Annotated in this window: 116 protein-coding genes and 2 pseudogenes (1 of these 118 running past the window's edge); 32 read left to right on the top strand and 86 right to left on the bottom strand. The window is 41.5% G+C overall.

The annotated features are described in order from the left end of the window. Positions 1-324, top strand: partial view of a clostripain-related cysteine peptidase gene (locus BO18_RS30905; RefSeq protein ID WP_034452773.1) — the end only. 2,349 nt of this gene lie to the left of the window's left edge; 324 of the gene's 2,673 nt are visible here — the last part of the coding sequence; its start codon lies off the left edge, out of view; its stop codon occupies positions 322-324. Positions 325-375: 51 nt separating this feature from the next. After that, a complete protein-coding gene (locus BO18_RS30900; RefSeq protein ID WP_034452772.1) occupies positions 376-1,224 on the top strand; it encodes a CPBP family intramembrane glutamic endopeptidase in 849 nt (282 codons plus the stop codon). Positions 1,225-1,301: 77 nt separating this feature from the next. Here the strand turns inward: BO18_RS30900 and ltrA are convergent, their stop codons facing one another. The 3 genes from ltrA to BO18_RS35400 form a co-directional block, all read right to left on the bottom strand. Then, positions 1,302-2,696, bottom strand: a complete 1,395-nt coding sequence (gene ltrA, locus BO18_RS30895; RefSeq protein WP_034443583.1) for a group II intron reverse transcriptase/maturase — start codon at positions 2,694-2,696, stop codon at positions 1,302-1,304. Further along, positions 2,680-3,054 carry a hypothetical protein gene (locus tag BO18_RS35885; protein WP_242856505.1) on the bottom strand — a complete coding sequence of 125 codons (375 nt, stop codon included), beginning with the start codon at positions 3,052-3,054 and terminating at the stop codon, positions 2,680-2,682. Before BO18_RS35885 ends, ltrA begins: the two co-directional genes overlap by 17 nt. Before the next feature lie 130 nt (positions 3,055-3,184). Further along, positions 3,185-4,111, bottom strand: a complete 927-nt coding sequence (locus tag BO18_RS35400) for a CPBP family intramembrane glutamic endopeptidase (protein WP_207643597.1) — start codon at positions 4,109-4,111, stop codon at positions 3,185-3,187. Positions 4,112-4,301: 190 nt separating this feature from the next. Between BO18_RS35400 and BO18_RS30880 the strand changes: the two genes are divergently transcribed. After that, positions 4,302-5,390, top strand: coding sequence for a tyrosine-type recombinase/integrase (locus BO18_RS30880; RefSeq protein ID WP_051689340.1), 1,089 nt, complete (start codon positions 4,302-4,304; stop codon positions 5,388-5,390). A gap of 569 nt (positions 5,391-5,959) precedes the next feature. Then, entirely contained in the window at positions 5,960-6,304 is a 345-nt protein-coding gene (locus tag BO18_RS30875) for a hypothetical protein (protein WP_034452770.1), read from the top strand. Between the two features lie 141 nt (positions 6,305-6,445). Here the strand turns inward: BO18_RS30875 and BO18_RS30870 are convergent, their stop codons facing one another. From BO18_RS30870 to BO18_RS30815, 12 genes are all read right to left on the bottom strand, one after another. After that, complete coding sequence (locus tag BO18_RS30870; protein ID WP_034452768.1) at positions 6,446-7,357, bottom strand: Fic family protein; 912 nt, start codon at positions 7,355-7,357, stop codon at positions 6,446-6,448. A 242-nt stretch (positions 7,358-7,599) separates the two neighbouring features. Next, the gene (locus tag BO18_RS30865; RefSeq protein ID WP_034452765.1) at positions 7,600-8,022 is read right to left on the bottom strand and encodes a GtrA family protein; all 423 of its coding nucleotides are present in this window, start codon (positions 8,020-8,022) and stop codon (positions 7,600-7,602) included. Between the two features lie 88 nt (positions 8,023-8,110). Beyond that, complete coding sequence (locus BO18_RS30860) at positions 8,111-8,770, bottom strand: DUF3267 domain-containing protein (protein WP_034452764.1); 660 nt, start codon at positions 8,768-8,770, stop codon at positions 8,111-8,113. A 171-nt stretch (positions 8,771-8,941) separates the two neighbouring features. Further along, positions 8,942-9,259 carry an HIRAN domain-containing protein gene (locus BO18_RS30855; protein WP_034452762.1) on the bottom strand — a complete coding sequence of 106 codons (318 nt, stop codon included), beginning with the start codon at positions 9,257-9,259 and terminating at the stop codon, positions 8,942-8,944. Positions 9,260-9,370: 111 nt separating this feature from the next. After that, entirely contained in the window at positions 9,371-9,736 is a 366-nt protein-coding gene (locus tag BO18_RS30850; RefSeq protein ID WP_034452761.1) for a CPBP family intramembrane glutamic endopeptidase, read from the bottom strand. 165 nt (positions 9,737-9,901) lie between these two features. Then, positions 9,902-10,858 (bottom strand): MBL fold metallo-hydrolase, encoded by a 957-nt coding sequence (locus BO18_RS30845; RefSeq protein ID WP_066738537.1) that lies wholly within the window; start codon positions 10,856-10,858, stop codon positions 9,902-9,904. Between the two features lie 40 nt (positions 10,859-10,898). Further along, positions 10,899-11,522: a DUF6796 family protein gene (locus tag BO18_RS30840; protein WP_051689339.1), complete on the bottom strand. Its 624-nt coding sequence runs from the start codon at positions 11,520-11,522 to the stop codon at positions 10,899-10,901. A 19-nt stretch (positions 11,523-11,541) separates the two neighbouring features. Beyond that, positions 11,542-11,889, bottom strand: a complete 348-nt coding sequence (locus tag BO18_RS30835) for a hypothetical protein (RefSeq protein WP_185752649.1) — start codon at positions 11,887-11,889, stop codon at positions 11,542-11,544. 126 nt (positions 11,890-12,015) lie between these two features. Then, a complete protein-coding gene (locus tag BO18_RS30830; RefSeq protein ID WP_034452759.1) occupies positions 12,016-12,702 on the bottom strand; it encodes a DUF6796 family protein in 687 nt (228 codons plus the stop codon). A 16-nt stretch (positions 12,703-12,718) separates the two neighbouring features. Continuing rightward, positions 12,719-13,201 carry a hypothetical protein gene (locus BO18_RS30825; RefSeq protein WP_242856635.1) on the bottom strand — a complete coding sequence of 161 codons (483 nt, stop codon included), beginning with the start codon at positions 13,199-13,201 and terminating at the stop codon, positions 12,719-12,721. 19 nt (positions 13,202-13,220) lie between these two features. Further along, positions 13,221-13,964 carry an alpha/beta fold hydrolase gene (locus BO18_RS30820; RefSeq protein WP_242856634.1) on the bottom strand — a complete coding sequence of 248 codons (744 nt, stop codon included), beginning with the start codon at positions 13,962-13,964 and terminating at the stop codon, positions 13,221-13,223. A gap of 13 nt (positions 13,965-13,977) precedes the next feature. After that, on the bottom strand, positions 13,978-14,310 hold the full coding sequence (locus tag BO18_RS30815) for a methyltransferase domain-containing protein (RefSeq protein ID WP_034452752.1): 333 nt from the start codon (positions 14,308-14,310) through the stop codon (positions 13,978-13,980). 481 nt (positions 14,311-14,791) lie between these two features. On the opposite strand from BO18_RS30815, the gene BO18_RS30810 reads away from it, so the two are divergent. Then, positions 14,792-15,223, top strand: coding sequence for a flavodoxin (locus BO18_RS30810; protein ID WP_034452751.1), 432 nt, complete (start codon positions 14,792-14,794; stop codon positions 15,221-15,223). Positions 15,224-15,367: 144 nt separating this feature from the next. Here the strand turns inward: BO18_RS30810 and BO18_RS30805 are convergent, their stop codons facing one another. Both BO18_RS30805 and BO18_RS30800 read right to left on the bottom strand, forming a co-directional pair. Continuing rightward, positions 15,368-15,571, bottom strand: a complete 204-nt coding sequence (locus tag BO18_RS30805; protein ID WP_034452749.1) for a hypothetical protein — start codon at positions 15,569-15,571, stop codon at positions 15,368-15,370. 63 nt (positions 15,572-15,634) lie between these two features. Beyond that, a complete protein-coding gene (locus BO18_RS30800; protein ID WP_034452748.1) occupies positions 15,635-16,162 on the bottom strand; it encodes a cysteine hydrolase family protein in 528 nt (175 codons plus the stop codon). Between the two features lie 291 nt (positions 16,163-16,453). Between BO18_RS30800 and BO18_RS35295 the strand changes: the two genes are divergently transcribed. Further along, a complete protein-coding gene (locus tag BO18_RS35295) occupies positions 16,454-16,723 on the top strand; it encodes a hypothetical protein (protein ID WP_185752654.1) in 270 nt (89 codons plus the stop codon). Here the strand turns inward: BO18_RS35295 and BO18_RS30795 are convergent. The 28 genes and pseudogenes from BO18_RS30795 to BO18_RS30665 form a co-directional block, all read right to left on the bottom strand. Then, positions 16,660-17,310: pseudogene (locus tag BO18_RS30795) on the bottom strand (CatA-like O-acetyltransferase, family 3). The gene BO18_RS35295 and the pseudogene BO18_RS30795 sit on opposite strands and share 64 nt — an antisense overlap. A 126-nt stretch (positions 17,311-17,436) precedes the next feature. Next, the gene (locus tag BO18_RS30790; protein ID WP_034452746.1) at positions 17,437-17,619 is read right to left on the bottom strand and encodes a hypothetical protein; all 183 of its coding nucleotides are present in this window, start codon (positions 17,617-17,619) and stop codon (positions 17,437-17,439) included. Between the two features lie 48 nt (positions 17,620-17,667). Then, positions 17,668-18,165, bottom strand: a complete 498-nt coding sequence (locus BO18_RS30785) for a cupin domain-containing protein (RefSeq protein WP_051689338.1) — start codon at positions 18,163-18,165, stop codon at positions 17,668-17,670. 12 nt (positions 18,166-18,177) lie between these two features. Continuing rightward, positions 18,178-18,375: a hypothetical protein gene (locus tag BO18_RS30780; protein WP_034452744.1), complete on the bottom strand. Its 198-nt coding sequence runs from the start codon at positions 18,373-18,375 to the stop codon at positions 18,178-18,180. Positions 18,376-18,390: 15 nt separating this feature from the next. Continuing rightward, the gene (locus BO18_RS30775) at positions 18,391-18,618 is read right to left on the bottom strand and encodes a hypothetical protein (RefSeq protein ID WP_022763541.1); all 228 of its coding nucleotides are present in this window, start codon (positions 18,616-18,618) and stop codon (positions 18,391-18,393) included. 14 nt (positions 18,619-18,632) lie between these two features. Beyond that, positions 18,633-18,779: a hypothetical protein gene (locus BO18_RS35290; RefSeq protein WP_185752648.1), complete on the bottom strand. Its 147-nt coding sequence runs from the start codon at positions 18,777-18,779 to the stop codon at positions 18,633-18,635. A 154-nt stretch (positions 18,780-18,933) separates the two neighbouring features. Further along, positions 18,934-19,185 (bottom strand): hypothetical protein, encoded by a 252-nt coding sequence (locus tag BO18_RS30770; protein WP_034452742.1) that lies wholly within the window; start codon positions 19,183-19,185, stop codon positions 18,934-18,936. Between the two features lie 96 nt (positions 19,186-19,281). Next, complete coding sequence (locus BO18_RS30765; protein ID WP_034452741.1) at positions 19,282-19,839, bottom strand: chromate transporter; 558 nt, start codon at positions 19,837-19,839, stop codon at positions 19,282-19,284. Continuing rightward, positions 19,836-20,405 (bottom strand): chromate transporter, encoded by a 570-nt coding sequence (locus tag BO18_RS30760; protein WP_242856633.1) that lies wholly within the window; start codon positions 20,403-20,405, stop codon positions 19,836-19,838. Before BO18_RS30760 ends, BO18_RS30765 begins: the two co-directional genes overlap by 4 nt. Continuing rightward, positions 20,395-21,132 carry a NifB/NifX family molybdenum-iron cluster-binding protein gene (locus BO18_RS30755; protein ID WP_034452738.1) on the bottom strand — a complete coding sequence of 246 codons (738 nt, stop codon included), beginning with the start codon at positions 21,130-21,132 and terminating at the stop codon, positions 20,395-20,397. The genes BO18_RS30760 and BO18_RS30755 overlap by 11 nt, the downstream gene beginning before the upstream one ends. 130 nt (positions 21,133-21,262) lie before the next feature. Next, positions 21,263-22,585: an MATE family efflux transporter gene (locus BO18_RS30750; RefSeq protein ID WP_034452737.1), complete on the bottom strand. Its 1,323-nt coding sequence runs from the start codon at positions 22,583-22,585 to the stop codon at positions 21,263-21,265. A gap of 125 nt (positions 22,586-22,710) precedes the next feature. Continuing rightward, a complete protein-coding gene (locus BO18_RS30745) occupies positions 22,711-23,508 on the bottom strand; it encodes an alpha/beta fold hydrolase (RefSeq protein ID WP_034452735.1) in 798 nt (265 codons plus the stop codon). 91 nt (positions 23,509-23,599) lie between these two features. Beyond that, positions 23,600-24,292: a YoaK family protein gene (locus BO18_RS30740; RefSeq protein ID WP_330379697.1), complete on the bottom strand. Its 693-nt coding sequence runs from the start codon at positions 24,290-24,292 to the stop codon at positions 23,600-23,602. 397 nt (positions 24,293-24,689) lie between these two features. Then, positions 24,690-25,400, bottom strand: a complete 711-nt coding sequence (locus BO18_RS30735; protein WP_034452734.1) for a DUF6036 family nucleotidyltransferase — start codon at positions 25,398-25,400, stop codon at positions 24,690-24,692. After that, positions 25,393-25,953 carry a helix-turn-helix domain-containing protein gene (locus tag BO18_RS30730; protein WP_034452733.1) on the bottom strand — a complete coding sequence of 187 codons (561 nt, stop codon included), beginning with the start codon at positions 25,951-25,953 and terminating at the stop codon, positions 25,393-25,395. The genes BO18_RS30735 and BO18_RS30730 overlap by 8 nt, the downstream gene beginning before the upstream one ends. A gap of 165 nt (positions 25,954-26,118) precedes the next feature. Continuing rightward, the gene (locus BO18_RS30725) at positions 26,119-27,495 is read right to left on the bottom strand and encodes an MATE family efflux transporter (RefSeq protein ID WP_034452732.1); all 1,377 of its coding nucleotides are present in this window, start codon (positions 27,493-27,495) and stop codon (positions 26,119-26,121) included. Continuing rightward, positions 27,488-28,735 (bottom strand): endo-1,4-beta-xylanase, encoded by a 1,248-nt coding sequence (locus BO18_RS30720; RefSeq protein ID WP_051689337.1) that lies wholly within the window; start codon positions 28,733-28,735, stop codon positions 27,488-27,490. The genes BO18_RS30725 and BO18_RS30720 overlap by 8 nt, the downstream gene beginning before the upstream one ends. A 27-nt stretch (positions 28,736-28,762) precedes the next feature. Next, the gene (locus BO18_RS30715; protein WP_034452731.1) at positions 28,763-30,139 is read right to left on the bottom strand and encodes a serine hydrolase domain-containing protein; all 1,377 of its coding nucleotides are present in this window, start codon (positions 30,137-30,139) and stop codon (positions 28,763-28,765) included. 73 nt (positions 30,140-30,212) lie between these two features. Then, the gene (locus tag BO18_RS30710; protein ID WP_034452729.1) at positions 30,213-30,650 is read right to left on the bottom strand and encodes a helix-turn-helix domain-containing protein; all 438 of its coding nucleotides are present in this window, start codon (positions 30,648-30,650) and stop codon (positions 30,213-30,215) included. After that, positions 30,647-31,723, bottom strand: a complete 1,077-nt coding sequence (locus tag BO18_RS30705) for an acyltransferase family protein (protein ID WP_034452728.1) — start codon at positions 31,721-31,723, stop codon at positions 30,647-30,649. Before BO18_RS30705 ends, BO18_RS30710 begins: the two co-directional genes overlap by 4 nt. A 213-nt stretch (positions 31,724-31,936) precedes the next feature. Then, the gene (locus BO18_RS30700) at positions 31,937-32,395 is read right to left on the bottom strand and encodes a GNAT family N-acetyltransferase (protein ID WP_034452727.1); all 459 of its coding nucleotides are present in this window, start codon (positions 32,393-32,395) and stop codon (positions 31,937-31,939) included. A gap of 18 nt (positions 32,396-32,413) precedes the next feature. Next, a pseudogene (locus BO18_RS36390) lies at positions 32,414-32,590 on the bottom strand (TIGR04076 family protein); the annotation flags it as partial. 15 nt (positions 32,591-32,605) lie between these two features. Further along, on the bottom strand, positions 32,606-33,277 hold the full coding sequence (locus BO18_RS36685; RefSeq protein WP_034452726.1) for a methyltransferase family protein: 672 nt from the start codon (positions 33,275-33,277) through the stop codon (positions 32,606-32,608). Between the two features lie 220 nt (positions 33,278-33,497). Then, entirely contained in the window at positions 33,498-34,835 is a 1,338-nt protein-coding gene (locus tag BO18_RS30685; RefSeq protein ID WP_034452725.1) for an MATE family efflux transporter, read from the bottom strand. Between the two features lie 88 nt (positions 34,836-34,923). After that, the gene (locus BO18_RS30680; RefSeq protein WP_051689336.1) at positions 34,924-36,657 is read right to left on the bottom strand and encodes an extracellular solute-binding protein; all 1,734 of its coding nucleotides are present in this window, start codon (positions 36,655-36,657) and stop codon (positions 34,924-34,926) included. A 57-nt stretch (positions 36,658-36,714) separates the two neighbouring features. Continuing rightward, complete coding sequence (locus BO18_RS30675) at positions 36,715-37,647, bottom strand: carbohydrate ABC transporter permease (protein WP_081861345.1); 933 nt, start codon at positions 37,645-37,647, stop codon at positions 36,715-36,717. A gap of 12 nt (positions 37,648-37,659) precedes the next feature. Beyond that, the gene (locus BO18_RS30670) at positions 37,660-38,610 is read right to left on the bottom strand and encodes an ABC transporter permease (RefSeq protein ID WP_034452724.1); all 951 of its coding nucleotides are present in this window, start codon (positions 38,608-38,610) and stop codon (positions 37,660-37,662) included. A gap of 246 nt (positions 38,611-38,856) precedes the next feature. Continuing rightward, positions 38,857-39,816 (bottom strand): AraC family transcriptional regulator, encoded by a 960-nt coding sequence (locus tag BO18_RS30665; RefSeq protein WP_034452721.1) that lies wholly within the window; start codon positions 39,814-39,816, stop codon positions 38,857-38,859. A gap of 164 nt (positions 39,817-39,980) precedes the next feature. On the opposite strand from BO18_RS30665, the gene BO18_RS30660 reads away from it, so the two are divergent. The 6 genes from BO18_RS30660 to BO18_RS30640 all read left to right on the top strand — a co-directional run bounded on the left by BO18_RS30660 (position 39,981) and on the right by BO18_RS30640 (position 46,945). Next, positions 39,981-41,033 (top strand): glycoside hydrolase family 88/105 protein, encoded by a 1,053-nt coding sequence (locus BO18_RS30660; RefSeq protein WP_034452720.1) that lies wholly within the window; start codon positions 39,981-39,983, stop codon positions 41,031-41,033. 30 nt (positions 41,034-41,063) lie between these two features. Beyond that, the gene (gnpA, locus tag BO18_RS30655; protein ID WP_034452719.1) at positions 41,064-43,232 is read left to right on the top strand and encodes a 1,3-beta-galactosyl-N-acetylhexosamine phosphorylase; all 2,169 of its coding nucleotides are present in this window, start codon (positions 41,064-41,066) and stop codon (positions 43,230-43,232) included. A gap of 120 nt (positions 43,233-43,352) precedes the next feature. Next, positions 43,353-45,074: a GDSL-type esterase/lipase family protein gene (locus BO18_RS33850; protein WP_051689335.1), complete on the top strand. Its 1,722-nt coding sequence runs from the start codon at positions 43,353-43,355 to the stop codon at positions 45,072-45,074. Continuing rightward, entirely contained in the window at positions 45,064-46,185 is a 1,122-nt protein-coding gene (locus BO18_RS30645) for a glycoside hydrolase family 28 protein (RefSeq protein WP_242856632.1), read from the top strand. The genes BO18_RS33850 and BO18_RS30645 overlap by 11 nt, the downstream gene beginning before the upstream one ends. Before the next feature lie 93 nt (positions 46,186-46,278). After that, positions 46,279-46,581: a hypothetical protein gene (locus tag BO18_RS35880; protein ID WP_242856631.1), complete on the top strand. Its 303-nt coding sequence runs from the start codon at positions 46,279-46,281 to the stop codon at positions 46,579-46,581. 25 nt (positions 46,582-46,606) lie between these two features. Beyond that, entirely contained in the window at positions 46,607-46,945 is a 339-nt protein-coding gene (locus tag BO18_RS30640) for an L-rhamnose mutarotase (protein ID WP_034452718.1), read from the top strand. Positions 46,946-46,959: 14 nt separating this feature from the next. On the opposite strand, the gene BO18_RS30635 is transcribed toward BO18_RS30640, so the two are convergent. The 4 genes from BO18_RS30635 to BO18_RS30620 all read right to left on the bottom strand — a co-directional run bounded on the left by BO18_RS30635 (position 46,960) and on the right by BO18_RS30620 (position 49,262). After that, a complete protein-coding gene (locus BO18_RS30635; protein WP_034452716.1) occupies positions 46,960-47,796 on the bottom strand; it encodes an alpha/beta hydrolase in 837 nt (278 codons plus the stop codon). Continuing rightward, positions 47,793-48,344, bottom strand: a complete 552-nt coding sequence (locus tag BO18_RS30630; RefSeq protein WP_034452715.1) for a GNAT family N-acetyltransferase — start codon at positions 48,342-48,344, stop codon at positions 47,793-47,795. Before BO18_RS30630 ends, BO18_RS30635 begins: the two co-directional genes overlap by 4 nt. Before the next feature lie 122 nt (positions 48,345-48,466). Further along, on the bottom strand, positions 48,467-48,700 hold the full coding sequence (locus BO18_RS30625; protein WP_034452714.1) for a Fur family transcriptional regulator: 234 nt from the start codon (positions 48,698-48,700) through the stop codon (positions 48,467-48,469). Positions 48,701-48,710: 10 nt separating this feature from the next. After that, entirely contained in the window at positions 48,711-49,262 is a 552-nt protein-coding gene (locus BO18_RS30620; protein WP_034452713.1) for a DUF3793 family protein, read from the bottom strand. 197 nt (positions 49,263-49,459) lie between these two features. On the opposite strand from BO18_RS30620, the gene BO18_RS30615 reads away from it, so the two are divergent. Beyond that, positions 49,460-49,813 (top strand): heavy-metal-associated domain-containing protein, encoded by a 354-nt coding sequence (locus BO18_RS30615; RefSeq protein ID WP_051689334.1) that lies wholly within the window; start codon positions 49,460-49,462, stop codon positions 49,811-49,813. On the opposite strand, the gene BO18_RS30610 is transcribed toward BO18_RS30615, so the two are convergent. Genes BO18_RS30610 through BO18_RS30600 form a run of 3 tightly spaced genes read right to left on the bottom strand, consistent with a single transcriptional unit; the run spans position 49,798 to position 51,212 of the window. Then, positions 49,798-50,568, bottom strand: coding sequence for a YwaF family protein (locus BO18_RS30610; RefSeq protein ID WP_034452712.1), 771 nt, complete (start codon positions 50,566-50,568; stop codon positions 49,798-49,800). The genes BO18_RS30615 and BO18_RS30610 overlap by 16 nt on opposite strands. Before the next feature lie 18 nt (positions 50,569-50,586). Then, the gene (locus BO18_RS30605; RefSeq protein WP_034452711.1) at positions 50,587-50,787 is read right to left on the bottom strand and encodes a hypothetical protein; all 201 of its coding nucleotides are present in this window, start codon (positions 50,785-50,787) and stop codon (positions 50,587-50,589) included. Between the two features lie 26 nt (positions 50,788-50,813). Further along, positions 50,814-51,212 carry a hypothetical protein gene (locus BO18_RS30600; RefSeq protein ID WP_034452710.1) on the bottom strand — a complete coding sequence of 133 codons (399 nt, stop codon included), beginning with the start codon at positions 51,210-51,212 and terminating at the stop codon, positions 50,814-50,816. 140 nt (positions 51,213-51,352) lie between these two features. Here BO18_RS30600 and BO18_RS30595 point away from each other — a divergent pair, with 140 nt between their 5' ends. Together BO18_RS30595 and BO18_RS30590 are read left to right on the top strand one after the other, a co-directional pair. Further along, entirely contained in the window at positions 51,353-52,024 is a 672-nt protein-coding gene (locus tag BO18_RS30595) for a DNA alkylation repair protein (protein WP_034452709.1), read from the top strand. 53 nt (positions 52,025-52,077) lie between these two features. Then, entirely contained in the window at positions 52,078-52,383 is a 306-nt protein-coding gene (locus BO18_RS30590; protein WP_051689333.1) for a GIY-YIG nuclease family protein, read from the top strand. A gap of 13 nt (positions 52,384-52,396) precedes the next feature. On the opposite strand, the gene BO18_RS34130 is transcribed toward BO18_RS30590, so the two are convergent. The 7 genes from BO18_RS34130 to BO18_RS30555 all read right to left on the bottom strand — a co-directional run bounded on the left by BO18_RS34130 (position 52,397) and on the right by BO18_RS30555 (position 65,639). Continuing rightward, positions 52,397-53,851: an EcsC family protein gene (locus tag BO18_RS34130; RefSeq protein WP_066738530.1), complete on the bottom strand. Its 1,455-nt coding sequence runs from the start codon at positions 53,849-53,851 to the stop codon at positions 52,397-52,399. A 56-nt stretch (positions 53,852-53,907) separates the two neighbouring features. Beyond that, positions 53,908-56,208 (bottom strand): HD-GYP domain-containing protein, encoded by a 2,301-nt coding sequence (locus BO18_RS30580; protein ID WP_242856630.1) that lies wholly within the window; start codon positions 56,206-56,208, stop codon positions 53,908-53,910. Between the two features lie 73 nt (positions 56,209-56,281). After that, positions 56,282-57,040: a response regulator gene (locus BO18_RS30575; protein ID WP_034452703.1), complete on the bottom strand. Its 759-nt coding sequence runs from the start codon at positions 57,038-57,040 to the stop codon at positions 56,282-56,284. A gap of 22 nt (positions 57,041-57,062) precedes the next feature. Further along, entirely contained in the window at positions 57,063-61,334 is a 4,272-nt protein-coding gene (locus BO18_RS30570) for a hybrid sensor histidine kinase/response regulator (RefSeq protein ID WP_051689332.1), read from the bottom strand. Between the two features lie 11 nt (positions 61,335-61,345). Then, complete coding sequence (locus BO18_RS30565; RefSeq protein WP_242856629.1) at positions 61,346-63,433, bottom strand: HD-GYP domain-containing protein; 2,088 nt, start codon at positions 63,431-63,433, stop codon at positions 61,346-61,348. A gap of 129 nt (positions 63,434-63,562) precedes the next feature. After that, on the bottom strand, positions 63,563-64,171 hold the full coding sequence (locus BO18_RS30560) for an Hpt domain-containing protein (protein ID WP_034452698.1): 609 nt from the start codon (positions 64,169-64,171) through the stop codon (positions 63,563-63,565). Between the two features lie 190 nt (positions 64,172-64,361). Next, positions 64,362-65,639 carry an O-acetylhomoserine aminocarboxypropyltransferase/cysteine synthase family protein gene (locus BO18_RS30555; RefSeq protein ID WP_034452695.1) on the bottom strand — a complete coding sequence of 426 codons (1,278 nt, stop codon included), beginning with the start codon at positions 65,637-65,639 and terminating at the stop codon, positions 64,362-64,364. A 186-nt stretch (positions 65,640-65,825) separates the two neighbouring features. Here BO18_RS30555 and BO18_RS30550 point away from each other — a divergent pair, with 186 nt between their 5' ends. Continuing rightward, positions 65,826-67,412, top strand: a complete 1,587-nt coding sequence (locus BO18_RS30550) for a PP2C family protein-serine/threonine phosphatase (RefSeq protein ID WP_051689331.1) — start codon at positions 65,826-65,828, stop codon at positions 67,410-67,412. 33 nt (positions 67,413-67,445) lie between these two features. Here the strand turns inward: BO18_RS30550 and BO18_RS30545 are convergent, their stop codons facing one another. Further along, the gene (locus tag BO18_RS30545; RefSeq protein ID WP_051689330.1) at positions 67,446-68,720 is read right to left on the bottom strand and encodes a GGDEF domain-containing protein; all 1,275 of its coding nucleotides are present in this window, start codon (positions 68,718-68,720) and stop codon (positions 67,446-67,448) included. A 188-nt stretch (positions 68,721-68,908) separates the two neighbouring features. After that, entirely contained in the window at positions 68,909-72,397 is a 3,489-nt protein-coding gene (locus tag BO18_RS33845; protein ID WP_051689329.1) for a sensor domain-containing diguanylate cyclase, read from the bottom strand. 336 nt (positions 72,398-72,733) lie between these two features. On the opposite strand from BO18_RS33845, the gene BO18_RS30535 reads away from it, so the two are divergent. From BO18_RS30535 to BO18_RS30525, 3 genes are read left to right on the top strand one after another with little or no spacing between them, the layout of a single operon-like run. Continuing rightward, positions 72,734-74,167 carry a TldD/PmbA family protein gene (locus BO18_RS30535; RefSeq protein ID WP_034452691.1) on the top strand — a complete coding sequence of 478 codons (1,434 nt, stop codon included), beginning with the start codon at positions 72,734-72,736 and terminating at the stop codon, positions 74,165-74,167. 16 nt (positions 74,168-74,183) lie between these two features. Then, positions 74,184-75,458: a metallopeptidase TldD-related protein gene (locus BO18_RS30530; protein ID WP_034452690.1), complete on the top strand. Its 1,275-nt coding sequence runs from the start codon at positions 74,184-74,186 to the stop codon at positions 75,456-75,458. Further along, positions 75,455-76,867, top strand: a complete 1,413-nt coding sequence (locus BO18_RS30525; protein WP_034452689.1) for an MATE family efflux transporter — start codon at positions 75,455-75,457, stop codon at positions 76,865-76,867. The genes BO18_RS30530 and BO18_RS30525 overlap by 4 nt, the downstream gene beginning before the upstream one ends. A 67-nt stretch (positions 76,868-76,934) precedes the next feature. On the opposite strand, the gene BO18_RS35875 is transcribed toward BO18_RS30525, so the two are convergent. The 12 genes from BO18_RS35875 to BO18_RS30465 all read right to left on the bottom strand — a co-directional run bounded on the left by BO18_RS35875 (position 76,935) and on the right by BO18_RS30465 (position 87,498). Then, a complete protein-coding gene (locus BO18_RS35875) occupies positions 76,935-77,579 on the bottom strand; it encodes a hypothetical protein (protein ID WP_034452688.1) in 645 nt (214 codons plus the stop codon). A gap of 99 nt (positions 77,580-77,678) precedes the next feature. Further along, complete coding sequence (locus BO18_RS30515) at positions 77,679-78,446, bottom strand: PHP domain-containing protein (RefSeq protein WP_051689328.1); 768 nt, start codon at positions 78,444-78,446, stop codon at positions 77,679-77,681. Between the two features lie 2 nt (positions 78,447-78,448). Beyond that, the gene (locus BO18_RS30510; RefSeq protein ID WP_034452686.1) at positions 78,449-80,371 is read right to left on the bottom strand and encodes a complex I subunit 5 family protein; all 1,923 of its coding nucleotides are present in this window, start codon (positions 80,369-80,371) and stop codon (positions 78,449-78,451) included. A gap of 1 nt (position 80,372) precedes the next feature. Continuing rightward, a complete protein-coding gene (locus BO18_RS30505) occupies positions 80,373-81,857 on the bottom strand; it encodes a complex I subunit 5 family protein (protein ID WP_034452684.1) in 1,485 nt (494 codons plus the stop codon). A 39-nt stretch (positions 81,858-81,896) separates the two neighbouring features. Beyond that, positions 81,897-83,219, bottom strand: coding sequence for a complex I subunit 5 family protein (locus tag BO18_RS30500; RefSeq protein ID WP_242856628.1), 1,323 nt, complete (start codon positions 83,217-83,219; stop codon positions 81,897-81,899). 21 nt (positions 83,220-83,240) lie between these two features. Next, positions 83,241-84,755, bottom strand: a complete 1,515-nt coding sequence (locus tag BO18_RS30495; RefSeq protein WP_034452681.1) for a complex I subunit 5 family protein — start codon at positions 84,753-84,755, stop codon at positions 83,241-83,243. Next, entirely contained in the window at positions 84,752-85,174 is a 423-nt protein-coding gene (locus BO18_RS30490; RefSeq protein WP_185752647.1) for a sodium:proton antiporter, read from the bottom strand. The genes BO18_RS30495 and BO18_RS30490 overlap by 4 nt, the downstream gene beginning before the upstream one ends. Beyond that, entirely contained in the window at positions 85,174-86,130 is a 957-nt protein-coding gene (gene mbhE / locus BO18_RS30485; protein WP_034452680.1) for a hydrogen gas-evolving membrane-bound hydrogenase subunit E, read from the bottom strand. Before mbhE ends, BO18_RS30490 begins: the two co-directional genes overlap by 1 nt. Next, positions 86,108-86,377, bottom strand: coding sequence for a hydrogenase subunit MbhD domain-containing protein (locus tag BO18_RS30480; protein ID WP_034452678.1), 270 nt, complete (start codon positions 86,375-86,377; stop codon positions 86,108-86,110). The genes mbhE and BO18_RS30480 overlap by 23 nt, the downstream gene beginning before the upstream one ends. Further along, positions 86,377-86,730, bottom strand: a complete 354-nt coding sequence (locus tag BO18_RS30475; RefSeq protein ID WP_034452677.1) for a cation:proton antiporter — start codon at positions 86,728-86,730, stop codon at positions 86,377-86,379. The genes BO18_RS30480 and BO18_RS30475 overlap by 1 nt, the downstream gene beginning before the upstream one ends. Further along, positions 86,720-87,037, bottom strand: a complete 318-nt coding sequence (locus BO18_RS30470; protein WP_242856627.1) for a monovalent cation/H+ antiporter complex subunit F — start codon at positions 87,035-87,037, stop codon at positions 86,720-86,722. The genes BO18_RS30475 and BO18_RS30470 overlap by 11 nt, the downstream gene beginning before the upstream one ends. After that, the gene (locus tag BO18_RS30465) at positions 87,034-87,498 is read right to left on the bottom strand and encodes a Na+/H+ antiporter subunit E (RefSeq protein WP_034452676.1); all 465 of its coding nucleotides are present in this window, start codon (positions 87,496-87,498) and stop codon (positions 87,034-87,036) included. The genes BO18_RS30470 and BO18_RS30465 overlap by 4 nt, the downstream gene beginning before the upstream one ends. 74 nt (positions 87,499-87,572) lie before the next feature. On the opposite strand from BO18_RS30465, the gene BO18_RS30460 reads away from it, so the two are divergent. Together BO18_RS30460 and BO18_RS30455 are read left to right on the top strand one after the other, a co-directional pair. After that, a complete protein-coding gene (locus BO18_RS30460; protein WP_034452674.1) occupies positions 87,573-88,421 on the top strand; it encodes a hypothetical protein in 849 nt (282 codons plus the stop codon). A gap of 78 nt (positions 88,422-88,499) precedes the next feature. Continuing rightward, entirely contained in the window at positions 88,500-88,847 is a 348-nt protein-coding gene (locus BO18_RS30455) for a hypothetical protein (protein ID WP_034452671.1), read from the top strand. A gap of 7 nt (positions 88,848-88,854) precedes the next feature. Here BO18_RS30455 and BO18_RS36085 read toward each other — a convergent pair whose 3' ends face one another. After that, on the bottom strand, positions 88,855-88,983 hold the full coding sequence (locus BO18_RS36085) for a hypothetical protein (protein ID WP_255351014.1): 129 nt from the start codon (positions 88,981-88,983) through the stop codon (positions 88,855-88,857). A gap of 143 nt (positions 88,984-89,126) precedes the next feature. On the opposite strand from BO18_RS36085, the gene BO18_RS30450 reads away from it, so the two are divergent. Continuing rightward, positions 89,127-92,306, top strand: a complete 3,180-nt coding sequence (locus tag BO18_RS30450) for a cellulase family glycosylhydrolase (protein ID WP_081861343.1) — start codon at positions 89,127-89,129, stop codon at positions 92,304-92,306. Between the two features lie 29 nt (positions 92,307-92,335). Here BO18_RS30450 and BO18_RS30445 read toward each other — a convergent pair whose 3' ends face one another. Both BO18_RS30445 and BO18_RS30440 read right to left on the bottom strand, forming a co-directional pair. Then, positions 92,336-93,322: a helix-turn-helix transcriptional regulator gene (locus BO18_RS30445; RefSeq protein ID WP_034452668.1), complete on the bottom strand. Its 987-nt coding sequence runs from the start codon at positions 93,320-93,322 to the stop codon at positions 92,336-92,338. Positions 93,323-93,357: 35 nt separating this feature from the next. Next, positions 93,358-93,765: an ATP-binding protein gene (locus BO18_RS30440; RefSeq protein ID WP_034452664.1), complete on the bottom strand. Its 408-nt coding sequence runs from the start codon at positions 93,763-93,765 to the stop codon at positions 93,358-93,360. A 125-nt stretch (positions 93,766-93,890) separates the two neighbouring features. On the opposite strand from BO18_RS30440, the gene BO18_RS30435 reads away from it, so the two are divergent. Then, the gene (locus BO18_RS30435) at positions 93,891-94,673 is read left to right on the top strand and encodes a class B sortase (protein WP_034452661.1); all 783 of its coding nucleotides are present in this window, start codon (positions 93,891-93,893) and stop codon (positions 94,671-94,673) included. A gap of 7 nt (positions 94,674-94,680) precedes the next feature. Here BO18_RS30435 and BO18_RS30430 read toward each other — a convergent pair whose 3' ends face one another. The 3 genes from BO18_RS30430 to BO18_RS30420 form a co-directional block, all read right to left on the bottom strand. Continuing rightward, complete coding sequence (locus BO18_RS30430; RefSeq protein WP_034452658.1) at positions 94,681-95,292, bottom strand: sugar O-acetyltransferase; 612 nt, start codon at positions 95,290-95,292, stop codon at positions 94,681-94,683. 83 nt (positions 95,293-95,375) lie between these two features. Further along, entirely contained in the window at positions 95,376-95,780 is a 405-nt protein-coding gene (locus tag BO18_RS30425; RefSeq protein WP_034452655.1) for an amino acid-binding protein, read from the bottom strand. Positions 95,781-95,800: 20 nt separating this feature from the next. Next, positions 95,801-96,169, bottom strand: coding sequence for a response regulator (locus BO18_RS30420; protein WP_034452652.1), 369 nt, complete (start codon positions 96,167-96,169; stop codon positions 95,801-95,803). A gap of 146 nt (positions 96,170-96,315) precedes the next feature. Between BO18_RS30420 and BO18_RS30415 the strand changes: the two genes are divergently transcribed. After that, entirely contained in the window at positions 96,316-97,671 is a 1,356-nt protein-coding gene (locus BO18_RS30415; RefSeq protein ID WP_034452649.1) for an MATE family efflux transporter, read from the top strand. A gap of 174 nt (positions 97,672-97,845) precedes the next feature. Beyond that, on the top strand, positions 97,846-98,130 hold the full coding sequence (locus tag BO18_RS30410) for an HU family DNA-binding protein (RefSeq protein WP_022766405.1): 285 nt from the start codon (positions 97,846-97,848) through the stop codon (positions 98,128-98,130). Between the two features lie 80 nt (positions 98,131-98,210). On the opposite strand, the gene BO18_RS30405 is transcribed toward BO18_RS30410, so the two are convergent. Together BO18_RS30405 and BO18_RS30400 are read right to left on the bottom strand one after the other, a co-directional pair. Then, complete coding sequence (locus tag BO18_RS30405; RefSeq protein ID WP_034452647.1) at positions 98,211-98,768, bottom strand: hypothetical protein; 558 nt, start codon at positions 98,766-98,768, stop codon at positions 98,211-98,213. Next, positions 98,768-99,595, bottom strand: coding sequence for a ParA family protein (locus tag BO18_RS30400; RefSeq protein ID WP_034452644.1), 828 nt, complete (start codon positions 99,593-99,595; stop codon positions 98,768-98,770). Before BO18_RS30400 ends, BO18_RS30405 begins: the two co-directional genes overlap by 1 nt. 3,478 nt (positions 99,596-103,073) lie before the next feature. On the opposite strand from BO18_RS30400, the gene BO18_RS30395 reads away from it, so the two are divergent. The 4 genes from BO18_RS30395 (at position 103,074) to larC (ending at position 107,618) form a co-directional block, all read left to right on the top strand. After that, positions 103,074-104,246 (top strand): replication initiation protein, encoded by a 1,173-nt coding sequence (locus BO18_RS30395; RefSeq protein ID WP_034452642.1) that lies wholly within the window; start codon positions 103,074-103,076, stop codon positions 104,244-104,246. Positions 104,247-104,289: 43 nt separating this feature from the next. Then, on the top strand, positions 104,290-105,591 hold the full coding sequence (locus tag BO18_RS30390; RefSeq protein WP_034452639.1) for an ATP-binding protein: 1,302 nt from the start codon (positions 104,290-104,292) through the stop codon (positions 105,589-105,591). A gap of 425 nt (positions 105,592-106,016) precedes the next feature. Beyond that, positions 106,017-106,364 (top strand): hydrogenase maturation nickel metallochaperone HypA, encoded by a 348-nt coding sequence (gene hypA / locus BO18_RS30385; RefSeq protein ID WP_034452637.1) that lies wholly within the window; start codon positions 106,017-106,019, stop codon positions 106,362-106,364. Positions 106,365-106,379: 15 nt separating this feature from the next. Further along, positions 106,380-107,618 carry a nickel pincer cofactor biosynthesis protein LarC gene (gene larC, locus BO18_RS30380; RefSeq protein ID WP_034452635.1) on the top strand — a complete coding sequence of 413 codons (1,239 nt, stop codon included), beginning with the start codon at positions 106,380-106,382 and terminating at the stop codon, positions 107,616-107,618. Positions 107,619-107,659: 41 nt separating this feature from the next. On the opposite strand, the gene BO18_RS30375 is transcribed toward larC, so the two are convergent. Beyond that, on the bottom strand, positions 107,660-108,886 hold the full coding sequence (locus BO18_RS30375) for an extracellular solute-binding protein (protein WP_034452633.1): 1,227 nt from the start codon (positions 108,884-108,886) through the stop codon (positions 107,660-107,662). 139 nt (positions 108,887-109,025) lie between these two features. On the opposite strand from BO18_RS30375, the gene BO18_RS30370 reads away from it, so the two are divergent. Beyond that, positions 109,026-110,423: a sensor domain-containing diguanylate cyclase gene (locus BO18_RS30370; RefSeq protein ID WP_034452632.1), complete on the top strand. Its 1,398-nt coding sequence runs from the start codon at positions 109,026-109,028 to the stop codon at positions 110,421-110,423. A gap of 28 nt (positions 110,424-110,451) precedes the next feature. On the opposite strand, the gene BO18_RS30365 is transcribed toward BO18_RS30370, so the two are convergent. Further along, the gene (locus BO18_RS30365; RefSeq protein ID WP_034452631.1) at positions 110,452-111,801 is read right to left on the bottom strand and encodes an MATE family efflux transporter; all 1,350 of its coding nucleotides are present in this window, start codon (positions 111,799-111,801) and stop codon (positions 110,452-110,454) included. 36 nt (positions 111,802-111,837) lie between these two features. Continuing rightward, a complete protein-coding gene (gene pta, locus BO18_RS30360) occupies positions 111,838-112,821 on the bottom strand; it encodes a phosphate acetyltransferase (RefSeq protein ID WP_034452630.1) in 984 nt (327 codons plus the stop codon). A gap of 166 nt (positions 112,822-112,987) precedes the next feature. Between pta and BO18_RS30355 the strand changes: the two genes are divergently transcribed. Then, positions 112,988-113,227 carry a hypothetical protein gene (locus BO18_RS30355; RefSeq protein WP_051689325.1) on the top strand — a complete coding sequence of 80 codons (240 nt, stop codon included), beginning with the start codon at positions 112,988-112,990 and terminating at the stop codon, positions 113,225-113,227. Here BO18_RS30355 and BO18_RS30350 read toward each other — a convergent pair. Next, positions 113,224-113,841, bottom strand: coding sequence for a YgjV family protein (locus BO18_RS30350; RefSeq protein WP_034452628.1), 618 nt, complete (start codon positions 113,839-113,841; stop codon positions 113,224-113,226). The two genes, BO18_RS30355 and BO18_RS30350, sit on opposite strands and share 4 nt — an antisense overlap. 126 nt (positions 113,842-113,967) lie before the next feature. Further along, positions 113,968-114,141: a hypothetical protein gene (locus tag BO18_RS35280; protein ID WP_185752646.1), complete on the bottom strand. Its 174-nt coding sequence runs from the start codon at positions 114,139-114,141 to the stop codon at positions 113,968-113,970. Positions 114,142-114,326: 185 nt separating this feature from the next. On the opposite strand from BO18_RS35280, the gene BO18_RS30345 reads away from it, so the two are divergent. Further along, the coding region (locus BO18_RS30345) for an anthranilate synthase component I family protein (protein WP_034452626.1) at positions 114,327-115,343 on the top strand (1,017 nt) is incomplete at its 3' end.

Genomic DNA, 115,343 nt, shown 5'->3' with positions numbered 1-115,343 from the left:
GTTCAGAATGAAGGCGATCTACCGACAGAAGGAACTATTGTCGGATATGACAACAGCTTCTCTGAAGCTGTAGGAGCGATCCTTGATTCAAAGGGAATGGGAAAGCTGGAGGCCGGAGACACTCTGCAGTTTGTATTTGACAGATACACACAGGATGGTGAGCTAACAAGCTCTACAACAGAAGGAAGGCCTGTTGTTGTACCAGCTAGCGGCAGTCCGAAGGTTGAATTCAAAGCAATAGAGGATGGTGACTATATAATTGGCGGAGTTTTAACTGATGTATATCAGAGAAAGATGACTTCAAAGATAGTAAACGTGCAGTAAAAAGTTAGGATATTTAAAATAATATAACAATGTGTAAGGAGAGTCTCAAGCATGGAAAGACAACAGAAGATCATTAATCACAAAATTTTTAATGAACACTGGTTTATTGGATCCATATTGCTTATTATCTGGGGGTACCTTTTTACATACTTTATCTCAGTTATAGTGGCGGTAATTTTGGGAAATGTGATTCCGCTTCCGAAAGAAGAGATCATGTATATAGGGATGATACTTGGAGCATTATTGACTTTACTTGTTCATAAAAGGTGGTTTTATCCTGAGTATGAGGGTTCCCTAAAGACAAAAGATCTTAAAAGATGGTTAATTACAGGCTTAATTATCCTTGTTATCGTGCTGCTTCCTGATATTATTACTTCGCTTATTCTAAAAACTAATTTGGGAGCACCGACTCTTCACTCTGTACTAATGGCAGGTGTTGCAGGAACTGTTGAAGAGACCGTTTTCAGAGGACTTCCTGTGTCATATCTGATGAGGCAAAATAAAAAGAAGTCACATATAATATGGATAGCAATAGTGACTTCTTTGATATTTGGATCAGTTCATGGTTTCAATTTTTTTGCCGGTGCTACACTTCTGGCGGCGCTTTTACAGGTTATTTCAACCAGTACAGCAGGATTTTTGCTCTGTGCACTATTTATCAGGAGCGGAAGTTTACTTCCTTCAATGCTCATGCATACAATAAATGATGTTTATGCTTTTATGAATTTGGATCTGGTTTCTGAAGCTGGAGTAATGGAAGGCACTTTAAAAACCTCTGATATAGTTCTCAATATGATTCTATCTGTTTTACAGATCATTATTGCGATATATCTTTTACATCCATCGGCATGGGATGAAATTATGGAAACCTGGAACCGGAAATGGGGTAAAGAGAATTAAATCGTGATAGAGTAGGAGGCGGTGGCTAACCGCCGTCCTCTCACAACACCGTACGTACCGTTCGGTATACGGCGCTTTCAATAGTTGACGTGCACAGACTGATAGGCTGTGGCTAAATCATAGAAGCCACTGCTTATCAGTCTTTCTTTTGACATAGCTCGCTTCACCGCAGAAAGGTTGGAGCAGAACCAATGTCCTTTACGGCAATTCGCCGCCATGTGTGCATAGTACTCTGGTATACCCATCCGAATCAGATTTCTCTTCTTAGTCTTAGGCAATTTCCATTGTATCCATATGCACATGCGTATTCTGTGATAGAGCCATCCATTGATGTCATCTAAGTTGTTCTTCATGCTGGCAATCCCATAATAGTTAAGCCACCCTCTAGCATATGCCTTGATTTTCTCTAGGCTTGGCTTGATGGACTGTACAGACTTACGGGAAGATAAGTCTTTCAGCTTGGACTTAAACTTCTTCCATGACTTTGGATGAACTCGGACATATATGCCACTTCCGTTCCTTCCCAATGCAAAGCCAAGGAATTTAAAATTTCGGATTGCAAACACACTTACAGTACGGCTTTTCTCTCGGTTAACTGTAAGTTTTAGTTTCTCTTCAAGATATCTCGTACTACTTTCCAAGAGTCTTTCCGACGCCCGCTTGCTTTTGGCAAGGAGAACTATGTCATCCGCATATCTGATGCAGGGAACACCTCTCTTTAGAAACTCTTGGTCGAACTCATTGAGGTAGATGTTCGCAAGTAGTGGCGATAGGTTACCACCTTGGGGCGAACCTTCCTCTGTATCAATGACCACTCCGTCTTCCATAACTCCACTTTTCAGATAGCGCTTTATGAGCTGTACCACACGTTCGTCCTTCACATTCTTTCGGAGAAGATTTATAAGGATTTCGTGGTTCAGAGTATCGAAATACTTGGATAAATCAAGCACCACCGCAAATGTGTATCCTTGCTCTGCGTACTCTTTGACCTTTAGTATGGCTCCTTTTGCATCTCTGTTTGGACGGTAACCATAGCTTCCATCCGCAAACAGTGGTTCATAGATAGGCACTAACTGTTGGGTTATTGCCTGCTGGAGTGTACGGTCTATCACGGTAGGTATGCCAAGCTTACGCACACCACCATCTGGTTTTGGGATCTCAACTCGCCTGACCGGCGACGGAGTGTACTTTCCACGAAATATACGGTCGGTTAGCTCCTGTTGATGTTCCTTGAGATAAGGAAGTGCCTCTTCGATAGTCATGCCATCAATTCCTGCCGCTCCCTTGTTTGCCTTTACTCTCTTGTACGCTCTGTTAAAGTTGTCTTTATACAGTATCGCTTCTAAAAGTTTCGGCTGTGCACTGTCTCTTTCTTTCCATATCCGATTGAATGACCTACGCGCTTTCGCATACCCTTCATGTTCCGCATTATCTCTTTGCGAACAGCCATTGTTTTCAATGTTTTCTGCCATAAATGGTCATTCCTCCTTTCTCGGTCATACTCAAGACTCCTATTGATTTGGTCCTTCGCCTCTTGGCTACTATGACCTCTGCTGACTTCTGTGCGTTCAGCACCGCCTCGTTTCCTTGTACAGTGGTTACTCCTTTCAGAGCATTTCGCACAGACCTCCCTAGGTACCACACGTTTCTTCCTCTCCATCCGTCTGCCTCATCTATCATGCATGATTCCGTGTAGTTATCGGGCTTCGGCTTGATATGCAGTCTTACCCTCATGCATGACCTCTTATGAGATTTCTGTTCGTCAGACCAGAGATTTGCCCGTGAGTTAGTATGTTCCTCACATCCGGCTTCCTTCAGATTCCACCTCACGATGGACACCCTTGCCTTCGGCTATATCCTTCCCACTACCGGGCGGATTCGGGACTTTAACCCGTTAGAAACGTGCGCCGCTAGGCGCACATAAATATAATGCGCCGAACGAAAGTTCGGCGCATTGCTTTTAATTCCAGATTTCAGTTGGCTTTTTATTATTTTTGCTTCCCCATAGATAAACTGCAATGCTGCTTAATATTATAAGTGCTATAGCTACAATTGTTGCTTCAACACCAAATCCTACGTTATATGCAAAACTATCCATGGCTGTAGATGCATCTAGTTTAAAGATTGAAACCGGCGATACGTTACCACTGTTTGGAAGTCCAAATATAATGTTCTGGGTGAAATTCCAGGCTGCATGTGCTGCCATAGGCATCCATATTGAATCGCAATAATAAACCATAAGTGAATAGAGAAGTCCAACAAAAAAAATACTAAGAAGAGCAAGTGGAGACACTCCCGGATTAACTGCATGCAGCAGTGAAAACAGCAGAGCATTTCCTACAACCGCTATAGCAGGATTTTTATATCCCCTTCTTAGTCTCTGATACAGAAAGCCCCTGCAAAGTAATTCTTCTGCGCTGGACTGAATAAATACAACTATAAAAAGTGGTATTACCTGCAATAGATTTAATGAATCAAAATAAATATGGATATCTTTATGCAGCAAAGCCACCATAATGCAAAATGCATTTTGAGCAAAACCAATTAAAAGACCTAAAAGCAGGTATTTCACTGTATTTCCTTTGCAAAAAGGTGTTAAAGCATTAATTATTGGTCTGTTTTTTTTGGTAAAATAGCAATAAAGTAAAGCTATAATCCATATTCCCAGGAAGGTTAAATATTGTTGAAATATTGTTAGAAAATCAACATTGTTATCGTTGATAATCGGTTTCAATAAAATATTAGTGATTACGAGAAATCCCGTCTGCCCGACAAACATCATCACAATTGTCACTATAAGCGGAATAAGAAAGAAATCATTCCATTTATACTGATCCGTGTGCAGGTTCTTAAAAAAGTTTTTCTGTTCGTTGCTTCTTTCTGCCATATTAAGGCCCTCTCTTTCAAGTGAATCATTCTATATATAATTGTAACACATATTACCGTTTAAATATAAAGGTTTTCCCGTCTAGATAAACGCAACTAAACTTTTAAGATGTTTTAATTAGCGCAATTTAGCAGAAATATCATTGCACAAAATTCCTCTTTTGTGATATGCTATCTATAGGAGGCGCAAAATGGGTGAGAATTCAGCATATTACAATTCCCTGAAGCAAAAACGCAGGCAGGACACAGAGAATATTAAATCATCATTACCTCAGCATGTGCACGGTTTTGTAGACGAATGCCTGTTGAGATATCAGCCAAGTACTGCATTTAACTATGCACAGGATATTCTGTTTTTCTATAAATATTTGAAAGAAAAGAATCCTATCTGTAGAAATCTTGAACTGCGAAACATTCCTTTTGAAGTAATTGAAAATCTTAGACCGCAGGATATCAATGAATTTCAAAATTATGTTGCTTCAGGCCATAAACCGGACAAAACAGGCAATATAAAGCCAGCTAATGAGCGTGCAATTGCCAGAAAAATGGCTGCTGTTAGGAATTACTTCAAATATCTGGTTAAATACGACTATCTTAATGCAGATCCAACGATTAAAGCCGTTGTAAAAAAGAAAGATCCGGAGAAAAAAGATATTCGGAGGCTCGATTCAGAACAGGTACAGAAGCTTATTGATTCTGTAGAAAATGTTAATTCTGCCAGCTATCACTCAAGAGTAATGTCTGAGATCACCGCAAAGAGAGACTTGGCTATCGTAACTCTTCTTTTAAATACCGGAATCCGTGTGTCAGAGTGTGCCGGACTAGATCTTGCAGATGTCAATTTCAATGAGAATTCCATTACGATTGTAAGAAAAGGTGGTTATGAGGATCATCTTTATATAAATGAAGTAATAAGGAACACCTTGAAGGATTATATAAAAAACGAGCGTACTACTCTATTAGAAGGCGCTGAAGACCAGGCTCTTTTCATATCTCTAAAACATAGACGTATGTCTATAAGAAGCATCCAGCATATGATTGAGAAATATGGCAAGAACACCGGCCTTTCCCAAAAGCTCACGCCTCATAAGCTCCGCAGGACCTATGGCACAGCGCTTTATAACAAAACAAGCGATATATATATGGTAGCTGATGTCCTTGGTCACAATGATGTTAATACCACAGTCAAACATTATGCGGCAATTGAGGAAGAACATAAGAGACAGGCATCACAGGTCGATGTTTATGCTCCAGATCCGGATGAAAAAAATCGACTATGATTGGCAAAAGTGCTGTAAAAACGCCTATGGTTGGCAAAATCCATGAATAAAATACGCTCATCATTGGCAAAAACAATGATAATTCTCCCATCGTTGGCAATATAGATGAAAAAAATAAGCACTCTTCAGATAAAAAATGTCATCTGAGAGTGCTTTTCTACTCTATTGGCAAACTTCTTGTAAAGGAGTTGGCAAAAGTTATGTAAATGGACAAGAGGCGCTTAAGCGATTTACTTAAGCGATTTAGTGCACCACTTTATCACTGCGTTAAATCCCAATTTAATGAAATTGTACGCAATATAGTGGTGCACAATATACTGCGTGAATCCGTTAACCCGGTTTAAACAAAACCTGAACAATCCTTTAAGATAAAAGAGAAAAAAGCCGGATACTTTTACATGACCACTAATGCCTTTTTGTTACATTGAAATACCTATAATGTTGTATTAGGTGTCTGAGAATACTACCTAAAGATAAACTGCTGTGGAATCGATACTATTTGCACCGCCTTTTCTAAAGCTTGATTATCCCAGATACTGTAAAACCCTTTTTATCCATAATACAACATATTGGGATATCCTGAATATAAGGCAAGTCTAGAAAAAGAGATTCGGGATGCCTCAGATAAAATAGCAGAAATAAAACAACATATCAAAGAGCTCCCTGGAGCAAAAGACATTGAAGAATTACAACAGTCCTTAGAAATCGCTCAAGAAGACCTTGAGTCATATGATGGATTCGACTTTTTCAAAAGATCAAAAAAGAAAAAAGAGATCAATGAACTTTCCACCAAAATAAATGCATTAACTAGCGCCATAGAGCAGCCTGTATCCACCCTAAATGAACAGATTGCAGAACAAGAAAAGAAAATAGCACATGCAAAAGAACAATTAAACAAGAACTACGAATGGTAGTACAAGAAAAAAGCTCTGGGCCCTCTGATTCACCTACATTGGGCCGAGTTCTTATATTCATGCTGCGTTTTTCAAACTTGTATCCATACTGTCTTTGAACTCAACAAATCTGTAATATAAAAGGTCAACTCCCAGATTACACTAATATTCTATTTCAAGCATATCAAGAAGCTTTATAAACGTATCTTGTCCATCAAGACAGGTATCTGTCAGCCAGCCTTGTTCATTTCTCCATTCCTTGAGGCCCCTATAGTAATAGTTTTTCTTAGAATCCTCAATGATGAACGGGATGATATTGTGTCTAAGGCACTCCTTTAAAGCCACAAGCCTGCCCACTCTTCCGTTACCATCCTGGAATGGATGGATATATTCAAATTCAGCATGGAGAGCAATTATATCTTCCACAGTGACAATTTCTTTTGCATTATACTCTCGCAAAAGTGCCTCCATATGTTTATGAACTTCGGAAGGCTTTGAGGTTTCTCTGCCACCAACAACATTAGCCCGCTTTTTATAGTCCCCAACTGCAAACCAGGATAGCGTCGAATCCTTTGTGTCATGCTTTATTATGTAGTGCAGTTTTTTGATTATATCCTCTGACAGCTCTTCCTCTGCTATATCTATCACATAATCTATCGCACGGAAGTGATGCACTGTTTCAAGGATATCATCAACGGGAACACCATCGCCAATATCAACTGTATCTGTTTCAAAGATATGTCTTGTCTGATCTTCTGAGAGCTTGCTGCCTTCAATATGATTAGAATTATATGTCATTCTTACCTGCAGCTCATGGTATAGTCCCCCGGGAAGCTTTATTTCTTTTTCCTCTCGAAGCAACTGCAGGATCTTATTATCAGATACAGTTTTCATTAAAGAATCAGGACTTTCCCCCAGAAACTCTGCAATCTTTATTATGCTTTTCGATGACAACTTTTCGCCCTTTGCAATTTTAGCTACAGTTCTAGTAGACAAGCCAAGCTTAGTAGAAAGCTCTGTTTTGCCAATTCCCTTTTCCTTAAGTGCCCGCTCAAGACCTTCGTATGAAATCATATCAAATATGCCTCCGTCATCTTTACTTATTTTACATTCCCATCCCCCAAAAGTAAAGATATCAGAAGCTATTTGCCACAAATGTAAAGCAATGCAAGCTTTCCAGTTATTCGGAAGCCATTCCATATTTTAGGGATATATCACATCGTACTTTAGGGGCTAAATCGACTACCCAAAGTCACAGTTTTGTTTCTCTATAAGAAAAAGGACTTCGGCATCTGAGAGCGACCGAGTCCTTATATTCATGCTGCGTTTTTAGAACTTGTATCCATACTGTCTTTGAACACAACAAATCTATCATAAATATATTCAGTGCTTAGATTAAGGACCATATTAAGTCCCGTCACAAGATATTCATTCCAATGCAGATTTTCTACTAGAATATTACCGCCGATTGTAGTTACAGGTGTAAAAACCGCATAGAATAGTGCCACTTTTAACATCGCTATTGGAACATTGTTAGCGCTTTGGAAGGTAAACTTGCGATTCAGTGTAAAATTCCACAAAACCGACAGTATCAAAGCTGTCAGATAGCATGGCCAATATGGAAATGGCGTAAGCTCTGTAAGTAGCGAAAAGCTCACTATCTCAATTATTCCAGCAGAAATGGAAAAGAAAACAAACTTAATTACTCTTACAATCTCTTTTTCCTTCTCCCCACTCATGTTCTTCCTCCGATTATTCTATGAACCTAATTACATGGATTTGATAGTTAATGGCCTTATAATTTTCAAGCCGTGGTTTTGGTGCAGTTCATTTCTCAAACACAATGCTTCCAGGCATAGACGGATGATCAAAAATGACCAAATCTGAACTAGATGATTTGTACTTAAGAAGCCCATGGACAATAAGCATGTCGCCACCTGCAGCAATAATCATCATAAGCCCTATCAGTAAAATAAGCATAGATCCAACAATCATACCCACAACGGTAGGTATTATGCCAAGTATGATAAGAGGCATAAGAGCTCCTAAGATATAATGATTCTTTTTGAGGGGTGTGCTACACGTGCAGTATGGCGTGAGGACCTGCCATTTAATGCCATATTCAATGTCTTTAAACCCATTCTCACAAAACAGGCTCCAGGTTAGCCCGTGTATGAATTCATGTAAAGCAATTAGTACAAGTAAGACCACTGCTATAAGCAGCGGAAAAAAAGGTTTCGCCATCATTGCGTTGTCAAAGACATTGTAATCCGGATGTATCACAAAAAAGAGTATCACTGCCAGAATAATTAAAGGAACTGCAATAAGGATTGTCACAACGTTAGCTTTTATAACCCCAATGGTAAGATTAGTCCTCTTATATCCCTTATCCTGAAGATCTGCTGCTATCTTCTCAAAATGTGCTTGCCTTCTTTCCTCTGCAGGAGTTAGTTTTATGTGTTTTTCTTTTTCTTCTAATTTCCCCATGTTATCTTCCATTAAGTATTATTTTAATGACTATATTATGAATCAACTAATCCATTATATGAAAAAGAAGCCTTAATGTCACATAAAACATCAAGCTTCCTACATACCCCTATATTTCAATAAAACTATAAAGCTTATTAAATCCTCCAACAATACTTCTTCCATACACTTTTACTCATCCGCGTTCGTTTTCTTTTCTGAAAAGCCATAGTCTGTAATCTCGCATATTGCACCATTAGGTATTACGCAGACTACTTTTGCCTTCGCTTTTTTCCCGATGCGATCATAAAGTCTTCCGGCGCTGTAGGTATCTCTTACCTTGGTGTGATAGTTGTTTGCTACATATCCCACCTGAAGGCCTTTGAACTTGACCATAATTGCATCCTGATCCCAGGTATTATCTGGTTCTTTCTTGAGCTTGAGACTCATACCTTTCTCCAGAAGGTCTGTTCCAAGATAGTGCTGGCAACCAGTAAGAGTAAAAAGTATCTTAGACTTATTTTCTCCTTTCCATCCGGCATGTGGTTTATACCGCTAAAATAGGGCCCTCAAATGAAAAACTCAGCGCTACTACTACGATGTTAAAAACATTGTTTAGTATCAAGTTTGGAAACCCTTCTTTTTATGGATCATCACAATGATTGCAGCAATCACAAAAACTGAATTGCTTACTATTGTCTGTCTAAGATTTCCTCCAGTGCTTGATGCTCTATCAGCAATAGATTTCCCAGCTATTAGTCCGTACTTCGATAGTGTCATAAAATCCAAAGCAGCATGAAGAATAATCATTCCAAGTAGATTCTGCCACTTAACATATATTGCACACATCAATAATCCAAACATTGTATTAGCAAGAACCTGAATCAATGTCGCCTTAATATTCCCGTTCGCAAAATAGTTTTGAAAATGATATATCCCAAAAAACAGTGCTCCCAATACTACGGATAGTACAGCTCTCTTTCCCATCCGTCACCGACATCTGTATCATGTCTGACAAAAAGGAAATCACAGAAGTCACCATCCTGGCATAGCGTCTTTGTCCTTATAAAATCTGTATAGTGGAGCTGACCATAATTGATGATATCTGCTGATGGCTACCATTTTTTCAGGTATATACTTTTTCGTATAGCCTCATTTCTTTTCATATCCGGTCATCATGGTGATGATAAAGCATATTACTGTTGCCCATGCAAAAAACTTATGCCATTTCATGAACTGTTTTCTCCTTTCCTCTTGTGAGCCTTTCTGGTATTCCAGTCTGATTTCTTCACCTGAGTGGACGTATCTCAGCTGACTACCCATGATGCAGCGCATCGATTCATATGCCTTTATTCCTGTGCAATGACAGGTATAAAATGTTGTCCGGTACTCTTTAAGCCTTTTTGCAGTATCAATGATCTCGGTGATCTCATCATCCGTGTAGCCAGACTTCTTCATCAGATGGAATCCGCTGATAACAGCATCAGGCTGGGATCCATATTTTCTTTCATATTCACCAAGGATATTCAGGATCCCGTTGTGCGCGCATCCCGATATGAGGATTTTCCTGTTTCCCTCGGTGACAACTACATGCTGCTCATGCCTGAATTCATCCTGTATATATGAGTCGTCCACTTTTTCTTTTAACCTGGAATTGCTAAAAGGTCGTTTAATAGCAGGCTCATCCATCACAAAAACAGAAATCTCTTCATCAATTACCTGATCCCCATCAAGTAATTTAACCTGCGGAAGGTCTGCAATTTCCTTATCAATTCCAATATAACGATACCGATCTTGCCCTTCCCTCTCACCATCATCAGAGTAATAATTCCCCGCCGCAAGGCGCTGCATGTAAATGTAAGCATGCTGATTCATTTGGGCAAAAGAAAGTATCCCACCCGAATGGTCATAGTGACCGTGGCTTAATATCACCATATCTACTGCGTCAAGATCAATTCCCAGCTTCTTCGCATTTTCAAGCGTCTCTTCAGATGGCCCAAGGTCAACAAGTAACTTATGTTTTCCCGTTTCAATATAAAAAGATAGTCCATGTGCAGCTGTGCATCCGCGCACACCTTCAGTATTCTCAATGAGATTTACGATCCGCATAATCCCTCCCAGCATAGCTTTGTATTAGTCCTAGCTAACATTATAATCTAATACAGCACCACAGTCTATTGTCATGCCCCTCATATCCCACGCATATATCCTGGATCTGCGAGATCATGGCATATCCGCCGCCAAACCCTTTTGTGAATGCTGCAATATGTGCCACATGTTGGATGATCCAGAATAGAAAGAACACTATCATTCCCGGCAAAAGAAAGTATTTACCAAATTTCACTGCTGCATCTACTGCAATCTCCGGGGCAGCATCGTTCATATACTTGTAAAAGAAGCATGTGGACAAACACGGGACATGCACTCCACATCCCGCGAAAGCCAATACCCCAAGTATTCCTGTTCTATAAATATGAGCATATTTCTGTGATTTAGGAACAATCAGCCTGTACACTCCAAAATAGCAAAGTGCCTCAAGCGGAATACCTATGAATCCCAGAAATGCTGACCAAAACATTCTGGTATCCGATAATTGCAAATATGCTGACAAGAACCATTCCATACCTGTTTTAGAGGAATCATGCATCCCATAACCTATAAGCACATCTCCCACAAGCACCATGCATGCGGCAAATATGCCTATCCGCATAAGCTTCTCTATCCTGTTCCAGTCTAACTTGTCATCAATTCCGATGTCATTAAACTTATCCATACATTCCGCCCTTAATGCTTTACCATTTAAATACTGCCAGTCTGTTGTTGATGTTCTTTCCAACGATAGCAAAAAGTTTTCCGCGTATTGAGTATTTCTTCATTTCTTCGTTATAATTCGTCTCAGACACAAGGCTCATCCTTGGTTCAAGATCCAGATATTCACGGCCTGACTTTGTTCCCCAGCCGAAAGAAGCATTAGTATGTTTCACGGCATCATGATGGCTACCATTCTTTTCAAGGAACGGAGAATGAAGCTCCGCAAGAAGATATCCATGTTCGAAGCTGTCACAAAGCATGTTGATGCATGTCTTTACCTGGTCTTTGGAAAAGTATTCAAGGACTCCTTCCATAACCACGATGGTCATGTCTCGCTTAGGAAGTTTCCTTGTCCACTCCTCTTTTATATATGTTAGCCTATGCTAACTTAAAATTATAATATTCTCTTTCCCTTCTGTCTATAGGGCATGTCCTTTAGTTTCTGCCGTTACTTCTTATATCCATTCCCTCTCATCCTTGTCTACCAGGCTTAACGCACAGACCAGATACATGAGCAGCCATCCAAAAGACTCGAAACCGGAATCTAGACCTTCAGAAACGTAATTCATGAGCTGCCCTAATATTGAGGTAATCACCGGGCAACAAATAAATGCAGCCTTTTTCACAGGAATCATTTTCTTAAACACCATTCCGATCCAGGCAATTGTAACGAAAACATCGCATACTACAAATCCGATGCCCATGGGAACTGCAATACTTTTCAATACTCTGAACACCATATCAGCAGAAGTTTTCACATCGCCTGTAGCAGCCATTCCTGCATTAAACACAATAGGGAGCATGCATATACCTATGTGGATGAAAGCAAAATAAAGTATTCCGCTCCAGTTTGCAATCTTGAAAAGGCCAAACAGCTTAGAATCATTAAGGTGATATTTCTTTTCCATAACCCTAAGAAGCTTAACAGCCGCCAAAGCAAACAGCGCAGCACACGCAAACCCGAGAATGGACGATACTGCATATCTCCAATCGGGAGCAACGCTCCACTCAACTCCCATATATGCATCCGGAGAACTGGACGTGCTAAATGTACCGTAGCCAAGGAGATAATCTCCTATAATCGCCAATACCATCGAATATACCCCGAACATGATCTTCTGTCTTGATGTAAGATTCTTCATTACCTGCTTCCCTCCCTCATAATACGACCATCATAATCCCTGCCAGTGCAGCTGCAATAATAGGATTGCCGACAATCGTAATCAGCCACTGCACAATCTTCGTCTTTTGGGGGATGTAAGGCCTTAGATCTTCGGTCCCCGGAATCGTCCAGGCTTTTGTATGCTCCACCCAATACCAATCAATAAAGAATCTGTCGAATAGTCCTTCTGCCATTGTCATAGCATATATTTGGAGAAATGGCACTATAAATCCTCTTGCTCCATTGATGCCATAAACTGACCACAGCACAAAAGCAATCATTACAGTAAGCGTGCATAACTTGAATAACTTACCGTTCTTTTCAATCTGTGCCTTTGAGATAAGTCCCATCTCTACGACGCGATCCTGTACATCTTTTTCATATAAAAAAGCTCCCTGTTCTGTTCCATTTGCTATAACAACTACACAGGGGAGAAATAGTATAAAGCAAACCACAATGCACTCTAATATTAGAACCATAGTTACCCCCATATTACCCTCAAACTGTCATTACCATAAATTCATCTATAGCTTTCAGCACAGGTTCTGCGTATTCTTTCCCGCCGAACAGCCACTGCTCATGCTGCATGTTGAACTCTCTGATGTCAGGATCATGGAAGTACTTCTTATAGCGTTCAAGATACTTCTCACCCATTTTGTTGGCATAGATAAAATGAGCTCTTGTATGTTCAACATTGATATCATCCCTAAGATGGGTCAGGAGGTCTGTGTAATACTCATTCTTTATGGACCGGGGATTAAACTTGGAAAAACAGTTCATGAATTTCTCAGCATTTTCATCATCCATTTCAAAGATTTTTTTCAGCTTTTCTTTGGATTTATTCCGTTTCTTTTCACTGCCTGTAAAGCTTGTTAAAAGAGGCACAACAAGCATTGACTGGAGTTTTGCTGATACCGGCCCGCTCTGATCAAGGTCAGGACTGCCAAAGATAGCATGGTCTATATGCACGTTATTCCTCATTACAAGCTGTCCCACAAAACTGGAACCAAGAGAAGATCCAATAGCTCCATCAAGCCTGCCACTATGCTTCTCGATGATATATTTCTCAATTTTCTCAGTTACTGTTATCATATCAGGAAAGATATCATCACTTCCATCGAAACCATCATAGTTTACGCATATGAGATGATATTTATCTGATAGCCTATCGATTACTGTTCCAAAGTTTGTCTGCCAGTCACAGCATGTCCCGGGAAGCAGCATAAGCGTCTTTCCAGACATATTCCCAATCTCTTCAAATTGCATTTTTCATACTCCCCTGTTTTGTAGTATTTCTGATTAAATTCACCATCTTATACCAGCCTTCCTTGGCCTCTTTCACTATTGGGAATGCCGGATAGCAGTGGAACATGCCTTCGCCTACGATCATCTCATAATCCACTCCATATTTTGCCTTGGACATAATATCGTGAATAGCAAATGTTCCGCCCTTCTTAAGGGTCCTTAGTGTTTCAAGAAGAATCGCCTGTCTGTCCTTACTTGGTATGTTGTGATATACATAGTTGCTTGTTACTGCATCAAAGGTTTCATCTGCAAAATCAAGCTTACACGCATCACTTCCAGCCAAACATTATTTCGTTAGTTTTAGCTAACCCATTCTCAAAAGAAAAGCCCGCACTAACCGGGTGTTTTTAATAGATATTTAATATCATGAAAATCATTATCAGTTATCTCAAATGTTAGCATATGCTAACTTCATTTTCAATAGTGCTGCCGTATTTTTTTCTGTCTCATCTCCTATTCTTATTCAGCAGGATCTATTGCCCATTCATCAAGGAACTTCAATATTAGCTTAATGCTGTCCTGTCAATCCCATGCTTTTGCTCATTTTAAGTTACTTCATATAAGCGATGAATCTTTTAAAGCCATAAAAAAACACATGGCACAGTTCTGTTCCAATCAGTAAATATCTGTATCGGTTATTTGTCCTTATCAAACGTGAGAAATCTTATCAACGATAAACCTTGAAAAAGAAGTTAGCATATGCTAACTTCTTTTCGTAAGTATTGCAGGAATCATATTATATTCCCAGAAAGGATGAGACAAGTATGAGTAAAGTTAAAGTTGTTTTTTGGAGCGGAAGTGGAAATACACAGGCAATGGCAGACGCTGTTGCGAATGGCATCAAAAGTGCCGGTGCTGAAGCTGAGGTAACTACATTTAATTCCCTTAGTCCATCGGATGCAGCTAATGAATCAGTGATTGCTTTTGGATGTCCTGCGATGGGGGCAGAAGTACTTGAAGAAGGAACCGTTGAGCCCTTCATGGCTGATTATGAAACAAAGTGTAGCGGTAAGAAAGTTGCCCTTTTTGGTTCCTACGGTTGGGGAGATGGCCAATGGATGAGAGACTGGCAGGACAGACTGGTTGCAGCAGGTGCATCAATTATCGGTGGCGAGGGCGTAATCGCCAACAATGCTCCGGATGATGATGCCATTTCACAATGTGAGGATCTGGGAAGGCAGCTTGCACAGGCTTAAAAACATAGTCAAAAAAAGGTATTGACTCCGTTAGAGGAATCAATACCTTTTTTATCCACCTCGCTCATCTATTTCCACGGTCTTATTTTATCAATCCAACCGTTTTCATTCCAATACTTAAAGTCGGTATATTCGGGATCCTTTTTACCAAGACTCGTCTGCAGCATCCTTGCAGAGGTTCGGATTATTTCTGAAACACGCAGTACATCCCATGCAGAAACCCGGACCATCTTTTGGGAGATAGTATTCCGTGATTTCAGAATCGTCTCTAAACTGCTCTAAAAATATCTCCTTCATTCTGTATGTAACACCGTGCTTTTCAGTTCCGTTTATCACTGTAATCTTCATTTTGTACTTCTCCGCGCTCTCTGTCTGCTCTCATCAACAAGGATTGCTGAAACTTCAGAAAGTTCATACTCTCTCCATCAACTCAATTGCTTCATCCAAAGGCACACAATCCGCAAATCTCTTTGGCCACATCATTTCATTGTAGTACTTGTATGTTGTCTCCCCATCCATGTAGTCATTATCAAAAGTAGAGTTGGTGCCCTTTGGAATGATTACTCTGTAGCCTCTTTCAAACGCTGATTTCACAGAAGCATCAATACAGAAATTTGTCTGAAGTCCAACTATTATCAGCTCTTTATCCTTCTGTTTATCAAGATACTCAACAAACTCTTTATTTCCAAAGCAACTATTTATTTCTTTTACGAATGTCTTTTCTCCAGACTTCGGAGCCACCTGATCAGCTATTTCAAAATCCGCATCGCCGACAGAGAAACCTGTCCCTGGACCATCATCATGCTGAACATAAATAACCTCAACGCTATTCTTCCTTGCAGCATCAATAATACTTTCAACATTCTTTATGAATCCGACAAAATCATATAACCTTTCATCGGTAATTCCTTTTTGTATATCTATAACGATAAGCTTCATTATGTGGCCTCCCTTTGTAAGTTCTACTGAAAGTGAACTAAGTCGCTGCGCGACGGCCTGCCAAGGCTGTGGCGCAGCGTTTCTTTTACCTAAAAAGCAGTAGATAGTGACGCCCTGATGATGTATCGTTTAAGTTACCACACCAAAACCAAACACTACCAAAAGCCACTACTACTGCTATGAAAAGAATATCACCTACAAACAAGCCTTACAAGTATATTCACAGAATTCGTTACCCTCCGTAACCAGTAGTAACCACATTTTTACCACTACATTTACGGAGGTTTTATTATGGATGAATCATTAAAAAGGCAGATTCATGAAGAGTGCAGGATCAGGAATCGATCTGAGGGCACTTGTAAGCAATTTGATAAAAAACGGCGTGAAGCCCAAACAAAAGGGCAGGTTACTCATAAATGTGATCTGCTTTTTTGTTCGGGCTTACACCGTTTGTTTACGAAAGAATATAACTACTTCTACAAACTTGAATGTAGTGATTATAACTCAACAAAGGACTTAATTTCCTTCTCCAGGAGGCGAAATACATTTGCTACTAAATAGCCATCAGCAACAGCATGATTCAGGCGAACAGTTACCGGCATGAATAGTCTGCCGTTTTCTTCTCTGTATTTCCCCCAATTAATAATGGGCGCAAAGAATAAATAGCCATCAGGTAATTCTATATTAAGCGAATCATATGAAAGCCATGATATATAAGATGCATCAAATCAGTTTGGATGATTTGTCATGTCCAAACCATATTCATGAGTCTTCTTTGCCTCTTCAACATCCTGCAATGCGGCTTCGTAAAACTTCTCATAATCAGCATCGTATTCTGTATATACAGGAGTACATGTTTCTGTATCTTCATGAAAAACATACTGTGTAGGATTTATCACATCATAACAAATCAGTTCATTTGTCTGCCAAAGATATCCCATTCTGTAATCTTCGCGTGAATTCAAAACCTTCGAGAGAACATATAGAAAGTTAATGTAAAACTTTGTCCCCTTTTTCTTGGAATATGATACTAAATCAGTGACATCAAGTCTTGCTGTCATAGATGTCGAGCATTTGCAGTCTTCCGAGAAGTGTCGAAATACACCTTTTCTATAGTAAGTCTCTTTGTTAATTATCTTATAGTTCATTTTTCCCCCTACAAAATCCGATTCTTATTTATCAAAAATCGTTTCATCCTGCAGCCGTCTACTTCTATGATATTTTCAAAATGTCCGCTGTTAGCAAGTATTGTCTTTTCGCTGGCAGTATTATCCTCATCGCATACACCCTGCGAACTGATCTTCATTGTCCTTATCTGCTTCCAAAACTTCATTTTTAAACTTTTGAAGTTCGTCTGCAAACTGTTCTATTCCCTGTTCTGACATAAGCTGTTTTGCAGCTTCTATCATATTACATATTTCTGTCAAATCATCCATTGTAGCTAATCTATAGTGCATCAGTCTTAATCTCCTCAAACACTCCCCGTACACAATACAGTAATTGCTTCATATCTTCTCTTCCAATTCTGTCTTCGTAAATGCTAAATGTGACACTTTTTCAAACATATCCGGGCACAGACTCTTTATCTCTTCATCATCCACCAATCTGAATCCTTCATACATAAATCCCGGTGTTGTGGCGCAGGACATAAAACAATACTCACCCTTATCCAGATTCTCTGCCGCAAATATGGCACCTTTGGGTATCACTGCCATGGCATTCTGTCCCTCTCCCGCTCCTATGACGCTCTCACTGACCTTTCCATCCATTATCATGGTTATCTTTAACGCACATCCCTCGTGATGATACCAAATCTCATCACAGTCAATCTGGTGAAAATGTGATATCTCCGCTCCTTCAAGAAGGAAATATATGCTGCCCATAAAAGCTCTTTTCTCATGTTCAAAGGGAGCAGTGTACACTTCTGAAAACCATCCTCCTTCAGGATGCCTTTCCAACGCATATTTTGTTTTGAGCATCTCTATCCTGTCGCCAATCCCCATGTATGCCTCCGTTCATTTATAGTCCGCTGATACTTCCGCAAAAGACCTGTTTCCGTCAATATAGTCTGTATAAGCGGTTTCTGCATCTTTTCCATGAAACACTTTGCAAAGGCCACACATATCACAGTCTGCAATGCATGGAAATCTCTCCTTTATGTACGTTCTGCGCTCTTCAGCCGTAGATTCTTTTATCTCAGGTGCACCTGCCATAAGCCATAAGTCCTCTCAATGAATCTGCCTGTCCTGACGGTATTTCTCCATGTACTCCATGTTTATCTCGCGGATTTCTTTCTTACCATCAATATAGTCCTGATAAATATCCCAGGGGCTTCCCCCGCCAAGCCAGCATGATGAACAGTTCTCGCATCCACCACCACAATCAAGAGAGTTTTTTACTATCTGTTCGCGCTCCTCTCTCGTTGTATCCTTGATCAGAATCGACTTTCTTTCCATTAGCACCACCTTTCTTAGGCCACTGATGCCATCTCCTCATTGATAAGGTCTTCACTTGCAGCCATTGCTTTAAGTGTCATTTCAAGAAGCTCATCATCGTCCATGCCCTGCTCATCGATCATATCTATGTAGCTTACTATGATATTATAATCCGAATCCATAATATTTTAGGGAGAATTCCACGTTTTGGATCATGATTTTTGAATGATTTTTTCAAAATTTTTGGAAAGATTATATTCAGATAATCGACGATGCGGTTATGCCAACACAGCATTTCTCAAAGTGCAGTACAAATACTCACCTTCCATATATGTATCAAAAATAGTATTTGCCTGTGGCTTCATCATAGTATGGAACGAACTGCCCCTTCATTTTGACAGTTTTACCTTTATAATTATCCGGAGAAACCATCATGTTATAAACTTCCGAATAGACCACCGTGCTTGATAATACTGTTAGATCCACATCCACTCCGGAAGCTGCATTTTCTTCACACTCACCATCATTCGGTGATATATTGATTTCATCAGCCTGTGCCTCTTCATAAGTATTATCTGATGATACCATAAGAGAATCCTGACTCTTTTCTGTTTGATTCTCTCTTGTTTTATAGGAATCATTCCCAATTAAATTTCCAATACCATAATATGTCAAAATATTCAGTCAATATACGACTATTCCTATCACTGCAGAAATGCAAATCAATACAATCGGTGATATCCCTGATTTAACTATTTTTCTGGAGCCAAAGTAAACCGCAGCCAGAACAGAGCATACCACGACTGCTCTTAAATCCTGGCATAGTTTTGTCCCCTTAATGACAGTGTTCTGCAAGATCATGCTGATACCCATAGCCAGGATTATTCCCATAATACAGGGTTTTAATCCCCTGAGAACAGCTTTTACATAAGGATTTTTTAACAGTCCCTTCAGCAGGATCATTATGAGTACGATGATTACAAACGCAGGAAGGACAACTGAAATTGTTGCAGTCAGAGCACCGGGAATCCCTGCTGTCATGCTGCCTACATATGTAGCCATATTGACCATAATCGGTCCGGGAGTGCTTTCGCTCACAGCAATCATATAAGCAAGTTTCTCATCATCAAGCCATCCATAGTGCAGGACTACATCCCTTATAAGTGGTATTGCTGCATAAGCTCCGCCAAAAGAAAACAGTCCGACTTTCAGAAATCCGAGGAAGAGATTAATGTATATCATAAGCTTCGTCCCTCCCCGTTTATTTTATTCCTGACACAAAATGCCACAAGGCTGCATAGGCCTGCTGCAATCATTAAAGATATTGATGATATCTTTATGGAAAAAAGATTTACTGCCATCATAATTAGAAAAACAGTTATTAGCACAAACAGCTGAAATGGTTTCTTTGGCATCTTTACTATCATCTTAAGCGCAGCATCCAATATCAGTATGCCTACAGCAATCTTTATTCCTTTAAAAGCGCTGGCTATCCACGCTATTTCAAGAAAACTGTCAAGGAACAGTGAAATCAGATAGATGATAACAAAGGACGGAAGGATTACTCCTACTGTAGCAGAGACTGCTCCCGCCATACCACACTTTTTATATCCCACATAAGTAGCACAGTTTATCGCAATCGGCCCAGGCGTTGATTCAGCAATGACTGTAATATCCATCATCTCATCATGGCTGATCCACTTTTTCTTTTCCACGCAGATGTCCTGTATCAGCGAGATCATGGCATAGCCACCACCAAAAGTAAATAGTCCGATTCTGACAAACGTGCAAAACAGTTCAATGACCACAATGACCTCCGCAGTGATGATCCTCATCATGGTGATTACCACATGTATGTCCTTCTCCGTGATGATTACATTTAACGTCCGGATTATAATCCAGTGCCCCATCAAGGAATGCCTTTACTGCCTCATCTGCACTACCTGATACGCCACCATATAGCTTTATTCCAGCTTCGCCAAGCGCTGCCTGGGCTCCACCGCCAATTCCTCCACAGATAAGTATGTCAACCTTACCGCCCATAAGGAATCCTGCAAGAGCACCATGCCCCTGACCGTTTGTATCTACTATCTCTTCGTTTACAATCTTTCCATCTTCCACGTCATAAACCTTGAACTTCTCTGTATGACCAAAATGCTGAAAGATCTCACCATTATCATATGTTACTGCAATTCTCATATCGTTTTCTCCTTTTACTCTAAGGTTCTTAAAATTCTCACTCTGCAAAATATTAAATCTGACATTGCCGCCTGAGATTGTAAGGCTCCGTCCTTCTACCAGCATCTCAGCTATCTTTTTACGCGCGCTCTCATACATAGCTGTTACAGTTGTCCTGGCAACTCCCATTTCTCTGGCGCACTGTTCCTGAGTCATTCCCTCCTTGTCTAACAAACGGATTGTTTCAAACTCATCGAAGGTTAGCTGTATGGCTTCTCCTTCGATGGTCTCTGACGGACAAAAGCTAAACTGCCTGGGAAGACCCGCTATTTTTCTGCATTTTGTAAACTTAGGCATACCCCATCCTTTCTGACATATGTCAAAATAAATATTATCAGCGATATTGACATATGTCAACAAGTGCTCGAGTGACGAAAAAAGAAGCCCGAACTACGATTTCAGTCCAGGCCGCTTTCACAAAATATATTCAGGCTATTCCAATCTTTAGCCATTTTCCTTTGAAATAATAAATTATAAATACTACTGAACTTACAGACCACGTTAGTGGATAAGCCCAGAATATTACGTTTACGATGGGAATTAGGCGCACAATTATGGTGATATAGGTTATCCTAAGAAGACACCAGCTTGATAACATTACAATCATCGGAACCGTTGTCTTACCCGCTCCTCTGTATATGCCAGCCAGACAGTGACTTAAGGCTAGAAGGCAATAGAAAAGGCTCTCCGTCCTGGCCTGAGTTGTTCCTATTGTAAGAACCTCTGCATCACTTGAAAACATACGAAGTAGTACAGGTGCAAAGGCAAATACTATTACTCCTATGATCTCTGCGCATGAGATTCCAATTGCACTTCCTATTACAGTGCCTTTCTTGACTCTTTTGATTTCTCCTGCCCCAAGGTTCTGACTTACAAATGTAGTAAGGGCCATGCACATACATGTGATTGGTAAAAAGACAAATCCCTCAAGCTTAAAATAACTCCCGCAACCTGCCATAGCTACAGAGCCAAATGCATTGATATTTGACTGTACAACTACGTTTCCGATAGCAATAACGCTATTTTGTATTCCGGTTGGAAAACCTATTTTTAGCTCTTTTCCCAAAGTGGTCTTATCCATCCTTAGCTTACTGATAAAGATCCTGTGAGGTCCATCCACCCTAGTGAGCTTAACAAAAGCAAGAATCGCACTTACAAACTGAGCAATAACTGTCGCAAGAGCTGCTCCTCCGATACCAAATCCCAGAAACTTTACAAAAGAGATATCAAGTATCGTATTAAGAACTGTGCTGACGATCAAGTAGTAAAGAGGTCTCTTGGAATCTCCCATTGCCTGAAAAACGCCACAGCACGCACTATACAATATATTTCCAAGGCCTCCCAGGAAGTAGATCTTGAAATAAAGCACTGAGCGTGGCATTACATCAGCTGGCGTACCCATCCACTTAAGGAGCGTTGGAGTAAAGAAATATCCCCAGACTGTCATTACTATTCCCATGAGAATAGCAAAAGCAATACCTGTATGTGATGCGATAGATACACCTTCATATTCTCCTGCGCCGTATCTTTTGCCGATGATAACGCTATTACCCATAAACAGGCCATTTATAAAGCCTACCATCAAAAATATAAGGCTACCGGTAGTACTAACGGCAGCCAGTGCCTCTTTTCCCAATACATTTCCCACAACAATCGAATCCACAACGTTGTAGAGTTGTTGCAAGAGCTGTCCAAAGAAAAGTGGAATAGCAAACGTTATTAAACTCTTAGTTATTGAGCCTTTAGTCATACCTTTTCCAACCCTTGTATTTGTTGCAAGCTCTTTTAGCGAAAATGGGCATCATTCTTTTCATACCGTCATAGTGGCATTATTCACCATAAGCGTCAGCACAGATACATTGGTGCTGAAAACCACTACTGATTGCAATAATCCAAAACCTTATTATAAAAAGTCTTATCTTCCTCAAATAGCCCATGCCCCAGACCATCAAAAATCATCATTTCACTGTCAGCAATACCAGCCTTTAATTCATAAGGAGCATCATTTCCAACCGTATTATCCCTATTACCTGCCATTATTAAAGTTGGGCATTTTATTTTGGGCAATTCTTCTCTGGCATCAAAGTTCATTATTGCATGAGCATTTATAAGGAATCTGTCGTAGCTTGCAGGCTTAGTAAATCTTGCCAGCATGGGAAGGTATTTCTTGTTCTTTTCATTGAATTCCTTCGTATAAACCTTTTCAGCTGTATCAAGCATAAGATTTGTGTGAGTATCGTTCCTTGCCATATCTATCCATTTTGACACCACGCCTTTAATGGTATCATTAGCATAAGGAGCTGTCACCACAAGAATAAGCTTTTCCACCAGATCAGGATAGTTTGCAGCTAAGAACTGCGAAATCATTCCCCCTTGTGATACCCCCATTACAATAGCTCTGTCTATTCCCAGACTCTTCATTGCCTCAGCCTGATCATCAGCCATTTCTTTTATTGAATAACCTTCCGGAAAATCATTTTTCCTGCTGAACATATAGACTGTGTAGTCTTTGAAGAATCGCTTATAAGACCCCGCTAATAGCCATGCCTTACCATTTACAGTCCACAATCCATCCGATAGCCCCGGCAAAACAACCAGTTTCTTTTCCCCTTCACCGAATGCCACATAATACATATCTGTATTTCCAACTGACACGCATCCATTCTTTAGCATCGTAACTCCTCCTGTACCTTACATTCATTCCAACGGCTTACAGATTGGCAATCCTCTTATGCATACGCCAATCTTGTATTTTCTAACAGCATTATTCTTTCTTGTCCAGCCCCATCATCACGAAACAAATGATAAGAAGCACAGCTGAAAACCATATTGTCCTTTCTCCAAAAGCATCGGAACTGTTCCCTCCGATTCCTGCTCCAAGAGCAAATGCAATAATTACTATCAGGTAATCCCTCGCTTTTACAATATCTCTTTTATCCCTGGTTCTTAGGAAGGAAGAAAAAGCCGTTACACCACTTCTCAGATTACCTATGCACATGGTGCTGGCATAAACATTTCCATGTATCTTTTTAAAAGACTGGACCTGGAGTGCACAAGAAAAAGATATCATGCAGTTGGCAACCATATTAAAAGCCTGCGGAATAAATCCCACTATAAGCATTATGACAGTCTCTGCTAGCACAATGCCCTGTCTCCAGTGAATCTTTTTTGCCGACTTGAATTTAGCCTGTATATTGTCAGAAATAAATACCCCCAGCATAAAAGAGAAAATTGGAAACAAATACATCAACCCTCGCTGCCACTTTCCATCCATGAGATACGTACTCATAAGCACAATATTCCCGGTCTGAGCATTTGCAAAGACATTGTCCCTGACAATATAAGTATATGCATCCTGAAAGCCACCACTAAACGCCAGTATAAGATTCAGAATCAGAGCTTCCGACATCTGCTTTTGCCTTGTAATGTAATTTCTTATACTTACTGAATTACCCACCACGTTCTTCCTCCAAAACAGCCATCTTCATTAAAAGGGTATCCGCTTATTCAGCAGACACCCTTGTCTATAATAATTCATATGATAACGATATGATAGCACAAACGCAAACTCTTACTGATTATACTATAATTTGTTCTACAAACTTTAAACATTTTCTTAGTAAAGGAACGCGAAGGTTCTCAACCTTCCAAATAACAAATCATTTGCAAATCATAAGGTTCGTCATCTGCAATTCTTTTTATGGGACAGTCTGTCAGTTTGCCGCCCATAGCTTTGTAAAATGCAATGGTTTCTTCTGAAGAGCATGCAGAAATATATAACGCCTGAGCTCCTGCTTTTCGGGATTGTTTAATGGTGATGCATAATACCAATTCATATAAATACCCTTGATCTATCAGTTAGATTTGCTGTCTTTCTTCCTTTTTGCAGCCTCTAGTACGCTTGCCAGATTGCCTTCATTAAGCAGCTTCGGATAATTATCATCGATATCCTTAAGAATTACCCGGTTATCCGATTCTGATGTTCTGGTACTGTTATATAGCTCATCCAGGTTATGTGCAGCAAAGATACTATCAAGTAGTTTCTTTGCTTCATCAGGATGGGACAAATTTTCAAATCCTCCATAAAAATCCACGACCGCTTTCTCTATCTGCTCTTTTGCGATATTCTCTGACTTTATGATGCCGACAGCATCTGACATATCATACTTGTACGGTCTCAATGACGCAAGTTTCATTGCTACATCATACTCAGAAGGAAGCATCCTCGCTTCTAGAATATTTGCAAACAGCTTATAATGCTTGGAATACTGCCTGATCTTCTCAGTGTATGAACTTGTTTTTCTGAATTCCTCATTGATCCAACCTGTTGGCAGTCCGTTTTTTTCACCTACGGTATTTATTGCGTCCTTCATTGAAGATGAGGCAAAAATCAAACTATCGATATCCGTTGTAGAAGCCCGGAAGCCATATTTTGACACTATAGCAGCTCCGCCTATAATAACAATTTCTGCAGGTGTGTTCTTTCTATTGATCGTTTTATACTCTTTTGCAAGTTGGAACAGCAGATTGTCTATATTATCTTTCGTAAATAAAACCTTATCCATTTATAATCTCGCATTCTACTATATTAAAATTAAGGAACTCGGGAATTGCGTGATCCAAAGCTTCATGTTGTGCATCTTTTCCCAAAAGCTTTTCTGATAGCTCTGTATCAGCAGGAAAGACCGGCTTTTCCAACTTATACCTCCTGATTTCCTCGTACACAGTACACTTTGGAAGGTCGTTCCGCTTGCTCAGATAATCAAGCATTGCAAGAAGATAAAAAGCTTCTGCTTTCATATCTAATTTCCAGTAATAATCTATCTTTTTCTTTTCCAAAAGGTCGATCACATAATCTATCTCACCCACGCGATTTACCAGATGACATTGCTCACTTCTGAAAAGGTTGAAGGAATGATTCTTATCGCACAGGGTAAGAAGCTCGTCTATTGTTAGGTTAAGAGCATCCGCTATCTTTTTCACAACACCAAGGGCGCAGTTAAGGATATCCACCTTCCCATTAACAATGTTAAAGACCGTAGGATAGGCAACCAAAGCGCTATTCGCCACTTTATATATAGATATACTGTTGTCTTCAAGATATTGCTTAATGTACATATTCGCATCCTCCTTCCACTTTTATTATATACTTAGAATTATATATACGCAAGCGTATATATGCTATCAAAAAAATCCGGGCAATGCGCCCGGATGAATTATTATGCAGATTATACATAGTCTGTGAAGCAAATAACGACCATTTTAAAGGTCATATTTATATACTTACGCAAGTTCAGTTATGTCCTTCTGGTCAACAACAGACTTTCCAAGCCATTTTTTTCTGTACCAATAGCTCATTACAATCAGGCCTCTTATACATTCATCCGTAGCTGTCCCGATATAGATGCCAACAACACCTATACCCAGCATCACTCCCACCAGATAACCGGTTGTAAGACCGAGCCCCCAGTTACATACTAATCCTGCAATAAATGGAAAGATATATGCTCCGGCCGCTTTAAGGCTGCTGACAAAGGTCATGTTAAGGCACCTGCCCATTTCCACAAATATGTCTGCAATCATTATCAGCTGCCCAAGCGCAAGAATGTTCTGATTCTGAGTAAATATCCCCAGAGTATATCTGCACAGGATTACATTGATTATTGCAAGCACTATAGTTATTGGCATGGATACTCTCAGGGTCTTAAACACCCTTTTATATGCCTCATCAGTTTTATCTGCACCTACCAGATGCCCTGTAATTATCTGGGTAGACATTGCACAGGCATTTGAAAAGATCATTACAAAGGATATCAGAGTATTACAATAAACCCTCGCATTTACAGCATCATTTCCCATCATATTTACAAAAGAAAGAAGCGTAGTCTGGTAAAGATTGTAAGTAAGGCTTTCCCCCGCTGACGGCAGTCCAATCTTTATCATTCTTACAAGGAGCTTCCCGGGGAACGGATTAAGATAACGAAGTGATATCCTTCCGGTCTTAGTGATGTAGAAAAATCCGAATAGGGCGATTGCAGCCAAAAGCCTGGCAACAACAGTCGATATGGCCACACCGGCAACGCCCATCTTCAAAAAAGTTAATGGTCCATACAAAAAGAGATAGTTACCGGCTATATTGATAAGGTTGATAGAAAAAGTTACCCACATCCCGATCTTGGTATAGCCGTTGCATCTTAGTATCTGGATCATAACATTAAACACTGCTGAAAGAAATCCGCCACCACCAACTATATAGATGTAGATCATTGAATACGGGCGCATCTGCGGTGACACATTAAGAAAATCCATTATCAATGGGTTTGCAACGCAGAAAGCTACACTAAGCGTAAGTCCGAAGACAAGATTTACCACCACTGCCAGAGTATAGATCATGTTCATCTTCTTATACAGTTTTGCCCCAAGATACTGGGCAGCGACTACATTTGTCGCCATGGCAATAATGCTAAAAAGTATGTTCATCATGAACAGGATGATATTGGCATTGCCAACTGCACCGACCGCATACTCATCGTAATGGCTGAGCATGAGCATATCCACGTTGTTGAGCATGGTATTTAAAAGTAGTTCAAGAAACATTGGCCCTGCCAGCACAAGCAATGGCATTTTTTCATCTATTACAATCGTATTGTTCTTATTCATGGTAAGAATTTCCCGGAAGAAAGATACAGTCTGTACCACTCTTCATGTGTAAGTTCAATTCTGTATCATCAGTAAACTCTACTTCTGCAGCTGATTTACCGACGCTGATGCGATAATCTCCCTTAAAAGCATCTACCATAATACATCCATTTTCATCTGTTTTAGCTGAGGCATCTGTCCACCACTCGTTCTTCACGAGGTCTTTCAGCATCTCATAGGATGGCTTTTTGGAATTATCCAGCCTTATATAACCGCTCGGCGCCTTGAGCCAAGCTCCATCCCTGTAATCCCAGGTCGTAATGGCTTCTACAAGAGGATGTTCAAACAATGTCCTGTACATCTCCTCTATCTCTTTTACCTGCCTTACTTCTCCTTCAGGTGTTGACGGCCACTCATCGACCTGCCAGTCATTCAGGTCTACGATATGTGCAGGCATGATATCTCCGGAAATAAGGGTATTCTCCGTAAAATGGATAGGCAGTCCAAAATGGGAAAACCGTTCCAAAACTTCTTCAAGCTTTTCTATTCCCCAGTATCCCTGATGCTGATGGGACTGGATACCTATCGCACTTATGGGAACCCCTGCATTAAGGCACCCATCGATAAGAATCTCATAGTTTATTGAAGTATTAAAATCATTGAGAAGAAGGACCGCATCAGGATTATCTGCATGGGCTCTGTCAAAGACCTCCTTTATCAGTCCTACTCTTCCCTTCTCCTTGCAGATCCTGGTTATGGCATTATCATATTTGTCAAATATGGGCATGATAACAACCTCATTGATCACATCCCACATATCAATGACCCCCTTGAAACCTTTGACTTCACGGTCTATACGTTCAAGCTGTTTCTTCAAAATGGTCTCATTATCGTATTTCATAAGCCAGTCAGCACAGACAGTATGCCAACAGAGAGGGTGCCCTTTTACAGTCACACCCTTTCCCTTCAGGTACTGTGCGGTCTTCATAAGAGCATCCCTGTTTGGCTTTCCCTCTTCCTTTTCATACTGTCCCCAGTAAAAAGGGAGCGTACCGTAGTTAAAAATCTCCAGCCAGCTGTCTGTTATCTGCTTATGCTCTTCATCGCCATTCATTACATAGGGAATAAAGTCAAAGGCCCCACAGCCAAAGAGGAACTTGTGATTTGTCTGCTGCACTCTTACTTCGGCATTGCTCAATGGGTTTCCCTCTGAATCAGTAAGTCTTATAAGCTTTTTTACTTTTCTGTGTGAAACATCCATAAATCCGGTTCCTTTCTTTCGATAACCTCATCCTGCGTAAATATCCTGTAGCAAGCATCTTCCTATTCCCGTTTCTCGCTTCATTCCGTAGAGGATGAGCCAAATTGCAAATGCCAATAGACAAATGATCGTCACTCCAAAGCTATAGGGCATCCAAACAAACATGAATCTGTAACTGATATGCGAGATTATAGGAATCAGGGTCAGCACAATCAAAATCAATAATCCACCGCATATGCATAATTTCTTTCTTCTGTATTTCAACAGTAATGCGATATACAGAACCAAAAGAATACCCATGACAAACAGAAAATCTTGAAGTTCGTGACCTGACACACATAATCCGATCCTTGCATTCATTCCCATGTGCATCCCATAAATACCGTCTGCTATTTTTGTGGCAATATCTCCTGCTGAAGCAGACAAAACAAAAACTCCAAGATCACGTTCTCTCGAAATGATAATCTGCGTACTGTAATTCGGATTGTTTCCCCCATGGTGCACAGTTTCCGGATACAAATTCCAGCCGGCATAGTAATTGTTCGTGTCTGTTATCGGAAAAGTGTCATAATCAATATTCTCCCTGACATATCTCATCCATTTGACCAGATCAGTAGTATCCGACACAAGGTAACCTGCTGCAGTATTCCCATAATAAGTTGGAGCATCATATTTCCATGTTCCAAAAAAGCCTGATTTATGCCCGGGAAAGATACGCTGCCTGTCAGAGTCGGCAATCCTAAAAAATGACTCATTCATTCCCACATCTTTAAGAACAGTCCCAGTAATATAATCCTCATATTTTTGACCGGTAACCTTCTCGATAATCAGTGCAAGCACATCATAATTGATTGTTGCATACTCATAAGCTTCGCCGGGTGCATGAGCAAGCCTAACATCAGCGATTTTTCTAACAGTCTCCTCTAAGGTTATCTCACCTTCGCTGCCCTCCGGTATAAGCGAGATGGTCCATACCGGAATCCCACTTGAATGATTCATAAGATGCCTTACTGTGACTATAGCATCGGCGCCTTTATACTGTGGTCTGAACCAGTCTATATAGTTTGTGACAGGTGAATCTAAATCAATCGAGCCTTCTCCCTCAAGATTAAGGATTCCAAGCCCTGTGAATGCTTTTGTCGTCGATCCTAATTCAAATAGCGTATGCTCATCTACAGTTTTCCCATCAATGTCACAGTATTCCAGAAATGTGTCTTCATCGCCATCAATTATTCCTACAGAAACACCCCTGTTGTGTGTCATCCTACAAATTCTGTTTATATATTCCTGTTCATTTTGCAGGGTATATTCTTTAGAATCGTAATGCAAAACCAAGAAGATAACCGTCGTAATAACCATAATTATCAGAAGTATTCTTCTTAGTATTATTTTGCTTAGTTTCATAAAACTGATTCCCTTTCGGTTTCTGCTTATCTTTCATGCTCTCTCCACTTCGCATTAAACTGCAATTCAAAGTTTAATCATCGTTGCAAGTTTCTTTCGCACTGTTGATAAGACCGAGAAGGCCAGTTTCCTTAATAAGAGCTATACCCTGGAATTCATCTCCGAGGACAATAAGATTATCGCCTGTTTTTATATCGAAGATTTTTCTTGCTTTGGCAGGAATAACAATCTGACCTTTATCTCCCACTTTGACCATTCCAAAGATATGTTTTCCTTTCGGCGGGATAACACATCCCAGGTTATCCGAATCATTCTTTTCATATGATATAAGGTCGTCCATGGTTACACCAAAGATGTCCGCCAGTTGCTTACACCTCTCTATATCCGGCAGCGAATCTCCGGTCTCATATTTTGAAAGCGTCTGTCTGGATACGCCTATCTTCTCTGCAATTTCCTCCTGTGACAGGTTATTAAGCTTTCTCAATTCCATAAGATTGTCTGCAAAACTCATGGTTTCTTCTCCTTTTTTATTCCCAGAACACACCACCTTATGAAAGGTATGCGGCTCATAATCTCATACAGAAGGTAGGAGCCTGCAAATGCTGCTATTGCAACCAACAGGTATACGATGACAGGGGCAAGGGGCGGACATAATGTATGCAGATACCATCCGCTGACCGCGATCATCAGATAATGGAATACGTAGAGGCCCCATGATTTTTTGCTCATCCACTTTGAGAATGAATTCTCAAAATTGCCCCATTTTTTCATGAAGGCAAGTATACCGAGAGTTCCAAACCATGCGTATACATTGCACATGATTGTATCCAGAACTACGTGATCCGGATAGGGCTGACCTTTATATAAAACCACAAAGGCTATGCAGGATGCGAGGGCAAGGATGCTTAATAACAGCCAGTTTTTGCCAAGTCGATCCATCACTTCGTCATGGGACAGTACAAAGTAGCCGATCAAAAAGCCCAGTCCGTAGATACCGAATCTGTATACCACTATTATCGGTGTGTTAAGTATCTGCGCCGCTCCATATACGGGTATGACAAGAATTATAAGTACCAAAAGATTCGCTTTGCCGCAGATATTATAGAATCTGTCTTTTTCAATCCTTCTGAACAGTACCAGTATCAGGCTGAAGAGCCAAAGCATCTGTATATACCACAGAGGACCTGAGCCGCTGACTGCCATTATCAGGAAAAGGATTGGCCCTGGTAAATTGCCCATGGAATCAAATGCACCGGAAATCAACATGTTGTAGTAGCCAAGAACCCAGCCGAAAACCAGAAGGCCAATTGTTGATGGCACAAGATACTTTCTCGTCCTTACTCTGATGAATTCCTTTTCTGTTCGTTTAAGCAGTTCATAGCGGGCTGACATGCCAGATACCACAAACAGAAGTAACATGAACCAAGGATAAACAATGTACTGATATGTATCCTGAGGCTGATGTTCACTGAAGGGACCGATGATTCCATGCTGTGTAACGCCGTTGAATATGTAGATTACATGATAGATGACAACCAGCACTACTGTTATCCAGCGAATATTATCCAAATACGCCTTCCTCATATTTCTACCACCTTTGCTAAATATTTTAACATTTTTCTTAATCATAAAAAAGTAAGCTGCGCCTGTCTACCAAGCGAAGCTTACATGTAGTGCTGTCTTTTGTTAAATTTGGTTGCGAACTCACAGTTTTCTCAGGAAATAACATTTACATTGAATCCCTTCTTCAGTAGTTTTTTGCCTTCTGCAACTAAGTTCTTTTTTACCCCTACATTATCATTTCATAGACATTACATATATCTGGCATGGATTTGCCTCATCCCAAAGGAGTGGGAATACTTCAAACTCTTTAAAACCACAGCTTATGTAAAAAAGATTAGTTCTGTCATAGTCCTCATACATTCCCATTTTCACAGTCTTGACCTGCATGAACTCATATCCCTTCAATCTGGCAGTTTCTTTTGCCTTTTCTACCAACTGTCGACCAATACCGCTCCTGTGAAAATCCTTTAATACACCCATAACAGCCAGTTCAACAGTAGCCTTTCCTGTTTCTTTTAGGCAGAGAAACCCTACAGCCTCCCCATCTTCCTTCGCCGCAAAAAACGTCCAATTGGCACATCCGGAAATGTATCCCTCTCTGCTTTCTTCTACCGCAAACCAGTCAGTAAGCGCCTCCAGCACTTTCCTTGCGATAGCCTGTTTTTCTTTTGAATCCGTAATCTCAACTATCATTTTTTTATACCCTTTTCATCAATTCTGTGTTTCATCAGGATAATCCCAGAATCCACCGGTATGGAAGTTTTCATTCCCCAGAGGTTTTGCTGTCAGTTTGAAGATTACACAGCCATCCGGACACACAACCGTTTTGGAGTATTCTCCATCGCCACCAACCTTTGTAAGATTGCCACCGCTTCTAACAGCTTCCATCTACGGCAATTCATCTTACCAGATTAATGGTATTACCTTGTGCTTTACTCGTTTCTTATATTCTGAATATCCCTCTAGTCCTTCTTCAAGTACCTGTTCTTCATTACGGATACGTTTAGCGATTATTGGTATGTATACAAGCATGATAACAAAAGAAATAACCGATCCAAGTACAAGAGGCATGGATAAAAACAAAAGAAATGTGCTCATGTACATAGGATGCCTAACGACTCCATAAAGGCCGGTATCTATAACTTTTTGATTTTCCTGCACCTCAACAGTTCTGGAGAGATATGCGTTTTCCCTTAGAACCTCCGCATATAGCACATATCCAAGTAAAAACACTAAAGTTGCGACAAAGACAATCCAATTTGGCAATACAATCCAGCCAAATCGATAATTAAGTCCAGCCACGATAAAAGCGGCAATAAACATCAGCCCACTCAGTACTACGACAGCTTTCTGCTCTGATTGTTCTTCTTTTGCATTTAACCGTTTCTGCAATAGCTCCGGGCTTTTCTTCATCATGACAAATCCCGCAACGATCATAGGGACAAACAAAACTGCCATCAAAAGCCAACCATTCCAATAAGAAAAAGATCCTGCAGGCAAAAACAGAAGAACACCCACCAGAAGCACTCCCGATAACACTTTGGTTATTGCTTGTGCAAACAATTTACCATTCATACAACCTCACCTCTCCTTTATAGTTCATTGATATTTAAGTATAATGTTATTATGCTAAAAAGGAAACTAAGATTCGCTTACTAACTACTCATTTTTCAAGCATTCAAACTGACTACAAGCCTTGAAAGAAACTGTAAGGATAAGAAGAAAGAACTTGAGCCATGCATGCTCAGAAATTTCACGATCTTCTTCCTGAAAAATACATAGACATTTCCCAAAATTACGATAACTTTTTGTCCTTCCATTTTCCTGAATAGTACCTGACAACCGGGATAATGCAGCCACAAGCCCATGAAAAAGGCGTTGAGATCCATATTCCTGTAGCTCCCAGTATTGGAGCTGTTGCATAGGCAAAGATTATCTTTCCTGCAAGCTCCGTCATTCCAGCGACCATGCAGGTATTCACGTCTCCAGCACCCTTAATGACATTCTGATAACTTTGCATGATGGCGCAGATCAGGTATGCCACTCCCACGATTGACAAATATTCCGCCCCTGTGTTCAGGGCCAGTTCATTGGCATCCGCATCAAGGAAAAGACCTACAATCCTAAACCTGAACACATAGGCACATACTGCGATCACCACAGCGCTTGCAAACATGATCACTCTTGCCTGCCTAAGCGCCTGCCTGATCCTGTCAAATTCTCCTATTCCCATATTCTGCCCTGTAAAAACGCAAAGCGCCGCTGCCACAGATAAGATCACCTGAATAGCAAGGGAGTCAATCTTTGAAGCAGCAACATATCCTGCCATTACATCCGAACCAAAGGAGTTTATGAGCCTTTGAACGGATATTCCGCCAAGACAGATCAGACAGGACTGAAATGTAGCAGGAAGAGATGTTGTTATAATAAGCTTTGAGCATTCCAGATTGGGAAAAAAGCTTTCATCACCCTGAAAGCCTAAGAAAGCTCTTTTGCGATATAGCACCCACAGACATACAAAGCCTGATATTATCTGAGAGATCACCGTAGCATAGGCTGCTCCTGACACTCCCATCTTAAACTGCAAAACAAAAAGAAGATCCAGACCAATATTTATAAAAGACGCTGCAATCAGCACGTACAGCGGAGTTTTCGTGTCTCCAACACTTCTAAGAACAGAAGCTCCAAGATTATATAGCACTGTTCCAAAAGAAAAAAGTAATATTATTTTGATATAGGTTGTGGAATAATCCAGAACATTTTCGGGAACCTTCAAAAAAACCAGTATTTTTCTGGAATACACAGAACCTGCCAACGACATGACTATAGCGAATAAAAGCATGATCCATGTCATGGAAATGATCGTCTTTTTTAATTTTTCATAGTTCCTGCTACCATAGCACTGGGAAATAATAAGTCCCCCGCCATTTGCCATTCCTAATGCAATACAGAGGATCAGGTATGTGAGCACTCCTGTAGCCCCAACTCCGGCAAGGACCTCTGCTCCCAGATATCTGGACACAATGACAGTATCTACCAGGGTATACAGCTGTTGAAACACACTGGCTATCAGCATTGGCACAGAAAAAGTTATCAGGGCTTTTAGGATACTGCCCTTCGTCATGTCTTTCATAAACCACTCCGGAAAAGAAATATTTCTCTATAAAAGTAAGCCCCCGTGGAATAATCCTACGGGGGCTATTCATTAACAAATCAGTATATTACTGAAGTTTTGTTGTGTTTCCATCATCAAACATCTGCTTTCTCTCGTCGATGATAGCCTGGTAACCAGCATCAAGATACTTCTGTGAAAGCTCATCATAGAGTGCATCAAACTTGTCAGGAGCGCACATTACGAGCTGATCACGGAACTCAGGATAAATTTCTTCCTTGAGTGATGTACCATACTCTGTAACTGACTCAAGAGCTCCACCGAAGAGGCAGTCTACGTTAGCATACTTAGCTTCGTAAAGAGCAAGCTGGCCCTTGTAGTTAGCAAGAAGGTCATCGTAGAAGTCCTGAGGAAGTCCCTGAGGATTGATTGCCTTGATATCAGACTCGATATCGCCAAATGACTTTGATGCTGTAACTACCATCCAGTAGTCAACGTTGTTGTTGTGTCCCTGCTGCTCTTCAAGACCAGTCTGATCACCAACAGCTACAGGATTTCCGTTATCATCATAGTTGAAGTTCTTGCCTTCGATACCCCATGTCATTGTGAAAAGGTTCTCGTCCTGAGCCATCCACTCAAGGTACATCTCACCAGCCTTAACCTCGTCTTCTGTTGCGTTGTTAGCAAAACCAACCATTGCACCAAAGATGTTGTTAGGTCTGAATGCGTTGCTTGATCCCCATGTAGGATCCTGTACAAACTTGCTGTCGCATACAACTACGCCAAGCTCTGCATCAGGGTTTGTCTCATAGAAAGAATTGAGAACATCCATGGTTGATGAAACATATCCTGACCACTGGAATGCCTTACCATTGATGAAATCAGCATTTACGTCGTCTGTGCTTCTGAGGTAGTACTCAGGGTTAAGGTAACCATCATTGTAAAGCTCATTGTTCCACTTAAGAAGTCTCTTCTGAGCCTCTGTTGAAAGAGCAGGAACCTGATAATCACCTGTTGTGCACCATGTAGTCTCATCCTGAGGATAATCTCTGAAGGAATAGTTCTGGTCAGCACCGGCACCAGCAACCTTAGATCCACTCATAGGATACTCATGTCCGTTTTCTACCATCTTGCCAAGGGCCTCTAAGAGCTCTGTGCTTGTTGCAGGATAAGATCCGTCTAAGCCGGCTTCCTTGAGCCAGTCCTTACGATACCATGTTACGAAGGTGTAGTTTGTATTACCATAAGGTCTCTTACCAAGAACGATGTAGTCCTCACCATCAAACTGTGTGTAACCTGTAAGGCCATTCTCTTCCATGTTGCCCCAGTATGTAGGAGCGATGGTCTTGAACTGCTCAAGATCGATAGGCTGGAGGTATCCATCAGAAGCCCATGTTGCAAGCTTATCATAGTCATATTCCATGCAAAGTGTAGGAAGTGTGTTAGTTGAAGCAAGCATAGCGTAATCAGTCATAACGTCTGAACGTGTGATGCCTACATACTCAACCTTTACATTGTACTTGTCACCAAAGTTCTCCTGTACCCACTTTGTCCAATAGTTGTTCTCTACGTCAGAGCAGCCATTTCCTGCATCGCCTCTGTCGTAAACTGCTACTCTCAGAGTAACCTGATCAGCAAAAGGCTCCCATCCATCAATTCCTGCAACGCCGCTTTCAGCTGCAGTTGTTTCTGTAGCAGGTGTCTCTGCTGCAGTCTCAGTAGTTGTCTCTGCACTCTGCTGAGAATCGTTTGTAACTGTTGGAACTCCCCCATTTGAACCGCAGGCTGTCAGCCCCATTACCATACTTGTTGCCAGCATGGCTGTTAATAACCTCTTTTTCATCATTACCCTCCTTAATGTTTTAAAGTGTTTTTAATACTTTTTTAGTTCAAAGTTCTGTCAGCCCTTTACCGCTCCGATCATTGTGCCTTGTACGAAGTATTTCTGAAGGAACGGATATATTATGATGATCGGAACAGTAACAAACATGATGCATGCTGCCTGCAAAACCTCAGGTGTTGTCTGAGCTACACCCCCTGTGTCGGCCAGAGATGCATTCTGAGCCTCTGTAGCAGATGCTACCAACTGATAGAGTTTGTACTGGATCATCTTGAGCTCTGAAGATCTTGTATAGTACATATTGTCTGCATAAGCATTCCATCTTCCTACCGCATAGAAAAGAGATAATGTAGCTAATATGGGTTTTGAAAGAGGAAGCACTATTCTCCAAAGTATCTGCAGATTGGTTGCCCCATCCAGAAATGCCGATTCCTCCAGGCTATCCGGTATGGTACTTTGGAAGAAGTTCTTCATTATCAGCATGTTATATGGTGAATAGATCAGGGGAAGGATCAGCACCCAGAAAGTATCCAGAATATGAAGCTGATAATAAAGGATGTACTGAGGAATGATTCCTGCTGAGAAATACATGGGAACCATCAGCAGAAACGCCAGTGTGCTTCTGCCCTTAAGCCTCTTTTTTGAAAGCGGATACGCTGCACAGGTGCAGACTATCATTCCAAGTAATGTAAATACGAGAGTTACGATCACTGAAAAGATCATTGAAAAAGTCATGGACTGATCAGCAAAAACCTGCTTAAATGCATCAAAGGTAATATCCTTTGGAAGGAAATATACTGATCTTGACATTACTGCTGTGTTTCCGGAGATGGACTTGGCAGCCACATGCACAAAAGGAAGAACACAGGTTGCACATAGCAGAATGATCACAAGCATCATGATCGCATCGCTTATTTTAAAACCTATAACGGCGTTTGCTCCTCCTGAAGAGAAGCTCTCTTCGCCAGGCTTATTTTCTTTTCTCTTAGCCATTTATATTCCCTCCTACAACAGTCCGTCTTCACCAAGCTTCTTGGCTATTCTGTCGGAAATGAGCACCAGACACACACCGATTACAGACTGGAACAGACCAACTGCTGTGGCCATACTAAACTTATTATTTCCAATACCTTTGTTATAGATATAAACAGCAAGCTGATACTGGAACTCCTTTACCTGGGTATTTCCAAGAGCGGTAAGTCTCTCAAGGTTACTTCCCATTACTCTTCCAAGGTTCATGATAAGAAGTGTTACAATTGTGCTTCTAATACCCGGAAGTGTTATGTGGATCATTCTCTGCCAGCGGTTGGCACCGTCGATCATAGCTGCCTCGTACTGTTCACCGCTGATTCCGGTAATGGCTGCAAGATAAAGAATTGTTCCCCATCCCATGGACTGCCACACACCGATCAAAAGATATGTAACCGCCCAGTGCCATTTTTCATTCAGGAAGGGAATTCCCTCACTTATGAGTCCCATCCTCATCATAGCTATGTTTACAAGTCCACTTGTGGGCTTAAACATGGTAAGCGCTACGCTTCCGATGATGGCCCAGGACAGGAAATGCGGAAGATACAGTATTGTCTGGGAAACCTTCTTGAACCTCTTGTATCTCAGTTCGTTGAGGATCAGTGCCAGAATGATCGGCATCGGAAATCCCACAAAGAGATCCAGTAGATTGAATACTATTGAGTTTCTAAGTGCTCTGGTGAAATCAGCGTCCTTAAATACCTTTCTGAAGGTATCAAATCCGACCCATTTAGAACCTGCATAGCCCTTGGCTGGCTTGTAATCCATGAAGGCCATTCTCAGTCCCGGATAGGCTCCAAAGCTGAAAATGATCACCAGCGCCAGCGGAATAAGCAGGAGAAGATATAACTGCCAGTCGCGTTTGATGCACTGTTTCCAGGATGATCGGGAAACGACAGCTCCCCCTCCGTTATTTTTTGTTTTCATACTCATTACCCCTTCCCTTTCTAGGTCAATACTAAAATAATTTAGATTCATGTTCTAATCACTTAGTCAAAAAAGCTATGCATTATCAACCATTTATTTTTAATTTTTGTAGTGGTTATGTCTATTCTTTATACTTAATCGTTTACGAAAATGTGCACTTTGCACAATGCAGTTTTTGCACTTGAGCAAAAGAAAAAGAGCCCCTATAGACTCTCCTTCCAAAACATTTCTAATTATGTAGTTATGCTACTTTTTCGACTCCGTCAGCTTTTCTGCCTGGGTCCAGCCCGTGTACTTCATAATAGAAGTGTTGTCCATCTTGACCATCTTTCTGCGCCATTCTCCCGGCTGAGCGCCCATTTTATCAGAAAAATGCCTGTTAAAACTTGATACCGACCTGAATCCAACCTGCTCAGATACCGATAAAATGGACTCTTCCGTAGTCCTAAGTAATATGCAGGCCTGAAGGATCCTTGTGGTGTTCAGATAGTCCAATGGGCTGGTCTGCATTATCTCGTGGAACACCCTTCTGAAGTGAGTCTGGCTCAAATGGCACATATTTGCCAGATCTTCTATGGGGAAGTTCAGCATGTAGTTTTCCCTGATATACTCCAGGGCAGGCATAATGACAATATCATTTTCGTGGGCTTCCCTCAGGGTGACATCCTGTTGTTTCTTCTGGGCATAGATCCTCATAAGGCGCATAAACAGCGACAGCATGAGGCCCTTAACCGATATCTGATAATTCATTTCCTTATTAATAAGCTCATTCAGGATCTGGGTAACAAGCTCATAAATATCCCTATATTCTGCCTTTCCGAGTACCATCTGAAGGTTCTGGACCATATCGGAATAAATATCACTATAGGGAGATGCCGGTCCGAATATCCCTTTGAAGAGCTCATCGGGATTAAGGAAAATATAGGACCAGAGACTGGCTTCACCCTTTGTACTATAGGAAGTATGAGGAACATTTCTTGAAATAAATGTCACATCTCCCGCCTTAAACCCAACCGGGTTGTCGCCAAATTCAATAACACCCGTTTCTTTATGACAGATTCCGATCTCCAGGCAGTTGTGGAAATGCAGCTTCCCGGACTTAACGTCGGAAATATACCACCTGTCTCCGGTCAGCACCAGCACCGGAAAATTTATGGGTAATTCATAATTTCTATATTCAATTACGGTTTTCTTAGGCTTAGACATTTTTTATAATCCCCCTTGTCCAATTCTATTCTCAAATAGTTGAAATTGCAAAGTTTTTATTGCTAGATGAAGAGATTTTTCGACCATATGAAAATATAATGTGGTAAACATCGGGAGAACTCTACGTTTTACCCGTTAATCGGATACTCAAAGAGGAAACAGAAATGGCAAACCTTATTTATGACAAGAAAGAAATAGAAAATGCTATCGACGCTATTGTAAAGCGCACCATGCGCATGGACCTGACCTGGGACTGGCCGGGAGGCGTTGCTTATTACGGCGTTTGCGAGGCATACAAGGCAACAGGTAACACAGAGTACATAGAAGCTCTTAAGGCTAGGATTGATGAATATATAGATGAGCTGGGAGTTCCATCTTTTACAGTAAACACCTGTGCCATGGGGCACGCCCTTCTCTCCCTTTATGAGCACACCGGTGACGAGAAGTATCTGGATGTAGCCAGGCAAAAGATTGACTACCTGGAGAAAGACGCCCTTAGATTTGGGGATCATGTGCTTCAGCATACAGTTTCCGTAAACAATGATTTCCCTGAGCAATGCTGGGCTGACACCCTGTTTATGGCTGCATTTTTCCTCCTAAGGGCAGGCGTGCTTCTAAAGGACGAGAAACTGATAGATGACGCCCTGAACCAGTACTATTGGCACATCAAGTACCTTCAGGATCCGGCAACAGGTCTTTTCTATCATGGCTATGACAACATCGCAGGCGATCATATGTCAGGATTTTTCTGGGGAAGAGCCAATGCATGGGCTGCTTACACCATGTCAGAAGTAGGCAGGATCCTTCCCGAGTGCTACCTGTATCCTAAGTTCCTGGATATCGTAGGATCCCTTAATGAACAGCTATCTTCTATCAAGCTGTTGCAGACTGAAGATGGTCTTTACAGAACAATTCTAGATGATCCTGATTCCTATGAAGAGATTTCCGCCAGCTGCGGAATAGCTGCAGCAATGATAAATAAGGGAAATCCGCTTCACATTAAATATATCAACAAGTCAACAAAAGGCATTCTGGACAACATCTCTTCCGATGGCAGAGTTCTTAATGTTTCCGGAGGAACAGCTGTCATGAAGGACAGAGAGGGTTATCGCGGAATTTCCCGGGATTGGATCCAGGGATGGGGACAAGGGCTGGCACTTGCTTATCTTTCAGGGGTATTAAACTACGACAAAATAAGAAGCGACGGAGCTCTTTAATACTAAGCTATATTGTTGGGGGATAACTAAATGGCAAACAATATCAAACATACCGAAGGTAGTTTCACACTTCCGGGAGAGTCAGGGTACGAAACGCTGACTCTTGAGCTTGCGTCCAAATGGGGCGCAGACATAATCCGCGACAGTGACGGAACTGTTCTTTCTGACGAGATCTTAAATTCCGGCTACGGAATCTACTCTACTATTTGTATCATCAGAGATCACAACGCCTGGGCTAAAGCCAACCAGGACAAGCTCCAGCAGACCTTCCTCATGACACAGCCCAAGACTGCAGAGGATTCTTTCCTCATCTTCCATCTTATGGACGATTTCTTTGACCAGCAGTTTCGCATCAACGACTGCGCAGATTCCATGAAATACTGGCAGGTCTATGATCGTACCACCGGAAAAGAGATCAAGAGCAGCTTTTGGACCTATGAGAAGGAAGCCCAGAATGTTATTATCAGCAACGCTATTCCCTGGCATCAATACACCGTAAGCTTTCTGGCTTACAGGATCTGGGAAGAGATCTCCATGTACAACCACATAACCAACAGCTGGGACAAGGAACATCTCATGCAGATAGACCCTGTCTATCCTGAAACCAGAGAATACATGAAAAAGTGGCTGGATGACTGGTGCAAATCACACCCTGCTACCACTGTAGTGCGCTTTACTTCCATGTTTTACAACTTTGTCTGGATGTGGGGCAGCAACCCCAGAAATCGCAATCTTTTCACAGACTGGGGTTCCTATGACTTCACAGTAAGCCCCAAAATGCTGGATGACTTTGCTGAAGCAAAGGGTTATCGTCTCACAGCTGAAGATTTCATCAATAAGGGAGCTTTTCACGTAACTCATATGCCTCCTGTTAAGACTCAGCTTGATTACATGGACTATGTGAACCAGTTCGTTGTCTCTTTTGGAAAAGAGCTTGTGGATATAGTTCACAGTCACGGCAAAAAAGCCTACGTCTTTTACGACGACAGCTGGGTGGGCGTTGAACCCTACAGCAAAAGGTTCTCCTCTTTCGGCTTTGACGGGCTTATTAAGTGCGTCTTTTCCGGCTACGAGGTAAGACTCTGTGCAGGAGCAACCGTTCCTACCCATGAGCTTCGCCTTCATCCCTATCTTTTCCCGGTTGGACTGGGTGGACTTCCAACCTTCTCAAAGGGCGGAGACCCTACTAAAGATGCTTCCAAATACTGGGTAAGCACAAGAAGGGCTCTTCTTCGCACAAAAATAGACAGAATAGGCCTTGGCGGCTATCTTCACCTGGTACAGGACTTCCCTGACTTCACGGATTATATTGCTTCAATCTCCGATGAATTCAGACAGATCAAAAGTCTACACCAGGAAGGGGCGCCTAAGGTTCTTCCAATAAAAGTAGCTGTCCTTCACTCCTGGGGAAAGCTTCGCAGCTGGACCCTTAGCGGACATTTCCACGAGACCTATATGCATGACCTTATCCATGTAAACGAGGCTCTCTCTGGCCTTCCTGTAGATGTTAGCTTTATTGGTTTTGATGAGGTAAAAAGCAGCAATCTATCACAGTACAATGTGATCATTAATGCCGGAGCTGCAGGAACTGCCTGGAGCGGCGGTGATAACTGGAATGACCTTTCTGTAGCAGAAGCCCTGACGGAATGGGTAAATGCAGGCGGATGCTTTATTGGAGTCAACGAGCCTTCTGCTGTAGAAGGCAGTGACAGCGTATTCAGGATGTCTAACGTCCTTGGAGTAGACAAGGATACCATTGCAAAGTCCTGTCATGGCAAATGGACCTTTGATCATACTGATATTCCGGGACTTGTACCATCAGGCAGCACTGTTCCTTTAAGATGCCTCGTTCATCTTACAGACGGAAATGCCAAAGTCATCCTGTCAACCGATGGGCATCCTGTTATGACAGTCAACGACTTTGGAAAAGGTAAGGGAATATACCTTTCAACCTTCGAGACAGGCCCAATTAACAACAGGCTTCTGATGAATATACTGCTATGGGCTTGTGGGCTTGACCTTAAACAGGACTATCTTCCTGACAACCCTAATGTAGAGTGTGCATTTTTCCCTGAAAGCAAGACTCTGGTAGTCATCAACAATTCAGAGAAGCCACAGAGCACCTCTATACCCGCCGAAGGCGAAATGCAAAAATTCAAGGAACTGGCGCCCTATTCCACTTCCTTTTACCAAATCTGATCATCGAGGGAAACATGGCATTTATTCAGTCCTTTACTTTACAAAATTCATATACGGATAATCTTTTTTCCCCGGAAAAAGGCTACGGTTTTTTTTGCCCCGGAGATGCTCTCACCCGCTTTGCCTACAGCCCATGAGGAGGCCTTAAAAAGCGGCGGCTGGAACAGAAGACACTTCTATGCGCCGGTCAGCGAGCCGGATCGAGAGGTTCTTATAATCAAGGCATCTGTTCCCCGGTTTGGAACCTACAGGGCTACTATAAGGCTCACAGCTCTGGAAAAAGACATCTATGATCTGACTATTTTTTCTTCCAGAAGAGCCATGATAGCAAAAAGCATAGATTTATCCTCCAAACGTGAATATACAAAGACTTTTTACACAATGGTCACACCCTTTATCCCTGCAATATCCTCCCAAAGATGTAACGACAGGGACATATTCATAAGTGTGACCGGCAAAAACCTTTGCAGTCCTGTAGGGCCAGGCTGGCGGGATCTTTCTATAAGCAACATTAAGATCGATGTAACCATAGAGGAGGAGCGGGTTCCGGTAATTTGGGTCGGTGGCGATTCTACTGTCACGGATCAGAACGCCGGAATTCCCTACTATCCCTATGGAAGCTTTTCTGGATGGGCTCAGACCCTGCCACGTTTCATAGATAACGCTGCAGTCTGCAACCTCTCCCACTCAGGCCTCACAACCAATTGTTTTAGGGATGATGGCCACTACTCCATTATTCAGGAAATGATAAGCCCCGGAGACCTCGTGATATTTCAGTTTGGTCACAACGACCAGAAGCGCAGGAATCTCAAGGCGTTTGATGGATATAAAGAAAACCTGGTAAGATTTGCCAAAGAAACCATAGCTGCCGGTGCCCAGGCACTTATCTGCTCTCCTATCAGCCGTGTGCCTTTGGAACTGAGCATCCCTGAAAGCGAAGCACTTTCCCTTGACAGGCAGTACTCTCTCCTTAAGGATTACGCCGATGCAGCAAAAGAGGCTGCTATAGAGTCAGGAGCTCTCTTCGTTGATCTCCATGGTCTTACCTTTGAAAAGTGGCTGGAGTTCGATTGTAATGTTTCCGACTTCTTCATGGCCGGGGACGTGACCCATACAAACGAATATGGCAGTCTCCTGATATCAGACATCTTCATGAAGGAAGTAAGAGGTTCAAAAGATCTTAGAAATTCACTGCTGGGAGCCAGCGATAATGGCCTTGAAAGCTCTTTTGCCAGTCCTGATGACGACACGAAGGAGATTCCACCACAGCACCCGGAGCCTGATTTCTTTGCTATCGATCCGCCCTACGTGGATATCGAAGGCTATGAAGACATCAATGGCCTTAAAAAAGCCTACCACTACTGCCTTTTAGACCCTTGCGTGATGTATCTTCATCCAAATGAAGCCATGCCAAGGTCTCAGTTCCTTATGATCCTGTTCAAGGCTTTCCGTCTGGCTAGCACAAGGCCCTATCTGGGCAAATACGCAGACCTTAAGGCTGATGAATGGGATTCAGGCTATGTTCAGAAGATGATTGAAGAAAACCTCATTGATCCTGACACTACTCCCGTCAAAGGGGACAAGCTCTTTTTCAGACCCGACGATGAGCTGACCTTCGATGAACTGGATAGTTTTCTTATTCGCTTTTTAGAGCCGGATCCGGGCAAAAGAGATATTCCACTGCTCTACTGCGTCGAAAAAGCTCAGGAACTTGGAATTGACAAAAGGCCCCAGGCCAGCATTGGTCAGATGATCACCCGGGGCGAAGCTTATATAACACTCACACGTTTTATTGATATCGCAAAAGATATCCAAACAAGGAGTATCTGTTTTGAAGCATGATTTTTTATTGGATTACAGGGCAACTGATTCGGAAGCAGAAGTTTTCTGGGATCTCCCGGAATATGCTGACAAAGACAGTATTTATACGATCCTGATAGATGGCAAAAAGGCCGGAGAAACTCTTAAGACTCATTTTACGCTTAAAGATCTTTTGCCTGAAAGCGAAAGTAAGGTGGAGATATTGTTTGAGGGCAGAAAAAGCCTTGGAATTGTCACGGTCTGCACCGGACCTGTCAAGAAAAAGTTAGACGTCACAAGACCACCCTACAACGCTGTTGGCGATGGAAAAACCCTGAATACAGCTGCTCTTCAGAAAGCTCTTGATGACTGCGACAGGGATTCCTGCGTTTACATTCCGGAAGGAACCTTCCTTACCGGTGCTCTTAATATGCATTCCGGAACAGAGCTCTTTGTATCGGAAAAAGCTCTTTTACAGGGGACTACCGATCCAATGGATTATCTTCCATTGATAAAAAGCCGTTTTGAAGGCTATGAACGTGAATGCTACAGAAGCCTTATAAACCTGGGCGAAATGGATCACAATGCCGGATACAACTGTGAAGATATTGTTATTCGCGGAGGCGGAAGCATCATGGGCGGCGGCTGGGAACTGGCCAAGGCCATGGCAAAGACTGAGGCTGAAAAGCTAAAGGATTTCATAGGCTCTCTCGGAGACCGGATCAAAGAGTATGAAAAGCCCGAAACCATAGCCCACAGGGTCCGTGGAAGGCTCATAAATATGAGTAATTGCCAGAATATCTGGATCCATGATCTGACACTGGGCTTTGGTCCATCCTGGAATCTGCATTTCGTCTACTCAGACAACGTAGTGACCGACCACTGCACCATCAAATCTCAGGGCGTATGGAATGGGGACGGATGGGATCCTGATTCTTCAACCAATTCCACGATCTACGCCTGTGATTTTTATACCGAGGACGACTCCGTAGCCATCAAATCCGGTAAAAATCCGGAAGGGAACATAATAAATAAGCCAACAAAGCACATCCGTGTTTTTGACTGTATCTGTCACTTCGGCCACGGCCTTTGCATAGGAAGCGAGATGTCTGGAGGCGTAGAGGACGTCAGGCTCTGGGACTGCGACATGTGACCTACCTGGTCAGGAATTGAGATAAAAGCCACCAAAAAACGCGGCGGATATGTCAGAGGCGTCACAGTCCGGGATATAACAGCCTCCCACGTAATGATCCATTCTGTGGGCTTTAATGACGACGGCGAAGGATACAAAACTCCTCCCGTTATCGAAGACTGCCACTTTGAGAGGATGCATCTTTTAGGCCGTTTCCTTGACAATAACGCAGGCAAAAATGAATGGCACAACTGCCCTTCCATCCTTCTTTGCGGCTTTGAAGAGGAAGGTCATGAACTAAGGAATATCAGCTTCAAAGATATCGAAATGGAGAATCCTGCAGAAGATACAGACAGCATTCACATGGAAAATTGTGGGGATATTTCTTTTATCAATATGAAAAGCATTAAAAAATAACACCAGCTATCAGGAGGATCAGCATATGGAAAGGTATGCATGGAAAGGCAAAGTCCTTAAAGGAAAAAAGGCAGAATACATCAAAAGACATAACGAGATATGGCCGGAAATGGTTGAAGTCTTAAAGACAGCCGGAATCTGTAACTACAGCATATTCTTCTATGATGCTCCCGATAAGGAATTTGACGGAGATGTTTTTGGGTACTATGAGTGCGAAAAAGGTATTGAATATGCCGGAAAACACCAGGCCGAAAGCGAAGTTGTAGCCCGTTGGGACGAGTCAATGAAGGGCATACTTGTCCTCGAAAAAGACGAAAAAACCGGTGCTCAAAAGCAGATGGCCCAGGTGTTCCGACTGGATTAATTGCCAAAAACCACTCAATTATAGAACTTATTCTTTAGCCATGTACAAGCAAGGTCAATCCATACCTCACATGAAGGAACAATTTCTTTTCCCTCGGGGCCTTCTGTCAAATGGTTTGAAAGTGCAAGTCCGTGGCTTCCTTCACAGAAAATATGGAGCTCCGTGTTGATATTCTGCTTTTTAAGCGCCATGGCGAAAAGAAGGGAATTCTCCACAGGCACAGCTCCATCCGTAAATGTTGCCCAGATGAAGGTCTCAGGAACATTCTCATTTACTGCAGTTTCAAGGGACATTTCTTCATTAAGCTCACTAATCCTATCACCCAGGAGCTTTTCAAAAGAGCCCTTGTGGGCATATTCTCCCGAAGTTATAACAGGATAGCTGAGTAAAAGGCCGTTAGGCCTAAGCACCTCTTTACATGAAGCGCTCTTATCTCCCATCATTTTTTCAGCCAGGAAATCCTCATGCCAAAAACATGCAAAACTAGCCGCAAGATGGCCTCCGGCTGAAGATCCCTGAACAATGATCGCATCCCGGTCAATCCACCACTCATCAGCATGCTCTCTTACTATCAGAACTGACCTGGCAAGTTCTAGTAGCGCAGTAGGATACTTTGCCGGAGCACATGAGTATCTCAAAACCGCTGCATGAAAGCCCTTTGCCAAAAAGGAAAGAGCTATAGGCTCAGCCTCCCTGTCGGAAGTATACTCATATCCTCCACCGGGGCATACAACAACCATCGGTCTTTTCTTTATCTTAAGCTTCGGAGATGCAGTCTCCTGTATATATACAGTAAGCTTGCTTCCTTCAAGTGAACCGTCTTCTTTTAATTCAAATTCCTTGTAAATCATCGATTTAATTCCTTTACCATATGAATATCGTCAGCGTATGTCCCATCCTGGTATTTGTTGGCGTTTGGAATTCTGCCACATTCTTTAAACCCAAGACTCTCATAGAGGCGATAAGCTCTGTCATTTCCACCAACTACTGTCAGCTCAGCCTGTTCATATCCAAGCTCTTTTATCTTGCCAAGAAGCTGCTCCAGCATAAGCCGTCCCAGTCCAAATCCTGTATATTTCTGATAAAGAGCTATTCCGATATCTGCACGATGCTTAGCCCTGCGCCTCGTTCCTATAGGCTGAAAAGAGCAGTTCCCGGCATATTCGCCATCGACAAAAGCAAGCATCAACATGGAATCCTCAGAAGAATTCTTATCCTCGATAAAATCTTCTTCTGACTCCGCTGTATACTCTATCTCATCGGCATCGCAGAGAAGAAACCTCGTTTCACCGCAAACATCCTTCAAATAATCTACCAGAAGCTGAGCCTCATCAGTTCTGGCGCTTCGCAGTAATATGCTCTTTTCCCCTAACGTAAACTCTTTTTCTTTAAAAACCATTCCCTTTAACTCCTTTATCTGGTGTGTCTGACAACTTATGAATAATCATACCTTTTTTCAGGCAAAATAAAAAGCCATCTTGAGGCTTTTTTGCCTCAAAATAGCTTTGTCAATTCACTCCCTTATCTAAGTTTGATCATATCTATCCTTTCAATTACTCCAATATCCTCCAGCACTTTTATCATTCGGTATACTGTGGCGGTCCCGACAGATGAGTCTTTACCTCGCACAATGCAGCAGATATCCTTGCAGCTGGCTCCGTCATTATCCGCAATGACATCCGCTACAAGCATTCTCTGCTTGGTAATCCTCATTCCGCTTTCTTTTAATGCTTCAACTATCTGCTCGTTACTCATCCTGTTCCCCTTAGCTCACCACGGTAAGCTGTTCCAGTGATCTTCCGTTTCTGTGGGCTCTGCTGTATATTTCTGTACACTTTTTGTACTGTTCAAAAGTCCTGAGTGCTGAATCCTTATCCCCGTATACCTTCCAAAAGCCCGTATACTTCACGCCGTCCTCCGGACTTTTCATAAATCCAAGTACATCTGCTACAGGATAGCCCAGAAAAAGACCTATCTCATGAGGGAAGGATTTATCCTTCTCCAAATGCCTTGCAAGCTCCGCCACACACAGATCAGCATTCCTGTAGGAGTAGCCCTTTTCCTTAAGAATCCGACAGGCTTCTTCGTTTGCAAGATCTCTTTTCAAAAATGCAGGTCTGTAAAGATAAATAAGCACGTGTCCCTTGGAATACTTAACCGGAATCATACGGATTCCCTTTCCTGAAAGCCTATAGTTGAATTCCCTTACTTCACGGTTAAACTTGGCCCGATCATCAATATCCACCGTGAAAAGATTTCCAGTTTTTAGCCCTGCCAGCGTTGGCGAGCATAATCTGATCAGCATCTGATCCCCCATTATCCTTCTCCTTTGTATGTTAGATATGGCTAACCGCCCACTTTGATATCTATGTTAGCATGAGCTAACCTATTTTTCAAGAGTGACCGGTCCCTCCTTTTCTATCCCATAGACATTTTTATAATTATGTGTTAGTATTTGCTAACGGATGTTCCTGTATTACTATTTGGTGATTTTCATCAAGAAAGTGTGAATGAATGATTTCTAATATAATCACAATAATTGTCCTTATACTAATAATTTCAATTGCCGTATCAGGCTGCATCAAGCATTTCAAAGGGGAAGGCGGATGCTGCGGTGGAAGCTCAGTAGTCAAAGAGCCGGACAAAAAGCTTGATAAACCTGTTATTGGCAAAAAAACATTTTATGTAGAAGGAATGCACTGCGAAAACTGCAGAAACAGAGTAAAACGCACCATCAACAGCATTGATGGCGCGTCATGTAAAGTCAACCTCAAAAAAGGCCGAGTAGACATTGAATTTGACAGAGAAATCGAGGACGATGTATTCATTAAAGCAATTGAAGATCTCGATTATCACGTCGTGTTATAGATCCTGTTCTTATGTATCAAAAAATACATCAACAAAATTACTGCAAGAGTCAACCCCGCATATCCAAGTAGATAGCCCGGATTTCCCATAAAAGAAGCCATCCAGGAAAGAGGAGTGCCTGGAATAGGCCAGTTCACAAAGAAATAGTTGCATCCAAAATGCTTATCGAAAACATAGATCGGCGGAACAACCACCAAAAGGAATAGTAGGCAATAATGGATATGCCTGATCGAGGGCTGAATATCCCCACGCAATTTCAATAGTATTGGGTAAAGCACAAGAAGTCCGTGCCAGATGTAACTGTAGATATTCATGAAATTCAGAACGGGATAATAGACTGTCCAGTCAGCAAACAAGAGCGCTGCGATGGATGCCGGCATTATTATGATAAATGCGATTTCTCCAAAGACATCCTTTGCCAACGCCCATGGAAGCCATTCCCTAAGCAAAAAGACAAATATCCCTATGCTACAGATATGAAGAGGCAGATACCCAATACCAAATCTGTGAACGCTGACAAGAAAAGCGTCTTTAAAAACTTCCATTCCCAGCATTAAAACCGGAAGCATCTTCAAAAAGTTCTTTTGCTTCTTTTCCTCCAGCTTATGAATCGCAAGGATGAGGAATACCACCAGGATCAAGGTAATAAACACACTCAAAAGATGGGCTGTTCCAAACAATGGATAGCCCATCCCTGCAGGTATATCATCCTGTTGTTTCCAAAAATAATCCAGCATGATCAGCTTAATATTCATCGAGAAAACTCTTGCATATCACTTAAGTTTCTCCAGTATCTGTGCAGCACGCTCACTCCCGTGCTTAGCAGCATAGGAAGCCCATTTCATGGCTTTTACATGATTTGGTTTTCCATCAAAAGAGCCTTTGAAGTACCCCTCAGCTATGGCTTCAGCGGCTTCAATCGAGCCCTTCCCTGCTTTGTCTATTAAATCAAGTAATTCCTGCTTGTTGTCCATTTATTGCTCTTTCTAATTTCGCATTTTTATGCTGCGCTACAGATCTTATCCATGCAGCCAAACAGCACCTTATTGAAGCTTTCCATCTGTTCCTTTCTGGAACTGCCGGAAATATCTGAGGCTCTGCTTTGAAGCATACTGGTAAGGTCACTCATCTTACTGGAGATGTCTTTGTCCTTATACTTTACAAAATCTCCTTTTCCCTCGGCAATAGCTGATTCTATTGCTGCTCCCAACATATCCTCTGCGTTGGAAACAAGGCTGCTTACCTGATCTGTTGCCCCGTCTATGGTTGCTACGATATTAGCATAATTTGCCTCGTCAGAATAGACAGATAGAGCCTGAAGTTTATTTGTAATGTGAACTGCTTCCATCCAGTAAAATGCGACGTCTTCAATGGTCTTAACATAATTATTACTATTCAACTTCTTATCCCCCAAAAACATAATTCTTATGCTGTATATTGTAGCTCAACATCCCGTTATATACAATATGGTGTATTTTACAAAAAAATGATAAGATTTTTGTATAGTGATTCTATGGTCAGGATTTTATGGAGGTTTTCATGACAGTTTACGAAAAGTTACTGGAAGCAAAAGATGATTCTTACAAGGAGTTTCAGGCAAAACTCGTCCCAAACATTGACCCTGCCACCATAATTGGTGTGAGAACACCACAGATGAGGCAGATAGCAAAAGTAATCTTCACAAGCGGTCAAATGGATGATTTCCTAAAGGAACTTCCCCACAAATACTATGAGGAAAATCTTGTGCATTTTTTTATCATCTCTCTGATAAAAGATTTTGATGAATGCATCCAGGCGGTTGAAACATTTCTTCCTTATGTGGACTGCTGGCCCGTTTCTGACCAGGCCACGCCAAAATCATTTAAAAAGAATCACGAAAAACTTTTTCCATATATAAGGAAGTGGATTGCTTCAGATGAAGTTTACACAGCTCGTTTCGGAATCCGTATGCTCATGAACGAGTACCTTGGAGATGACTTTGAGGAGGAATATCTTGAACTTGTAGCTTCCAAAAAAGGCGACGACTACTACCTTAAGATGATGGTTGCCTGGTACTTCGCCACAGCCCTGGCAAAAAGATACGATGAAAGCATTAAATACATTGAAGATCACCGCCTGGACGACTGGGTACACAAAAAAGCCATCCAAAAGGCAATAGAAAGTTTTCGCGTAACCGACGAACATAAAGAATACCTGAAAAGTTTAAGGTAATTACGTCAAGTATTTGTTCTACTTTGCATTATCCTGTGGTATCATTAGACAGTATGAAAAATGTATATAGTATATATATCATATATACTTTCAGGAGCAATATGTCTCATTACGCTTACATAGTTGAATGCGCAGATCATTCATATTACTGTGGTTACACAAACGATCTGGAAAAAAGAATAAAAACCCATAATCAGGGCAAAGGCGCCAAGTACACCAGATCCCGCCTTCCGGTGGAGCTGGTATATTACGAAGTTTTTGACTCCAAAGAAGAAGCCATGAGCAGGGAATGGCACTTAAAACAACTGTCTCACGACGAAAAAAAGGCGCTGGCCTCAAAAGGAGACCCTCGCCCTTAATCTACTATCTTTCTCAAACCACAGCATTAAGCCCTCGAAGCTTAAGCAGCTTGGATATAATGTCCCTTGTGGTAGTCCCGTTCTCTACTCCTCTAACCTCGTTGTATTCTATCTCCTGGCCGTTCTCGAAATTGAGTACCAGCATCCTTGTAAGGGCATCCTTGGCGTCAAAAGGTTTGCTCTCTCCGTCAGATATGCAGTCCCTGAGGTCCTCAAAGACTTTTTTGGCTGATTTCTTTCCCAGCTTATAGTTAAAATTCGAAAGATTCTTGCTTGTTCTTTGAACAGACAACTGCCCTTCCTTATCCAGATTAACAATAAGCTCTGCATTTTCAGGGCCAATGGCGCATGGAACATCGCTTGCCTGAACCGAGGGCAGATTTGCCACGTAGTACTCAATACTCTTTATGGCACACTCAGGCAGGTTCTTCTTCCACTTATCTTCACCGGCATAGAGGATAGTTCCGCTAGGGAATTCAATCCCTGAGTCCGAAAACTCCACGTAATACTCATAAGCCTTTCTTTTTGTTGCTGAAGGATTAACTGCAGCATTTTCTATGACATAATGGTTTCCAAACTCATCTGTAAAGAAATCCCAGCTGATAAGTATCCTCTTTGGCACAATGATGACATGACACAGCTTTCCATCTTCTGTCTTTGGAGGAATAACCTTTTTTACTATCATTTTTACATGCTTTCTCTCAGCAAGGACCACATCATACTTGTTCTTTAGAGAGGAAGCCATCGGTGTTACCGCTTTCTTAACGCTCTTTGCCGCATCACCGAACTTCTGGCTGAACTTCTTTTTAGGTTCAGGAACCTTTTTGTCAATGAAAAGAGATATGGCATTATCTGCGATAATTCTGGTGGAAACCACGTCAAAAGCTCCACCTATAACGCCGCCTGCAACTGGAATGAGCTCACCAAGATTAATTGCTCCCACGCTTCCCAAAGTGGCGATCATTTTAAATCCCACCAGCGAATTAATTGAGTTAAGTACCTGCACAGGAATCTGAGACAGAGCAGTTTCTGAAATCTTTTCACTGACCTTTATGCCGGTCTGTTTAATAACATCTGTTACGGCGGTTCCGGTAAGGCAGGCATAAACCATGGTCTGCACCTGATCTGAGCGAATATTAAAGCCGCCCATCTGAGCTATTGCTGCTATCATTCGCATCTGAACATAAAGAACTGAACCCACATTGGCAGGAACAGCTACAGGCAAAGTGATAATGCCCCCAAGGCCAGAAAGAAAGCCTGAAGTTCCACACTTTGCTATCTGATATTTTGCCAGTTCCTTTGCAGCCAATTTTGGATCATCATATTTGGACATATAATCCTTAACAATATCATCCACTGCACGACTGACTTTGGGAATACGGTTGATCGCCTTACTGTAAATGGCGTCCAACATATCCGTCATTTTTGAAGAATCTACCCTTTCTTCCACACACAGCTCTTTTGACATAGCTAATACCCCCATAGATGCAAAAAACACCAACCCAACAATTACGTCAAAATGATTTACTTAACCCTTATATCCGTAAGTGCACATCTGTCTCCCGTAAGTGCCACGTAGACTTTTCCGGGATTTTCATTTATCACTGTCGTATTCTCAATGTAAACCCCAAGATTTTCAGTGGTGGTAAATATGGTGTTCCCCTTTTTCTCCATATTTACCTGACACTCTACACCCTCTTTATTACTCTCTTTCCAGGCCTCCCATCCAGGGAAGTCCTCTTTTTTCTTCATAACAAACCGGTTCTCAGCGTACTTATCCTTTATCTCGTTCTCACCATTGATCTTGATCAGGGCATATTCGTGGTAATTATCCCCATAAACCTGACCATTATCGGAAGAATAGATCACAATATATGGACAATGCCAGATAAAGCTGGCAACCGGAAGGCTCATACTATGGAAGTTGATCTTGAGCTTATTCTTGATCTCAATTCCATCTGTTGCAGCCGAACGGGTCTGACTGATCTGAATATTCTTTATGTCAGATTCCATGTGGTCAATGTAGCTTATTTCGTCAGAAATTCGCGGAATATACTTCGCATCAGCCACTTCGCCGGTCAATTCTATTGAGATGTTGCTGATATGGCAGTTCTCTCCGGTAATACCTATATAAACTGAGGTTGAACCATCTGTAAGGGCTATGATATCTTCTTTTTCATATTCAGGCCCTCTGATAATGAGTTTCAGGTGATCATCGTACTTTGCTGCAATGATCTCATACTCATCAGGCTCAAGCTTCTCATAGCCTGCAGCCTCATCAAGCTTCGTCTCTTGGATCTTTCTGGCCGCCGTGGTTATGCTGTGATCGTCAAACCAGATCTCTCCGTACTCCTGATAATGATAAGCCTTGATAGTCTTCTCATCTGTATGAACACGACGATCATAAGAGTCAAAAAGAACTATTGCCGGCTCGCTAAAGCCATTATTCATATCCGGAGAAATATCGCACCTGAACCTTATCTTTGTTATATTTCCGTTTACAGGAATCCCAAGGGAAATAGCATCTCTGTATTCGCCGCAGCTAAGCTCTTTTTCAACTGCTGAGATATCGTCATGGCTCTTTTGCCTGGATTCCTCATCAATTATCTTGACCATAAGTCCTGCAAACTCAGGATCAAACTCAACTCCGGCGCCCTTGATAAATGCTTCCCTGGCAACAAAATCAGGTCTTGCATCACGATATCTCTTTTTAGAGGTCATGGTCACATAAGCATCCGCAACCGCTACTATTCTGGCAATCTCGGGTATTTCCTCCCCTTTAAGCCCCTCAGGATAACCGGTTCCGTTATATCTCTCGTGACTGTAATGAGCAGCAGTGCTCAAAAACGGATACTCCGGTATATTAGAAAGGATCTCTTTTCCCATGATTGGCTTTTGACGGAAGGCTTCAATATCCCATTTATCAGGATCTTCTTCATTCTTAATTACCGAATCGGGAATACCAATAAGTCCTACATCGTGTAGAAGCGCTGCATAATATGCCGCATCACAGTACTCTTCACCCAATCCGCAACGCTCAGTGATCTTCCTGGCATACTCAGCCACCTTCACAGCATTGCCCTTTGTAAAGTCATCCTTCATCTCAACAGCGGAAACAAAGGCTTTGGCAGTCTGATCAAAAAGCCTCTTCATCCTCTTTTGCACGCCCTGCATGTTTCGGATCTCTATCTCATGGGCTCGTTCCACGGTATCATTGATATCAAGATATGTAAAAATGTACAGACTGACTGAAACTGCCACCATAGCCATATTTACAATGGAGATCCCGTAGAAGTATATCTGAAGAAGTCCACAGCCTATGGGAACAAAAATATAGAGCACCAGGGATATGTAGATCAGCTTACTAAGAGATTTTTTATACTGCCTGATAACAGTGTACTGGATGATCGGGCAGATAATGGGAATAACGTAGGCGATCAAAAAGCCCTGACCCCTGTGATAAACGTTGTTTTCATCAAAATAATAGTAAAGCCCGGTGAAGGCAGCAACAATTGACAGAAACATGCCCATAGCCGACACAGCTGCCACCAGATTCAGACGTTTCGCGGGAACCTTATCTCCTGTACTGTTGAAAAGGTTAATCAGATAAAGATTAAAAGAAAAAACGACTCCGGAAGTCAGGAAAAACACAAGAAAATTACTGATCCTGACCATAAAGTAACCTTTACGGCTGGGATCTCCGGCATAGATATATGCCAGCCTGTCGTACCACAAGAGGAAAAAGGCAACAACTTCCATAAGGAAAAGAGACCACTTTCTCTTGTTATCAAGAAACCTGGTCAGCAGCAAAAGAATTGCCATCATACCACAGGCTCCGCATAAAAGGAGCATGATATTAAGTTGGTATGTCCTTATAAATTCATACATTGGCTACCCTTTATCTGTGCAAAATAAAGAACTCCTCAAGCTTCTCCAAAAGCTCTTCTCTCTGGATATTCTTAAGAAAATATCCCTCAGGTTTTAGTGCAACCACCTTCATAACGCTCTCTTTATCGCTCTTTCCTGTAAGGAACATGACCGGAATGGACTTGGTCTCCTCATCGCTTCGGAGCATTTCAAGCACCTGTGGTCCTGTTGTAACAGGCATTTCGTGATCTAACAGGATAAGATCTACACTGTTTTTACCCAGCCACTTAATAGCCTGAAGCCCGGAGTTTGCCATAAATACCTTATAATCATCCTTAAGCCACTCCCTTACAAGGCCAAGATAACTGGGGTCATCATCCACCACCAGAATGCTCTTTTTGAATTCACCCTTTTGTACTTTGTCAAAAAACTCAGTGACAGTTTTAACATAACCAGCGTTATCCACCGGCCGGGGGAATATCTTATAGATCAGGTGCTCAGGAATCTGGCCACCCATAAGCTCCAGATCTCTCTGTTCACCAATAATGATCATCTGTATACCCTTTTCTTCCATGGTATCCACCAGGTAATGAATGACATCATCCTGAAGGATCTCAGAATCATCCATATACAGGGTGATCAGTGTAACTCCTTCGAGTTTTTTGCTGATAGCATCCACAGTACAGGGAACGTATTCGCAGCCAATCCTGGCATCCTGGGCTTTTCCCACCAGCACCCTTACCAAAAAAGATTCTTTTTCTCCTACCACGATCATTCGATTATCCGGCATATTCTCTCCTTTTATAGAAGCATTACTGATTTATCAGCTCTTCCATTCCTTCCCAATCAAATACTTTTAACATCTTCGAAAGCTGGGCAACCTTCTCCTTTTCCTCCTTTGGAAGCTTATACTCATTAAGCTGTCCAAGGATCATCTCCACAGCATCATAATCCATCTGTGGAACCACATCTTTTAATGCCCCATACGCATCCTGAAGCTCATCCTCAGAGATTTCTTTTTTATCTGAATCATCATCTTCTGCTGCGCCTTCATCCAGACCTGCAAGCTTTGACTTAAATTCAGCATACCCCGTTAACAGTTCATCTGTATACATATCGATAAATTCTTTATTATCTTTATTTCCGGCATCCTCCAGGCTTTCAGCAAGCTTTGAAAGCTTCGTAGCACCGATGATCCTACAGGAACTCTTAAGAGCGTGGACCTTGATGGTGTACAGCCTTATATCCCCTGCCTCATAGGCATCACTAATTACCTTGCTGTTTCCTTCTATGGTCTCGAGGAAGAGTTTCAGCGAGAATATAAACTGCGAAATTCCGCCAGAATTCTTTATTCCTTCGTCCACATCAATTCCTTCAACATCACGGATCCAGCCAAGTTCTTCGGGGATGCTCTCCATTTCTGCCACTGCATCTTCTCTCTTTGGCTTAAACATGATCTCTTCCGGAAGATGGCGCATAATGGCTTTTTCAAGGGCATAGCTGTCGATAGGTTTAGACAGATATCCCGTAAATCCCTTGGATTTGTAGAACTCTTCTCCGCTGGTGGCGTTAGCTGTCAGTGCATATACCGGAATATCCGGATCAGTCTCACGAATATGCCCAACAGTCTCTATACCGTCCATACCGGGCATCATATGGTCAAGAAGAACCACATTGAACTTTGTGGTCTTCATCTTTTCAAGACATTCCTCTCCGCTTGAGGCTGTGGTCACGAATATCTTCGTAGCCTTCAAAAGGCCCTTAATAACGCTAAGGTTCATAGGATTGTCATCAACCACCAGTACATCTGCATCAGGCGCAACAAACTGCGGAACATACGGCCCCTTTGCAGTGGAATCATCGTGCTCAACGAAAAGACCTATAGGAGTAGCATCAACTATTTTCTGACTAAGTTCAAGGATAAAATCCGAACCCTCACCATAAACGCTCTCACAGGTCAGTGTTCCACCCATAAGCTCAGCAAATCTTCTCGAAATATCAAGGCCAAGTCCTGTGCCCTGAATACCGCTGTTCTTCTGCTCATCAAGTCTCTCATAAGCAGTAAAGAGCTTATCCATATCCTCAGCTTTTACGCCTATTCCTGTGTCTTTTACCGAGAATCTTATCTTAGCCAGATCATCGCTTCGCTCTTCCATGGATACAGACAGGACCACTCCGCCCTTACCAGTATATTTTACCGCATTTGTCAGCAGATTAAGAACAATCTGTTTAATCTTTCCTGCATCACCAAACAGACGTTGTGGAATCAGCTCATCAACTACAACGTCAAACATCAGCTCTTTTTCTGTACTCTTTACGCGGATCATGGAGACAATGGACCTTAAAAGATCCTGGACCTCGTACTCCTGCTCCACAAGATGCATCTTTCCTGACTCGATCTTGGAAATATCAAGAAGATCATTGATAAGGCCAAGGAGCGTATCCGACGCATTCTTTATATCAAAGGCATAATTCATCATGGAAATGAAATATCCCTTGGGAACGTCCGTGGCATCTTCTCTCATGATCATCTCATCCATACCAAGGATTGTATTGATAGGTGTGCGGATCTCATGTGATATATTTGCCAAAAACCTTGTCTTGGCCGAATTTGCGCGCTCCGCATCATCCCTTGCCTGCTTGATCTCATTATACTGCCTTCGGATGACAGTGTTCTTCATAACATGCCAAACCAAAAGGCCTGTCAAAAGAGCTATCAGGATAAGAGTGAAAACTCTGACGATCATAAGCTCAAAAAGACGTGACTTCTTGGTTATCCTAAAGACCTCTTCATCAACCAGTTTTTTCCTGGTGTTGTCCAGCACCTGCACATGAAGCTTATAATCCCCATGCTTCATCCCGGTGTATTCCAACTGTGGAATGGCGCTCCTGGAAACCAGTATCTGGTCCTGTTCATCTCCCTCCATGAATATCCTTACAGGGGGATCTGTGAGAGTATAGTCAAGAACCGAAACAGCTATCTTTACACGAGCGCTTGAGGATGGCAGCACATATCTTCCCTGTGCATCAGGCAGTATCTTTTTTTCACCGCTATAGACCGATTTTATCTTGGTCTCAACCAGCATATCCTCCTCAAAGAAATGATCGATATTGACCTTGCAAACTCCTGATCTTCCAGCCATATAAAGGTTTCCGTCTTCATCCAAAAAACTAAAGGAATTGGCCGTAGGAGTGCTGGTTATGCCATTTGCCAGAGTATACTCCTTAAAATCTGTGACCTTGTCCTGGAGCATCTCCTGTACGTCCACCATAAACAGACCATTGGAGGAAATCATCCACATATTCCCGTTCTTATCAAAGACAAAGTCATAATTATTATTGTAGGGGAAGGATGTCACCTGGGTGATCACACCATCCTTCATGTATTCTATGGAATTGGAGGTCAGGATCCAGAAAAGATCTCTCTGCTCATCTCTTTTAATACGCCGGATAACATCGCTGGTCAGTCCATCATCCCTTCCAATCTTTCGAATGTCGGATTTGCTGATGGCATAGATCCCATCCCCATCAGTACCAACATATATTTCTCCGTTGTCCCCCTCTTCCACTGCCATAAATACTGTGTTTTTGACAGTTGGATCCGCATCAAGCAGGATCTCAACCCGTCCTCGATTGATCCTTGCAAGTCCATTATTGGTCCCCACCAAAATAGAACCATCTTCTGCTTGCAGGGTACACCGTATCTCATTACTGGGCATGCCCTCTTCCATGGTAAAATTAGTAATTTCACCATTCTTTGAATAACGCACAAGCCCGAGAATATTGTTATAAGTTGATATCCAGAGATTTCCCTCATCGTCTGACATCAGGTACCTGACCCTTGCATTCCCGATGAAATCTGTCAGCTCATTTTCCAGAACCTTATTATTTCTCCCAATGATACGAAGTCCACTATCCGTACCAACGTAAAGAACACCATCTATCAGACAGGTAGCATTGGTTACTTCCTGTGGAAGGTCTGTCTTCTGAGAAAGATCTATGAAATTGCTGGCAACAATTTTCATAATTCCCTGAGTGGAGGATGCAACCCAGATATTGCCCTGATAATCGGAGGTTACCATCTCTATCCCACTATTTATGGGAAGGTCCTTTAAAAGATGAAAACTGTCGTTTCTATCCAGATATCCCAACTGGCTGATAGAGGAAACCCATAATCTTCCGCAATCATAGTTCAACCATTTTACAGAGCTAAGCGGAGCCACAGACACATGCCTCATGGCCCTTGCAGTATCTCCGAACTTACCATAGTAAACTTCGCTGCCTTCAGTACCAATATAAACATAGCCTTTATTCTCAGGATCAGCCTGGATATTGGTGATCCTGTTGGCCATACCCAGTTCCTCGCTGTGGTAGCAGTGGATCACCAGCTGTTCCTTAATGGCAAAAACCAGACCATTCTTGGTCTGTCCGTAGATTACTCCCTCAGGATCACTGGTAAGACTGAGAATTCTCTCTGAATTAATTCTTCTGTCATTTACAACATGTATTTTCAGATTAGAATCTGCATAGCATATTCCTGCTGTGGTCCCTATGAACACATTTCCATAGTTATCTTCAGCAAAAACCCTGATAGAAGAAGATGGCAGGCCATCCTTATATGTAATCCAGGTTGCAACTTCACCATCAAGCACAACCACACCATTATCATTTGTTCCAACCCAGATCCTTCCGCGACTGTCCTCAAAAAGCCCTCTTCCACTGGTAAGACCTTCAGAGTTGGTGATCTTCTCAAATACAGACCCATCGTATCTGATGATTCCGCCATAGCTTCCGATCCAGACATATCCATCGCTGGCTCCCAGAATATAATTGGCATCTGAAGTAGGAAGGCCATTTGTGACATCATAAATCTTTGTGGCATATCCACCCAAGCCGATCTGCCCCGTCACAGCATATCCTCCACCAACCTTAGGAAGCTCCGTAGAAGTCGCCACTGTCTCCTGACCGGTTTCAGCGCCTTCTGCAGCCTGCAATATGGCGCAGTTTTCCCAGGCAGCTGTCATAAATACCAGTGCCCCAAAAGAAGCTGCTATTAAGTTGAAAAGATGTCTTTTCTTCAGCATCCGGGTCCTTTTTAAGAATTTGCGTTATATTTCTTCAAAATAACCTTTACTTCAGGCAGATTATCAAGCAGAGCTTCAACACACTTTGGATCAAACTGGGTTCCTGAGCCTTCTCTTAGTATATCCAGAGCTTTATCCAGTGGAAATGCCGGCTTATATACCCTCTGTGAGGTAAGAGCATCAAAAACATCAGCAACCGCCATAATGCGCGCAGACAGCGGAATGACCTCCCCATGAAGCCCTTCCGGATAACCCTTTCCATCCCATCTTTCATGATGATAGGCAGCCATATTCCTTGCTTCCTTCAGATAGTTCTCACCCTGGACAGTACTGATAGCATCCTCCATGATCTTTTTTCCTGCTGTGGTGTGGGTCTTGATGACCTCATATTCTTCATCAGTGAGCTTTCCAGGCTTATTCAATATGGCGTCTGAAATATTGATCTTTCCTATATCGTGTAGCGGAGCTGAGCGCACAACATCAGAGATAAACTTCGGAGTGATCTTCTCCGCGTAATATCCCTTTTTCTTAAGTCCCTCCACTATTATCTTTACGTAGGAAGCGGTCTTTTGTATGTGTGCGCCAGTATCGGAATCCCTGTTTTCAACCATGTCCGCCATGGTGATGATAAGTCCATCCTGCATCTTAGCAGTGGTGTCCGAAAGCCTCCTCAAATCGCGCATCTGCTCAGACAGATTCAGTGTCATGTTACAGATGGAATTATAAAGCTGCTGCACCTCATCCTGGGTCTCTATTTCCAAAGCCCTAATACTCTTAACGTTTTTATCAAGCTGTTCCTGTCCGTATCCAAGATGCGAAAAATTGTCGACACATTTGGCCATACTCTTTATGGGATAAACCATTGTAACGTTAGTAACCCACAGGTTATGTCCCAAGACAAGAATAAAGAAGCCCAAAAGGATTATGGTTGCCCTTATAAAGAACATCTTCATATATTCACGCATGTTTGTTATGGAAACATCTGCCACGGCATAGCAGGCAACCTTTCCGTTGCTATCTTTTATCGGATAGAAAACCGATCGCATCCATCCATCAATACTGCCATGTTCAAGGGGTTCTACATTTTCCCCCGAAAGCAGCTGAGGCAATATAGCCTTGATATTCTCATCGTAAACTACTCTTTCAGGTGTTTCCTCTTTGTCATACCCCAGGTCAAATATAAGACATCCGGAGTCCTGATCGAACTTGATAAAATACAGATCTGCCACATTTCGGGATGTTTCCTTTATGGACCTAAGAAGTTTCTGGGTTTCCAAATAGCCTTCTGCAGCTTCGCCTTCGCTGATATAGGCATTTATTCTTTCATGATCGATCACTTCATCACAAAGCCGCAGGATATTAACAGCATCAACCGTCTTGTCTTCCTTGGAATTACGGAAATAAAGAGAAAACCCGATCCAGCCCGTCACTATCACCAGCAAAAGAGATGTCGCAAAAATAGTCAGAGTCGTCCTGTTGCGCATCCTGCTTCTAGTCTCTTTTCCCCAAGCCTTTAGCTCAGCTATATCTTCTTCCGTAAGAGGCTTCTGCTTCCAGCTTCCCTTTTCTATCTCTTCCAGCCTGGAATCCGGTATGATCATGAGTAGTACCCAGGCTACAATAGTGGCTATTCCCTTGTCGATGATACTCAATAGATTTTTATAGATGAAAAATGCCCAGAACTGTCGAATGCCCATGGCTGATGCAAACAGCTCCACAGCCTCAGACTTTTTTGCCATCTGCGCGCCATCTAAAAGAATCCACTCTATGATAGCGCTGATACTGCCACTAAATAGAGCTGCTATAAGAATAAAGAATATGATATATTTAAACTTCTTAAATGAGAATTTTCTGATAAACCATGCAGTAAAAAGAGCTATCAGTGCGTTGATAAAGCCAAAATATATTGCATTGTTATTGAAAAGAGAGCATAGAGCGTTGGTAGCAACTGCCGTGAGGATTCCCGGGAAAAGGCCGCCTATGGCAGAAACAGCAATTGTACCGATCGTATCTAAATAAAGGGAAAGCCCAAATCTGTTCATCCAAAAAGCAAGCACTACATTGACCGTAGTTCCGATCAATGCAAGCCAGATTCGCACACTTGCCCCACCTTTAATCCTATTGTCTAATCCATGTTCAGTCATAAATCACCACAGAAATAGCCCTAATGCGATATTGCGCATACCTATGTACATTTTATCACATTGAGCACCCTGTTTCTAGCGCCCTTACCGCTGTGATAGCATACTTTCCATGCCATCCCAATTAAAAGATCTGAGCATTTTTTCCAATTCTTTGATCAACTGTCTGTCATTATCAGGAAGAATATACTCGTTTAGCTCGGAAAACACTCTTTCCGCAGCATCATAATCCATCTGCTGTACAAAATCACCAAGTGCCCTGTATGCACTTTCCATTTCTTCAGGGGAGATCATTGGTTTATTATCATCCGCCCCCACAGCCGTATCTTCAATTTCAATTGGGGAAAGCTTATCTTTAAAAGCGTGAAGCATATTAATGATAGTTTCGGTATTTTGGTCTATAAACTGTCTATCACCATAATCTCCGGCTTCTTCCAGCTCCCTGGCCAGCTCCGAAAGCTCTTTTGCCCCCATAATACCTGCTACACTCTTAAGGGAATGAACCTTTGATGTATAGGCCTTGATGTCGTCTGAGTTATAAGAATCCTGAATATCCTGAATCCTGGTCTCAATAGTGTCGTAAAAGGACCTGACGAACTTGTGATAATGCTGGGGCATCCCACAGTTCTTTATCCCTTCGGCAACATCTATTTCCTCTATCTTATTTATCCACTTTAAATTTTCAGGAATTTCCATGTTACGTTCCTCATCAGCTCTCTTTCAATCTCAAGGATCTCAGATATTGCTCTCATAATAATCCTCTGACAATATAATAACACTTGCTACATGGTTACACTATCATAATCTGTCCCACAAAAAGTCGCCAAAAAAGAACCGAAGTCACCTTCGGTTCTTCCTGGTAATATTCGGATATGAGATTACTTTATCAGATAGCTGCAAAACCCTTTTCAAGGTCAGCAATAATATCATCAATGTGCTCAGTTCCTATTGAAAGTCTGATGGTGCTCTGTGTGATACCCTGATCTGCAAGCTCTTCATCGTTAAGCTGAGAATGAGTAGTTGATGCAGGATGGATTACAAGGCTCTTTACATCAGCAACATTGGCAAGGAGTGAGAAAATCTCCAGATTATCAATGAACTTCCACGCTGCGTCTTTTCCACCCTTGATCTCAAAAGTAAAGATTGATGCGCCTCCGTTAGGGAAGTACTTCTCATAGAGAGCATGATCAGGATGATCAGGCAGTGATGGGTGATTTACCTTTTCTACCTTTGGATGCTTTGAAAGGAACTCTACTACCTTCTTTGTGTTCTCTGCATGTCTGTCAAGACGAAGGGAAAGAGTCTCAACGCCCTGAAGAAGAAGGAATGCATTGAACGGTGAAAGAGTCGCACCTGTATCTCTAAGAAGGATAGCTCTTATATAGGTTACAAAAGCTGCTGGTCCTACAGCATCATAGAAAGAGATTCCATGATAGCTTGGGTTTGCATCAGCAATGTTAGGATACTTTCCACTTGCTTTCCAGTTGAACTTTCCCGCTTCAACAATAACTCCACCAAGGGTTGTTCCATGTCCGCCGATGAACTTTGTTGCTGAGTGTACCACGATATCTGCACCATGCTCGATTGGTCTGATAAGATATGGTGTTCCAAAGGTGTTATCAATAACCAATGGAAGTCCATGCTTATGAGCAATCTCTGCGATAGCATCGATATCAGGAATATCACTGTTAGGATTTCCTAAAGTCTCAAGGTAGATCGCTCTTGTATTGTCTTTTATTGCTCCCTCAACCTCTGACAGATCATGAGCATCCACGAAAGTAGTAGTTACGCCATACTGTGGAAGTGTATGTGCCAGGAGGTTGTAGCTTCCGCCGTAGATGGTCTTCTGTGCTACAATGTGACCACCGTTTGCTGCCAGTGCCTGAATGGTATAAGTGATAGCTGCTGCGCCTGAAGCAACTGCCAGAGCTGCTGTGCCGCCTTCAAGGGCTGCAAGTCTCTTTTCAAGAACATCCTGAGTTGAATTTGTAAGTCTTCCATATATGTTTCCTGCATCAGCAAGGCCAAATCTGTCGGCTGCATGCTGGCTGTTTCTAAATACATAAGAAGTTGTCTGGTAAATCGGAACCGCTCTTGCGTCTGTTGCCGGATCCGGCTGTTCCTGTCCAACGTGTAACTGAAGTGTCTCAAATCTGTATCCCATATATTTCTCCTCCTTACCTGCCGTAGCTCTATTTGATGTACTAAAGTTATCATCCCTGGAGCCCTACCGTCAATTTGCCATACCTTATCACAAGCTATAACTTCAGGTAATAATAAGGTACCAAATCTATGCTATACTAATTATTGTGGAATGTTACCATGAGCATGACACATATTAGGGGGATTTATGGATAAAAAGAAAAAGTGGGGCATCAACAGAAAAGCCACTATCGGAACAGCAATATTCACCTTTATTCTGGTGGTCTTATCCTGCACTGCAGGCTCTTATATTTTTAACCGCTCCATAGAAAAAATATATAACGACAAAGGCTATGTTCTGGGAGATATCATCCTCAACGAGATCGATCACGACAAGATTGCCGAGTATACCAGAACCTGGAAAGAAGACGACTATTATAAGTCCATGAAAAAGTACCTGCGTTTCATGAAAGATACCTCTGATGTAGCCTACATATACATAGTAGTTCCTTACGAAAACAAAACCATGCGTTATGTTTACGACAACAGCACTTTCATTGGGGATTCTGATCCAATATCCGCTTCTTTCGATGAAATCTGGAAGACATATACCGAGGGTGTTCGTCCCGAAAGCTATCTTATCCGCAGATCAAAAAGATATGGCTATCTGACCTCCAGCTGCCTCCCTGTAAAAGACAGCAGCGGGTCTGTTGTCGCCCTTCTTTTTGTGGACACCAGCATGAAAGTGATCCGTTCAACCTTAATTGATTATCTCCTGAACATGATCGCTATATCCTTGTTACTGCTTGGACTTTTCTGCCTCTCAAACTGGTATTTCATCAGCAAGAACCTTATAAAGCCTCTTATGGTTCTAAGGCGAAACGTTCGGAAATTCGCCTCCAACAACGCTGAGATAGACACCTCCATAGAGGATATCCAGACAGGGGACGAGATGGAGGAACTGGCCTCTTCAGTTCTCCAGATGGAAAAAGACATCGTAAAGTATATCGACAATATCCAGACTATAACAGCAGAAAAAGAGCGTATTAGCGCAGAACTTGACGTTGCCTCCAAGATTCAGACAGACATGCTTCCCGGCGTATTTCCTCCTTTCCCTGACAGAAAAGAGCTTGATATCTACGCCACCATGACTCCTGCCAAGGAAGTAGGCGGTGATTTCTATGATTTCTTCTTCATTGACAACGATCACCTGGCAATTGTCATGGCTGATGTATCCGGAAAAGGTGTTCCGGCAGCTCTTTTCATGGCAAGAGCTAAGACCATCATAAGAAACAGCGCCCTGACCAAGAAGGGCTTATCTCCCTCCAGAATCCTTAGGGATGTGAATAAACAGCTGAGCGAGAATAACGCCGAAGATTTCTTCGTAACCGTCTGGTTCTGCATCATAGAACTTTCAACTGGCCGAGGAATGGCCTCCAACGCAGGCCATGAGTGTCCTGCCATAAGAAGAGCCGGTGGCGAATATGAACTGCTTATCTATAAGCACTCACCTGCCCTGGCCATTTCTGAGGAACTTCTTTTTGGAGAGCACACCTTTGATATGAACCCCGGCGACAGCTTCTTTGTTTACACGGATGGTGTTACCGAAGCAACAAACCTTGATATGAAGCTTTTCGGCACAAAGAGAATGCTCCAGTCCCTGAATAGGGAGCCTGAAGCAGATGCAAAAAAGCTTTTGGAAAACATGCAAGAGGACATCGACGCATTTGTGGGCGAAGGCTCTCAGTTTGACGATATCACTATGCTTGCATTTTTCTATAACGGACCTCAATGAATATGATCATATGGCCAAAAGAAATGGCGTGCCTTACTGGCGCGCCATTTTTGAATTCTGTTTATCTCTGTACATGATGGAATCTGCTCTCTTAAAGACATCCTCCATAGTCCGGTCTTTTCCCTGATCATATACAGCCATTCCAAATGCACAGGAATACTTCTCCCATGGATCCTTCCAGGCATCAGAACAAGCCTTGTTGAATACCTCTTTTATCTCAGCTAAAAGCTCCTCTCTGTGGTCATAGTCGCTGTTTTCCAGGATAACAACAAATTCATCACCGCCGACCCTGACTACCGGCGAATGCTGATAGGTCACACAGATATGGTGGCAGGCTCCGGTAATATAGTCGTTTCCATGATCGTGGCCATAATTGTCATTTATCTTCTTGAGGTTATTAAGGTCCGCCATGAGGATTCCAAATCTTGCTGTACCAGCCTGAATATCCCCATTGACCCTCTCTTCAGTCATATCATACCAGGCCTTGTTCTTTACATGGGTCAGAGCATCCTGATAGGCCACCATATCCATCTGGTTGACCTTGGTCTTCATATCTTCAACAACGCCTTCAGCATCCAGGATATTTCTAACATATTTCTTCATATCCAAGGACATCTGACTCATGGCATTTGAAAGGGACTCTACCTCATTCTGGGTGTGGATATCTGGATCATCATATTTGAGTTTTTCAGGATCCTTCTGGTCGTGGGCACTAGATGCAAAAGCAACAACGCTCCTTTCCAACCGGGTAATAGGCTCTGACACATTCCTGTTCATCCATAGTAAAAACATTCCCATGAAAAGACATCCCATAATAACGATAAGCGCTACATTTACTATAGTAAATGCCCGTATAGACCTTTGCAGTTCATAAACATCAAAATCCACGCCAAGGGCTGCAACCCTGTCACCCTTACTATCTACCAGTGTCAGAAGTCCGGTGTAATCATAACCCCAGATGCTGACATTCTTGAAAAAGACTATTCCGTCCTTTTCCATAGCCTCCTTGTAAAGAAGGACATCCTTAAGCTCATAGTCGTCATGGAGAAGCATTCCCAAATAATATCCATCCGGGTCTTCCAGTCTTCCCTGGGCAGTGTCTGCAGAAAAAATGTTCATCATAACATAAGAGTCTTCATATTCCACAGGCTTAACAATATATAGATAATGGACGTCAAAGTCTTCCATTATCCCATCCATGAAGGTCATCATCTCTTTAAATTTCTCTGATTCAACACCTGTGTCAATGCACTGTGCCAGATCATCAACGTCTATATGGCTCTCCACATATTCGATAATATCTGTCATTCTGGCTTCATAGGACCGATACAAAGACCTGGTATATGTAGTATATGTGAGCACACTGAGAATAAGGCATAAAAGCACTATGAAAACAGTACAGCCTATTATTATGCTTCGTTTTAGTGGTTTCTTGTTAGCAGACATTTCCAGCTCCTTTTCAGGGTCATTTTGTATATATTATATATGTTATATATTTAGCCACTCTTTAATTGGTGCTTGTTGCGATACATAAGCTCATCAGCCTTGGCGAACACATCCGCCACGCTTCGCTCATTACGGAATTTTGCAACGCCTCCGGCTATGACTACATCGCCCTCTTCCAGGTTCTTTTTATTGCTTTCATCTAAAAGCTCCATGAGCTTATTGATATTCTTGAAATCTCCGCCTTGGGCGATAACAGCAAACTCGTCTCCACCGATCCTGAATACAGGGCTATGGCGGAATATTTTGCAGATAATATCGCAGCCTTTTTTGATGAGCTCATCCCCGGCCTGATGTCCCTTAGTATCATTTATCTGCTTAAGAGAATTGATATCCATGACAGCCACAGCAAAATCAGGAGCATTATTCTCTTCTATCATGCTGTTGATCTGAGCCTCTACGTCGATGTACGCGTGCTTATTCTTAACTCCTGTAAGAGCGTCACGGTTTACTTCGTTCCTGGCCGCTGCAAGCTTGGCCGCAGCATCCTGTTCCCTCTTCATCTGCTCATTGACATCGCTTATACCAAAAAGCAGTCTCTTTCCATTTTTCTCTTCCACCAGCGCAACCCTTAAGTTAACGTACCTTGGCTCTCCGGAGTGCAGATCCCTGTAGGTTATGGAAAAAATGCCATACTGCCTGATCTGGGCAAGGATATTGTCCATGGTCAGTTCATTAAGCACCCTCTCCATGTCCTCCAGATAGATCATATTCCTGCTGGCTCTTCTGAAGGTATGCAGGAACTCATCTCCCTGCTCAGGCATTCCCGGATCATGCTTGCTGTGTTCAACGGTGTAGGTTGTATACTCCCCTGTAGCAGGATCAACAGTAAAAATAATAATGTAATTACCGGATAGTGCAGATATCCTGGAATATGTTATCTGTTCTTCCTTTATCCGCTCAAACGACTCCTGCTGTTTTTTCTGAGCATCAATGTCGCTTATTCCGATTATGGCAAAATTGCCCTTAGCTTTGATCTTTACTGCCTTCAAATGTACATAGATAGGCTCATCCTTCTTAACAATTCTAAAGGTCAGAGTATACACACCTTTCTGATTGAGGATATCCATTACATTTTCCTTGAAGAAACTCTCGTAGAAACCTTCTTTATCTTCATCAAAGATATGCAGAATAGAATCGCTGTGACACTGGGCAAAAAAATTTACCCCATGTCTTTCAATTACGAGGTCGTCATAAGCATTTGTAGAACCATATTCCACAAACTGATCAGTATCTAAATCCACATAGTAAAGACTGATATAATCTGAAGCCAGAGTCTGCGCCACGTAGGTGTATGACAAATTATTTGCATCTCCTGTCTTTTCTACTCCTAGAAGGACCACAGCAAAAGCCACTACTCCCGTAACCGGGTTTATTGCAACACGTCTTATAAAGACGTGCCTCATTCCACCATCAGGAGTCCTCTCATCCAGAAGAGCTCTTTTCCCGTCTTTGGCACACTGCTTTAGAGCCTTGATAAAAGCAGATCCTCTGCCTTCTCGCATCTCTTCCAGATCCTTCGTCCTGTCTGCATTGGCATCTGCACCATCAAAGCTTTTAGAGAAAAACTCCTTATAGGCCTGATTAGCCCTTACTATCCACAGATCCGTGTCATTCATTTCCATGATGGCCATGGGAAGGGCATTGAAGTAATTCTTTTGGAATCCACCCTCAGCATCATCCTGTGTAACTGCCATATCATAAAGGCTTATCTTACCAATGATAGAATAATACTCTGTTTCAGCAGGATTCTCGCAGCTAAATAATGGCTCGCCCTTACTGATCTCCACCAGTTTTTCACGTGACAGAGGCATACTGTAATAGTAGCCCTGGAGTTTCGCACAACCTATATCCTTTAGGAAATCCACCTGTTCCTTAGTCTCAACTCCCTCTACAACAGTCTCTATGCCAAGGGATATCGCCATCTTTATAAGTTCAGTAAGAATGATCTTATTCTCATCACCATTCTCAAAAGATTGAACATACTGCATATCAAACTTCAAGGTGTCAAAATGAATAGACTGAAGCAGTTCCGGGGAGGAGTATCCACTACCGTAGTCGTCCATCCACACAGCAAATCCAAGAGCCTGAAATCGTTCAATCTGCTCCTTCATATATTCCACGTCGCTGCCCACAACAGACTCTGTGATCTCTATAGTAAGCCTGGAGTGATCAACTCCGGCATCATCTATCCTCTTCCTAATCTCTTCCACAATATCGCAGGCATAGAAATCAGTCCTTGAAAGGTTCAGTGACTGGGGAACAACATAAAATCCATACCGATCCTGAATCTTCATCTTTTCGATTACATTATCAAGGACAAAAAGATCAAGCTTATAAGCAAGTCCCGTATCTTCCAGGATTGGTATAAAATCCCCCGGCATAATGGTACCGCGCTCTGGATCGATCCATCTTGAAAGAGCCTCCTCATCGCTCACCAGCCCATTGGTCGCTCTGATAATAGGCTGATAATAAACCTGTATCCAGCCTTCCTTGATAGCTTTTTCAAGATTGGAAATGACATACTGCCTCATTTCTTCCTTGTGAAGCATTTCATCATCAAAATAGTTAATGCTGGAAATATAGGAGTTTCTTGAAGAATCACAGGCTATCTTGGCTCTATCACAGGCAGTACTGGGATCGTTTTCCCCATCCATTGCCCTATATACTCCTATCCTTACAGGAAGTGAATTACTTCCGTTAACGACTTCCAGATCTGATAGAACCACCTGAAGTCTCTGCTCTAAGTCACTTTGACTGGTGTAAACCGCAAAATGATCTCCATTGAATCTGCTGCAGTTGTTTGATCCAAAATGCCTGACCAGAACACGGGCTATTTTCTTTAGCAGTATATTTCCCTCACCAAACCCATACTTCTGGTTGTATATCTTCATGCCGCTAAGGTCAAAAAACAGCATAGCAGCCAAACCACCGGCTTTTTCTATTTCTTCCCTCCCGGCAACTGCCAGTTCAAAGAAATAACTCATCTGAGGAAGTCCCGTCAGATGATCAAATTTCTCGTTATAATTTCTGGAATTATCTCTTATTACTCTGCTAAGAGAATAGGCAAATGGATCGTCGCCTCCTTCAGGATCAGCCACGTATGGCCCTTCATCCGTGTACCAGACCACAGCGATTCGCTCTCCGGAAGGAGTATACATGTGCTCCCCCTTCGCCCTGATAACCCTGTATTCTCCGCGATTCATATTTCGAAACAGGATGTCATAAGGCTCATCGGAAAATGCAAACCGCTCTGCCGCATCTGCAATCCTGGATATGTCATCCGGATGAGCATCAAGATACATATCGTTTCTCATTATTCGATAAGCCTCATCCAGATTGTCCAGATTGAACAATTCAACAAATCCTGCGGATATTGCAAGAGTTTCCACATGGTTGTCTATAAACTGATATGTTGAAAAAGGGATGCAGTTCCCTTCTATAAATGCCCGCTCTTCTTTGCTGTAGGTATATTTTTTCATTCTCGTTCCCTGAACTCAGTAAGCTTTTGCACAATTCACCATACTAATATTTTATCGTTTTATCGCTCATTTTTCAAACAATCATTAATAATAAAAAGGTTAGAATCTGTTAATAATTCCCGCTAATTTCCACGGTTCCAATGCCGATATAAAGAGTAAGAAAGGAGGTTGGTACTAAATGAACAATCTCAACAAAAAATAAGGTACCGTCACTGCGGCAGGCTCCCGGTGGCGGTACTTTTTTAGCGCTATAGCTTGTTTTAATGCCCCTGATACCTTACAATTAACAAGGCTGCGCTGTTTGCGCAGATTAGTAAGTATTAGGAGGTACAGCTAATGAAAGCTACTTTTTCGCCATATCTGGCCGGCATTGCTGACGGCCTTAAAGCGCTTATAGCCGAGCTTAAGACAAGCTACGACTATGTCAGCGTTCTATCAACGGATTCCGTTGGTTTTACCATAACTGCTTCACAGAGAGTTAAATCAATCAATGGAGAGAACCTCACAACAGAGAGAGGAACTGTTGTAAGGGTATATAAAGATGGCCTTTACAGCGAATATTCTTTTAACCTCTTTGATCCATCCCAGGTAAAAGAAACAGCAGAAAAGATCAAAAAAGTCCTCGATATGCAGCTTTCTCTTTTAAAGGCTACAAACTCAAAGGTTTATGACACAAAAATCCTTAACGACGAACCAGAAGAGCTCTTTGTAGAAATGGATACAACGGATCTTCCGGAATCCACTGATTTAAGTGCCCTGGTTGCCAAGCTCCAGAAGTTCAGCGATGAAGGTGTCGCTATGTCTGAGGAGATCATCGACTGCAATGTAAGAGCTCAGTCAACCCATGTTTGCAAGATGTTCCTTACAGCAAATAAAGACCTTCGTCAGAGCTATGTATACTCAGAAGGCTCCGTTTCCATGATCGGTGTAAGAGATGGAAAGAGTAATTCTTCCTACAACGGCATTTCCGACAGGGAAGGCCCGGCTCTCTTCGACGGTCTTTCAAAGGCAGTAAAAGAGGCTTATACAGCATTAAATGACGATCTGGGTGCCGGCACCATCGAACCCGGTGAATATGATATCATCACAACTCCCGAAGTTTCCGGTCTTATTGCCCACGAAGCCTTCGGTCATGGCGTTGAGATGGATATGTTTGTTAAAAAGAGAGCTCTTGGAGCAGAATACATCGACAAGCGCGTAGGTTCTGACCTTGTTACCATGCATGAGGGTGCCAAGTGCGTAAAAGATGTGGCCAGCTATGCTTTTGACGATGAGGGAACTCCTGCTGGAGACGTTATAGAGATTGATAAAGGTATTTTGAAAACAGGCGTATGCGATGCCCTTGCTGCTCTCCGCCTTGGCATAAAGCCTACCGGCAACGGAAAGCGCGAAAACTTCGAGCATAAGGCCTATACAAGAATGACTAACACCATGTTTGACGCAGGAACTTCCACCAAGGAAGAAATGATCGCGTCCATAAAAAAAGGCTATCTTCTTGCCGGTATGGACTCCGGAATGGAAGATCCAAAGCATTGGGGAATTCAGTGCATAATTGACAGGGGCTATGAGATCATAGACGGAAAACTTACAGGAAAGGTAGTTTCTCCTGTGGTCCTCACCGGTTATGTGCCTGATCTGCTTGGTTCCATCTCCATGGTAAGTGATGACTATCTGTCCTTCGGAAATGGTGCCTGTGGAAAAGGCTACAAGGAATGGGTCAAGGTTTCAGATGGAGGCCCATATCTCAAGGCTAGAGCAACACTTGGATAATTGGGAGGATTAGATAATGACAGACAAGATCATAGAATTACTTAAAAACTCAGGCGCTGACGCCTGGGAAGTCTCTGACAAGGTCACACAGGCCTGGGAGTTCTATTTCATAAAGCATGAGCTTGACCAGAACAGAGTCAGAGATGTTGAACATATTAGCGTAACTGTGTACCGCAAGCTTGAGGATGGTAAGTTTCTTGGAAGTGCTTCTCAGGAGATCAATCCCACAGCTTCAGTAGAGGAAGCACAAAAGATCATAAACGACCTCTATGAGAGAGCTTCTTACGTAAAAAATCCTTATTTCGAGCTCAACAAGGATCAGGTAACGGTTAACAACAAGGATTATGATGTGGAGCAGACAGCCAGGGATTATATTGAAGCACTTCAGCAGATCCCCGAAACCTCCACAGAGGACATCAATTCCTATGAGATTTTTGCAGAAAAGACCACCAGACGTTTTGTAAACTCTGAGGGAATAGATGTAACTGTAGTTTGCCCAGGTTCAAAGGTAGAAGTTGTGGTAAACGCCAGAAACGACCAGCATGAAATTGAGCTGTACCGCATGTATGAATCCGGAAGCTGCGATAAGGCGCACCTTATCGAGGAACTTACAAGCACCCTCAAGTTCGGCAAGGACAGACTCGTTACCAAGCCTACACCTAACCTTAAGAAGGCTACTGTTCTCTTCTCAACCGAAGATGCCAGCGAACTGTTCAAGTTCTTTGCCATGAGAATGCATGCAAGCCTTAAATACAGAGGTTATTCTGACTGCGAGATAGGTAAATCTTTTGCAGAGGATGTTCAGGGAGATAAGATCACCATTAAGGCCCTTAAGGAGCTCCCCAACTCATCCAAAAACTATCCTGTAGACTCTGAAGGTGCCAAAACTAAAGATATGTACCTTATAAAGGATAACGTTCCCGAGAATTACTGGGGCGATTGCCAGTTCAGATATTACCTTGGAGTAAAAGACTCCTATATTGTCGGAAACTTCCAGGCAGAGGGCGGAAGCAGTACTGAAGCAGAGCTTCGTCAGGGTACTTATCTTGAGCCGGTTGAGTTCTCGGATTTCTCAGTGGATATAATCACAGGAGACATCGCTGGAGAAATAAGACTAGCATACCTTCACGAAGGTGATAAGGTTACTCCTGTAAGCGGAGGATCTGTATCTGGTAGCCTACCCGAGCTCATAAACAACATGAAACTATCAAAAGAGCTTAAGCAGTACAATAACGTCCTGATGCCTTCAGTAATTAAGCTTGAAAATGTAACAATAGCTGGAAATGAATGAAAAAAGATTATTTTGAACAGATAAGAAATGGCAGCGAGATTCCCTTTAAGGAGCAGCTGAGGATCATTGTGATGCTCAGCATTCCTGCCATTTTTTCTCAGATCACCACCGTTATAATGGAATACGTGGACCAGTCCATGGTTGGCCGTTTGGGGCCTGACCCCTCAGCTGCCATTGGACTGGTTTCTTCCACCACCTGGCTTGTAGGTGGCATCTGCCGAGCTGTAAGTACCGGATTTAATGTTCAGGTCGCTCACAGTATCGGTGCAAAAAATGATGCAAAAGCCAGAGCGATTGTTAAGCACGGCCTTGTATCTGTCTTGGCTTTTAGCATAACAATCGCTATTCTTTGTGTGTCCATTTCTGCATATCTGCCCTACTGGCTTGGAGGCGGAGAATCGATTGCATCCCAGGCAGCTACCTACTTCAGGATCTTTGCTTTCGCGCTTCCGCTTATGCACATCAGTATGACCTCTTCCGGAATGCTTCAGTGCAGCGGAAATATAAGGACTCCCAGCATCCTTAGCATTATTGGGTGCTTTTTGAACGTTATCCTGAATTTTATCCTGATCTTCCCTACAAGGTCCATTATTTTCTTTGGTACACCCATTGTGGTTTACGGAGCAGGCCTTGGAGTGGCTGGCGCAGCCCTTGGAACTGCCCTATCAGAGGGTTCAATTGGGCTTTCCATGCTATATTTCCTGCTAGTAAGGTCTCCTCTGTTGCATCTTCGAAAGGAAAAGTCCCTGCCATTTACATTGGATGAACTTGGTACTGCTGTTAAAATCGCTGTTCCTGTGGGCATTGAGCAGGGAATCATGGGCTGTGGCTACGTTATGGCCACAAGGATAGTTTCACCACTTGGAAATATCAGCCTTGCTGCTAACTCCTTCTCTATCACGGCAGAAGGTCTTTGTTACATGCCGGGCTACGGTATAGCCAGCGCTGCAACGGCACTAATTGGACAGAGCCTTGGCGCCGGAAGAAAGAAGCTTGCAAACCGCCTTGGCTGGCTTGCTACTGCCCTTGGAATGCTGGTAATGACAGGAACCGGTATTCTCATGTACATTTTTGCCCCGCAGCTATTAGCTCTTTTGACTCCGGATCCTGAAATTCAGGCTCTTGGAGCCATGGTCCTTCGTATAGAAGCCTTTGCTGAGCCAATGTTCGCAGCATCCATTGTTGGAACCGGCGTATTTAGAGGTGCAGGAGATACTCTTGGCCCATCTGTAATAAACTTTATCAGTATGTGGGCTGTAAGAATTACCTTAGCTTCCTTCCTGGCACCACGGATAGGCCTTCGAGGTGTTTGGCTTGCTATGTGTATTGATATTTGTGTCCGCGGAGCACTTTTCCTTTTAAGACTTTACAGAAAACCTGTAGGCTCAGCCACTATTGTAAAGGCCTGAGCCTTTATTTTTGCGCAAAAAAAGAAGCCCACAGCTAGCCTAGCTATAAGCCCCTCTTTAGCGAATATTAGTAAACTCGGTTTCCACCCCATTCAACTACTGTAAAGCCCTGTCTTGATGGTGAATCAAGAATCTGAGGATTGATCTTTACGCTGACATCTGATGGATACCATGCCATGAACACTCTAATCATAGTGTCAGGCTGTGGCGTAACAGTAAGCTGTGCGCCTTTTCTGTATGTTCTGTCCTGGAAGCTGATGATATTATAGGGATTTCCCTCCATATCCGGCAACCAGAACCTCAAAAACTCGTTGATCTCTGCTTCGTTAAGTCCCTGCTCTGAGAGCTTATCTCGTAAGAAGCCTTCCGTTTCGGATCCCTTTACACAATAGCCTGTAAAGAAATCATATTCATACTTCGGAACTCCCTCCCAGAAGAGGTAGTCATACTGCTGACCTTCGAAGGTTATCTGTCCATCCGGATTTGCTGTAACAGTCCAGGTGTTCTCTGAATTGAACTCAGGAATGAGCTCTGTAATGTCCCCATTGTAGTCAAGTCTTACTGAAATCTCAGTGTTCTCTTCCTGCGGATAGAGATAGATAACAGGCTTTAGGTCGGTTCCCACATCAGCACCAGAACCTGCTGTGTTGCATCCAACCATTGCCATCATTGCTACTGATAATACTAATCCCACAATACTTTTACTTTTCATAGGTCCACCCTCCTATAAAACCATTATATAGCCTGTTTTCAGAAATGCACCACTTTTTACTAAATTTTCACAGCTTTTCCTAAATTTTTAAACTTTATTTCAGTGCCATATTACTTCTAAAGTGGGCTCCTTAGATACTGTTATAAGCTCTTTTGCCTCAAAAATGGGCTTAAAGCCCTCTTTGCTGTTTAGGGCATCCTTCTTATAAACCGGTGTTCCTTCCCCTGCCATAAAGGCCTTGACATAGTCTTCTATTGTCTCAATTGGGTAAGAAAAACTCATTCCTCCCATGTCAGGCTGACCAAAATAGTGAATATCCGAGCCTCCGGCCATTAAAAAGCCATGATCAAGGGCATATTGGTAGCCCAGCGCATTCTGATAGTCAGGATTCGCAGCATTATAAACTTCAGCGCCATCACAGGCATCAGGAGTCAAATGTATAGCGGATAGATAACCCCTTTCCCGGTAGGGATGAGCCTGTATCATTATACCGCCGCCCTGATGAACTGCCTCATATACCTGGAATCTGTCCTTTCCTTCAATATCAGGATTGTCCAACAGCCACTCTTTTGAAAGACCATAGAGCAAAAATTCATCCCCTTGGAAGTTATACTCAAGGCCAAAAAGAACTGTCAGATCCTTGCCTGCAGCTTCCTTAGCATGCTCATAGCCGCTACAGTACTGCTCTACTCTTTTATCCCAGGGCTGGTCCTTCGGAACGGCACAGTTTCCTGTAAAAAAGTGGTCGGTTACAATGATTCCCGCGTAGCCCAGATCCTTCATATACCTGATATAATCAGCTCCGGGTGTCCTTGAACAGGCGCTGCCCTCTATTGTGTGAAGATGTGTCTCATAAATATAATTCATAATCAAACCACCAGAATATAGACCACAACTGCGATTATACCGATTGCGAACATCATAAGGGAAAAGGCACTGCTGGCACTTACCATCTTTGTGGTCTGATCCATAAGGGTCTTTTTCCCGGCAAGAACAAGCACGTAGTTCTTCTTTCTATGAATCCTCTCTCCGGTACAGAAGCTGATAGCTGAAGAGATCCTGTTCATAATGCTTCCAAGTATATTGGCAAGGAAGAATTTCGCAGGAACCGGTTCCTTTCTGAAGACCTGTTTATGAGTGGTCCTTCGAAGAAAAAGGATTAAACCGTCCAGGGCAAAATCCAGGCATCTGCAGATAAATCCAATAACTGCAGGAAGTATCACCATAAGAACCGGCTCATAGAATAGTGTCAAAAGATCCAGCTTCTTTGGCCAAATATCAGCATATACTTCTCTTCCATCCTCATTTCTAAGAAGAACTCTCCTGATAAATACAAGGTAGATCAAGGCTCCAAGAAGGATGCTTATAAATCCGCCCTTCAGGTTTTCAAGGGAGAAATAGTTGACCTGATGTTCCAGCTCTTTTGCCCCTAAAAAGCCCTGTCCCATATTTCCAATAATATCAATTGTAATCTTTGAAAGCACGCCAAATACAGGCATTACAAAGGCAGTGATTGCAAGTACAAGCTTAGTAAGAGGGGTGCAATAGGGCTTTCCCTCATCATATTCAGCTTGCAGATCTGCATCCACGTTCTTCTCCACAAACACACAGACAAAGAGCTTTGTCATATATGCCAATGTCATGGCTCCAGTGATCAAAAACAGCCACTCAATGACTCTGAATAGTACTACATCGCTACTTCCCTGCTCAGAAAGAACCTCTATATATTCCACGATACTCTCATGAAGAAGTGTCTTACTAATATAACCGTTAAAGAAAGGTATTCCGGCAATTCCAAGGGAGCCCGACAGGAAAACCAGCTTAAGGAAAGGCTTTTTTCTGCCGTATCCACGGATTTCATTCAGGTTCAGTTTGTGAAGATTCATCACGATCACACCTGCAGCCATAAATAGCACCAGCTTAAGGCAGGCATGGTTTACCATATGCATTACTGTTCCCCTGGCTGCCAGAGTATTCTCTTCCCCCAGAAGATCCATCATGCCAATGCCAACAATGATCATTCCCAGCTGAGACATGGAGGAGCAGGCCAAAGTTCTTTTGATATCCACGGAAAAAATAGCAAGGATTCCTCCAAGGAGCATGGTTACCACTCCCAGCATCACAATAATAAAGCCCCATTGCCCGTTACCCGGGAACACATACACTGAAAGCACCAATAGTCCAAATATTCCGGTCTTGGTTATAATACCGGAAAGAAGCGCCGATGCCGGTGCCGGTGCCACAGGATGCGCCATTGGAAGCCAGATGTGCAGCGGGAACATACCTGCCTTGGCGCCAAAGCCAAAGAGAATGCATCCACCGGCGATAAACAGCGTCCTTATAGCATCTGCATCACCGGATTTAAGGAGAGCCTCGCAAAGGGGCTTTAGTTCCTCAAAGGTAAGTGTCCCAAACATGTGGTGCAACAGGAATATTCCCATAAGTGACACCAATCCACCAATTACAGCCACAGCCAGATACACGCCTCCGGCCCTTAAGGTAAGTTCATTCTCATCGTGGATCACACAGACATAACTGGCCACAGACATTATCTCGAAAAAGATAAATGTGGTGTACAGATCTCCCGACAGGAAAAGAGCTGTGGTTGCCACATAGGTGATTGCCAGGAAGAAGTAGTACCGTCCCTTTTTCCCCGCATGAGACATATATTCTTTTGAAAAGAGGGTGGTCATGAACCACATATATGTGGCAATTATGGCAAAGAGCAGGCGAAATCCGCCAATCTCAAAGCTAAGCCCTAATGCACATATATCAGGGATGATTATTCTCATATCAAAATACTCCGTTTGCTACTGTTGTAAGCACTGTTAGAATCGGCTCAGCCTTGAGCCCAATAAAAACAATCGCTATTGAAAAAATCCCCAGTGGAAGCAGCATCTTCCAGGATGGGTCAGATGCTTTTTCCTCATCATGAGCCATTTTCCCAAGGGCATCACTGTCCGGGAAAAAGCCTCTTACTGCCACAGTTAAAAGATATATTGCCGTCATCAAAGCAGAATAAAGAAGCACAAACACTGCAGCATATTCCAATGTTCCGCCTCCCTCAAACAGAGACTGGGCAATCTTCCATTTGCTCACAAAGCCTGCAAAGAGAGGAACTCCGATAATAGAACAGGACGATACGACAAATGCCGTCATGGTCTTTGGCATCTGAAGCCCGATTCCATCAAGCTCATAAACATATTCCTTGTGAGCACGGTGCATAACAGCTCCTACACAGAAGAATCCACTGATCTTCATAATGGCATGGAACAGCATGTGGCTCATTCCGGCCAAAAGCCCTAATGGAGACATCATTGTGACTCCAAGAAGAATATAGGAGAGATTGCTGACTGTGGAATAAGCCATTCTCCTCTTAAAATGTGTTTCCTTCACTCCCATGGTGGAAGCATATACGATAGTGATCATCGCAAAGGAAAGTGCTATTCTCTGTGCCCAGCTTCCCTTTAACACCTCTGCTCCAAAGCAGTAATAAGTGAATCTCATGATCGCAAACACTCCGGATTTTACCACAGCTACTGCGTGAAGAAGAGCTGTAACCGGCGTTGGTGCCACAGATGCATCCGGAAGCCACCCATGAAAAGGAAATATTGCTGCTTTAACTCCAAATCCAAAAAATGCCATCAGATACACAAGATGAACCACATGAATATGGCTGGAAAGCGCTATTATGTTAAGATTCCCTCCATATTTGAATTCCATATTGTGAGAAAACAGCACGTAAAAGACCATCCCAATGAAGGCAAAGGCCGTTCCGCCTATCATGTAGTATAGATACTTTCTGGTAGCTCTTTTGGCTTCCTTGGTCATGGTGTGGATCACCAAAGGGAGTGTGACCATTGTAAGTGCCTCGTAGAACAGGTACATGGTAACTATATTACCTGAAAGTGCAACACCCATGGTCACTCCGTAGGTTATTGTGTAAAATCCGAAGAATACGTCTGTCCTTTCGTCATGCTCCATGTACTCGAAAGCATAGAGAGTTGCCAGAGGCCACAGACAAGAAACAATTCCAGCAAAAAAGGCTGCAAGTCCATCAACTCTAAGAGTCATCACCAGCTTATCACCAAGGGAGAACAAAGAAAGTGTCCCTTGTGGCGCATGAAACAGAATAAACAGCGTAAGGATCGTGTTTATTACCACAACAAGTTCAAGCAGGATATTCCTTATTTTTTTGTCTTTTACGGGAAAGACCATTATTCCGATTCCGCATAAAATCGGTATCATAATGGGCAGGACCAAAACGTATAGGTTCATTATGTAATTCCCTGTCTCTTTCTATCTGTTTATATCAAGTTAAAATAGTATCTTTGTAAGTTCCAAAAGCTTACTACTCAGCCCCATTGGCCAGATTCCAAGAACAACGGAAAGCAATGTCATTATCAGCATAGGCACAAGCATCAAAAGCCCGGGATCTGTAACAGGCTCCTGCCCTGTCTTTTCCGTGCCGGACTCATCCTTTTCTCCATAGAGAAAGGCCCTTATGGACACAGTAAGAAGATATCCTGCAGTAAGAAGCGCACTCACTAGAAGGAATACCACTCCAAGCCATCTGATAACCGGAATATCCATGTCCAGCGCTCCCTGAGCCAGATACCACTTGCTTATAAAGGCACTGGTGGGCGGAATTCCTATAAGTGTTATAGAGGAAAGGGTAAAGCACCACATGGTTATTGGCATCTTTCGTCCAATTCCATCCAGCTGACTTACTAAAGTCTTCCTGGCTTTTATGATCACAGCTCCTGCTGTCAGGAAGAGCGTATCCTTAACAAGGCTGTGGAAGATCACATGAAGAATTGCTCCAATAAATCCCACAGGCTCTAAGGTTGCAAGTCCAAACAGCACATAGGACACCTGACTGACAGTTGAATAGGCAAGTCTCTTTTTAAGAACCTTCTCCTGATATGCCATCATAGAGCCCATCAGAACCGTGGTCATTGACAGCACAAGAAATGTGTACTGCACCCAGGTTCCCCTAATCCTATCCGGCCCTACGCAGTAAAAGATACTTCTTACGATGCCCAAAACTCCTGCCTTTGTAATAACACCAGACAGCACCGCAGATGCAGGTGCCGGAGCCACAGGATGGGCTGTAGGTAGCCACCCGTGCATAGGGAACATACCTGCCTTCGTAGCAAAGCCCAGTACCATGCAAAATGCTCCAACCAGCTCCAAAGTGCCAAATTCCGCACTCTCAGGGATGCATCCCCCTGCTGTAAATGTCAGATCAAATCCCTTTGTCATAAACAAGAAGAAGCCAAACAGCGTAAGAAAAGCTCCTCCCATGGAGTAAAACAGGTACTTTAAGGCTGCCATGACAGATTCATGACTTCTTGAGTTAAGTACCATAGGCATGGAAAGCAGCGTCATAGCCTCAAACAGGCAGTAATAAGTGAAAAAGTTCGCAGCAAAAGCCGCCAATACCAGTATCACTCCCGTTAGGGCATAAAAAACATAGAATCCCTTCCTACGCTTCTCGTGTTTCATATATTCAATTGAAGCGATGGCCACCAGAATCCACATGGATGCAAACAAAAGGGCAAACATCAGCCCCAGTTCATCCACCCTAAAGCAAAGATCCATGGAATCAGCCACATTCAGTAATCTAATTTCCGGCACAAAAACCTCCAGCAAAAACCTTTATCCAAACAGTTCCAATCCTCTGGAAATGATATCTATAACAGTGGGCGACATAGTTCCCAGATACAGGTTTAGTAAAACAAATCCAATAACTCCAAGGCTCTCCAGTACAAGCCCCTTCTTTTCATAGCTCTTTTCACCCTCCTGAAGGGCAGCTTTGGCATCACCAACAGGTGTATAAAGAACTATTACCGTCCTCATGAAATAGACTGCATTCAGCACTGTACTCACAGCAAGAGCCGTCCAGGCAGCTATCATCTTGGTGGTGTTTGCCTCCGTCGCTGCTGAGGCAAACATAAACTTTGAAACAAATCCGGTCAAAAGAGGCATTCCGATCATGGACATGGCACCTACAGTAAATCCAAAGCCCGAAAGCTTATTCCTAAATCCCGCTCCTGTAAGTCCCTTCCTGTCAATTCTGCCATTAGAGCTATCTGAAAGCCCTGAAATACTGATAAACAAAAGAGCCTTCATCACTCCATGGGATATTACATGAAACAGAGCAGCCACGATTCCCTCTTCAGTTCCAAGGCCGAGCCCCATGTAGATATAACCGATCTGAGCCACAGAAGAATATGCCGTCATTCTTCGAACGTTCTGTTCTTTTATGGCGTCAATAGATCCGATCATCATTCCGATAATGCCAAGAATGAACAGCACATTGGTCATCTGATTCCAGGCCAGAGTCTTATTGGGAAGTACCCTGACCATGAGCTTGATCAAAAGGAAGATGTAACCCTTCGATACCAGTGATGAAAGGATTGCTGAAGCCGCAGGAGTTGTATAGCCGTAGGCATCGGGAATCCAGGTATGAAAAGGATACAAGCCTGATTTTATTCCAAGTCCAACTGTCAAAAGGATCAGGATTACTGTGAGAGGAACCTGATATCTTGCTGTATAAACAATGTTAGCCAACGTATTTTTTGCCGGAGTCATGAGAAGATGTCCGGTAATGCAGTAAAGCAGTGACAATCCGATAAGGAAAAGACCAGAGCCCACAAGACTCATTACCATGTACCTTATGGCTGAAACATAAACTCTTCCAATTCTCTTTGCCATTATCAGTCCGCAGGCAGCAATGGTACAAATCTCAATAAATACGTATGCAGTAAACAGGTCATTGGTGTATATGAGGGCCAGTAGAGATGCCATCATCAGATCCAGCTGGATGTAAAAGAGATTTTTCCTTGAATCATCAATCTCTTTTTCAATGTGGGCGATGCCTCCCAGGACAGAAAAGAACATTATCCCGGAAAAGAAAACTACCATCAGGGCCTCAAGCTGTCCGATCCTTATCTCATTTCCCCAAGGAGCCGGATAATGCCCCATCATATAGGTGTAGCTGTTATCAGCACGGACACAGTAAACAAGCGTCATTATCGACATCACATGAACCAGCACCACCATAAGAATGTGGAGGTTTCTTGCTCCCCTGCCCTTAAATACAAAAGAGATTATGGCAGTAAACATGGATAGGATTATGCAGAAAAACGGGAAGTTCTGAACCAGTGTCATTCTATCTCCTCCCCTGCATCTTCATCAGCAAGCGCCTGAAGCTCCTCATTCTCCTGCTTTCGAAGCAGCATCATGATCTCATCCAGGTTCAAAGTATTGTACTGTCTGTAAAGATTTATCGTAAGGGCCATCATAAGCGCACTGACACTGACAGAAACCACGATTCCGGTGAGAACAAGTCCCGAAGGGACCGGGTTAATGTAGTAGGACGCATCAGCGATGCCATCGATATAAATGGGCGCAGCTTTACCGGCAATATACCCCTTCGAAGCCAGGAAAAGATATACTGCAGCATCCATTATGTCCAGACCAATGATCTTTTTTACGAGATTGGGCTGGATCAGCAGATTCATCATCCCAAGAACAAAAAGGATGACGGAAGCCACTTCCTCATAATTTGTAAAAATGCTCTCTCCCATCAATAGTCTCCCTTTCGGAACATTACATAGAAAGAATACATGGTGCAGGCCACAACTATACCCACACAGATATTCAGATAAACAATAAGTCCGGCACTTAAGATAGCTCCCGGAGTCCCTGGGGTAATGATATTATCCAGGTGGTTAGCTCCCGTATAAAAAGAGTAACTCTTTGCGATACAGTAAAAAGAAAGCGCCGTAACAGTCATGGTTTTAATGCCCTTTTCCGACAGAAATCTTCTTGTCTTTTCATATCCATAGGCAGTCAGATGAAGGATAAATCCGGCACCTATTATAGCCCCTCCGGAAAAACCACCGCCCGGCGAAATATGCCCATTCAGGATTACATAAATCCCAAAAAGAATGATCACAGGTACTAAAACCTTCGCCGCCTGCTGCAATATCTCGTCGTTTCTGGGTTCGAAATAGCTGTCTGCCTTCTCCTCATCCTCTTTTTCTTTGGAACTGTCTGAATCAGTTTTTAAAAGCATAAGCACGCAGCAGGAAGCCACGAAAAGCACACAGGACTCACCAAATGTATCAAAAGCCCTGTAATCAAGGATCATACCTGCCACTATATTCACAGCCCCGGTCTCTTCAAGACCCTTTTCAATGTATCTTGTTGCCACCTCGTTGTTCTCAGGGGCATTCACATCTCCAAACTCAGGAAGAAAGCTGATAGTCTGAAGAAGAAGGATAGTCATAAAGATTCCAAGGACTATAGCCACGGCGTAGTAGGCCTTTTGGAATCGATCCAGATGCCTCTTTTGACTAAGCTCAAACATTTCCCTGTTGTCAGCTATCATCTTGTTAACATAACGCTCGATATTTACCTTATCCCTCTCCCTGGGCGGTGTGCGGACCTCAAGCTTACCCTTCATTGGGTCATACTTTCCCTTTACCCAGGCGGCAAAATGCTGCCATATGCTGTTTTCATACTTCGGGTTTCGTTTCATTGGATGCCTCCGTGCGGATTGAACGGATCTTCTTAAGTGTTATAAAAAGAAGAATACTGATAACTCCTGCTCCTACAGCCGCCTCAGTAATAGCGAGGTCAGGGGACTCCAAAAGGAGCCAGATTATAGCCATCACCAGACTGAACGCCATATATATTGAAACGGAGACAAGAAGCCTCTTTGAAAAACTCACGGCAAGAGCGCAGATTATGAGAAACGAGAGCAGTACAATTCTTAAAACATCCATTATTCCTCTTCCTCCTTTTTCAGCTCCTCTAAAGTAACAGCCCTGGCATCCTGCGGAAGGTTTTGATTTGTTGCAGCTTCCAGCGTTACCAGAAGATGGCTGCACACCGGAGATGCTATCCAGAAAAGAGCTATAGTCATTAAGAGCTTCGCTGAATCATAGGAAAAGCCCCTTATCACCATAACTCCCGCAGAAATCAGCAAAAGTCCCAAAGAATCCAGCATTGCTGCAGCATGCACCCTGTTAAGGACATACTTTATCCTGAATATCCCTATAACTCCAACTGCAAACACTGCCATGCCGGCAATTATCAAAAGCGCAGCCAAAAGGAAGGTCAATGTACTAATCTTCATCTTTTTCACCCTCCTTTTGTCCCAACTGTCTCTTTTCTCTGTAAATACCAATGTAAATCTGGGTCAGTACCATTACAGCAACAAAACTTATGACTGCATACACCAGCGCCACATCCAGCATCATGCTCTCGTTTAAAAGCACAGAAAGCAGGATGATGATCGCAATTGTCAAAGTTCCAATCATGTTGACTGCCATGATCCTGTCAGCCAGCTTAGGACCGATGATTGCCCTGACAAGGCATAAAATTGCCATTACTGAGATCACAATAATGCATATCAAGAAAAACATGCCAAAATTAATTCTCAAAATGATTCCTCCATTCTCTTCAACAAATGAACGAAGACGGAATCGTCGATTCCCTTAGCCATTGATTTGTCATAACAATGTACCTGAAACTCGCCGTCCCTTACTCGTACGGTAATGGTCCCCGGTGTAAGAGATATTGAATTAGCCAGAACAACCTGGAAAAACGACGATTTGACAGGTGCAGGGAAATGTACGATAACAGGTTCGGGAATATCCCTCATATTGAAGACAAATCCTGCCATAACCACAGTTGCAACCACAACCTCTTTTATCAAAACAAACAGATATGCTATTACCAGTGGAAGATTCCTGAAGAAAAGAAGCTCATGCTGAGGTTTATAACCTATAAATATCCAGGAAAAGACATAAAGAAACAGGCTTATGACGATACCAAAAATTACAATTTCCGTCGTCACTCGCCCGTTAAGTATTATCCAGAAAAGAAAAAACAAAACCCCCATGAATCAAACCCCACTTTTTTCTTTACTGATTTTATAACATTGCCCCCTTTAGGGCAATCCTTAAAAGTGGTAAAATGTCTGCTATGAGTGTTGATGCATATTTTAACCCGGATTTTTCTTTATACAAAAAAATAATCTTTTTCCTGATCACGCTAGCCGTTCTTTCTGTGGCCATCCTGATCATCGCCGGAGTCGAAAAGCTCTTTGTGAAGGAGAAGACAAAAGAACTTCGGGATGAGGTCTATAAAGACAGGCTAAACGATCAGACCCAGAGGCTTTTCGAGATGATAATATCCGGAACCTCTGTGCTTTTGTTTTCCTGCTCATATGTTGTGAGCAACCACATTTATACTCTGGTAAGTACAGGTGCAGCACCAGCAGGAAGCCGTTATATAAAGCTTTTTGTGGAAGGCTGGTCAGAGGGCAAGGACTTTATTCTCCTGCTTCTTATCTGTATGTCCTGCGTAATTAATTCCATTCTGGATAAGTTCATAATACCTCTTTCAAGGCTCAGCAAAGAGGAAAAGGCCACCATGCGTATGCTTGGTATGTTCTACGTCATAATCATTCTTATTTATCTGAATTATATTGGAGATGAGAGCCAGTACGGCCCTGTGATGATGTACTACTTTGGCCTTATGGTAGGTCGATTTGTGTACTTTGATGCCTCATTTATGGATTTTGTTACAGCCCTTAAAAATGTATTTTTAAATCTGCCATTTTTACTGCTGACCCTTACCATAACCGGGCTTTTGAGCCTCCTCGGTTTTAGGCTGGAGTACTTTTTGGAGCGAAATTACTACATAGTTGGTATCTTCTACACCCACCTGTTTTTACTTGTCGCAATTTTCCTGGTGTTCTGGTGTTACAAACTGTTCTTCATGCCGAAAAAACGGCCTCGGAGCGCCGAAAAACAAAATTAAAATATCATCTGTTACCACCTTAAGTTTTCTTCCCTTGGGCCGATATAATATGTGAATTGGTCAGGAAAGGAACTTGGTATGGATTTCAGCTTCTTAGCAGCAGCAAACAGCATAACAAGTACATATCTGAATCAGAATTCTGTAACAAACTCCGTTTCAGAACTAAATGGTCTTGATGAAGAAACCAGGAAGAAATTTGGTGCAGAATTTGCAGAAGCTTACGACTCCATGGTGGCCCAGAAAGCGTTAAATGCCAACATGCGTCAAAGCTATGAGAACACCCACAAGGATGATTTCAAGGTTCACGCGGACAGGCTCGGCTACTCTATAGACAACAGAGTTATAGACATGCTCCACCTGCAGTTATCAGATGACATGAACGCTCGTGTCAACTCCGCAATGAACAACGCTATGAAAGATCTTTAAAGAGAGATTAAGTCAGAATAAGACATAATCTCTCTTTTTTCTTTTCCTCTCTACGGATCCTTATAACATCTACAGCCATGGAAAATGCAAACTCCAGGCAGCTCTTTACATCTTCAAATACATTTCTCATCATCATGGTTAATTCCTCCTGACAAATGTGATTCATAATGATTTATACGAGTATCTTTTTATAGTGGCAAAAATTTTATCTGATTATCGTTTTTTGGTATAATAAAAATTGGAACATTGTTTCTTTTTCATAATCCAGAGGTCCCTCTAATGAAAAGAGCTATCAGACTTATTTCCTCAATACTTCTACTATCCCTCACTGTAGCCTTACTGGTGAGGCCTATTACAGTTTCAGCAGATGCAGGAAGCTATCTTCATGCAAAGCCTTATTATAATGGCAGTCTTTCTGTTAAAGGCACTAAGCTCATTGACGAAAAGGGAAGAGATGTAGTCCTTAGAGGAGTAAGTTTTCATGGTCTGTCCTGGTTCCCTGAATTTGTGAGCAAAACTCACTTTAAGCAGCTGAGTCAGGAATGGAACTGTAACCTTGTCAGGCTCCCCCTTTATACAGATATGTATATTCGGGCAAAAGATGATTCGGTTGCACTTGTAAAACAGGGAATAGATTATGCCATAGAAAATGATATGTACGTCATTGTCGACTGGCACGTTCTTGAGGACGCAAATCCCAACCTGCGTCTTGACTTTGCGCTGGAGTTTTTCCAGGAAATATCCACCAGTTATCCCAGTTGTCCCAACCTCATATTTGAAATCTGTAATGAGCCCAACGGTGAAACCACCTGGACAGATATATACAACTATGCCCAAAAGGTAATTCCTGTGATCAGGGAACATAACCCACAAGCTGTGATAATCGTAGGAACTCCTGTGTACGACAGAACACTTATGGCTGCAGCAAGAAAGCCGCTCCCCTACGATAACGTTATGTACGCCCTTCACTTTTACGCAGGTTCTCACAAGGAAGACCTTCAGGCTGAGCTTTTAGAGGGCCTTGAAAGAGGACTTCCGGTATTCATTTCTGAATGTGGTCTTACTGAGGCAAGCGGAGATGGCCCTATAGATTATGAAGCTGCCGGTGTATGGTTCAATATACTTCGAGACAGAGGCATCAGCTATACTATCTGGAGTTTTTCCAACAAGGATGAGACCTCCGCAATGTTCTACCCGGATTATGATCCACAGTACTCCTTTACAGATGCTAATCTCACTCCTGCAGGATACTGGGCAAAGCAGCTCATTATCGGAGAAAAACCTGATGAAATTGCTATTATTCCTTCCAAGAATGAACATAACTTTATCCCATCCTGGATAACAAGCACCCTTACCCTCAGAGACCATCTAACCTTGGAAAGATGGCCCAAAATCGCGCTGTATGTCTTACTTGCGCAGATAGCAATTGTTATTTTACTGCTTCTGTTCCGGGCCTACTCTATTCGTAAACATCCGACCTATGACACAATAACCGGAACCATTAAAAATAACTATGCACCTAAAGAGCGTCTTTATAACGCTCTTCGAATACTGGTGCTTCTTATAAGCATTTTCTTCACCATAATTTACCTCTATTGGAGGGCTGCTTTCTCTGTACCTGTAGAATCCGGTCCACTTGCAGTAGGAGCTAACCTGATCCTGCTTTTTGTAGAAATGTTTGGATTTGTAGAGTCTCTTTCCCTTTATATGCACCTTATGGGAATGAGAAAGCATCCTCTCCCCCAAATAGCTGACGAAGAGTATCCCGACGTAGATATCTTTATAGCCACATATAACGAGCCAAATGACCTTTTGGAAAGAACTATTAATGCCTGCAAACACCTGGAGTATCCTGATAAATCCAAGGTGCACATCTGGGTCTGCGATGACAACAGACGCCCTACTATGCGTGCTTTGGCAGAACAGATGGAGGTTGGATACTTTGATCGCCCTGATAACAGCGGAGCTAAGGCAGGAAACCTGAATCATGCCATGGGCCTTACAAATGCTCCATACATAGTTACTCTGGACGCAGACATGATGGTTAAAAGCGATTTTCTCCTTAAGACCATTCCATATTTTGTTGATGTGGAGAAAAGAAATGCAGACAAGCCTGAAGGTGAAAGAACATATCTTGGTCTTTTACAGACCCCTCAGTGCTTCTATGAACCCGATATTTTCCAGTATGCGCTCTATTCTGAGAAAACTGCACCTAATGAGCAGGATTTCTTCTACCGAACCATTGAAGTGGCTAAAACAGCCTCTAACAGCGTTATTTACGGTGGTTCAAACACAGTCCTCTCAAGGAGGGCATTGAATGACATAGGAGGATTCTTTACCGAGTCCATCACAGAAGATTTTGCAACAGGTCTTTTGATAGAATCCAACGGCTATGTATCGCTTGCACTTCCTGAGCCTCTGGCCAGCGGAAAGACTCCTGACACTCTGGCAGAGCATATCAAACAGAGAATACGTTGGGGCCGAGGAGTTATCAGCACAGCCAAACAGCTCCACATATTTACCAGAAAAGGTCTGTCCTTTGCTCAGCGAATAAGCTACTGGAGTTCCGTCGTTTACTGGTACTCCCCCATCAAAAACATGATATATATCCTCTCTCCGCTTGTTTTTGCTGTATTCGCCATACTGGTGTTTAAGTGCAGCTGGGTAGATCTTCTGCTATTCTGGTTCCCTATGTATATATTACAGGACCTGAGCCTGCGTGCTTTTAGTAACAATGCAGTATCACTGAAATGGAGCGGAATTTACGAAACAAGTGTTATGCCATATCTTCTGGTTCCCATTATCAAAGAGATGCTTGGTATAACCACAAAGAAGTTTGCTGTAACAGACAAGAGTAAGAAGACCATCAAACGTAAGATTGACCTTAAGGTCATAAGGCCTTTCCTTATCCTTATAGCTTTGTGTCTATTTGGTATAATCCGGTCCATTTTGACCTTCAAAGGAATACAGTCCCTAGGCCTGGTTATCCTGTTATTCTGGCTTGTTCGTAATCTGTACTTCCTGATAATGTCCATCTTCCTGGCAAGTGGCAGAGATGGTGACAGTGAGGCAGTCCACGTTGTGGACGCAGAAATGGCGACAATACACAACAAGAAGGATGGCGCTGAATTCTTTGGCGTTACAACCTATCTTACTGAACATAACCTTAAAATATTCCTGGATGAAGCCCCTGATCTGGCTATAGGTGACTACGTCAATCTTGAAATTGATGGATACAGTGCAAAAGCTTCAGTTGACGGTGTAGTAACAGGTATAAATCCTTCCCGTTCAGGACCATCAGCAGTGTATTCAATTGAGATCCTTGATTTCAAGGAGGATTGGCACGAATATCTACAGGTACTTTACGACAGGATTCCGTCCCTTCCTCAGTCACTGCAGCGTGATTACGGTATAATAAGCCATCTCATAAAAAATATTGCCCATCGCGTTCTGCAATGAGCAACATGTTTTAAAATCATAATTAAGTACTAATAGAGGTCTTTGATTGAGTTTATATCCTTTGTAAACCAGTCAACGGCCTCTTTGGGTTCAGCAATAACTATATCTGTTCCCAAAGAAAAGATCCACCCCATAAACTGATTGCTTAAAGCAACATTTACGCTGGCTTCAGACCATCCTTCTTTATCAGAAGGTCTTATGGTAATGTCCTTTCCAAACCTGTCTATAAGGACTCCTACAAGCTCATCCTTGAATTTCAGCTTGACCCTGACCTCTTCTCCACCAAACATGCCAAAATTCATTCTGGCATAGGCTGCCATGTCAAACTGCTTAAAATGCTCTTTTCCCTCTCTTCTGTCCTCGCAGATTTCGATACCTCGCATTTTGTCCACACGGAAGTGTTTGATCTTGTCTGCCTCAGAATCATAGGCTATAAGGTAATAATTCTCATCATCCCAGGTAAGAGCCCAGGGACTCACCTCATATTTACCGTCTTTGCGCAGGACCATCTCTTTTTTCACATTCCATTTAAAATAATCAAATCTTATCTTGTGATTATTACTGATGGCGCTGTGGATCTCATCTACGATGTAGTAGATACTTTCGTTCATGGTCTTTATACGGCCTTGGACCACAACCTGTCTTTTAAGCTGAGAGGCTTCATAATCGCTTACAAGTGAAGTAAGCTTTTTTATCAGCTCTCCAGACTTCTTCTCGGTAATAAACTTAGAGGACTGGATGGCGTCTACCAGGAGCTTTAATTCAGCAATTTCAAACTCCTTTGTTCCCATGTGATAATAAAAGTTTCTTCCATCCTTCTCGCCAATGACGTCATACCCCAAAAGCCTCAAGGCATCAACATCATCATAGAGACTTTTCCTATCAGCAGAAACGCCATAAGCTGCAAGATGCTCCTGTAATTCAGGCATCGTAAGCTTATGGTCGTCATCAGTTTTGTCATGCAATATTTTATATAAATAGTACAGTTTTAACTTCTGATTTGCACCCTTAGGCACAGATAAATCCTCCGTTTATACAATAACATTAGTTTTTATAAATTCTTGGTGATCTTCAGAATGTTCTTTCCGTCCTGACGCTTGTACTCCATGTTGTCCATGCTCTTTTTTACCATGTATATACCAAGGCCGCCAATCTGCCTTTCCTCTGCAGCCAAAGTAACATCAGGATCTTCTTTTTTCAGAGGATCATACTCTATTCCCTCATCAATAAAGGTTATCTCCACTCTTTGGGGGTCCTGAAAAGATTCCACACCAATAATCGCATCCCCTGTCTCAGGAGCATACGCATAACTAGCTATATTAACGAAAAGCTCCTCCACAGCCACATCAATCTGCATCTGTGTCTTCATAGAGCACTCCATTGCTTCAAGTTCAGCGTCAACAAAAGCAAGAACCTGGTCTAGATTTTCTACCAGCGCATCAATCTTCAGTTCTTTCATATTGTATTCCTTTGTGTTCGGATTTTCGTTACCCATATTTTAATTATAGTGCATAATTGCAAAAATCGTTATTATATTTTAAAATTTTTTATGGGCTTTTTACCCGAGGAAAGGAATTATTGTCCATGAACGTGCTCAGAAACCCGAAATTTCGACTTGTTGTGGTCCTTATCTGTATAGCGATAATTATTTATGAATCTTATTGTTTATACAGAGATAATAAGCAGTACCGGATTGCAGATTCTGAGTATTCCACCCTCGCAGATGACACCATAACCATGGGCGATAGCAATGATCTTCCTGAAGGAGCCACATATCCACCTCTTTATATCAATTATAACCAGCTAAAGTCTATCAATGCTGATTATGTTGGCTGGCTGTATTTCCCCTATTTTGGCATCAACTATCCTGTTGTGCACGAAACTGAGATAAATGAGTATATCCATAAAACTTTTGATGGAACTGTAAATAAATCCGGATGTCTTTTTACTGATGTTCTCAGTGATCCCGATTTTAACGGAATGCATGACATTATTTTCGGTCACAATATGAGAAATGGCTCTATGTTTGGTAAACTCAAACAGCTTGCCCAGTCCGAAAACCGCGACGCCATCGCCGAAAATCCCTACATTTACGTATACACCGACACCAATGTGTATCAATATGAGGTTTTTGCCTTCTATATCACAAAAGTTGGCAGTGATGCATATTCTGTCGTAACTGACGATGAGGAATATGATGAATTCATCAACTTCATCTCAACACATACAGCCTATGCAAAACCTGACGATCTTGATCTAAGTGATCGTCCTTCAATCCTGACTCTTTCAACTTGCTCCGGCAGTACCGGAAGCGGCAAAAGATTCGTTATTCACGCCGCCAAGATCAATTCCTGGGATCTGAAATAAGGCTCTTTTACAGATTCTCCCAGTCAATCTTCTCATTCTTGTAGAAGTATTCTTTGTCGTGTTCACCAACTTCGCGAAGGACTCTGCAGGGATTTCCCACAGCAACCACATTATCAGGGATATCCTTGGTGACTACGCTTCCTGCGCCGATTATTGTATTACTGCCTATAGTAATTCCCGGAACAATGATGACTCCTGCTCCAATCCAGGTATTGTCTCCTATACGAACTTCCTTGTTATACTGAAGCATTCTGTCACGAAGCTCCGCGTTTATAGGATGATTCGCCGTAGCAATGCACACATTTGGTCCAAACATGACCTTATTCCCAATATATACTTCGCCATCATCAACTATCGTAAGATTGAAATTGGCATAAACACTGTCCCCAAAATGAACATTCTTTCCGCCCCAATTGGCATGGAAGGGTAGCTCAATGTAGCAGTTTTCTCCACATTCAGCAAAAACCTCCTTCATGTACTTTTCCTTTTTCTCAGTCTCAGAAGGCTTCAGGTTATTAAATTCCCAAAGCTTATCCAAATAGGGCATCTGTTCTTTCATTATCTCTTCATCGCCTGGATCATAGATAAGACCAGCTTTCATTCTTTCGTATTGAGTCATATTCACCTCTATATATTATATGTATGTTATATATCTTTTCGCAAGGAAACAAAAAGAGAGCCACCGCTCTCTTTTCATATACCTCAAATGCAGTTATAGCCTTTGTTTATCAATATATTCTCCACCTGAACGATATCATCGGTATGCATTACCATGATAGGAAGTCCTGAATCTCTGTTAAAAGAAAGGTAGATGTAATTTACGTTAATATTGCTGGAATAAAGAGTCTTAAGAATGTTATCAAGTGCACCGACTTCATCTCGGCACTCAACAGCAAGAACCGGCGTGCCTTTGCAAATATAACCGTTGTTTGTCAGAACCTCAAGGCATTTATCAGGGTCCGAAACTACCATCCTTATTATTCCATATTCTGCAGAATCATTTGTAACTGATCCCAGGATGTTTATCCCATTACTTCCAAGGAGCCCTGTGATATTCTGAAAGCATCCTTTCTTATTTTCTGCATAGATTGATATCTGTTTAAGCATCTGTCTCTCTCTTTCTGTCGTTAATCCTCATTGAAGAGCTTTTTCACCGCAAGAAGGATGTCATAGGAAGTAAAAGGCTTAATAACAAAGTCCTTAGCGCCCTTCTTAAGTGCCATCATGATCATAGACTCGTATTTCTGGTCTGAACACATAATGACTTTTGCATTAGGATCGATCTTCATGATCTCTGTGAGAGCATCAATACCATTCATCTTGGGCATATTGATGTCCAGAAGCATTACGTCAGGCTGTGTTTCCTTGTACATTTCTATGGCTTTGTCACCTGAGATTGCCTCTCCAACAATCTGATAATCCTCAGCAGGAAGCGCTCCCCTCATCATTTCTCTCATTAATGTAGTATCATCAGCTATAAGTACCTTTTTACGCATATAGTCTCCTTCACCACAATAACCAGCTATTAGAAAAGTCTTCTTTACTATCTTATCACAACTAATAATTCTTTTACTAGCCTATATCATTTATACATGGTATACTTCTTTTCCGTAACATTTTGTAATAAAGAAAAGGAATTATCATGACCAAAGAAAACAAGATGGGCGTAATGCCTGTAAAGAAGCTCATAATCTCCATGTCACTGCCTATGATGATCTCAATGCTGGTTCAGGCCCTTTATAATGTTGTAGACAGCATTTTCGTATCACGTATAGGCGACCATGTTTCAGCTCTTACTGCTGTTACCTTAGCATTCCCTATGCAGAATCTTATGATTGCTCTCGGTTCTGGTACCGGCGTTGGTATTAATGCTCTCCTGTCCAGATCCCTAGGGGAAAAGAGATTTGACAGATCTGACGCTGCAGCTAATAACGGTCTTTTACTGACATTTTTTAACTTCATTATCTTTTTGCTTATTGGTATATTCTATGTCCGCTCATTTATTGCGTCACAGACCGAAAATCCTCTTATTATCGAGTATGGAACCACTTATCTTGGAATTATCTGCTGTCTTTCTGCAGGTATTTTCTTCCAGATGACCTTTGAAAGACTACTTCAGTCTACTGGAAAGACCATCTATAGTATGTTTTCTCAGGCTACAGGAGCAATAATAAACATCATATTTGACCCACTTCTTATCTTTGGAATAGGTCCATTCCCTGAACTTGGCGTTGCAGGTGCTGCTTATGCCACTGTTTTAGGTCAGTTTGTAGGCGCTTCCATAGGTCTTTTCTGTAACCTCAAGTACAATAAAGAGATTATATTCTCTATAAAGAATATACTTTCACCCAAAGTTGATATCATCAAGGAAATATACTTTGTTGGCGTTCCATCAATACTGATGATGTCCATCGGTTCAGTAATGACTTACCTGATGAACCTGATATTAAGTACCTTCTCTGATGCTGCCACTGCTGTTTTTGGAGTTTATTTCAAGCTTCAGAGCTTCTTCTTTATGCCTGTATTTGGTCTGAACAATGGTCTTATCCCTGTTTTAGCATACAATTACGGTGCAAAGAGGAAAAAACGAATTGTAGATTCTTTAAAATTTGCTTTGGTTCTGGCACTTAGCATCATGCTTGTTGGTACCATAACCTTCCTTACAATCCCTGAGCAGTTACTTGGCTTATTTAAAGCATCTGGTCAGCTACTTGTTATTGGTGTTCCCGCTCTTAGAACTATCTGCCTCTCATTCCCTCTGGCAGGAATATGTATTGCTATGGGTTCAATTTTCCAGGCATTTTCCAAGAGCATTTACTCTCTGATCATATCAGTTGGAAGACAACTTGTTGTACTTATACCTGCAGCCTGGCTTTTAGCCCAGACTGGTGTATTAAACTCAGTATGGTGGGCTTTTCCTATTGCTGAGTTAGCTTCTCTTGCGCTGTCCTCCTACTTTTTCCTTAAGCTGTATAGAGGAACTGTAGCAAAACTCTGATTTTGTAACCCTGATTTTATTAAAAGTCAATAGCTGAGCGCTTTTTCAGAATTATGCACTAAAAAACACTCTAATTTTTGGCATTTTTTCGTATTTCATCTATTGTGATGGGCATAAATAAGGTGTAAAATTCTTTTTGTAGTTAAATAACTCAATTTGAGGGAGGTATAAACCATGAATAAAACTGAACTTGTTGATGCTATCGCAAAGGAAACTGGTCTTTCAAAGAAGGATTCAGAAAAGGCTGTTAAGGCTTTCACAGATGCTGTATCAAAAGAGCTTAAGAAGAAAGGCAAAGTACAGCTTGTAGGCTTCGGTACATTCGAGACTGCTAAGAGAGCAGCAAGAACTGGTAAGAATCCTCAGACTGGCGCAGCTATCAAGATTCCTGCAGCTACAGTTCCTAAGTTTAAGGCTGGTAAGGCTCTTAAGGATGCTGTTAACGGCAAGAAGAAATAATTTCAGTTAACATTAAACCCCTGGACTTTTGTCCAGGGGTTTTTTAATGGCCATATTCGTCCATATTTGGGCTTTTTTGATCAATTTCCTGTTCTACCCTTAAGTTTCTCTTCAAGAGCCTTATGAGCCTCATAAATGTCCAAATTCTTATCCATATCCTGCTGAATAAGATTTCTGATATATTTCGTAGCTGACATATTGGCCGCCTTAGCCATATGCTCAACATAATCTCTGTAGCCTCTTACATCCAGAAGAAGGAACTTTTCCTTTTCGTATCTGCTTGCAGGCTTTTCAGCCGCTTTTTTATCAGCATTTTTAGCTTTATTAATTTCTACATTAATTTCCTCTCTTGGAGTCGGAGTTTCGATTACAACAGGCTTTGGTTCCTCTACTGGTGCAGGAATTGGTTCTTCTACAACTACAGGTGCTATTTCTTTTTCCTGTATAGGAGTCTCAACTACTGGTTCCTGAATTTCCTTGACTGCTTCAGTCACTTTTTCTTCTTTTGGAATAACATTTGTTACTTCAACTTGCTTTGGAACCGCTTCTTCTCTGACATTCAGCGGAGCCATTCCATTAAATAATCCTTTTCCAGTTTTATTGGCACCCTGTTTTAACATACTCGCTTTACTAGCCATCACTCATCCTCCTCCAGGAATTCATCAATAAAGTCGTCATAGTCTCTAGCAGCTGCAGATCCGGAAGAATATTCGAAAATATCCATCTTCATCGTCTGAGCCTCTTCAACTGATACATTAAGCCTGATTTTTGACTTATATACCTTTGTGCCAAGCATTTCAGCCTTTTCTTCGATGTCATTTATCCATATCTTTGAATTGGCTGTATTTCTTACCTTTGTAACAAGAATTCCATCGATTTTGAGCTTATCATTAGTAAATTCATGTATCTGCTCTATAAACTTATATAGTCTTGATAGTCCCTGGAGTGAGTAAGCGCCCGGTTCAAGAGGAATAACCACTTCATCAGCAACTGTAAGGATATTCATAAGAACAACACCTAGTGCAGGGCTACAGTCAAATATGCAGTAATCATATTCCTTTTTAAGCTTACTAAAAGCTGATTTTATCAGTCTTTCTCTTCCTAAATCCCCAAATGTCATATCTGCTGAAGCAAGGTCGATTCCACCCACTATAAGGTCAAGATTCTCTGAAATCGGAATAATTGCCTGATTTATATCCTTTTCCCCTCTCATAACCTCAAAAAGCTTAGCAGGAACGTTTTTAAGGAAATATTCCTGCTGTTCCGGTGATAATGCCTCAACATCCTCCGGATCCGGATCAATCGCATTAAGATCAATTCCCGCTGTCATTGAAAGGTTTTCCTGTGGATCTGCGTCCACTACAAGGACTTTGTTTCCCCTTTTAGCAAGTCCAACCGCCATTGCATAGCTGGATGTCGTTTTAGCAACTCCACCTTTCTGGTTGCTGAAAGCTACTATACGCATAATTCCTCCCTGATATATATCATATATTTGTTATATCTGTATCTTCTCTACCTTTTTAATTATATCTTAAGGCTTATTTATTTTCAATATGTAATATGATGGATATAATAAATATATGATATTATTGTTATATAACATATATTATATATTGGCTTTGTTTTGCTTTGGCCAATTGATATATGTGTTATATATCATATATGCTCGCCTAATTCTACTTCAGGCTTTTCATCTTAACAAATCAGTTATATAACACATATATTACATATAATATACTTTTTTGATTTTTTTCTTAGTCCCTTATGTCACAGAATATTATTCTGTAATCTTTATTATATATGTTATATATATCATCACCATTTTTTCTTTTTTATTTACCGAGGTTGAATTTATTTTCTGGAATTTTTTATAGTATATATATATTATATATTATATGCTGTGTTGTTCTTTCATTACCCTTGTCAGGCGTCCTTACTCATTTATTTCTACGTTTTCCAGCACTATATCCGTTATTATCCTTTCTTCGATCAAGGTAACTGGTTAATATCCCCTATTTTCAGCATACTTTCTCATGAAATGATCCCAACTTCTGTCTCTCTTAAAGTATATAATCAGCCATATTCATATATATGTTATATATTCTTTAATCAATGGAATTTTATAAAGGCCCTGATTTCAAGCATCTTTTCAGGTTTTTAAGATCTTTAAATAATTATTTCTGGCTGCATGGTCTTCAAATTTTTATAATCATAATGCTATCATGCAATATATTCTATCTATGTTATATATAATATTTATTTCATATAATATTCTTTATTCTCGAGCATGTTCCATGTATTATATTTGAACCATTTATACATATACTCTCTATAATATGTATATGATATATATCTTATATTTATATTATAATTCCACTGACGCAAATAATAAACATATGCAAAATATATGTATATAACATATATATATGATACAATTATATATGTTATATAAATATATATGTTATACATATTATACATGTTTTATGGATTATAGCATTCACATTTACGTTATATATCATCTATATCATATTGATTGTATATGCGCAATATGCTTTACATATTGTATTTAAATTAAATATGATTTGTGATTATTCAATATCATATATATCCTATATGGTTAATATATCATATACATCATATTATTCATAAATACATTAAATGTATAATAAATAGTATGTATTATATTTATGTTAGAGATTAGATATATCATAAATGCATTGTATTTAATAAATATTTTTGATATAATAAATATCAGATATAAATAATATATGTTTTATTTGTTATGAAATATAAATAAAAAGCCGAAATGAGAGAGTAATCAGGGGTAATTTTCACAGCCAGATCCAATCCAATAGGCCTCTGGACATAAATAATGGAAAATCCAAAGAAAAGGAAATGAAATGATAGGAAATCAAGCAAATTATATTAATATTCATCAAGATAAGTAGCGTTTTTAAGCAAAAGTGTTATATTTCAATATTCATAGCACCCAAGAGGGAAATAGTAGTAAAGAATAGATGAAATATTGATAAACAAAAAATTAAAAAAGTCTAAACTTTCATAGCGATATGGTGCAAGGTGCTATAAGATCGAAAGATATGCAATGAAACCGCATGAATACAGAGTCCAGTGAAATACAAAAAAATCAGTGGCTACAAAAAACAATGAATTGCAGGATTAGTTGCAATATAGAAAAGAAAAATATAGACTAACCATTTAATTACACATGGTATCTAATCAGCAAAACACACAAAGCTAAAGTATAATTAATATTAGATTTAATTAATCTGCACAATAATAATCAAAAACGAAATTGCAAACATAGAAATTTACCTAATCAGTCAATATTTTGATTTTGCAAAATTTGATATATGTTAAAATGTTACATAGTAATTAAAGCATTAAGCCTTATGTTATAAAATATTTAAAGAAAGAATTATTATAAAAACAATTAGATTTATATGTTATCTAATCATAAAATTTCGTGCAAATATTATCTTATTAATAATGGATTTTATAAATATTATATCGTGTGTTATCAAAGATTTTTATAGTTACATTTAATAATTAAATATTTATATAAAATGTTATATATTTTATAATAAACGTAGAAAAACCACTTTTAAAGTTGCAAGTTGATTGCAAGTTTTAAAGTGGTTTTTGAATGTTGTCTTGCTTTAATGTTTAAATATCCTGAAAATATGGCATTATTCATTTCAAAGCTATTGTTATTATGATCTTATTTCTGATATCCTTTATATATAAAATTATATATTTCTTACTTATGCAGGTTTTGTTGTTTTATTTTATATTAAAACAGACAATTGATTAATTAATTTAGACTCCATAAAGCCCTTATTTCAAGCGGTTTTTGCACTGGAAAGGTGTACAAAAAGGGCATAAAAAAGGTATTTTTTAGGTATTAAATGTGTATAAAAAGGGGTAATAGCGTTATAGAAACGGGAAGATTTGAGATGATTACAAGGTAAACATTTAGGGGCGTCAAGGAACTAAAATAGGGATTCAAAGGTGACTAAAAAGGGAACTACATAGAGTTGTCCTAGTATGCTCAGGTGCACTGACAAAAGCCCAGTAAATATGGGGCTTTCGGGAGGATCATATCTGGATCATATAATAAAGGTGACTAAAAAGGGAAGACATAGGTGAACAAAAAGGGAATGTATAATATAGGCCAATTTGGGCCTTTTTTTTATTTTATCGAGTAAATCTTCCAGAATTGAGTAAAAGATCCATAAACAACCCTAAAACGAGTATTTTGGATATATTATGCCTGAAGAGGATATTATTGGTATAAAGAATATGCTTATTATTCTCCTGGAATATAAAGATAGCCGTTAGAATAATCCTGGTACTGAATGATGCTAAATACATGAAGAAGTAGTTAGATATGGCCCGAACAATCATCATTTTCACAAAGGTGACTAAAAAGGGAATGTTAGGATCAAATATTAAATATGAGCAAAAAAAATGAAAGTGGCGCGAAAGCCAGTAAAATGCGGTAATTTCAAAGATCATAGCTTTTGGAAAAACTATTAAAGGTGACCAAAAAGGGAATCATTAACAGAATAGGCTTAAAGAGTGTCTAAAAAGTGCTCGAAGGGTGACTAAAAAGGGCATAAAATTGACCGATATAGTTTTTCTGGATTGGTCAAAAGGGTACATAAAGGGGATGCACAATCTGAAAGGTGCACAAAAAGGGAAGCAAAGTACTATGACTAAACAAGTCAAGATTATTTGTATTTAAAGCGAGGAAAATATACAAAATATTGGGAAAAAGTGCTTGTAAGTGACAAGAAAGGGAATATAATAGAGATAAGGTTTACAAAAAGGGAATGTTATTTAATGAATTATCATCTAAAGGTGTAAAGAAAAGGAACGAAATCATTATACCATAGGTGTACAAAAAAGGAATGTGGGGAGATATGGAACGAGAGAAGCGGGATGAGCTTATTATAAGCAATAAGAGCTATAGAAAGTCAAATGAGCTCATCAATGCTATGGGAAAAGGTACTGCGCTGAGCCAGAAGCTTTTTGCCATAGGAATGCAGAATATTAAAGTTGATGAGACGAATAACGTTGTAGCTACTATTTATGGTACTGAGCTAAGGAAAATGTTTAAATCCAGCTCCGGATCCTTATATGAGCATATAGAAGCCCTCTGTGACAGACAGATTAAAGGAGCTACTATTTTTGACTGGAATCTTTTGATGAAGGATAAGGAAAATGGAAAGATCGAGGCACATCAGGTTGTAACAGATGCCTCTTTTAAGAATGGAACCCTTACCCTTAGATATAATAACTCACTTACGGACAAGATAATCAATCTGCAGAAAGATTATACCGTTTTGAGCCTTTCTGACACCTTAAGTCTTAAGAGTGTCTATTCCCTGAGATTATATGAGATGCTTAAGTCTGCATATGATTACCAGAGTGCAGTAACTAAGCGTCAGGGTGAACTTGTCATAGAATACTTCCTTACAGAGCTTAAACTTGAACTTGGAATCATAAATTCCGGTGGCAGTAAGGAAATTAAGGCGGAGCTTGAAAAGGATTTTCCTGACTATGACAGGATAGATGAATTTGCTGAAAAAACCGGTCAGACAAAGTATAAAGAGTATAAGATATTTAACAGGAATGTACTCTCAAAGGCGAAGGATGAGTTAAATAAAAAGACCAGCCTTCAGGTAGAATATGAGCCTGTAAAAAGCGGAAGAAAGACTGTTAGGATCAGATTTTTCGTTACCAAGAAGGGGGCAGAGGTTATAAAAGAAACAAAGGCTCCTCAGGTAAATAGAGATGACATACTGGATGATCTTACAGATCTTATGCATGATGATTTCAAATTTCGTGAAATCAGGGAAATTGCTGAATTTGCTGGTTATGATTATGACAAGATCGAGAAGGCCTACAATTATATGCTGAGCTATAGTTCTACGGTTGAAGTACCTATAGCTTTCATGAAGGATTGCATCAAAAATGAGTATTATTCCAGTAAGAGAGCTCCTAAAAAGGCAGTAAACAGCTCTTTTAACCCGATGGAACAGCATGCTGGTTACGATTTTGAGGAATTAGAAAAGAAACTGTTGGATAATTGAATATGTTATTTATGTTATATAACATAAATAGTCGGAGGGTAATATGGAAAAAATAGTGGCAAAGCTGCTTATTTATGGGGATTTACCGACAGATTCGATACTTTTACAATTGTCCGATGTCTATAGGGATTTTAATAGTGGCAGCTACAAAAAAGAAGATCTTATCACCAGATGCTATAGACAGATCAAGCGCATATTAGAGCTTGGCACTGACTGTGCATTTGATAAGAATTTGTGGCATAACTATCTGACTTACCTGATGATAATGGATGAAAACCCATTTAGTCTGACCTGTGAAAAGGTTGGAAGTAAGGATGGCAGCGTTAATCACTTTGCTACCAATGATTTTCATGCTTTCAGGGAGCTTTTCAATTTTGATTTTTCAGGCTTGGAAAAAGCCCTGGGAATCGATTGCTTCACCTGCATAACAAATTACAAAGCCATAGAAAAGCCAGAGCTTATGTATAATGGCAATGTAAGCGAAAAGGTCAGGGCATTAAGCGAAGAGCTGGAAAAAGCTCAAACTGATGACAAATTCTTTAATATAGTCACGGCCTTTTATAAAAGGATTGGAGTTGGGGCTTTTGGCCTTAATAAAGCCTTTAGAATCCGGGAGATTTCAGGGGGATACGTAGAATTTAACCCTATAAACAACATGGATACTGTTGTACTTTCGGATCTTATTGGATATGAGATTCAGAAGGAAAAACTGATAGCTAACACGAAGGCCTTTGTTGAAGGTAAAAAAGCCAATAATGTGCTTTTATTTGGTGACAGTGGGACAGGAAAGTCTACCAGTATTAAAGCAATTGTCAATGAATTCTACAATGATGGTCTGAGGATGATCGAGATATATAAGTATCAATTCAGGCTTTTATCTCAGCTTATAGCCCAGATCAAGAACAGAAACTATAAATTTATCATATATATGGATGATCTGTCTTTTGAGGAGGATGAGTCCGATTATAAGTTCTTAAAGGCTGTAATTGAGGGTGGTGTAGAGACTAAACCGGATAATATCCTGATATATGCCACATCCAACAGAAGACACCTTATCAGGGAGACCTGGAGAGACAGAAGTGATGTGGAACAGGATGGAGATATTCATCGTTCTGACACCATGGAAGAGAAGCTTTCACTGGCCAACAGATTTGGTGTTACTATTGGCTACTACAAGCCTTCAAGGCAGGAATTTTATGATATTGTAAGGGGGCTTACGGCGAGAAATGGAATAGATATGCCGGAAGAGGAATTACGGCTTGAAGCTGACAGATGGGAGATGTATCACGGCGGCATTTCAGGCAGAACAGCACAGCAATTTGTTAATTATTTACTAGGGAAATAAAAAAACATATATCATATATAACATATAGATATTATAAAACATATGAGAGATATATAAAAGGCTATGGCATTACGCCATAGCCTTATTTGATCTGGAAATGAGTATAATCATGGATTCCACTTTAGGTTTGGACAATCAAAGGCACAACCCTGAAGTGAATTGTTTCGGACTTCACAGGAGGCATTACGGCATTCTTTGCATTTGAAATTATAGTGATAAGAATATCTGATCTTGCAGGTCTTACAGCAGAAAGGATTACTACTGTTTCTTGCGATAAAAGATCTGCCACATCCAACACAATTTATTACCACATTATGAGCCATAATCCACCTCCTACATACTATTTTATTGCAAAAAAACAAGCATAATCAATTAAATTGTAATAAAATGATGATAAAATATGAAATAATAAGCGGAGAAGAATAATGCACGAAATGAGCTACATAGCCAGGATGGTATCCATGGCGCTTGAGGTGGCAGAAGAAAACCATGCAAAAAAGGTAAAGAAAATAGAGGTTGAAATTGGTAAAACCAGTGGCGTAATGCCATATTATATGCATAAATATTATCCTGATGCATCTAAAGGCACTATTTTAGAAGGCGCAGAGCTTATTTGTGAAGAAGTAGATGTAAAAGCTTTATGTGAAGAATGCGGGAGTGAATACTTCCCTACAAGAGAGAATCATTATCTCTGCCCTGTGTGCGGAGGAAGAAAAGCACATATTATCCAGGGAAAGGGTGTAACACTAAAGAACGTCGTAATAGAAGATTGAGAAAGGTGGTCGCTGATGAAAGTATTATATCTGGAGTGCAAAATGGGCATAGCGGGAGATATGCTTGCATCATCTCTTCTTGGACTTTTTGATGATAAAGAAAAGCTGGTTGATGAGCTCAATGCAATAAATATCCCCAAGGTAAGATTCAGGCTTGATGAGGCAATGAAATGCGGAATTAAAGGGGGCCATTTGACTGTTTTGATCGACGGAGAAGAAGAGACAAGTGAAGATGTTCCAGATCATCATAAAGATCATGACCATCATGATCATCAAGACAGTAACGGCGACGTGGAACATCATCATGAACATGGACATAGCAGAACGCCGAGGCAGATCGAGGAAATTATAGAAGGACTTAATTTATCCAAAGAAGTTAGAAGTGACATAAGAGAGGTATATGAGATACTTGCAGAGGCAGAAAGTGAGGTCCATGGAACATCGATCTCTGAGATCCATTTCCACGAAGTTGGAAATCTGGATGCCATAGCAGATATTGCAGCTGCATGCTTTCTGATGCATGAGCTGGATCCGGATAAAGTCATTGTGTCTCCGATAAATGTGGGAAGTGGTCAGGTTAAGACTGCCCATGGAATCCTTCCTGTTCCTGCTCCTGCCACAGCTCTTTTACTAAAAGGAATCCCCAGTTATTCCAGTGACATTGTGACAGGTGAGCTTTGTACCCCAACAGGTGCAGCTCTGGTTAAATATTTTGCCTTTGAGTTTGGCTCGCAGCCGGTTATGGCTATGGAAAAGATCGGCTATGGAATGGGCAAAAAGGACTTTGAACAGGCAAACTGTGTAAGAGCACTGCTTGGTGAGGTAAATGAAGATATAGACAGGATTGTTGAACTTTCCTGTAATATAGATGATATGACTCCTGAGGAGCTTGCTTTTGCAAAAGAAATGCTATTTGATGCAGGAGCTGTCGATGTTTATACAATATCGATTGATATGAAAAAGAACAGATCAGGATTTCTTTTGACTTGCATGTGCAAAGAGGATAAGAAGGAAGCTTTGATCAGGTGTATATTCAGACATACTACAACGCTTGGAGTACGTGAAAGCATGAGTAACCGCTATATTCTCTCAAGAGAGGTGGAAAAGATAGATACCCCTTATGGAGAAATGCAGGTTAAAAGAGCTTTTGGCTACGGTACTAAGCGTGAGAAGCTTGAATATGAGGATCTTGCAGGCATAGCCAGAAGAACAGGCAGATCAATCATGAGCCTTAGAAAAGAGCTGGAGAAATAAAAAACCTGCCGTCCTCACACTGGGACGGCAGGAAATAAATCTTATTCATTTGCAAGTTCAGAGATTGCTTCACTGGACTTTTTGATAGTATCATCAACGGACTGTGTACCTTCGATGCATTTAACAAGTTCCTGTCCAAAGACATCCTCTATACGGGACCACTTTGTTGTACGGGGGCGAACCCTGGAGTTGTTGGTTCCGCTATATACCTGATTGAAGTAAGGATATTTTTCCAATACAGTTTTATCCTTAAAGACACTCTTTCTTGTGGGAATTCCCCCATAATCCAGTGCTTTTTTCTGGACATCTGTACTTGTAAGATACACAGCCAGCTTAAGTGCAAGTTCTTTATTGGCAGAATTCTCAGTTATTCCAAGAAGCCAGTTTCCAATCTCTCCGGTTGGTAATACCTCAGAAGATGCATCCTTTTTTCCCGGAATCTGGGCAATGGAGGCTGTTGGTCCTTCTCCTGTGACAAACCAGGAGGGCCATCCCAGGGAAACCCCGGCTTCTCCGGAGTTAATAGCGTTTACTAGATCGTCCTTTGCATAATTATCGCCGGATTCATATAGCTTACAATAAAACTCTAAGGCATCCCGGCTTTCCTTTGAGTCAAGGATCACCTTGTTGTTTTCATCAAACAGGTCTCCTCCAAAGGCCCATAGGATAGGGAGGAAGTCAGAAACGATAGGATTTCCGCTCTGGCCTCTTATGGCATATCCATTTGTCCCTTCAGTTTTAACGCTTTCGCATGCTGTAAGAATGCTGTCCCAGTTATCAAATACAGATTCATCAGTGATAACTGTGGAATTGTAGAAGATAAGCTGTACATTGCCTGAAAATGGAAGAGAATAGGTAGCGCCAAGGGGATAAGGGTCCTTTCCAAGGAGCCTTGATTTCTCAACAAAGTCTTCATCATCAGCGTAGCCAAGCTTTGTAAGATTGGTAATAACTTTTTTCTCAATATATTCAGGCATCAGAGGATCATCGATCATGATGATGTCATACTTTCCGGTTTCTTTTGTGGCTTCTTCTATTATGGAGTCGTGAAGTTCGGAATTGCCCAGAGATACAACATTTACAGTGCAGTTATTATCTTTTTCAAAATCTGTCTTAACTGCATTTATAACATCTGAATGAGACCCGTCTCTAGCTGCGATAGTAATGACAGGTCCGGAAGAGGTATTATTTTGCGAAGAACAGCCGAAAACACTGAGTATCATACAGGTTATCAGCGTAAATGCGAGAATTTTTCTTCGATTTTCCATAGTTCGCCCTCCATAATACATAAATTTTATCATATTTCGAACTATTAATTGTGAAATATAAATAATATTATGATTAACTTTGTAGTATAATTTATATGTATTTTTGTGATTAAATACTACAGGCACAAGGAGATAAGACATGCGTTCAACAAACAGCAAAGGTAAAATAGGATATGCATCCGAGGCTGAATTTTCTGCCAGTGATATTTTATATATGCTTAAAGATCTTCCGGATCCATGCTGTATATTTAAGGTTTTGACAGATCCCTTTGGAACAGTTAAAGATATGCTGTTTTTATTTGTAAACGAAAAGTATGCAAAAATGACAGGGAAAACCACAGCTGAGCTTGTGGGATCCACTTTTTATTCTACTGTGTCCAATCAGGATGAGGACTGGATCAGATTTAGCTATCAGGCGGCCATTTTAAGGCAGTCTTCCATAAATAGGACATATAACAGCCAGCTTGATAAATGGTTTGAATTTTGGGCTGTTCCAGTGTATCGTAAGGGCTTTTGTGCGTACATTATCCATGATGTAACTGCGGATAAGAGGGATGAAGAGGACAGGATTTATAAATCCAACACAAATGAGCTGGTTATTGAGTGTGCAAAGGCTGTTTCCACATCTGATTTTAATAAGGGAATGAAAAGAGTCTTAAAGAAGATCGGACAGACTATCGAAGCGGACAGAGTATACGTGGTGCGCACCAAGGATGCTTATTCAAAAGATTTTTATGAATGGGTCAGCAAGTCCAGCGCCAATGATTTTTCTGCAAAAAAAGTCTTTGAACAGTATGATCTGAGTGCTATTCTTACAAAAAGGATGGGCAGGGATAATTCTTTTTATATGAATGATACTGCGTCCATAATGGATAAGTATCCAGAGTTATATACTGACCATCTTGCCGGAAGGTGCTCCAGATTTATTGTGGCGAAGCTGAAGGATAAGGATGAGCTTATGGGCTTCCTTATAGCTGTGAATTATAAGCTGGAGCTTCACATGGACATGTCCTTGGTTATGGAGACAGTAGCTGCGTTTATTTCCTCTCAGATAAAGAACCATGAGCTTCACGAAGAACTCATGTATCTCGGTGGACATGATGCTCTTACAGGTTTGGGTAACAGATATTCCTTAAATGAAACAGTTAAGGTGCTATCCGAGCTGTCATCTCCTGTTGGGGTTTGCTACGCTGATATTAACGGATTAAAGACCATTAACGATGACAATGGTCATGAAGCTGGAGATAAGATTATCTGCAGTATGGCAACCGTCTTCTCGTCTGTATTTAAGAAAAAATACTGCTTCAGAATAGGCGGGGATGAATTTATTGCTATTGTTCCCGAGATAGAGAAGGATAAATTCGAGGAACTGGTAAATAAGCTAAAAGCTAAAGATAAGGACAAAACGGTTGCAATAGGGCATGTGTGGGCAAAAGACTCTTCAAGTCTTTCAAAACTCATCCAGAAGGCCGATGAAGCCATGTACAAGGATAAGGCCACCTATTATAAGGCCCACGAAAGACGCCACTCAAGTTAATAAAACAAATAAAAGAGTAGTCATCACGTTATGTGGTGGCTACTCTTTTTTCCCATCCGCTCTTTTTGAAGTAGATAAACATTATTATGCTGCACATTAGCCATCCAACCGGATATGCTATGGCTATTGGGTAGATCGAAGCTGTAAGGTGGGAAACTACAAACAAAAAGATCTGTCTGAATACTACGAAGGAGCCCATCATTATGAACATTGGGGCTTTTGCATCTCCTACACCTCTAAGCACTCCTGCATGAGTCTGGTTACTGCAACAAAGAATGTCAAAGCAACAATTCATTCTGATAAAAAGTGTTCCATATCGAATTACTTCAGGATCGGTGTTAAACCAGGAAACAAGCCTTGGAGCCGCAATAAACTCAGGGATAACAAGTGCTATTGTACAGATGCCTGCCAGGAAAAGAGCTTCTCTAATACCTTGCTTGATCCTGGTGATATTTCCGGTTCCTGCGTTTTGGCCCACAAATGTTGTGGCTGTCATGGCTATGCTCTGCATAGGAAGCATTACAAAGTTGTCTATACGGCCATAGGTGCCCCATCCGGCGGTGCTGTCTTTGCCAAATCTATTAATATAGGACTGGACGAACAGATTGGAGAATGAGATAACGGCCATCTGGAAGCCGGCAGGTAATCCAATCTTTATAATCTGATCAAGGGAGTGTCTGTCAATCTTAAGCTCGGAGAACCTGACATTGTAGCATTCCTTACTGAAAATGAGCACCAGTATTGTCAGCGTAGCTGACACAAATTGCGAAATTATGGTAGCATAGGCTGCTCCTGAAACGCCCATTTTTAAGAAATAAACAAAAACAATATCCAGGATAGTGTTAAGAACAGAGGTGACAATCAGGAATACCAGAGGCATCATGGAATTTCCTACGGCTCTTAGTATGGAAGAGCCGATATTATAGAACATGAGCCCTAAGATGCCAAGAAAGTAGATCCTCAGGTAAATTGTGGCAAGAGGCATAACTTCTGTTGGAGTTGCCATGAAGGTCAGAAGCGACGGAGTAATGAAGTAGCCAAAAGCCATTAAGACCAAGCCCATTATCAGCGTACATAAAAGAGCTGTATGAACCGCTTTTCTTAGCTCTTTTATCTGCCTGGCGCCAAAATTATGGGAGATAACTACGCTTGCTCCTGTGGAAAATCCCATAAAAAAACCAACAAGCGTGGTTATAGCAGGGGCCACGCTTGTTACTGCACCGAGCGCTTCTGGGCCCACTACGCGGCCCACAACAGCACTGTCGATGGTGTTATATAGTTGTTGAAAAATGTTTCCGGCAAGCAAGGGGAGCGCAAAAAGTATCATCTCTTTGCGTATGGGCCCTTGTGTCATATCCATTGTAGAGGATTTTGCCATGTTTTTACCTGTTATATAACAAATATAAGTTATCTATCAAGCAAGAGAAGCGGTAATGATGGCCATTGAGTAAACCTCAATAGCGTTGCAACCACGTGAAAGGTCATTGATTGGTGCATTGAGACCAAGAAGGATAGGACCATAAGCCTCAAAGTTACCCATTCTCTGTGCAATCTTGTATCCGAGGTTACCTGCGTTGATATCAGGGAAGATGAATGTGTTTGCGTGTCCTGCAACAGGTGAACCAGGAGCCTTCTGCTTAGCTACACGAGGAGAAACAGCTGCGTCGAACTGAAGCTCTCCGTCGATAGGAATCTCTGGATACTTCTCCTGAGCTTTCTTTGTAGCGTTCTGCATCTTGGTTACAGTATCATCCTTAGCTGATCCCTTTGTTGAGAATGAAAGGAATGCAACCTTAGGATCTACGCCGAAGCGCTGTGCGCAGTTAACTGTCTCGCCACAGATCTCAACAAGCTCATCCTCGTTAGGGTTGATGTTGATTCCGCAGTCAGCCATTGCAATTACCTCGTTCTCGCCTGTAGCTGAAGGACGAACAAGGATGAAGCATGAAGAAACGATAGTGTTCTCAGGCTTTGTCTTAATGATCTGAAGAGCTGGACGAACAGTGTCAGCTGTTGAGTAAGTAGCTCCACCAAGAAGGCAGTCACCAAGACCCATCTTTACAAGCATGGTTCCGAAGTAGTTTGTCTGCTTAAGCATAGGAATAGCCTTTTCAGGAGTCATTCCCTTGCTCTTTCTAAGTTCACAGAACTCAGCAACCATTTCGTCGAACTTGTCATAGTTATCGGGATCTATTATCTGAGCGCCACGAATGTTGTAACCAGCGTCCTCAGCTGCCTTGTTGATCTCTGCTTCGTTTCCAAGAAGAATAGGCTTAATAAAGTTTCCTGCAAGAAGACGAGAAGCAGCCTCGAGAATTCTTGGATCTGAGCCCTCTGGGAAGACGATTGTCTTAGGGTTCTGCTTAAGTTTCTGAATCATATCACCAAATCCGTACATTTATTTTTCCTCCTTATATGTATCAGGTATTTGTTCTGATGTAAGCGCATACATTTCTGCTGCGAAGAGTAATTATAGTGCAAGGATTTTAAAAATAATTTGATTTCACTCAAATTTGACGGTAAAATGATTGGGAATAAATTAACAAAAAGAAAGGTGTAACACTATGAATATGAACCCAATGATTCTTATGCAAATGCAGCAAAGAATGCAGACTTTCCAACAGGATCATCCTAAGTTCCTGCCCTTCCTTAATGCGGTTAAGGACAATGCGCTTCAGGAGGGAACAGTCTTTGCCATGAAGGTAACAACTCCTGAGGGAAAGACACTGGAGTCAAACATCAAATTGACAGCTAATGATATCGAGACCATCAGAATGATGACAGACCCTGCAAATCAGAATTAAAGGGTTTTCAGATATCCATTTTCTTTCTTTACAAAGTCATATTTTTTAAGGTAGTCCTTGTGGTACTCGTCCGGTCCATTGTAGGTAAGAGAAGTGATCCCTTTAGCCGGTAGCTTTGAAAAGATAAAATCTCCTATAGAAAAGTCCCTGAACTCAGGTAGTGAATAATCAAGGAGAATGTCGAAGGAGTTATCGTCATTTCTGTTTCCTGCAAAGACTCCCGCAGGGGAACCCTGATAGCATATAAGATATGCAAGGTTTGCCTTGTTGAGGGCCAGGTCAATGCCCGGGAAGCATTTTTCAATGTCATCTTTACAGCGGTCAACGGTATACCTCAGCATACCATCTTCAGGAGATACTTCTACAAGGTCATAGTTCCTTGTATTCTCACTGGTATTGCCCATCTTCACAAGATGATAGATGTTGATGATAACGAGACAAAGATTCATTATGGCTGTTGGATAGGAGTGTATGATAAATGCATACACGGTAAAGATTACACTTCCTATGGAGTTAACAATCCTGAGTTTCCTGACAGATACCATCAGGAAAGAGACCAGCACAAGGGCTGATCCAAGATAACCTACAGCTTCAATGATCATACTGGAATTCATAAAAACCTCACTAAAAATATTATTTTCGTACTTACCTATTATAATATAAAATGCCAATTTGGACATAGAAAAAAGCCGTTCAAGCGGCTTTTTTTCGTGCAATAAATGTATTTCCGACTACTTTTATCAGGATAGTAAAAGAATAATAAACGTAGCAAAAGATGCAACAAAAGCAGATACGCAGGATGCAGTAACAATTTTTGATCTGAAATCAGATGCATCTACATATTTGCCGTTGAATATGATCGTATCAATTACTTTAGGCTCGTGGCCTTTATGTACAGACTTCATACTATCCATTTATTTATCTCCGCATGTAATCTTACAAACCCATTTTTCATATCATAACCTATAAATCTTTATTTTCCCGTAACTGCCACTAAAGAAATTATAAAAAGAGTATTAATATCGTATGATTCTGTGATATACTGTCAAAAATGTTGATTTAACGATTTAGTTTGCTAAAGAGCAAAAGGGGGTTTTACGTGAAGGTATCAATAAGTCTTGAGAAGGCTAAAGAGATAATAGCAGGCGGGAACTATGATGTCATTCCTATAAGCTGCGAGATCCTGTCTGATTTCATTACTCCAATTGAACTGGTCAGAAAGCTTAAAAATGTGTCTGATCATTGTTACATGCTGGAATCTGCCCAGGCCAACGAGTACTGGGGACGATATACATTTTTAGGTTACGATCCCAAAATGGCAATAACCTGCAAGGATGGGGAGCTGGTAGCAGGGGATACGGTTTATAAGACCACTGAACCCTGGAAGATCCTAAAAGAGATCCTGGGAGGTTTTAAGAGTCCTCATTTTGAGGATCTGCCTTCATTTACCGGCGGATTAGTGGGCTATTTTTCTTTTGATTATTATGGCTACTGTGAGCCTACTGCCAGAAGAAAAGTTGAGGATTCAGATGCCTTTAAGGATCTTGATCTGATGCTCTTTGATAAAGTCATAGCTTTTGACAACGTCAAACAGAAGATAATAGTTATTGCAAATGCCGTAACAAGCGATATTGAAAAAGGCTACGCGGATGCTGTAAAAGAGCTGGAAAGAATAGTTGATCTTATAGAAAATGGGGAGAAAAAACCTGAGGAAAAGGGCATTCTTACAGGTGAGGTAACACCTCTTTTCAGTAGGGAAGAATACTGTGAAATGGTTGAAAAGGCCAAGAGATATATCCGTGAGGGAGATATCTTCCAGATTGTTCTTTCAAACAGGCTTTCTGCAACCTTTAAGGGAAGTCTTTTTGATACCTACAGAGTTCTAAGGACTATAAACCCTTCTCCTTACATGTTCTATTTTTCCGGAACAGATGTTGAGGTGGCAGGAGCATCCCCTGAGACTCTTGTAAAGCTTGAAAATGGAGTTCTGCACACCTTCCCTCTGGCTGGAACCAGGCCAAGAGGAGCTACCGAGGAAGAGGATAAAGCCCTGGAAAAAGAGCTTTTGGCAGACGAAAAGGAGCTGGCAGAGCACAACATGCTGGTGGATCTGGGA

The organism is Butyrivibrio sp. AE2032 (assembly GCF_000702965.1).
The sequence above is the reverse complement of the archived record's forward strand: the minus strand, read 5'-3'. Positions and strand labels throughout refer to the sequence as shown.

What these genes read in the sequence shown, in the direction of transcription:
- BO18_RS30405 (WP_034452647.1), bottom strand. Translation starts at nt 98,768, where the DNA reads ATGGCTAGTAAAGCGAGTATGTTAAAACAGGGTGCCAATAAAACTGGA.
- BO18_RS30465 (WP_034452676.1), bottom strand. Translation starts at nt 87,498, where the DNA reads ATGGGGGTTTTGTTTTTTCTTTTCTGGATAATACTTAACGGGCGAGTG.
- BO18_RS30710 (WP_034452729.1), bottom strand. Translation starts at nt 30,650, where the DNA reads ATGAGTTTTGCAGACAATCTTATGGAATTGAGAAAGCTTAATAACCTG.
- BO18_RS30780 (WP_034452744.1), bottom strand. Translation starts at nt 18,375, where the DNA reads ATGGCAGGTGCACCTGAGATAAAAGAATCTACGGCTGAAGAGCGCAGA.
- BO18_RS35400 (WP_207643597.1), bottom strand. Translation starts at nt 4,111, where the DNA reads ATGGCAGAAAGAAGCAACGAACAGAAAAACTTTTTTAAGAACCTGCAC.
- BO18_RS30675 (WP_081861345.1), bottom strand. Translation starts at nt 37,647, where the DNA reads ATGGCTAAGAGAAAAGAAAATAAGCCTGGCGAAGAGAGCTTCTCTTCA.
- BO18_RS30560 (WP_034452698.1), bottom strand. Translation starts at nt 64,171, where the DNA reads ATGGAAATTCCTGAAAATTTAAAGTGGATAAATAAGATAGAGGAAATA.
- BO18_RS36085 (WP_255351014.1), bottom strand. Translation starts at nt 88,983, where the DNA reads ATGATGATGAGAAATGTATTTGAAGATGTAAAGAGCTGCCTGGAGTTT.
- BO18_RS35880 (WP_242856631.1), top strand. Translation starts at nt 46,279, where the DNA reads ATGATCCATTCTGTGGGCTTTAATGACGACGGCGAAGGATACAAAACT.
- BO18_RS30705 (WP_034452728.1), bottom strand. Translation starts at nt 31,723, where the DNA reads ATGAGGAAGGCGTATTTGGATAATATTCGCTGGATAACAGTAGTGCTG.
- BO18_RS30505 (WP_034452684.1), bottom strand. Translation starts at nt 81,857, where the DNA reads ATGAACCTATACGTTTTGGTCCTGCCCATTATGATACCGATTTTATGC.
- BO18_RS30550 (WP_051689331.1), top strand. Translation starts at nt 65,826, where the DNA reads ATGGATAAAAAGAAAAAGTGGGGCATCAACAGAAAAGCCACTATCGGA.
- BO18_RS30845 (WP_066738537.1), bottom strand. Translation starts at nt 10,858, where the DNA reads ATGCGGATCGTAAATCTCATTGAGAATACTGAAGGTGTGCGCGGATGC.
- BO18_RS30790 (WP_034452746.1), bottom strand. Translation starts at nt 17,619, where the DNA reads ATGCACTATAGATTAGCTACAATGGATGATTTGACAGAAATATGTAAT.
- BO18_RS30770 (WP_034452742.1), bottom strand. Translation starts at nt 19,185, where the DNA reads ATGGTATCATCAGATAATACTTATGAAGAGGCACAGGCTGATGAAATC.
- BO18_RS36685 (WP_034452726.1), bottom strand. Translation starts at nt 33,277, where the DNA reads ATGAATGGTAAATTGTTTGCACAAGCAATAACCAAAGTGTTATCGGGA.
- BO18_RS30460 (WP_034452674.1), top strand. Translation starts at nt 87,573, where the DNA reads ATGTCTGCTATGAGTGTTGATGCATATTTTAACCCGGATTTTTCTTTA.
- BO18_RS30450 (WP_081861343.1), top strand. Translation starts at nt 89,127, where the DNA reads ATGAAAAGAGCTATCAGACTTATTTCCTCAATACTTCTACTATCCCTC.
- BO18_RS30820 (WP_242856634.1), bottom strand. Translation starts at nt 13,964, where the DNA reads ATGTCTGGAAAGACGCTTATGCTGCTTCCCGGGACATGCTGTGACTGG.
- BO18_RS30625 (WP_034452714.1), bottom strand. Translation starts at nt 48,700, where the DNA reads ATGAGTAACGAGCAGATAGTTGAAGCATTAAAAGAAAGCGGAATGAGG.
- BO18_RS30525 (WP_034452689.1), top strand. Translation starts at nt 75,455, where the DNA reads ATGAAAAAAGATTATTTTGAACAGATAAGAAATGGCAGCGAGATTCCC.
- BO18_RS30435 (WP_034452661.1), top strand. Translation starts at nt 93,891, where the DNA reads ATGAACGTGCTCAGAAACCCGAAATTTCGACTTGTTGTGGTCCTTATC.
- BO18_RS30570 (WP_051689332.1), bottom strand. Translation starts at nt 61,334, where the DNA reads ATGCTGAAGAAAAGACATCTTTTCAACTTAATAGCAGCTTCTTTTGGG.
- BO18_RS30725 (WP_034452732.1), bottom strand. Translation starts at nt 27,495, where the DNA reads ATGAATAAGAACAATACGATTGTAATAGATGAAAAAATGCCATTGCTT.
- BO18_RS30900 (WP_034452772.1), top strand. Translation starts at nt 376, where the DNA reads ATGGAAAGACAACAGAAGATCATTAATCACAAAATTTTTAATGAACAC.
- BO18_RS30375 (WP_034452633.1), bottom strand. Translation starts at nt 108,886, where the DNA reads ATGGAAAATCGAAGAAAAATTCTCGCATTTACGCTGATAACCTGTATG.
- BO18_RS35875 (WP_034452688.1), bottom strand. Translation starts at nt 77,579, where the DNA reads ATGAAAAGTAAAAGTATTGTGGGATTAGTATTATCAGTAGCAATGATG.
- BO18_RS30640 (WP_034452718.1), top strand. Translation starts at nt 46,607, where the DNA reads ATGGAAAGGTATGCATGGAAAGGCAAAGTCCTTAAAGGAAAAAAGGCA.
- BO18_RS30730 (WP_034452733.1), bottom strand. Translation starts at nt 25,953, where the DNA reads ATGTACATTAAGCAATATCTTGAAGACAACAGTATATCTATATATAAA.
- BO18_RS30475 (WP_034452677.1), bottom strand. Translation starts at nt 86,730, where the DNA reads ATGAAGATTAGTACATTGACCTTCCTTTTGGCTGCGCTTTTGATAATT.
- BO18_RS30530 (WP_034452690.1), top strand. Translation starts at nt 74,184, where the DNA reads ATGACAGACAAGATCATAGAATTACTTAAAAACTCAGGCGCTGACGCC.
- BO18_RS30610 (WP_034452712.1), bottom strand. Translation starts at nt 50,568, where the DNA reads ATGAATATTAAGCTGATCATGCTGGATTATTTTTGGAAACAACAGGAT.
- BO18_RS30680 (WP_051689336.1), bottom strand. Translation starts at nt 36,657, where the DNA reads ATGAAAAAGAGGTTATTAACAGCCATGCTGGCAACAAGTATGGTAATG.
- BO18_RS30490 (WP_185752647.1), bottom strand. Translation starts at nt 85,174, where the DNA reads ATGGGAGAGAGCATTTTTACAAATTATGAGGAAGTGGCTTCCGTCATC.
- BO18_RS30590 (WP_051689333.1), top strand. Translation starts at nt 52,078, where the DNA reads ATGAAAAATGTATATAGTATATATATCATATATACTTTCAGGAGCAAT.
- BO18_RS30415 (WP_034452649.1), top strand. Translation starts at nt 96,316, where the DNA reads ATGACCAAAGAAAACAAGATGGGCGTAATGCCTGTAAAGAAGCTCATA.
- BO18_RS30595 (WP_034452709.1), top strand. Translation starts at nt 51,353, where the DNA reads ATGACAGTTTACGAAAAGTTACTGGAAGCAAAAGATGATTCTTACAAG.
- BO18_RS30700 (WP_034452727.1), bottom strand. Translation starts at nt 32,395, where the DNA reads ATGATAGTTGAGATTACGGATTCAAAAGAAAAACAGGCTATCGCAAGG.
- BO18_RS30420 (WP_034452652.1), bottom strand. Translation starts at nt 96,169, where the DNA reads ATGCGTAAAAAGGTACTTATAGCTGATGATACTACATTAATGAGAGAA.
- BO18_RS30850 (WP_034452761.1), bottom strand. Translation starts at nt 9,736, where the DNA reads ATGGGAAAGAGAGCTGTACTATCCGTAGTATTGGGAGCACTGTTTTTT.
- BO18_RS30395 (WP_034452642.1), top strand. Translation starts at nt 103,074, where the DNA reads ATGGAACGAGAGAAGCGGGATGAGCTTATTATAAGCAATAAGAGCTAT.
- BO18_RS30805 (WP_034452749.1), bottom strand. Translation starts at nt 15,571, where the DNA reads ATGAAGATTACAGTGATAAACGGAACTGAAAAGCACGGTGTTACATAC.
- BO18_RS35295 (WP_185752654.1), top strand. Translation starts at nt 16,454, where the DNA reads ATGGATGAATCATTAAAAAGGCAGATTCATGAAGAGTGCAGGATCAGG.
- BO18_RS34130 (WP_066738530.1), bottom strand. Translation starts at nt 53,851, where the DNA reads ATGTCAAAAGAGCTGTGTGTGGAAGAAAGGGTAGATTCTTCAAAAATG.
- BO18_RS33845 (WP_051689329.1), bottom strand. Translation starts at nt 72,397, where the DNA reads ATGAAAAAATATACCTACAGCAAAGAAGAGCGGGCATTTATAGAAGGG.
- BO18_RS30660 (WP_034452720.1), top strand. Translation starts at nt 39,981, where the DNA reads ATGGCAAACCTTATTTATGACAAGAAAGAAATAGAAAATGCTATCGAC.
- BO18_RS30615 (WP_051689334.1), top strand. Translation starts at nt 49,460, where the DNA reads ATGATTTCTAATATAATCACAATAATTGTCCTTATACTAATAATTTCA.
- pta (WP_034452630.1), bottom strand. Translation starts at nt 112,821, where the DNA reads ATGTACGGATTTGGTGATATGATTCAGAAACTTAAGCAGAACCCTAAG.
- BO18_RS30575 (WP_034452703.1), bottom strand. Translation starts at nt 57,040, where the DNA reads ATGCCGGATAATCGAATGATCGTGGTAGGAGAAAAAGAATCTTTTTTG.
- mbhE (WP_034452680.1), bottom strand. Translation starts at nt 86,130, where the DNA reads ATGAAACGAAACCCGAAGTATGAAAACAGCATATGGCAGCATTTTGCC.
- BO18_RS30480 (WP_034452678.1), bottom strand. Translation starts at nt 86,377, where the DNA reads ATGGATGTTTTAAGAATTGTACTGCTCTCGTTTCTCATAATCTGCGCT.
- BO18_RS30715 (WP_034452731.1), bottom strand. Translation starts at nt 30,139, where the DNA reads ATGAAACTAAGCAAAATAATACTAAGAAGAATACTTCTGATAATTATG.
- BO18_RS30880 (WP_051689340.1), top strand. Translation starts at nt 4,302, where the DNA reads ATGGGTGAGAATTCAGCATATTACAATTCCCTGAAGCAAAAACGCAGG.
- BO18_RS30515 (WP_051689328.1), bottom strand. Translation starts at nt 78,446, where the DNA reads ATGAATTATATTTATGAGACACATCTTCACACAATAGAGGGCAGCGCC.
- BO18_RS30735 (WP_034452734.1), bottom strand. Translation starts at nt 25,400, where the DNA reads ATGGATAAGGTTTTATTTACGAAAGATAATATAGACAATCTGCTGTTC.
- BO18_RS30455 (WP_034452671.1), top strand. Translation starts at nt 88,500, where the DNA reads ATGGATTTCAGCTTCTTAGCAGCAGCAAACAGCATAACAAGTACATAT.
- BO18_RS35290 (WP_185752648.1), bottom strand. Translation starts at nt 18,779, where the DNA reads ATGGATTCGGATTATAATATCATAGTAAGCTACATAGATATGATCGAT.
- BO18_RS30630 (WP_034452715.1), bottom strand. Translation starts at nt 48,344, where the DNA reads ATGGTTTTTAAAGAAAAAGAGTTTACGTTAGGGGAAAAGAGCATATTA.
- BO18_RS30840 (WP_051689339.1), bottom strand. Translation starts at nt 11,522, where the DNA reads ATGGATAAGTTTAATGACATCGGAATTGATGACAAGTTAGACTGGAAC.
- BO18_RS30365 (WP_034452631.1), bottom strand. Translation starts at nt 111,801, where the DNA reads ATGGCAAAATCCTCTACAATGGATATGACACAAGGGCCCATACGCAAA.
- BO18_RS30510 (WP_034452686.1), bottom strand. Translation starts at nt 80,371, where the DNA reads ATGAGAATAATCATCCCTGATATATGTGCATTAGGGCTTAGCTTTGAG.
- BO18_RS30400 (WP_034452644.1), bottom strand. Translation starts at nt 99,595, where the DNA reads ATGCGTATAGTAGCTTTCAGCAACCAGAAAGGTGGAGTTGCTAAAACG.
- BO18_RS30410 (WP_022766405.1), top strand. Translation starts at nt 97,846, where the DNA reads ATGAATAAAACTGAACTTGTTGATGCTATCGCAAAGGAAACTGGTCTT.
- BO18_RS30755 (WP_034452738.1), bottom strand. Translation starts at nt 21,132, where the DNA reads ATGCCTAAGTTTACAAAATGCAGAAAAATAGCGGGTCTTCCCAGGCAG.
- BO18_RS30745 (WP_034452735.1), bottom strand. Translation starts at nt 23,508, where the DNA reads ATGCTAAAGAATGGATGCGTGTCAGTTGGAAATACAGATATGTATTAT.
- BO18_RS30605 (WP_034452711.1), bottom strand. Translation starts at nt 50,787, where the DNA reads ATGGACAACAAGCAGGAATTACTTGATTTAATAGACAAAGCAGGGAAG.
- BO18_RS30830 (WP_034452759.1), bottom strand. Translation starts at nt 12,702, where the DNA reads ATGAAGAATCTTACATCAAGACAGAAGATCATGTTCGGGGTATATTCG.
- BO18_RS30545 (WP_051689330.1), bottom strand. Translation starts at nt 68,720, where the DNA reads ATGACAGATATTATCGAATATGTGGAGAGCCATATAGACGTTGATGAT.
- BO18_RS30535 (WP_034452691.1), top strand. Translation starts at nt 72,734, where the DNA reads ATGAAAGCTACTTTTTCGCCATATCTGGCCGGCATTGCTGACGGCCTT.
- BO18_RS30425 (WP_034452655.1), bottom strand. Translation starts at nt 95,780, where the DNA reads ATGCTTAAACAGATATCAATCTATGCAGAAAATAAGAAAGGATGCTTT.
- BO18_RS30775 (WP_022763541.1), bottom strand. Translation starts at nt 18,618, where the DNA reads ATGGAAAGAAAGTCGATTCTGATCAAGGATACAACGAGAGAGGAGCGC.
- BO18_RS30665 (WP_034452721.1), bottom strand. Translation starts at nt 39,816, where the DNA reads ATGTCTAAGCCTAAGAAAACCGTAATTGAATATAGAAATTATGAATTA.
- BO18_RS35280 (WP_185752646.1), bottom strand. Translation starts at nt 114,141, where the DNA reads ATGGATAGTATGAAGTCTGTACATAAAGGCCACGAGCCTAAAGTAATT.
- BO18_RS30580 (WP_242856630.1), bottom strand. Translation starts at nt 56,208, where the DNA reads ATGATGGCAATTCTTTTGCTGCTGACCAGGTTTCTTGATAACAAGAGA.
- BO18_RS30430 (WP_034452658.1), bottom strand. Translation starts at nt 95,292, where the DNA reads ATGACTCAATACGAAAGAATGAAAGCTGGTCTTATCTATGATCCAGGC.
- BO18_RS30765 (WP_034452741.1), bottom strand. Translation starts at nt 19,839, where the DNA reads ATGATATACATTAATCTCTTCCTCGGATTTCTGAAAGTCGGACTGTTT.
- larC (WP_034452635.1), top strand. Translation starts at nt 106,380, where the DNA reads ATGAAAGTATTATATCTGGAGTGCAAAATGGGCATAGCGGGAGATATG.
- BO18_RS30785 (WP_051689338.1), bottom strand. Translation starts at nt 18,165, where the DNA reads ATGGGGATTGGCGACAGGATAGAGATGCTCAAAACAAAATATGCGTTG.
- BO18_RS30860 (WP_034452764.1), bottom strand. Translation starts at nt 8,770, where the DNA reads ATGGGGAAATTAGAAGAAAAAGAAAAACACATAAAACTAACTCCTGCA.
- BO18_RS30800 (WP_034452748.1), bottom strand. Translation starts at nt 16,162, where the DNA reads ATGAAGCTTATCGTTATAGATATACAAAAAGGAATTACCGATGAAAGG.
- BO18_RS30810 (WP_034452751.1), top strand. Translation starts at nt 14,792, where the DNA reads ATGAGTAAAGTTAAAGTTGTTTTTTGGAGCGGAAGTGGAAATACACAG.
- BO18_RS30390 (WP_034452639.1), top strand. Translation starts at nt 104,290, where the DNA reads ATGGAAAAAATAGTGGCAAAGCTGCTTATTTATGGGGATTTACCGACA.
- BO18_RS30865 (WP_034452765.1), bottom strand. Translation starts at nt 8,022, where the DNA reads ATGAGTGGGGAGAAGGAAAAAGAGATTGTAAGAGTAATTAAGTTTGTT.
- BO18_RS30720 (WP_051689337.1), bottom strand. Translation starts at nt 28,735, where the DNA reads ATGGATGTTTCACACAGAAAAGTAAAAAAGCTTATAAGACTTACTGAT.
- BO18_RS30825 (WP_242856635.1), bottom strand. Translation starts at nt 13,201, where the DNA reads ATGGTTCTAATATTAGAGTGCATTGTGGTTTGCTTTATACTATTTCTC.
- BO18_RS30835 (WP_185752649.1), bottom strand. Translation starts at nt 11,889, where the DNA reads ATGACCATCGTGGTTATGGAAGGAGTCCTTGAATACTTTTCCAAAGAC.
- BO18_RS30685 (WP_034452725.1), bottom strand. Translation starts at nt 34,835, where the DNA reads ATGAAAGACATGACGAAGGGCAGTATCCTAAAAGCCCTGATAACTTTT.
- BO18_RS30620 (WP_034452713.1), bottom strand. Translation starts at nt 49,262, where the DNA reads ATGGGGGATCAGATGCTGATCAGATTATGCTCGCCAACGCTGGCAGGG.
- BO18_RS30440 (WP_034452664.1), bottom strand. Translation starts at nt 93,765, where the DNA reads ATGAAAGAACTGAAGATTGATGCGCTGGTAGAAAATCTAGACCAGGTT.
- BO18_RS30495 (WP_034452681.1), bottom strand. Translation starts at nt 84,755, where the DNA reads ATGACACTGGTTCAGAACTTCCCGTTTTTCTGCATAATCCTATCCATG.
- BO18_RS30555 (WP_034452695.1), bottom strand. Translation starts at nt 65,639, where the DNA reads ATGGGATACAGATTTGAGACACTTCAGTTACACGTTGGACAGGAACAG.
- BO18_RS30355 (WP_051689325.1), top strand. Translation starts at nt 112,988, where the DNA reads ATGAATATGAACCCAATGATTCTTATGCAAATGCAGCAAAGAATGCAG.
- BO18_RS30870 (WP_034452768.1), bottom strand. Translation starts at nt 7,357, where the DNA reads ATGATTTCATACGAAGGTCTTGAGCGGGCACTTAAGGAAAAGGGAATT.
- BO18_RS30635 (WP_034452716.1), bottom strand. Translation starts at nt 47,796, where the DNA reads ATGATTTACAAGGAATTTGAATTAAAAGAAGACGGTTCACTTGAAGGA.
- BO18_RS30670 (WP_034452724.1), bottom strand. Translation starts at nt 38,610, where the DNA reads ATGAAAACAAAAAATAACGGAGGGGGAGCTGTCGTTTCCCGATCATCC.
- BO18_RS30750 (WP_034452737.1), bottom strand. Translation starts at nt 22,585, where the DNA reads ATGACTAAAGGCTCAATAACTAAGAGTTTAATAACGTTTGCTATTCCA.
- BO18_RS30370 (WP_034452632.1), top strand. Translation starts at nt 109,026, where the DNA reads ATGCGTTCAACAAACAGCAAAGGTAAAATAGGATATGCATCCGAGGCT.
- ltrA (WP_034443583.1), bottom strand. Translation starts at nt 2,696, where the DNA reads ATGGCAGAAAACATTGAAAACAATGGCTGTTCGCAAAGAGATAATGCG.
- hypA (WP_034452637.1), top strand. Translation starts at nt 106,017, where the DNA reads ATGCACGAAATGAGCTACATAGCCAGGATGGTATCCATGGCGCTTGAG.
- BO18_RS30350 (WP_034452628.1), bottom strand. Translation starts at nt 113,841, where the DNA reads ATGAATTCCAGTATGATCATTGAAGCTGTAGGTTATCTTGGATCAGCC.
- gnpA (WP_034452719.1), top strand. Translation starts at nt 41,064, where the DNA reads ATGGCAAACAATATCAAACATACCGAAGGTAGTTTCACACTTCCGGGA.